The sequence below is a fragment of the Micromonospora sp. WMMC264 genome (assembly GCF_027497275.1).
Lineage (GTDB): Bacteria > Actinomycetota > Actinomycetes > Mycobacteriales > Micromonosporaceae > Micromonospora > Micromonospora chalcea.
The window spans coordinates 4,441,504-4,556,846 of sequence record NZ_CP114907.1 but is presented as its reverse complement, the minus strand read 5'-3'; the positions used below and the strand labels follow the sequence as shown (position 1 = coordinate 4,556,846).

Below are 115,343 nucleotides of genomic sequence, written 5' to 3'. Positions count from 1 at the left end.
TGGCGGCAACCGCCCGGGCCGGTCGCCGGTGACGGTGCGCAACCGCGGGGCGCTGGCGGCGATGGCCGCCGGCGCCGCCGCGCTCACCCTGGCGGGCGTGGTGGCGTGCGGATCCGAGCCCGCCGAGGACGTCGGCGGCGACGAGGTGACGGACCTGGCCAGTGCCACTCCCACGCCGGCCCCGGCGGCGACCGGCGGCGGTTCGGTTCCGGTGAACCCGGGCACGCTGCCCGCCGGCAGTGAGATCGTGCCGCCGGTGAAGCTCAGCATCCCGCCGATCCGGGTCACCGCCACCGTCAATCCGGTGGGCGTCAACGAGCGCACCGACGAGTTCGAGGTCCCGCCCAGCGTGGACCAGGTCGGCTGGTACCGCTACGGCCCGGGCCTGGAGGCCGACGCCGGCTCGGTGGTGATCGCCGGGCACGTGGACAGCGCCGAGCAGGGCAAGGGCGCGTTCTTCCGGCTGCGCGAGCTGGGCCAGGGCGACAAGCTCACCGCCACCGGCGCGGACGGACGCGAGCGCTCCTACCGGGTGGTGGCCCGGGAGGAGTACCGGAAGTCGAAGATCCCGCTCGAGCGGTACTTCGCGCGCGACGGCAAGCCCCGGCTCACGCTGATCACCTGCGGCGGGCCGTTCGACGCCAAGACCCGCAGCTACCGGGACAACATCGTGGTCACGGCGGTTCCCGCGTGATCGCGGCCGTTCGGTCGTGAGCGGGCCGGACCGCCCCGGGTGGGACGGGGCGGTCCGGCCCCCGGCCGCGGGTTCGCAGGCCGTTAGGCTGAACGGTGATGGCATACCTTGATCATGCGGCGACGACCCCGATGCTGGACGAGGCACTCGAGGCGTACGTCGCGACCGCCCGCGAGGTGGGGAACGCGTCGTCGCTGCACGCGGCGGGCCGCCGTGCCCGGCGGCGGGTGGAGGAGTCCCGCGAGCGGGTGGCCGCCGCGCTCGGCGCCCGGCCCTCCGAGGTGATCTTCACCGGTGGCGGGACGGAGAGCGACAACCTCGCCGTGAAGGGCGTGTTCTGGGCCCGTCGCGCGGCCCGGGCCGACCGGGTCCGGGTGGTCTCCAGCTCGATCGAGCACCACGCCGTACTGGACGCGGTGGACTGGCTGGTCGAGCACGAGGGTGCCCAGGCCGGTCTCCTTCCGGTCGACGCGGTCGGCCGGCTCGACCCGGAGCGGTTGCGCGCCGAGCTGGCCGAGCACGGCGAGCGCGTCGCGGTGGTCACCGCCATGTGGGCCAACAACGAGGTGGGCACCGTCCAGCCGGTCGCCGAGCTGGCCGCTGTCGCCGCCGAGCACGGCGTGCCGTTCCACACCGACGCCATCCAGGCGGTCGGGCAGGTGCCTGTCGACTTCGCCGCCAGCGGCGTGTCCGCGCTCACCGTGACCGGGCACAAGCTCGGCGGGCCGACCGGCGTGGGCGCGCTGCTGCTGGCCCGCGACGTGGCCGCCACCCCGCTGCTGCACGGCGGCGGCCAGGAGCGCGACGTCCGCTCCGGCACGCTGGACACCGCCGGCATCGTCGCGTTCGCGGTCGCCGTCGAGGCCGCGGTGAAGGGCCAGCAGGAGTACGCGGCCCGCGTCGCCGCGCTCCGCGACGAACTGGTCCAGCGGGTCCGGCAGGCGGTCCCCGAGGTGATCTTCAACGGGGACCCGGCCGACCGGCTCCCCGGCAACGCGCACTTCTCCTTCCCCGGCTGCGAGGGGGACGCGCTGCTGCTGCTCCTGGACGCCCAGGGCATCGCCTGCTCCACCGGGTCGGCCTGCTCGGCCGGGGTGGCCCAGCCCTCGCACGTGCTGCTGGCCATGGGCGCGGACGACGACCGGGCCCGGTCCTCGCTGCGCTTCACGCTCGGGCACACCAGCACCGGCGCGGACGTGGACGCGCTGATCGCCGCGCTGCCCGCCGCTGTGGAGCGGGCCCGCCGCGCGGCCGCCCTCCGTACGCCCCGCTGACCCGGATACGCTCGGTGAGGACGAGGGGAGTGGGCCGGTGAGGGTTCTGGCGGCGATGTCGGGCGGGGTGGACTCCGCCGTCGCGGCGGCGCGGGCGGTGGAGGCCGGGCACGACGTGACGGGCGTGCACCTGGCACTGGCCCGCAACCCGCAGACCTACCGCACCGGGGCCCGGGGCTGCTGCACGCTGGAGGACTCCCGGGACGCCCGGCGCGCCGCCGACGTGCTCGGCATCCCGTTCTACGTGTGGGACATGGCCGACCGGTTCCACGACGACGTGGTGGACGACTTCGTGGCCGAGTACGCCGCCGGGCGTACCCCGAATCCCTGCCTGCGCTGCAACGAGAAGATCAAGTTCGCGGCGGTGCTGGACCGGGCCGTGGCCCTGGGCTTCGACGCCGTGGTGACCGGCCACCACGCCCGGCTCGGCGCGGACGGCCTGCTGCGGCGCAGCGTCGACGCGGCCAAGGACCAGTCGTACGTGCTGGCGGTGCTGACCCGCGCGCAGCTCGACCGGTCGATCTTCCCGCTCGGCGACTCGACCAAGGCCGAGGTGCGCGCGGAGGCCGCCCGGCGCGGTCTCGCGGTGGCCGACAAGCCGGACTCGCACGACATCTGCTTCATCGCCGACGGCGACACCCGCGGCTTCCTCGCCGAGCGGCTCGGCGAGGCGCCCGGCCAGGTGGTGGACGCGCTCACCGGCGCGGTGGTGGGCAGCCACAGCGGCGCCTACCAGTACACCGTCGGGCAGCGGCGCGGCCTGCACCTCGACCGCCCGGCGCCGGACGGCCGGCCCCGCTACGTGCTGTCCATCACCCCGACCACGAACACGGTGACGGTCGGCCCGGCCGAGGCGCTGGAGGTCTCCGACGTACGCGCGACCCGCCCGGTGTGGACCGGCGGGCCGCGCCCGGACGGGCCGGTCGAGTGCGAGGTGCAGCTGCGGGCGCACGGCGACGTGGTGCCGGCCGCCGTCGAGGTGGACGCCGACGGCCTGCGCGCGTCGTTGCGCCGCCCGGTCCGGGGTGTCGCCGCCGGCCAGGCGATCGTGGCCTACCGGCCGGACCCGGCCGGCGACGTGGTCCTCGGCTCCGCCACCATCACCGCCGCCTGACCTCGCATCGGCAGCGGATAGGCTGCGGCCGTGACTGAGCAGGCATGGCCCTGGCCCACCGGAGCGGCGACCGGCATCGGGTCGCTGCCCGGCACCGACATCGCCGAGGCGCAGCGGATCGTGCTCGGCGAACTGCCCGCCCTGCCGCACCTGCCCGAGCTGCCCGCCCGGGGACCGGGTGCGGACCTCGTCGGCCGCACCGCCGGCCTGCTCGTCGAACTGCCCGTCGAGCTGTACGCGGCCCGCTGGCGGATCGCCCCGCGCCCCGGCCGTGACCTGCGCCGCGCCCGCGACCTGATGGAACGCGACCTGGACCAGCTCGCCGAGCAGGCCGAGGAGTACGCCGGCCCGGTAAAGGTCCAGGCGGCCGGCCCGTTCACCCTGGCCGCCGCGCTGGAGCTGCCGATCGGCGGCCGGATGCTGCGCGACCCGGGCGCGGTACGCGACCTCGCCGGCTCGCTCGGCGAAGGGTTGCGCGGGCACGTCGAGGCGGTCGCCCGGCGGCTGCCCCGCGCCTCGGTGCTGCTCCAGCTCGACGAGCCGTCCCTGCCGACCGTGCTGGCCGGGCGGGTGCCCACGGAGAGCGGCTTCGGCACCCACCGTCCGGTGGAGACCGAGGTGGCGCGGGGACTGCTGCGCGACGTGATCGACGCGGCGGGCGTACCGGCTCTGGTGCACTGCTGCGCGCCGGACGTACCGCTGGAGCTGATCCGCTCGGCCGGTGCGGTGGGCGTCGCGCTCGACCTGTCGCTGGTCACCGACCTCGACCCGCTCGGCGAGGCGATCGACGCCGGGCTCGGGCTGCTGGCCGGCGCCGCGCCGACGCTGCCGCCGCCGTCCGGCCGGGCGCCGACGTCGGCCCAGGTCGCCGACCGGGTGCGGCGGGTCTGGGACCAGCTCGGCTTCCCCCGCCGCCGGCTGGCCGAGCAGGTGGTGGTCACCCCCGCGTGCGGCCTGGCCGGCGCCACCCCGGCGTACGCCCGCGCGGTGCTCACCGCCTGCCGCGACGCGGGCCGGCGGCTGGCCGAGGACTGACGTTTTTCCGTCGTACCCGCCGGGCACGATGACCGGCATGATTGGACGACTGCGTTCCACAGTGATCGACTGCCCCGATCCGCGCGCGCTCGCCGCCTTCTACTCCGAGCTGCTCGGCCTGCCCGTGGTGGAGGAGAACTCCGACGGCGACGAGTGGGTGGTGCTCGGCGGGCCACCCGGGCACCAGCCGCGGGTGGCCTTCCAGCGGGCGCCGGGCCTGCGCACCCCCGACTGGCCCGACCCGGCCCGGCCGCAGCAGTTCCACCTCGACGTGAGCGTCGACGACATCGAGGCGGCCGAGGAGGCGGCGCTGGCGCTGGGCGCACGGCGGCTACCCGGCGAGGGGGAGGGCTTCCGGGTCTACGCCGACCCGGTCGGCCACCCGTTCTGCCTCTGCTGGGACTGATCTTCCCGGGCTTGCGCGGCGGAGGCATGATCGCCACCGTGACCGCCTCCACCGCCACCGGCCGCGTCGCCGGCTCGCTGTTCGGCCTGGCCTACGGCGACGCCCTGGGCAAGCCGACCGAGTTCCTCACCGTCACCGAGATCGTCCGGCGCTACGGCCCGGGCGGTCCGCGCGAGCTGACCGGCGACCCGGCCCTGGTCACCGACGACACGCAGATGGCGCTCGCAGTGGCGTGGGCGCTGCACGAGGCGCCCGCGTACACGGCCGAGGCGGTGGAGCCGCTGCTGCGGCAGCGCTTCGTCGACTGGTCGGTCAGCCCGGAGAACAACCGCGCGCCCGGCATGACCTGCCTGCGGGCCTGCGCCGAGCTGGCCCGGGGCGCCCGCTGGCAGGAGGCCACAGTCGCCGGCTCGAAGGGCTGCGGCGCGAACATGCGCGTCACCCCGGTCGGGCTGCTCGACGTCGACCTCGACACCATGGCCGGGCTGGCCCAGCTCCAGGCCGGGCTCACTCACGGCCACCCGACCGGGCTGGCGGCGAGCGAGCTGACCGCGTACGCGGTCCGGCTGCTGCGCGACGGCGCGGCGCTGCCCGAGCTGCCCGGCCTGCTCACCGAGCGGGCGCGGGAGCAGCGCACCGTCTACCGGGAGGACTGGCTGGGCGACCTGTGGCAGCGGCCGGGCGAGAGCGACGCGGCCGGGTTCGTCGCCCGCGGCTGGGACGACTGCCTGCGGGTGCTCGACCGGCTGGAGGCGGCACTCGCCCGTCCCGACGACGGCGGCGACCCGTGCCGGTTCACCGGCGAGGGTTGGATCGCCGAGGAGGCGCTCGCCACCGCGCTGCTCTGCGCGTTGCGTCACGCGGACGACCCGGTCGGCGCGCTGGCCCGGGGCGCCACCACGGCCGGTGACTCGGACTCCATCGCCGCGCTGGCCGGCGCGTTCGCCGGTGCCGCGTACGGCATGGCCGCCTGGCCGGCCGGGTGGGCCGACCGGATCGAGTACGCCGGTCAGCTCGCCGCGCTCGCCGACGCGCTCGACGCAGGGGCGTCGCAGCGCTGAGGTCCGGAGGCCGCCGGCGTCAGCCGGTGAGGTGGTTCAGGCGGCGCACGCCCCGCCACAGGTCCGGGTCGCACGTGCCGGCCCGGTCGGCGAACGCGGTGAGCGGCACCGGGATGGGCTCGCTGATGTCCAGGTAGCTGTCGTGGTCGGCGTCCGGGTCCCAGCTCCGGGTCGGGATCGGCAGGTGGTCGTCCCGGTCCGACTTGTCCTGACTGGTGATCTTCAGGACCTCGGCGTCCCCGCCGTCGACCCGCAGCACCAGGCAGGGCCGCACCTTGGAGCCGGTCCCGTCGGCGTAGGGCACGTCCGCCCACCAGATCTCCCCGGGCCGGGGCTCGTCCCGCTTCGTCCGCCCGGCGCCGCGCGGCCGTGGCGGCGCCCCGCCCCGGTCACCCCGTGCGCCGGCGCCGGTCCGGCCACCGCGCCCGGAGCCCGGCCGTCGCCCGTCGGCCCGGCCGCGCGCCCCGGCGGAACGGTCGGCCGACCGGCGGCGCCACTCGTTCCAGAGCCAGCCGGCCGCGACGCAGGCCACGATCACCAGCGCCCAGAGAACCCCGTCGCGCATCAGTACCCGCCTTCCGACCGTTCCCGCACAGCGCCGCCGAGGCGATGGTCGCACGCCCGGGGCCGGACCGCGCGGGGGCGTGACGCGCGCCGGTTCGCCCTGCTCGTGCGGGTGGCCGGACTGTTGTCACAGCCGACCGCTACGGTTCTCGGGTAGCGCGAGCACGGGAGGCGACAGCGGTGTCCGAAGGCGGCGGCGTGTCCGAAGAAGCGGTTCCCACTGCGGCCGACGCGGCCCAGGAGGCGGCGGCGGGGGCCGAGCCGACCCCGGCGGCCCGGGAGCGGCACGCCACGCTCAGTCAGGAGCTGACCGAACACCAGTACCGCTACTACGTGCTGGACGCGCCGACGATCACCGACGCGGAGTTCGACGCGCAGCTGCGGGAGCTGGAGGCGCTGGAGGCGGAATACCCGGCGCTGCGCACCCCCGACTCGCCCACCCAGCGCGTCGGCGGCACCTTCTCCACCGACTTCACGCCGGTCGCCCACGCCGAGCGGATGCTCTCGCTCGACAACGCCTTCGCCGACGAGGAGCTGGCCGCCTGGGCCGAGCGGGTCGAGCGCGACGCCGGCGGCCCGGTGCCCTACCTGTGCGAGCTGAAGGTCGACGGGCTGGCCATCAACCTGACCTACTCCAAGGGCCGGCTGGTGCGCGCCGCCACCCGGGGCGACGGCCGCACCGGCGAGGACGTCACCGCGAACGTGCGCAGCATCAAGGGCGTGCCGGCCCGGCTGACCCCGGCCGACGACTTCCCCGACGTGCCGGATCTGATCGAGGTGCGCGGCGAGATCTACTTCCCGGTGGCCGCGTTCGCCGACCTCAACGCGAGCCTGGTCGAGCAGGGCAAGGCGCCGTTCGCCAACCCGCGCAACGCCGCCGCCGGCAGCCTGCGCCAGAAGGACCCGCGGGTCACCGCCTCCCGCCCGCTGCGCCTGGTGGTGCACGGCATCGGCGCCCGCACCGGCTTCCGGCCGGCGGCGCAGTCCGAGTCGTACGCCGCGCTCAAGGCGTGGGGGCTGCCCACCAGCGACCGCTGGCGGGTGGTGGACGACCTCGCCGGCGTCGCTGACTACATCGCCTACTACGGCAAGCACCGGCACGACGTCGAGCACGAGATCGACGGCGTGGTGGTCAAGGTCGATCCGGTCTCCATCCAGGGCCGCCTCGGCTCGACCAGCCGGGCCCCCCGCTGGGCGATCGCCTTCAAATACCCGCCGGAGGAGGTGAACACGAAGCTGCTCGACATCGACGTCAACGTCGGGCGCACCGGCCGGGTCACCCCGTTCGCCGTCCTGGAACCGGTCCGGGTCGCCGGCTCCACGGTCGCGCTGGCCACGCTGCACAACGCCCGCGAGGTCGAGCGCAAGGGCGTGCTCATCGGCGACACGGTGGTGCTGCGCAAGGCCGGCGACGTGATCCCCGAGGTGCTCGGCCCGGTGGTCGAGCTGCGCCCGGCCGACGCCCGTCCGTTCGTCATGCCGACCACCTGCCCGGCCTGCGGCACGCCGCTCGCGCCGGCCAAGGAGAGCGACGTCGACATCCGCTGCCCCAACGGGCGCGCCTGCCCCGGTCAGATCCGCGAACGGGTGTTCTACCTGGCCAGCCGGAAGGTGCTCGACATCGAGGTGCTCGGCGAGAAGGGCGCGGCGGCGCTGCTGGACGCGCAGATCATCACCAACGAGGGCGACCTGTTCCAGCTCGACGCCGAGCAGTTGAGCCGGTCACCGTTCTTCGTCAACAAGGACGGCAGCCTGGGCAGCAACGCGGTCAAGCTGCTCGACAACCTGGCCGAGGCCAAGGAACGCGACCTGTGGCGCGTGCTGGTGGCACTGTCCATCAGGCACGTCGGCCCGACCGCCGCCCAGGCGCTCGCCCGGCACTTCCGGTCGGTCGACGCCATCGAGGCCGCCGGCGAGGAGGAGCTGTCCTCGGTGGACGGCGTCGGCCCGACCATCGCCGCGAGCGTCAAGGAGTGGTTCGCCGTCGACTGGCACCGCGACATCGTGCGCAAGTGGGCCGAGGCGGGCGTACGGATGGCCGAGGAGGCCGCCGACGAGGGGCCACGACCGCTCGACGGCGTCACCGTCGTGGTCACCGGCACCCTCAGCGGGTTCAGCCGTGACCAGGCCGCCGAGGCGATCCAGGTCAGGGGCGGCAAGGTGACCGGCTCGGTCTCCAAGAAGACGGGGTTCGTGGTGGTCGGCGACAACCCGGGTTCCAAGGCCGACAAGGCGGCCACCCTGAAACTGCCGATCCTCGACGAGGACGGCTTCCGGGTGCTGCTGGACTCCGGCCCGGACGCGGCCCGCGAGGTGGCCCGGGTGGAGGACTGACGGGCTGGTCACGGCGATCGTCCGCGGATACCAAGTTAATTACGACTCCGACCGATTCGTGACTGTCGTGTCGGGGAAACCGCCTCGGAGGGCGTTTCATTGGCGTACGGCGCGTGACGGCGCGCCACGACGTTGCCCCCGGGAGGTGCGATGGAGACCGGCGACCCGCGTAACTCCGTCCCGCCCGGGCGGAGCGGGCCGTTCTTCGGCTTCGTCGGCGCGGTCGGCGTGGTGGCCGTACTTGTCTCGGCCGGGCCACTGATCGCGCTCGCCGACCGGTTGACCGAGCTGCCGGCCGCGTTCTGGACCATGGCGGCGCTCGCCGTCGCCTGCGACGCCCGCCCGTTCGTGCCGCCGGGGCGGCGGCAGACCTCGGCCGTGTTCCCGTCGACCTGCTTCACCTTCGCCATCCTGCTCGGCTGGGGCTTCGGCCCGGCTGTCGCCGTGCAGGCAGTGGCCGTCGCGGTGAGCGGCTGGCGGCTCGGGTACGCGCCCTGGCGTACCGGCTTCAACGCCGCGCAGTACGCGTGCGCGCTCGCCGCCGCGTACGCGGTCACCCGGCTCGGTCCGGGCGAGCTGTTCGGCGACGGCCGGCTGCACTGGACCGACGTGGCGGCGGTGGGCGGCGCGACGCTCGCCTGGTTCGTGGTCAACTACGGGCTGGTCAGCTCGGCCGTGCGGCTGCGGTTCGGCGACCGGTGGTGGCCCAGCGTGCGCAGCGGGCTGGCGTACGAGCTGCTGTCCACCGGTTCGCTGCTGCTGCTCGCGCCGGTGCTGGTGGCCGCCGCCCGGGCCAGCGCGGCGCTGATCCCGCTGGTGCTGGTGCCGCTGTTCGCCGTCTACCGGATGGCCCGGCTGTCCGAGGAACGGGAACAGCTCGCCGACGTGGACCCGCTCACCGGGCTGCCCAACCGCAAGGCGCTGCTCACCGAGGTGGCCGAGCAGGTGCACCTGCACGGCGAGCGGGCCGCCCGGGGCGCGCCGGACGCGCACCTGGCGCTGCTGCTGCTCGACCTCGACCGGTTCAAGCACGTCAACGACGCGCTCGGGCACGCGGTGGGGGACCGTCTGCTGGTCGAGGTGAGCGCCCGGCTGATGGGCGTGGTCGGCGCCGGTGACATGGTGGCGCGACTGGGCGGTGACGAGTTCGCCATAGTCGTACCCCGGCTCACCGACATCGACCAGGCCCGCGAGCGGGCCGACCGGGTGGTCGCCGCGCTCGCCGAGCCGGTGCCGCTGGACGGGTTGCCGCTGGACGTGGGCGGTTCGATCGGCATCGCGCTCTACCCGGACCACGGCGAGGACTTCGCCACGCTGATGCGCCACGCCGACGTGGCCATGTACGACGCGAAGCATCGCAACGACACGGTGGCGGTGTACGCGCCGGAGTCCGACCACAACTCGGCCGAGCGGCTGAGCCTCCTGGCCGACCTGCGCCGGGTGCTGGAGTCGGGCCCGTCCGCGCAGGGCGGGGAGACGGTGGGCGTACGCGGGGGTGACGGCGCGGCACTGACGCCGGCGCTGTCGGCGCCGCGACCGGCCCGGGCCGAGCGGCCGTCGCGCAACCAGCGCCCGGCGCGCGACGACGGCCGGGGCGGCGGACGCTCCGGCGACGGGCCGAACCGGTGGCTGCGGCGTCGCCGGGACCGCGCCGCGGAGCGGCACGACGACGACCTGATCGAGCGGATCCTCACCGGCGCCGACCCGATCCGCAGCCGGGCCGCGCGCGCCGGAGCGGTGGTGGCGACGCCAGTGGTCGGTGGCGGGGACGCCGACGCGGCGGAGACCGGCACCGGGCGCGACACGGAGGCCGCGCACGAGACCGACACCGGGCACGACGCGCAGGCCGCGGTGAGCACCGGCGCGCCCGGCGTCATCGGGCCGACCGCCGACGGGAGCGCCGAGCCGGAGGACCAGTCCGGGCACCCGGGCGAGATCACCATGTACTACCAGCCGCAGATCGCGATCGCGACCGGCGAGGTGGTGGGCGTCGAGGCGCTGCTGCGGTGGCGGCACCCGCGCCGCGGCATGGTCGACCCGGGCGAGCTGATCCAGGTCGCCGAGCAGAGCGCGGTGATGCGGCTGCTCACCCGCCGCGTGGTGGACGACGTGGTGGAGCAGCTGGCCAAGTGGTCGGCGGCCGGGCTCACGCTGCGGGCCGCGCTCAACGTCAGCGTCCGTGACCTGCACACCGGCGAGATCGCCGACCAGATCGCCGACCGGCTGGCCCGGTACGGGGTGCCGCCGCAGCGGCTCCAGGTGGAGATCACCGAGGGCGCGCTGATGGCCGACCCCCGGCGGGTGCTCGCCAGCATCACCCAGTTGCACCGCATCGGCGTCGGCATCGCGCTGGACGACTTCGGCACCGGCTACTCGTCGCTGCAACACCTGCGCCGGCTGCCGCTGTCCGAGGTGAAGGTGGACCGCTCGTTCGTCCTCGGGATGGCCGACGACCCGGACGACGCGGCGATCGTCCGCTCGATGATCGAGCTGGCCGGCGCGCTCGGGCTGCGGGTGGTGGCCGAGGGCGTGGAGGACGAGCGCACCTGGCGGCTGCTGCACGCCGCCGGATGCGACGTGGCGCAGGGCTGGTTCCACGCCCGGCCGATGCCGGCCGAGGACCTGGTGGCCTGGTTGTCGCGCTACCGTCCGGTGCGCCCGGTGGAGGCCGGGAGCCGCAGCGGGGCGGCGCCGGAGGGGGAGGCGAAGGCGTCGTCGTGACGGCGGGACAATAGACTCGCTCCGGTCACCGCGCGTCATCCCGTACGCGCGGCCGGCCCACCGCAGACGTCTCAGGACAGCCACGAAGGGGGCACCCGATGGCCGCCATCTCCCGCGAGGAGGTCGCGCACCTCGCGCGACTGTCGCGGCTCGCCGTCACGGAGGAGGAGTTGGACACCTTCGCCGGCCAGCTGGATGTGATCCTCCAGTCGGTCGCGCAGGTCGGCGAGGTCGCCGCGGCGGACATCCCGCCGACGTCCCACTCGGTGCCGCTGACGAACGTGCTCCGCGAGGACGTCGTACGGCCGGGCCTGACCCCGCAGGAGGCGCTGTCGGGCGCACCCGACGCCGAGGAGCAGCGGTTCCGCGTCCCGCGGATCCTGGACGAGGATGTGGCCTCATGAGCGAGCGCAGCGAGCGAATCATCGGGCCCAGCATGGCTGTCGCTCATGACGGCACGGAGCGAAGCGGAGTGCCGGCATGAGCGACTTGACCAAGCTGAGCGCTGTTGAGATCGCCGGGCTGGTGGCGAGCGGCGAGACCTCCGCCGTCGAGGTCACCCAGGCCCACCTGGACCGCATCGGCGCCGTCGACGACCGGGTGCACGCGTTCCTGCACGTCGACACCAAGGGGGCGCTGGCCGCCGCGCGTGCCGTGGACGAGCGCCGCGCCGCCGGTGACGAACTCGGCCCGCTCGCCGGTGTGCCGGTCGCGGTGAAGGACGTGCTCACCACCAAGGGCGTACCGACCACCGTCGGGTCGAAGATCCTGGAGGGCTGGCGCCCGCCGTACGACTCGACCATCGTCGAGCGGCTGCGCGCCGCCGGCACGGTGATGCTCGGCAAGACGAACATGGACGAGTTCGCCATGGGCTCCTCCACCGAATACTCGGCGTACGGGCCGACCCGTAACCCGTGGGACACCGACCGGATCCCGGGCGGCTCCGGCGGTGGCAGCGCGGCGGCGCTGGCCGCGTACGAGGCGCCGCTGTCGATCGGCTCGGACACCGGCGGCTCGATCCGCCAGCCCGGCGCGGTCACCGGCACCGTCGGCGCGAAGCCCACCTACGGTGGCACCTCCCGCTACGGCCTGGTGGCGTTCTCCTCGTCGCTGGACACGCCCGGCCCGTGCGCGCGTACCGTGCTCGACGCCGCGTTGCTGCACGAGGTGATCGGCGGTCACGACCCGCGCGACTCCACGTCGATCCCGGCCCCGGTGCCGGACGTGGTGGCCGCCGCGCGCCTCGGAGCCACCGGCGACCTGACCGGCGTGAAGCTCGGCATGGTCACCGAGTTCATCGGCGAGGGCGCGGAGCCGGGCGTGATGGCCGCGTTCCGCGACGCGGCCGAGGCGCTGGCGAAGCTGGGCGCGGAGATCGTCGAGGTCTCCTGCCCGCACTTCAAGTACGCGCTGCCGGCCTACTACCTGATCGCGCCGAGCGAGTGCTCCTCCAATCTGGCCCGGTTCGACGGCGTCCGGTTCGGTCTGCGGGTCGGCGACGACGGCAACCGGTCGCTGGAGGAGGTCATGTCGCTGACCCGTGAGGCCGGCTTCGGCCCCGAGGTCAAGCGCCGCATCATGATCGGCACGTATGCGCTCTCCTCGGGCTACTACGACGCCTACTACGGCCAGGCGCAGAAGGTCCGCACGCTGATCACGCGGGACTTCACCAGCGCGTTCGAGCAGGTCGACGCGCTGATCTCGCCGACCACGCCGTTCGTGGCGTTCCCGCTGGGGTCGCGTACCGCCGACCCGTACCAGATGTACCTGGCGGACCTGTTCACCATCCCGACGAACCTGTACGGCGGCCCGGCCATCTCGGTGCCGTGCGGCCTGTCCGACGGGCTCCCGGTGGGCTTCCAGATCATGGCGCCGACCATGGCGGACGACCGGATGTACCGGATCGCCGCCGCGCTGGAGAGCGCCGTCGGCACGCTCACCCCGCCGACGATCTGAACCGGACGGTACGGAGGCGGCCCGCCCGCCTCCGTACCGACACGGTGATCACCGATCAGGGGATTGCCGGGGGTCACTGGCACTGGTCGAATAAACTGCGAGTCTGCTGGATCGACTGGACTGTGGCCCGCTGGCGGACGCGAGCGGTTCCGACCGAGAGCTGGATGTGCGATGGGGACACTTCGCCCGGTCATGGCCCTGACGATGGTCGTCGCGTTGCTGCTGGGCGCCGGGCAGCCGGCCGCCGCGCAACCGGCCACCGTCGCCACCGAGGCCGTCACCATCACCTCGGGCAAACCCCGGTCGGTCATGGTCATCGGGCAGGTCTACGCGATCCACACCGTCGAGGCGACCGGTGGCACCGCGCCGTACCGGCTGTCGGTGACCTCGGGCAGTCTGCCGCCGGGAATGCTCGTGGTGGGTACGTCGCTGGGTGGTGCGCCGACGACGCCCGGCACGTACACGTTCACGCTGCGGATGACCGACCAGAACGACCTCTTCGACGAGCAGACGGCGACGATCGAGGTGCGCGAACCCAAGGTCGTCATCACGTCGGGCAAGCCCCGGTCGCCCATGTACCTGGGCCGGGTGTACGCGATCCACACGGTCGAGGCGACCGGTGGCACCGGGCCGTACCGGTTGTCGGTGGTCTCGGGCAGTCTGCCGCCGGGGATGCTCGTGGTGGGTACGTCGCTCGGTGGCGCGCCGACCACCGCCGGGACGTACACGTTCACGCTTCGGATGACCGACAAGAACGACCGCTTCGACGAGCAGGACGCCACCATCGTGGTCGCCGAGGCGGCGACCGCGTTCACCTCCGGCGATCCGCCCGCCGCCACGGTCGGCAAGCGCTACTCCTTCCGGTTCACCGCCGCCGGTGACTCGGACATCATGTTCTCCCTGGCGGCCGGGGCCCTGCCGGACGGCCTCACCCTCGACGGGGAGGGCAAGCTCAGCGGCACCCCGGGCAGCGCCGGCACGTTCGCCTTCACCGTCGCGGCGAAGGGGTACAGCACCAGCGCCACGAAGCAGGTGTCGCTGACCGTCGCCGCCCGCAACCCGGGCACCCCGACGGCGTCCCCGACCGGCTCGACGCCCGACCCGGCCGACCCGACTGTTACGCCGTCCCCCGACGACCCGGCCGCCACACCCTCGGAGAGCAGCAGCTCGGCGCCGCTGCCGACGGCTTCGCCGTCGAAGGTGAGCGGCGCTTGGCTGCCGATCACCGGGCCGGGTTCGCCGCTCGTGCTGCTGCTGTTGAGCATCGTGGCCTTCTCCATCGGCGGCATCCTGCTCGTGCTGGCGTACAACCGTCGCCGCACCTTCACCACACCCGAGTGACGCCGGGCCCCGCGCGGTGATCTCGAAGCCCGGCAGCGGGGTGGCCGGGCCAGCCGATTAGGCTGGAACGGTTCTGTCCGGATCGCGCCTGGAGCTCAGATGACGACGACACTGCCCGCGTACGACGAGGTCGTCGCGCGCTTCGAACCGGTGATCGGCCTGGAGACCCACGTCGAGCTGGGCACGAACACCAAGATGTGGTGCGGCTGCCCGACCGACTTCGGCGGCGAGCCGAACACCCGGGTCTGCCCGGTCTGCCTCGGCCTGCCCGGCTCGCTGCCGGTGGCGAACAAGGCCGCCATCGAGGCGACCATCCGGATCGGGCTGGCGCTCAACTGCTCGATCGCCGAATGGTGCCGGTTCGCCCGGAAGAACTACTTCTACCCGGACATGCCGAAGAACTTCCAGATCAGCCAGTACGACGAGCCGCTGTGCTTCGACGGCTACCTGGACGTCGAGGTCAACGGCGAGCTGGTACGCATCGGCATCGAGCGGGTGCACCTGGAGGAGGACACCGGCAAGACGCTGCACGTCGGCGGCGCCACCGGTCGCATCCACGGCGCCACCGAGTCGCTCGTCGACTACAACCGGGCCGGCATCCCCCTGGTCGAGATCGTCACCAAGCCCATCCCCGGCACCGGCGCGCTCGCGCCCGAGGTCGCCCGCGCGTACGTCGCCGAGCTGCGCGACGTGATCCGCTCCCTCGGCGTCTCCGACGTGCGGATGGAGGAGGGCTCGCTGCGCTGCGACGTCAACACGTCGCTGAACCGGCCGGGCGAGGAGTGGGGCACCCGCACCGAGACCAAGAACGTCAACTCGCTGCGCTCGGTCGAGCGGGCGGTGCGCTCGGAGATGCTGCGCCAGGCGTCCGTGCTGGAGGCCGGTGGCCGGATCACCCAGGAGACCCGGCACTTCCACGAGGACACCGGCGACACCACGTCGGGCCGGTCCAAGGAGACCGCCACCGACTACCGGTACTTCCCGGAGCCGGACCTCGTGCCGCTCGCCCCGGACACCGCGTGGGTGGCCGAGCTGAAGGCCGCCCTGCCGGAGCTGCCGCGGCTGCGCCGCAAGCGGATCCAGCAGGAGTGGGGCCTGTCCGACCTCGACATGCAGTCGGTGGTCAACGCCGGCGCGGTCGAGCTGATCGAGGCGACAGTGGCCGCCGGCACGACCCCCGCGGCGGCCCGGAAGTGGTGGCTGGGTGAGCTGTCCCGCCGCGCCAACGAGACCGGCGTGGAGCTGGCCGACGTGGGCGCCACCCCGGCCCAGGTCGCCGAGCTGCAGGGCCTCGTCGACGCGGGCAAGCTCAACGACAAGCTGGCCCGTACCGTGCTGGAGGGCGTGGTGGCCGGCGAGGGCTCGCCGACCGAGATCATGACCAACCGCAACCTGGAGGTCGTCTCGGACACCGGCGCGCTCACCGCCGCCGTGGACGAGGCGATCGCCGCCAACCCGGACGTGGCCGACAAGATCCGCAGCGGCAAGGTCGCGGCGGCCGGCGCGCTGGTCGGCGCGGTCATGAAGACCACCCGCGGCCAGGCGGACGCGAAGACGGTCCGCGAGCTGATCCTGGCGCGCCTCGGCGCCTGACGTGTTGTAAGGAAGGGCCCCTTCTTAACGCCTGGTGCATGGGAAGGGGCCCTTCCTAACGCCTCACCCCCACTCAGTGGGCGTCAACGGCGACGCCCGGATGGAGTCACCGTGAACCAGCACGACCTCGACGTCCTCGACGAGATCCAGCGCCGGGTGCTCTGGCTCGCCACCCGCATCGTCGACGCGGCCAACCACGACCGCGACACCGGCGACGGGGTGAAGGTCGGCGGCCACCAGGCGTCGAGCGCCTCCCTGGTGACAGCGATGACCGCGCTCTGGTTCCAGCACCTCGACGCCGAGGACCGGGTCGCGGTGAAGCCGCACGCCTCGCCGGTGTTCCACGCCATCCAGTACCTGCTCGGCAACCTCGACAAGTCGTACTTGCCGAAGCTGCGGGCGCGCGGCGGCCTCCAGTCGTACCCGTCGCGGACCAAGGACCCGGACGAGGTGGACTTCTCCACCGGCTCGGTCGGCCTGGGCGCCGCCGCGCCGCTGTTCGCCGCCGTGACCCGCCGCTACGTCGACGCGCACTTCGGCGCGCGCCCGCACTCCCGGTTCGTCGCCATCATCGGCGACGCCGAGCTGGACGAGGGCAACATCTGGGAGGCGGTCGCCGACCCGGCCACCACCGGCCTGGGCAACGTGATGTGGCTCGTCGACTTCAACCGGCAGTCGCTGGACCGGGTCGTCCCCGGCATCCGGATCAACCAGTGGCGCGGCCAGTTCGAGGCGGCCGGCTGGCACGTCGTGGAGGTCAAGTACGGCCGCAAGCTCGCCGAGGCGTACGCCCGGCCGGGTGGCGCGGCGCTGCGCGACTGGATCGACCGGATGCCCAACGAGCAGTACCAGTCGCTGTTCGGGCTGGCCGGCCCGGCGCTGCGCAAGCAGTTCCTGGACGGCGCGCCGGCCGAGGTGGCCGCGTTCGTGGCCGACATCGGCGACGACGAGCTGGGCCCGCTCGTCACCGACCTGGGCGGCCACGACGCGCAGGCGATGCTCGACGCGTACGCCCAGTGCGACGCGGTGACCGACCGGCCCAGCGTCGTGTTCGCGTACACGGTCAAGGGCTGGGGTCTGCCGATCGCCGGCAACCCGCGCAACCACTCGGCGCTGCTCACCACCGAGCAGGTCGACGCGCTGCGCGCCGCGCAGGGCCTGACCCCGGAGACCGAGTGGGACCGCCTCGACCCGGCGTCCCCGGCCGGCATCCGGGCCGGCGAGCGCCGGGAGGCGCTGTCCCGCCCGCCGCGCGAGCGGGCGCTGGGCGTCACCGTTCCGGAAACCACGCGGGTACGCGCGAACAAGCCGGTCTCCACCCAGGAGGTCTTCGGCCGGGTGCTGGTCGACCTGGCCCGCGATCCGCAGGTGGCGCCCTACCTGGTGACCACCGCGCCGGACGTGGCCACCTCGACCAACCTGGCCGGGTTCATCAACAAGACGGGCGTGTTCGCGCCGACCGAGCAGCGTTCCTGGACCGAGGACCGGATGCTGCGCTGGACGGAGAGCCCCGCCGGGCAGCACATCGAGCTGGGCATCTCGGAGATGAACCTGTTCCTGCTGCTGGGCCAGCTCGGCCTGTCGTGGGACCTGTCCGGCCAGCCGCTGCTGCCGGTGGGCACCGTCTACGACCCGTTCGTGCTGCGCGGTCTCGACGCGTTCCTCTACGGGACGTACTCCGGTTCCCGGTTCGTGGTGGCCGGCACCCCGTCCGGCATCACGCTGGCCCCCGAGGGCGGCGCGCACCAGTCCACCATCACCGCCTCGGTCGGCCTGGAGCTGCCCGGCGTGACGTTCCTGGAGCCCGCGTACGCCGGCAGCCTCGACTGGCTGCTCTGCGACGCGCTCGGGCAGATCGCCGGTGGCGCCGCGCCCGCCGCCACTGCCGCGCCGGCCGAGGACGGGGCGTACTACTTCCGGCTCAGCACCCGGCCGATCGACCAGGCCCCGTTCGAGGCGGCCCGGACCCGGCTCGGGGACGCGGTGCTGCGGCGGCAGGTGGTGGCCGGCGCGTACCGGCTCGTCGACGCGCACCAGGCGTACCCCGATCTGGCTGACGCCCCGGTCGTGCAGCTCGCGGCCTCCGGCGCGGTGCTGCCGGAGGTGCTCGCCGCCGCCGCGGAGCTGGCGGAGGAGGGCGTGGCCGCGCACGTCGTGGACGTGACCAGCCTGGACCGCCTCTACCGGGCGTGGCAGCGGACGCTGCGCCAGGGCGTGCGGACCGCGACGGTGCCGAGCGTGCCGGGCGCGCTGCGGTCGGCGTTCGCCGACCGGGTGCCGGTGGTCACCGTGCACGACGCGGCCTCGCACGCGATGGCCTGGCTCGGCTCGGCGGTCGGCGCCCCGGCGGTGCCGCTCGGCGTGGACGAGTTCGGCCAGTCCGGCAACGTCCGGGAGCTGTACGAGTTGCACGACCTACTGCCGGGCAGCATCGTCAACGCCGCGCTGGCCGCGATCGCGCTGCGCTGACCGCGCCGGCTGGTCCGGCTCGACCCGGCGGCGCGGCAGGCCGTGGTGGTCACGGAACGTGACAGATTGGCCCGATTGCTGAGAGTGACCGTCTCCGGCGACCCGGGCGATCGCCTCTCGCCGCCTTTGCTCTGCAGCCACACCCGCAGCATCGCCCTGAGCTGGGGTGCGGCGAAGAGTGCCCGCGGCGCGCGGCCGTCCGTGCGGTCACTCCCGGTGCCTGCCGCGCCGATGGCTGCAGAGCAAGGCGGCGGCAGGACATGCCAGTGCCGGACGGGTCGGTGACACGCGGTGACCGGGCGTCCGCGCGGCAGGCGGCCGGAGAACGCCCGGACGGTCAGCGGGTGGGGGTGGCGGTGGGGCTCAGGGTGGTCGTACCCGGCGACGGCGACTCGGAGGGCCCCCGGGTCGGGGTCGGGGTGACCGGCACCTGGTCGCCCTTGGCCGGGTCGCGGATGACGTGCCGCTCCAGGTTGACCTGCGACTGCCCGGTCCCGCCCACGGTGATCTCGTCGTAGGCCTGGAGCAGCTTCTGCTGGTCGAAGTAGAGCACCGTCATGGTCAGCGGCGTCGGCTTCTCGCCCTCCAGGCCGCGCAGCCCGGCCCCGCCGGTCGAGCCCTCCACCATCAGCGTGGTCGGCTGCTTGCCGGGCACCTCCGGCAGCTTCGACACCTGCCGGGCGTGGGTGTGCCCGGAGAGCACCAGCGGGCAGGTGCCGGAGAGCGGGCCGGCCGAGGCGGGATCGTGCACGAGCGCGATGTCGACCTTGCGCGGCGACTTCTCGACCGTCGCGGCGAGCTGTTCGCCGGCGCCGATCACCTGGTCGGCGACGGCGGCGGTGAGGCCGCTGCCGGCCGGTGAGGTCTCCTTGTCCGGAGTGAAGCGGGGGTCGCCGATGCCGGCGATGGTCAGCCCGCCCACCGTCGTGATCGAGTTGTTCAGCACAATCGCGTTCGGCTGCTGGGCCACCGCGGCGGCGGTGCGCGGCGAGTCGTGGTTGCCGCGGATGAACACGTACGGCTTCTTGAGCAGGCCGATCGAGCCGACGAAGGACGCCTCCGGCTCGCTGCCCCAGTCGGTCATGTCGCCGGTGTCGATGACCACGTCGATGCCGAACTGCTCGACCACGGTACGGATCAACTGCCAGCCGGTCGGGTTGAGGTGCATGTCCGACACGTGCAGCACCCGGGTGGTGCCCGGCGACGGCTGCACCACCGGCAGCGCGGAGACCGTGGTGTACAGCTTGCTGACGTTGCCGACCAGCCGCTGCAACTGCTCGGCGTACTTGGTGTAGTCGTTGGCGATGCGCCGCGCGTCACCGACGATCGCGGGCGCGTTCACCAGCAGGCCCTCGTACCGTGGCTCCTCGATCGCCTGCGGACGCAGCGTCGTCGCGGCCACTCCGAGGCTGCCGGCGGTGATGACGAGCGCCAGGCCGCCGGCCCAGGCGGTACGGCGCACGTCGCGGAACACCAGCGCGGCCAGGATCAGCGTGGCCAGCACCGCCGAGGCGAGCGTACGCAGCCCGAGCCGCATCACGCCGTCGCGGACGTCCTGCACGGCCGACTGGCTGGCCCGGCTGATGCTGGCCGGGTCGTCGATCAGCGCCTCGGTGCGCCCCTGGTCGAGCGCGCCCACCTCGACGGTCAGGTACGCCGGCCCGTCGTGGCTGTCCAGCAGCAACGCGCCCAGCGGCGGGATGTCGACGGTGGTGCCGCCGCTCAGTGACGGGCTGAGCTTCAGCTCGGCCCGGAACGGGCCGATGTCGGTGCCGACGTGGCCGCCCGCGTACGTGCCGACCACGATGCCGCCGAGCGTGACCGCGAACAGGGCCAGCACGACACCCAGCCGGCGCAGCCGGTGACCCGGCCGCCACGCCGTCCAGCGGCGGGCAGGCCCGCGCCCGGGCGACGTCTCGTCCCCCGCGCGGTGCTCTTCGTTGTCGTGGCCGTCCATGCTGAGATCCTGACCTGCCCCTTGAGCGATCTTGACAAACCTGCCGACCCGGATCAGCTCCGGCCGGCGCCCCCGTCGGCGAAGACCAGCCGCAGGAGGCGGTCGTCCTCGGCGGCGGGCCGGCCCCGCCCGTCCCGGTTCGAGGTGCTCACCCAGAGCGAGCCGTCCGGGGCCACCGCCGCCGCCCGGAGCCGGCCGTACTTGTCGTTGAGCAGGTCGCGCGGCTGACCGAGGACGGTCCCGTTGCCAGCCAGCTCCACCAGCCACAGCCGTTGCCCGCGCAGGCAGGCGGCGACCAGCAGCCGATCCACGGCGGCCAGGCCGGAGCAGGAGGCGTCACCGGTGGGCCACTGCGTGATCGGGTTGACGTAGCGCCTGTCGTCGCTGCGCCCCTCCACCCGGGGCCACCCGTAGTTGCCGCCCTTGTTAATCGGGTTGATCTCGTCCCAGGTGTTCTGCCCGAACTCCACCGCGTACATCTTCTTGTCCGGCGTCCAGGCGAAGCCCTGCACGTTGCGGTGCCCGGTCGACCAGACCGGCGACCCGGCGGTCGGGTTGCCCGGCGCCGGCTTGCCGTCCGGGGTGATCCGCAGGATCTTGCCGCCGAGGCTCTTCGCGTCCTGGGCGTTCTCGGTGCGCCCGGCGTCGCCGGTGCTGGCGTAGAGGAGACCGTCCGGGCCGAAGCCCAGCCCGCCGCCGTTGTGCGTGCCGGCCTTCGGGATGCCGGTCAGGATCGGCGTCGGCGCCTGCCCGAGCCGCATCTTGGCGATCCGGTTGTCGTTCTCGGCGGTGTAGTAGACGAAGATCGTCCGGTCCCGCTCGTACGCCGGCGAGACCGCGATGCCGAGCAGACCGCCCTCGCCGCCGGCGGCCACGTCCGGCACGGTCTGCACCGGCCGCACGGCCAGCCCGTCCGGGCCGGACTCGGGGCCGACCTGAAGGATCCGCCCCTTGTCCCGCTCGGTCACCAGCGCCGCGCCGTCGGGCAGGAACGCGATGCCCCACGGCACCTCCAGGCCCTTGGCCAGCACGGTGGCGACCACCTGCTGGCCGGCCCCACCCGGGCTGGCGGTGCTGGACGGGCTCGGCAGGTTGGGCGGCGCGCCGGCCGGGTCCGGCTCGGGCTCGCCGAGGGCGCAACCGGCGCTGCCCAGCAGCAGCGCCGCGCAGGACACCGCCAGCGCCGTGCGGAGCCGGCGGGCACGGGGGTACGGAAGACGCGCTCTCACCCGGCCCAGCCTAGCCGGGCGAAGCGCCGAACCGGGCCGCTCAGCTCAGCCGGCACGCAGGGCGAGCAGGGCCACGTCGTCCTCACGGCGGTGGGCGGCGGCGAGCAGCCGGTCGCAGAGCAGGTCCAGCGGTACGCCCGGCCCGTCGGCGCGGAGATGGGCGAGCAGGTCGGCCTGTCCCTCGTCGATCGACCGGTCCCGGCGCTCGATCAGCCCGTCGGTGTGCAACAGCAGCGTGTCGCCGGGGGCGAGGACCAGTGTCCGGCCGGTACGCCGGGGCGCCCGGGCCAGGCCGAGCAGCGGCCCGCGTCCCTCGGCGACCGAGACCGTGCCGTCCGCCCGGACCAGCACCGGTGGGGGATGCCCGGCGTTGCACCAGGAGACCCGCAGCCCGTCCCCGTCCGGGCGGATCCGGGCCAGCACCGCGGTGGCGACGGTGGGCACCCGCAGCCCGCCCATCGCCCGGTCGAGCTGGGCCACCAGCAACTCCACCGGGTCGTCGCGCCCGTACGCGTTGCCGCGCACCAGGTTGCGCAACTGGCCCATGGTGGCCGCCGCCTCGATGTCGTGACCGGCGACATCACCGATCGCGGCCACCAGCTCGCCGTCGGGCTGGACGAACGCGTCGTACCAGTCACCGCCCACCTCGACCCGGTCCGCGACCGGCAGGTAGCGGGCGGCCAGCTCGATCCCCGGCACCGTCGGCAGGGTGGGCAGCATGCTGTGCTGGAGCACCTCGGCGACGTGGCGCTGCTCACCGTAGAGGCGGCTGTTGCCGACCGCCTGTCCGGCGCGTACTCCGATGTCCTGCGCGGTGCGCAGGTCGCTGTCGTCGAAACCGCGCCGCCCCTGGCGGTTGACGAGGGTGACCGCCCCGATCACCCGGTCCCCGGCGGCGGTGATCGGCACGGTCAGGTGGGAGCCGATGCCGAGCCGGTCGGCGAGCGGCACCAGCTCCGGGCGCGTGGTGCCGCGCGCCACGTCGTCCAGTCCGGCCACGGCCCGCACCGCCGGCCGCCCGGTACGCAGCACCGAACGGATCTGCGACTCCGCGCTGAGGCCGGTCGTCAGCAACTCGGCGAAGCGGGCCAGGTCGGCCTCGCGTTCGGCCTCCCGGTGTACGCCGGTGACGGTGCGCGGGCGGCCCGCCGGGTCGACGAGCGTGATCAGGCACCAGTCGGCGAGCAGCGGCACCATCGCGTGCCCGAGCCGGTCGACGGCAGTGGCCACGTCGAGCGTGCCGCCGAGCATCTCGCTCATCCCGGCCAGCATGGCGAGCCGGTCGTGCGCCTCCTCGGCGCGGCGGCGGGCCTGCTCGGCGCCGCGGACCGCGATGCGCAGCCGCAGCTCCGAGGAGCACGCGGCGGCCAGGTCGGCGAGCGTACGCAACTGCTCGGGGGTCCAGGCCCGGGGCTTGCTGTCGATCGCGCAGAGCGAGCCGAGCACCCGCCCGTCCAGGTCGGTGAGCGGCATTCCGGCGTACGCCACCACGCCCAGGTCCTCGATGGCCAGGTTGAGGCGTACCCGGGGGTAGAGGCGGGCGTCGGGCAGCACCAGCGGCATCTCGATGTCGACGACGTGCTGGCAGAACGAGTGGCTCAGCGGTGTCTGCCGGCGCGCGGCCCAGGGCTCCGGCAGCCCGGTCGCGCCGGGAAAGAACTGCCGGTCGGCGTCGACCAGGGAGACCAGCGCGACCGGCACGTCGAGCAGGTCGCCGACCAGGCGGGCGAACCTGTCGAACGCCTCGTCGGGTACGGCGTCGAGCCGCGTCTCGTCGAGCGCACGCAACCGGTCGGGATCGGTGAGCGCGGCAATCGGCACGGCCACCCGGCCCCGGCCGCCCTCGCTCATCGCCACCGCCCTCAGCAAGCGGAACACCCGACCGGCATCCCGTCCTCGGTTATACCCCGCTGCACTGTCAATCGACCCCGGGCGGGGCGTTCGTCACGGCCCACGCCATGCCGGCCCGGGGCTGCCGATATGGTCGGCGGTCGTGAAGGCATGGATCCCGCACCCCGAAGGCCTCCGGCTGCTCGGCGAGCTGCCGCCCGGCGTCACCGTGGAGCTGCTGGAGGACCCGGAACGGCCCCCGTCGTCCCCGGCCGGGGTGCGGTTCTGGGTGCCGCCGTTCCTGTCCGGCCCGGACGCCGGCGCGTTCCTGACCCGCCTGCCGGACGTCGAGGTGGTGCAGCTGCTCTCCGCCGGCGCGGACGCCTGGGTGGGGCGGGTACCGGACGGTGTGACGCTCTGCGACGCCCGGGGCGTGCACGACTCGCCCACCGCCGAGTGGGTGGTGGCCGCGATCCTCGCCTCGCTGCGCGGGTTCGCGCCGCTGGCCCGGGCGCAGGCGCGGCGCGAGTGGGCGTACGACGAGGTGGCGCCGACCGACGAACTGGCCGGTAAGCGCGTGCTGATCGTGGGCGCCGGCTCGATCGGCACGGCGGTGCGCGACCGGCTCGCCCCGTTCGAGGTGAGCTTCACGCTGGTGGCCCGTACGCCGCGCCCGGACCAGGGTGTGCACGGGGTGGACGAGCTGCCCGCCCTGCTGCCGGAGGCGGACGTGGTGGTGCTGCTGGTGCCGCTGACCGACCGGACCCGGGGGCTTGTCGACGAGAAGTTCCTGGCCGCGATGCCGGACGGCGCGTTGCTGGTGAACGCCGCACGGGGGCCGGTGGTCAGCACCCCGGCGCTGCTCGCCGAGCTGGCCTCGGGGCGCCTGCGGGCGGCGGTGGACGTCACCGACCCGGAGCCGCTGCCCGCCGACCATCCCCTGTGGGAGCTGCCGAACCTGCTGCTCACCCCGCACATCGGCGGCTCGGTACGCGGTCTGCTGCCCCGGGCGTACCGCCTGGTGGCCGAGCAGCTGCGCCGGCACGTGGCCGGGGAGGAGCTGACGAACCGGGTGGTCGACGGCTACTGATCGTTCGCCTCACCGGGCAGCTCCTGCCCGGTGACGGCGATCAGGTGGGGCAGCTCGGTGGCGCGTACCGCCGGCAGCATCACCACCTCGCCGTCGTCGAGCCGGGCGAGCGCGCGGCCCCGGGCGTCGCCGGCCAGTTCGGTGACGCGCGTCCACGGCACCCGGCGTTGCCCGGCGATCGCCCGCAGCCGCAGTTCCGAGGCGTCGGCGTCGGTGCCGGCGCGCCACGCCCAGACCGCGACGGTGAGCGGGACGAGCAGCACCCAGAGCAGCCACCAGCGGGCGGAGGCCAGCGGCAGCGCGCCGATGGTGGCGACGATCGCGGCGACCAGGATGGCCTGGTTGTGTCGGAAACGGACGGTATCGGCACGGCTCACCCTCCGATGATCCCACCCGGCCGACTCCCGCCACCCCGCGCCCCGGCAGCCCCGCCAACCCCGGAGATCTTGGTACGTCTCCGCCCTCCCGAGGGCGACTGCGTACCAAGATCTGGCGCGGGCGGGTCGTGCGATGGAGATCTTGGAAGGAAATGGTCCTCATGGTGGCCCTTTGCTTCCGAGATCTCGTCGGGAGGCGGGGGTGTGACGGATGTCACTGGTGGGATGACGTCACCGGGCGCTTCCGGGATCGTTTCTAGGCGTGGCCGCAGCGGTCCCCGCCGATGCGTCCCGCCCGCCCCGACCCCGCACGTCGTAACCGCGAACCGCAACCGCACCGCCCCCGTGCCCCCTCACGAAGGCGACCGCCGTGCCCGTCCCTCCTCCCGCCGGTCCCCGTCGGCGGCCACCCCTGCCCGATGTCGCCGTGTCGCTCACCGGCGCGGTCTTTCTCCTGGCGGGCGTCGCCGGGCTCCTACCCGGTCCGGCCGCGACCGCGCTCGCCGTCGCCGGTGGATCCGCGCTCGCCTGTGTCCGGCTCGCCTGGCTGGCCGGCGGAGCGCTGCCCGCTCCGAGCGACCTCGCCCCGAACGCGCCGCCGACCGTCGACGCCCGAACCGCCGAATCACCAGCCCGGAGCGCCGAAACCGGCCCACCCGAGCGCCGGGACGCACTCGCGCCGGGCGTGACGACCGGGCGGCAGGCGCGCCGGGTCGCGTTGTCCCGCCGGGTCGCCGCGATCCTCGACGCCGCCGTCCTGGTCGCCGGGCTCTCCGTGGCGGTGCTGCCGCTGAGTGATCCCGCGTACCGGCTGCCGATCGCGCTGACCGGGCTGTGCCTCACCGCGCCGCTGTACGTGACGGCGCTGCTGCGCCTGCCCGGCCGGTCCCGGCTGTCCGGGCCCGAGCTGGTACGCCGTACCGTCGACGTGCTCGCGCTCGGCGTCAGCCTGGTCTTCGCCGGCTGGATGCTGCTGCCGGGCGGTCCGGTCCCGGCCGCCGCCGGGATCGCCGCGTCGGGCGGCGCGGTGGTGCTGGCCGTGCTCGTGGTGGCGGCCCTCGCCGAACGTCACCGCCGGCCGGGCGCCGCACGCTGTCACGCCGGGGCCGCGCTGACGCTCGGCGGGCTGACGCTGCTTGTGGTGCTGCTGGCGTACGGCGCGCCGGACCGGGCGCTGCCGGTCGTCGCGGCGCCGCTGCTGGCGGGGGCGCTGCTGACCGTCGCGGGCCTCCGGCGTGCCTGGGCCGGGGAGCGGCCGGATCGGGACGTGGCGCCGGCCGCCTGGCCCCGCCTCACCGCGCCGGCCGGGATCGCCGCGCTGGCCGCCGGTGTCCATCTGTGCGTGGTGGGGGAGTTCAGTACCGGCGCGATGGCTCTGGGCCTGACGGTCGTTCCGCCGATCATGGTGGGTGAGCTGCTCGCCGCCGCGGACCAGCGTCGCCGCGTGCAACGACTGGCGGCCCGGGAGGCGTGGCTGCGGCGCCGGCTCGGGCCTGATGCCCGGGCCGTCGAGCCCGCGCCGCTGACGCGCGCGGATCTGGTCCGGGCGTTGGCGCAGCGCAGCGGTGGCGCCCTGCTCGTGGTCGACCTGCACGGCGAGGGCGCGGCCGTGCCGGAGGGGCCGGTGCTCACCGAGGTCGCGCGCCGGCTCCGAGCCGGCGTCGAGGCGCACGACCTGGTCGCCCGGCTGGGCGACACCGAGTACGCGGTCCTCACCGATGTCGGGCCGGTGCTGGCGTACGCGCTCGGCACCCGGCTGCTGGCGGCGCTGACCGAGCCGTACCCGCGGCCGGGCGGGGTGGCCCGGGTGCGGGTGAGCGTCGGGCTGGCCGAGACCGGAGGCGGCGAGCCGGAGGACGTGCTGCGTCAGGCCGACCTGGCCCGCCGCCGGGCGGTGCAGCTCGGCCGGGACCGGGTCGAGTGGTACGACGCCTACCTGGAGGAGCAACTGGTCCGGCGCCTGGATCTGGAACGGGAGCTGCCCGGCGCGGTGGCGCGCGGTGAGCTGGACCTGGTCTACCAGCCGGTGGTGGCGCTCGCGGAGCGGACACCGGTCGGCACCGAGGCGTTGCTGCGCTGGCGCAGTCCCACGCTGGGCACCGTGCTGCCGGCGGAGTTGCTGCCGGTGGCGGCCGACCTCGATCTGGTCGGCGAGATCGGGCGGTGGGTGGTGGACCGGGCCTGCCGCCAACTCGCCGCGTGGTCGGGGAGCGGCCGGGAGCTGTGGATGGCTGTCAACGTGACGCCGCGTGAGCTGGCCGCGCCGGACTTCGTGGCGCGTACGGCGACCGCGCTGGCCGCGTACGACGTGTCGCCGGAGCGGCTGGTGGTGGAGGTGGCCGAGCCGGGGGTGGGCGCCGAGTTGTCCACTGTGGTGGCCCGGCTCGCCGGTCTCCGCTCGATCGGCGTGCGGACCGCGCTCGACGACTTCCGCGCCGAGCACGCCTCGCTCGCCCAGCTCCGCCGCCTGCCGATCGACCTGCTCAAGGTGGGTCCGCATCTGGTCCGGCCGGGTGGGGACGGGCAGCGTCCGCTCATCGACGTGGTGGCGAACCTGGCCGACCGGCTCGGGGTCGAGTTGGTGGTCGAGGAACTGGAGTCGGAGGGCCAGGTGGCGGGCGCGCGCCGGGCCGGCTGCCGGTACGGGCAGGGCTTCGCGCTGGCCCGCCCGGCGACCGCCGAGCGGGTCGAGGCGTGGTTCGAGGAGTTCCCGTCCGCCGCCCGCTGAGCTGAACCGGTTCAGCGGTCCGTCGTACGAGGTGGGGCCGTGCTGCCGCGCGGCGTGAGGTGCGCGGTCTCGTCCTGGACCACGGCGGCCGGCTCACCCGCGATCACGGCGAGGAGCTGCCGGGCGGCGTGCGCGCCGTACGCCGGGATGTCCCGGCCCAGCGCGGTCAGCGGCGGGTGCACCAGCCGGCAGAGCGGCGAGTCGTCCCAGGCCACGATGGACAGGTCGCCGGGGACGGTGAGGCCCATCTCCTGGGCCACCGAGAGCCCGGCGATCGCCATCACGTCGTTGTCGTAGATCACCGCGGTGGGGCGGGCGGCGGAGCTGAGCAGCCGGCGGGTCGCCCGCGCGCCCTCCTCGCCGGTGTAGTCGGACCAGACCGTCTGCGCCTCCTCCAGCCCGAGCCGCCGGCACACGCCGGTGAACGCCTCGGTGCGGATCTCGGTGTGCAGCAGCGAGGGCAGCCCGCCGACCCGGGCGATGCGCCGGTGGCCGAGCGCGACCAGGTACTCCACCGTCTCGACCAGCGCCGCCGCGTCGTCGGCCCAGACGCTCGCGAGGCCGCCGGTGTGGCCGGGGCCGCCGATCACCACCGCCGGCAGTTGCAGCTCCTCCAGCGCCGGCACCCGCCGGTCGTCGGTGCGCAGGTCGCAGACGAGCACGCCGTCGACCCGGCGCTCGGCCCACCACCGCCGGTAGACCGCGATCTCGGCGTCCTGGTCGCTGACCACCTGGAGTGTGAGCGCGTACGAGCGGGCCGACAGCTCGGCCTCGACGCCGCTGATCAGCTCCATGAAGAACGGCTCGATGCCGAGTATCCGGGCGGGGCGGCACAGCGCCAGCCCGACCGCCTTGGCGGTCGCCCCGGACAACGCGCGGGCGGCGCTGCTGGGCCGGAACCCGATCTCGGCGGCGATCGCGAGGATGCGCTGGCGGGTCGCCTCGGAGACGCCGGGCTGGCCGTTGAGCGCGTACGACACCGCGCCCTTGGAGACCCCGGCGCGCCGGGCGACGTCGGCGATGGTCGGCCGCTTCACCGGAGCGTTCCTCCACTGTGTCCGGCCCTCGCGGGCGCTTCCGGTCGCCGGATCACCGGCGTCTGGTGACGCTACTGCACGCGGTGCCGGGTCCGGGTGCCGCGGGCGGCATCGGTGGACCGCATCCGGCGGCAGTCGCTTGTGCGGTTCAGCCTAGAGCGCGGACCCGACGAGACCGCCCGCAGCGTGGTCGTAAGCGGCGGCGAGGTTACCGGATCGGCACATCGGTAACCGGCCGTTGACAGTCGTGAATGGGAACCGTACGGTGGCGTCACTTATCCGGTTCAGTCAACGTCTCTCGATATTCGGGAGCGTTCCCATTTCAGCGCGGAGGATGAGATGAGACGGTCCTGGACGCACCTGGCGCGGGTGACCGCCGTCGGTGCCGTCAGCCTGGTCATGATCGCCGCCTGCAGCGGCCGGAGCACCACCGGCGGCTCGGACCCGGCCGGTGGTCAGGTCACGCTGAAAATCAACTTCTGGGGCGACTTCGGGCTCCAGGATCTCAAGGCCAGGTACGAGGCCGAACACCCGAACGTCAAGATCCAGCTCAACTCGGGCGAGTACAACGCCCAGCACGAGGACCTGCAGAAGAAGCTCGTCGCGGGCAACGGCGCGCCGGACATCGCGGCGATCGACGAGGGCTTCATGGTCCAGTTCCGAAGCCAGTCCGACAAGTTCGTCAACCTGCTCGACAAGGGCGCCGGCTCGTACGAGAGCAAGTACCTGCCCTGGAAGTGGAAGCAGTCGCTGTCGGCGGACGGCAAGACGCAGATCGGCCTCGGCACCGACGTCGGCGGCCTGGCCATGTGCTACCGCACCGACCTGTTCAAGGCCGCCGGCCTGCCCACCGAACGCGACCAGGTGTCAGCGCTCTGGCCCACCTGGGACAGGTTCATCGAGGTCGGCCAGCAGTACACCACCACGACGAAGAAGAAGTTCATCGACGCCGGCACCAACCTGTTCAACCCGATCCTCGGTCAGCAGCCGGTCGGGTTCTACGACGAGCAGGACCAGCTCCGGATGGAGCAGGGCCCGAAGGTCGCGTTCGACTACACGGTCAAGGCCGTCGGTGCCGGGCTCTCGGCGAACCTGGTCAGCTTCCAGGCCGACTGGGACAAGGGCTTCACCAGCGGCGCGTTCGCGGTGCTCGCCTGCCCGGCCTGGATGCTCGGCCACATCAAGGACACCGCGCCCGGCACCGAGGGCAAGTGGGACATCGCCGCGGTACCGGGTGGCGGCGGCAACTGGGGCGGATCGTTCCTGACGTTGCCCAAGCAGGGCAAGAACGTCGACGAGGCGTACAAGCTGCTGACCTGGCTGGTCGCGCCGGAACAGCAGATCGAGATCTTCAAGAAGGTCGGCAACCTGCCGTCGCAGCCGGCGCTCTACACCGACCCGGCCATCGCCGACTTCAAGAACCCGTTCTTCAACGACGCCCCGGTCGGCCAGATCTTCCCGAAGATGGCGCAGGGCCTCACCCCGCAGTACCTGGGCCGCAAGAACGGCCCGACCCGGGTGGCGGTGGAGAACGTGATCCGGCGGGTGGAGAACAAGTCGCTCAAGTCCGACGCAGCCTGGAACGAGGCGGTCAAGGAGGCCGAGAAGGCCGCGAAGTCCTGACGTGTCAGCGGTGACGGGGCGGCCCGGCCCGCCCCGTCACCGTCCGATCTCCCGGCCCTGGAGTGAACAGATGTCCAGCACCCGTGCCGCACCGCCCCGCCGCCCACCCGCGCCGCAGGGCGGCAGTGCCGGCGACCGGCGGATGACCTGGCGCGACCGGCTGTACCGCTTCGACATGCGCTACATGCCGTACCTGATGATCGCGCCGTTCTTCCTGCTCTTCCTCGTGTTCGGGCTGTTCCCGCTGCTGTTCAACGCGGTCGTGTCGCTGCGCAACTACCGCCTGGACGACCCGACGCTGTCGTACTGGGCGGGCCTGGAGAACTTCAGCCGCCTGGCCGCCGACGAGGACTTCTGGAACGCCCTTTACAACACGTTCGGCATCTTCCTGCTCTCCACAGTGCCGCAACTGCTGCTCGCGCTGCTCGTCGCGTCGCTGCTCAACCGGAAGCTGCGGGCGCAGACCTGGTGGCGGGTGGGTGTCCTGCTGCCGTACGTGACACCGATCGTGGCCTCGACGATGGTGTTCAGCGTCTTCTTCTCCCGCGACTTCGGCATGGCCAACTGGGTGCTCGGCCTGCTCGGCATCGGCGGCGCGGACGACCCGATCGACTGGCGGGCCGGCAAGCTCCAGGCCTGGATCGCCATCGCCACCATGGTCAACTGGAAGTGGATCGGCTACAACGCGCTGCTCTACCTGGCCGCCATGCAGTCCATCCCGCGCGACGTCTACGAGGCCGCCGCCATCGACGGCGCCGGGCAGTGGAAGCAGCTCTGGCGGATAACCGTGCCGATGATCCAACCGGTGGTCCTGTTCACAGTCATCCTCTCCACCATCGGCGGGTTGCAGTTGTTCACCGAGCCGATGCTGTTCGACCCGAACGCGCAGGCCGCGACCGGCGGGCCGGACGGTGAATGGCAGACCATCGCCCAGCTCATCTACAAGGTCGGCTGGAAGGACCTCAACCTCGGCTACGCCGCCGCCATGTCCTGGGCGTTGTTCCTGATCATCCTGATCGTGGCCGGCCTCAACTACCTGCTGACCAACCGACTCTCCGGAGGCCGCCGGTGACGACCCGACGTGTGGTGGCCCGGGCCCCGCAGGACACCCCGGCCGGGCTCTGGACCTACCTGCTGCTCGCGGTCAGCATGCTGTTCGCCGCGTTCCCGCTCTACTGGATGTTCGTCATCGCCACCAGTGACGACGAGGCGCTGGCGAAGCTGCCGCCCGCGGTGGTCCCCGGCGACCGGTTCCTGACGAACGTCGAGGAGGTCTTCTCCCTCCAGGACGTCTACTTCGCCGCGTCGCTGATCAACAGCGTCATCGTCTCGGTGGTGGTGACCGCCTCGGTGCTGTTCTTCTGCTCGCTGGCCGGCTTCGCGTTCGCCAAGCTGCGCTTCCGGGGCAGCCGCGCGCTGATGCTGTTCGTGGTGCTCACGCTCACCGTGCCCAACCAGCTCGGCATCGTGGCGCTCTACATCGTGATGGGCAGGCTCGGCTGGAACGGCACGCTGCTCGCGGTCATCGCGCCCGGCCTGGTCACCGCGTTCGGCGTGTTCTACATGCGGCAGTTCATCCTGAACACCGTCCCGGACGAGCTGATCGAGTCGGCCCGGGTCGACGGCGCCACGACCATGCGGGTGTACGCGACGATCGTGCTCCCCGCGATCCGCCCGGCGCTGGCGGTGCTCGGCCTGCTCACGTTCGTCGCCACCTGGAACGACTTCCAGTGGCCGCTCATCACGCTCAGCGGCACCGACTACCCGACGTCGATGGTGGCGGTCTCCGACCTCGCAAGCGGCAACTACGTGATCTACCGGCGGGTGCTCGCTGGCGCGTTCATCGCCACCGTGCCTCTGCTGGTCATGCTGTTCATCGGTGGACGTCAGATCGTCCGCGGAATCATGGAAGGCGCGGTGAAGTCGTGAGCCGTCGAACGCTGCTGCACGAGGGATGGACGCTGCGGGCCGAGCCCGGTCCGGCGGTGCCGCCGGAGATCGCCGGGACGGCGGTGCCGGCGACAGTGCCCGGATGCGTGCACACCGACCTGCTCGCGGCCGGCCTCATCCCCGACCCGTACCTGGACGACAACGAGAACCGCCTCACCTGGATCGGGCGCACCGACTGGGTCTACGAGACGACGTTCGGATGGCAGCCCGGCGACGAAGAGCGGGTCGACCTGGTCTGCGCCGGCCTGGACACGGTCGCCACCGTCACGCTCAACGGCGTCGAGGTCGGCCGCACCGAGAACCAGCACCGCTCGTACCGCTTCGACGTCCGCGCGCTGCTGCGCCCGCACGGCAACACCCTGGCCGTACGCTTCGACTCCCCGTACCGGTATGCCGAGGCGCACCGGGACCGGCTCGGTGACCGGCCGAACGCGTACCCGGAGCCGTTCCACTTCATCCGTAAGACCGCCTGCAACTTCGGCTGGGACTGGGGACCGACGCTCGTCACCGCCGGCATCTGGCGCGACATCGGCCTGCACGCCTGGTCCACCGCCCGGCTCGCGTCGGTGCGGCCGATCGTCACCGTGGTCGACGGCGTCGGCCGGGTCGAGCTGCACGCCGAGGTCGAGCGGACCGGCGACGAGCCGCTGACCGTCCGCGCCACCGTCGCCGGGGTCACCGCCGAGGTCCCCGTACCGGCGGGGGAGCCGACCGCCGTCGTGACGTTCGCCGTCGCGGACCCCGCGCTGTGGTGGCCGATCGGGTACGGCGACCAGCCCCGCTACGACCTCGACGCCACCCTGCACGCCGCCGACGGCCGGGAGCTGGACGCCGCGTCCCGCCGGATCGGGTTCCGCTCGGTACGCCTGGACACCACGCCCGACGCGCACGGCACCCCGTTCGCGCTGCACGTCAACGACGTGCCGGTGTTCGTCAGGGGCGTCAACTGGATCCCCGACGACGCGTTCCCGAACCGGGTCACCCGGGAGCGCCTCGCGCAGCGGTTCGGCCAGGCGGCCGGCGCGCACGTCAACCTGCTGCGCGTCTGGGGCGGCGGCCGGTACGAGTCGGACGACTTCTACGACCTGGCCGACGAGATGGGATTGCTGGTGCAGCAGGACTTCCTGTTCGCCTGCGCCGCGTATCCGGAGGAGGAACCGTTCCGCACCGAGGTCGAGGCGGAGGCGCGCGAGCAGGTCACCCGCCTCGCCGGGCACCCGTCGCTGGTGCTCTGGACCGGCAACAACGAGAACATCTGGGGCTGGCACGACTGGGACTGGCAGGAACCCCTGGCCGGGCGCACCTGGGGGCGCGGCTACTACCTGGAGCTGCTCCCCGCCGTCGTCGGGGAGCTGGACCCGACCGTCCCGTACTGGCCGGGCAGTCCCTGGTCCGGCAGCGAGGAACTTCACCCCAACAACCCGGCGCACGGCACCACGCACATCTGGGACGTGTGGAACACCGACGACTACACGCGCTACCGGGACTACGTGCCGCGCTTCGTGGCCGAGTTCGGCTACCAGGCGCCGCCCGCGTACGCGACGCTGCGCCGGGCCCTCTCCGACGACCCGCTCGCGCACGACTCGCCGGGCATGACGCACCACCAGAAGGCAACCGACGGGGACGGCAAGCTGCGGCGCGGGCTCGACGCCCACCTGCCGCCGCCCGCCGACTTCGACGACTGGCACTACCTCACCCAGCTCAACCAGGCCCGCGCCATCCAGCTCGGCGTGGAGCACTTCCGCTCGCACCGGCCGGTCTGCGCCGGCACCGTCGTGTGGCAGCTCAACGACTGCTGGCCGGTCACGTCGTGGTCGGCGATCGACGGCGACGGGCGCCGCAAACCCCTGTGGTACGCGCTGCGCCGCGCCTACGCCGACCGGCTGCTCACGGTGCAGCCGCGCGACGGCCGGCCGGCGCTGGTGGCGGTGAACGAGACCGCCCAGGCGTGGCGCGGGCCGGCCACCGTCACCCGGCTGACAGTCACCGGGGAGCCGAGGGCGAAGACCTCGGTCGACCTCGACGTCCCGGCGTACTCCTCGGTCGTGGTGGAACTGCCGGCGGAGCTGGCGCGGCCGGACGACGGCCGCGCGGAACTGCTCGTCGCGGACGCCGGGGACGCCGCGGAGCGCGCGCTGTGGTTCTTCGCCGAGGACCGCGACGTGCGGTGGCCGGCGGCGGAGTGGGACGCGGCGGTCGAGCCGGTGGACGGCGGCCGGCGGGTCCGGGTGACCGCGCGGACGGTGCTGCGCGACCTGACGCTGTTCCCGGACCGGCTGGACCCGTCCGCCCAGGTCGACGCGGCCCTGGTGACGCTGCTGCCGGGGGAGAGCGTCGTCTTCACGGTGAGCACCACGTGCCCGCTGGATGCCGAGGCGCTCACCTCCCGGCCGGTGCTGCGCTGCGTCAACGACCTGGCCTGAGCGGGACGCCCTTCATCTCCGTCGATGTGAAGATTTATGCAAGTGCTAAAGTCTTCAGAGTCGTCGTCGGAGGGGTGTGTCGTGTCGGTGCCGCTGTACCAGGCCAAGGCGGAGCTGTTCCGCACCCTCGGGCACCCCGTGCGCATCCGGGTGCTCGAACTGCTCCAGGACGGGCCGAAACCGGTCCGCGACCTGCTCGCCGCCATCGACGTGGAGGCGTCCAACCTCTCCCAGCAGCTCGCCGTGCTGCGCCGCGCCGGCATGGTCACCTCGTACCGGGACGGCCCCCTCGTCATGTACGCGCTCAGCACCCCCGACGTGGCGGACCTGCTCGCCGCCGGGCGGCGCATCCTCGGCGCGGTCCTCACCGACCGGGACGCCCTGCTGGACGAGCTGCGGGCCTCGGGGACGGACCGGTGAGCGCGGCGACTGCCCTTCGCGCCGGTGACGTCGTACGGCAGACGGGCCGGCTGTTCCGCGGGCTGCTGCCCGGCCGGGCCGACTGGGCGGCAGCGCGCCGCTCGCCCCGGCGCGACCTGCTCGCCGGGCTCACCGTCGCCGTGGTGGCGCTGCCCCTGGCGCTCGCCTTCGGCGTCACCTCCGGCCTCGGCGCGCAGGCCGGCCTCGTCACCGCCGTCGTCGCCGGGGCGGTCGCGGCGGTCTTCGGCGGCTCCAACCTCCAGGTCTCCGGCCCCACCGGAGCGATGACTGTCGTGCTGGTGCCGGTGGTACAGCAGTTCGGCGCCGGTGGCGTGCTGATGGTCGGCGCGCTGGCCGGGCTGATCCTGATCGCGCTCGCCCTGGCCCGCCTCGGCCGGTACGTCCGCTACCTGCCGTCCCCGGTGATCGAGGGGTTCACCGCCGGCATCGCCGTGGTCATCGCGCTGCAACAGGTGCCGGCCGCGCTCGGCGTCACCGGCGCGCACGGCGAAAAGGTGTGGGCGGTGGCCGCCGACGCGGTCGCCCGGTTCGCCGCGCATCCCCGGCCCGCCGCGATCGCTGTCGCGCTCGGCGTGGCGGCGCTGATGCTGCTCGGCGGCCGGTGGCGGCCCGCCGTGCCGTTCTCCCTGGTCGGGGTGGCCGCCGCGACGCTCCTCGCCGAGCTGGCCCCGATCGACCTGGCCCGGATCGGCGAGCTGCCGCAGGGGCTGCCCGCGCCGTCGCTGGACTTCGTCGACCTCGGCGCGCTGGGCGTACTGCTGCCCAGCGCCCTCGCCGTGGCCGCGCTCGCCGCGCTGGAGAGCCTGCTCTCCGCCACCGTGGCCGACGGCATGACAGTCGGCGAGCGGCACGACCCGGACCGCGAACTGTTCGGCCAGGGCCTGGCCAACCTCGCCTCCCCGGTCTTCGGCGGCATCCCGGCGACCGCCGCCATCGCCCGTACCGCGGTGAACGTCCGCGCCGGGGCGTCCTCGAAGCTCGCCGCGCTCACCCACGCGGTGGCCCTCGCCGCGATCGTGCTCGCCGCCGCCCCGCTCGTCGGGCGCATCCCGCTGGCCGCCCTGGCCGGGGTGCTGCTCGCCACCACGGTACGGATGGTGGAGGCGGCCTCCCTGCTGGCGCTGATGCGGGCCACCCGCGCCGACGCGGTGGTGCTGGTGCTGACGTTCGCCGTCACCGTCATCTGGGACCTGGTGACAGCTGTGGTCGTCGGGCTCGCTGTCGCGGTCGTGCTGGCGCTGCGCGCGGTGGCCCGCAGCGCCAAGCTGGAACAGGTGCCGCTGGACACCGGCGAGCACAGCGCCGAGGAGCACGCGCTGCTCGCCGAGCACATCGTCGCGTACCGGCTGGACGGGCCGCTCTTCTTCGCCGCCGCGCACACGTTCCTGCTGGAGTTGGCCGAGGTGGCCGACGTGCGGGTGGTGATCCTGCGGATGTCCCGCGTCTCCACCATCGACGCCACCGGCGCGCAGGTGCTCGGCGACGCCATCGCCCGGCTGCGCGCCCGGGGCATCACGGTGCTGCTCTCCGGCATCACCCCGGGCCACGACCAGGTGCTCAGCACGCTCGGCGTCGCCGAGGAGCTGCGCCGCGAGGGCCTGGTGTTCGCGGACACCCCGGCCGCCATCCGGTACGCCCGGGGTGTCGCCCTGGCCGCGAGCCCCGCCTAGGCCGCGGTCGCCCTGGCATCCGTCTCCGCGCGCTTTCGCACGCCGAAGACGATCAGGTAGCCGAGGATCCACACCTCGCCCACCGTGGCGGGCACCACCAGCAGATCGCCGACGATGCCGGCGCCGGGGGTGAGGTACGCGACGAACGTCATGAGCACGTAGCCGACGCCACCGGCGACGAGGAGCCGGCCCAGCGGCCGGGGCAGCCAGCCCGACCGGAGCACGCACCAGCCCATCGGCACCAGCCAGAGCCCGAAGAAGAGGCCGCCCACCTCCCACAGGTTCCCGCTGACCAGGTAGAGCAGCTGGACCGTGTCGGCGTCGCCCGGCCCGCCGGTCGCCACCCCCAGGGCCGCCGCGAGCACTGCGGCGCTGCCCAGGATCGCGACCGCGTTGACGAGCCCGAAGGCGGCGATGCTGCCCGAGGCGGTGCTGTCGACAGTCCGGAACAGGCGGTGGAACCAGACGGCGGTGAGCGCCTGGGTGAGGACGACGAGCAGTTCGAGGACGATGCCGACGCGGGCCAGCGACTCGTGGGCCACCAGGTTGGCGAACGTCGCGCCCGCGTCGTCCGGGTTAAAGATCATCGGCCGGACGGTGAGGAACCCCAGCGCGCCGGTGACGGCGAGCCCGAGGTAGAACAGCCCGGTCACCCGGGCGGTACGGATCAGCTGGTGCATGGCGGCTCCTTCGGGGGTGAACGACGCGGTGGCGGGGCTTGCCTTACGCCGTAAGGCCAACCATACGTTGTAAGGTCAAGGGGAGATGGGGAGCCGGATGGGAGCGCGGAAACCTCGGGAGCCGCTGAGCCGCGAGCGGGCCCTGGCCAGCGCGATCGCCCTCGTCGACGCCGAAGGGATGGAGGCGCTCACGATGCGCCGGCTCGCCGCCGAACTCGGCGTCGAGGCCATGTCGCTCTACCACCACCTACCCGGCAAGGCCGGACTGCTCGACGGCCTCGTGGACGCGGTCGCCACGGAGATCACCTCGGCCGCCGAGCGTGCCGAAGCGGACGCGCCCGGCGGCGACTGGCGTACCCGGCTACGGCTGCGCTTCCTCGCCGCGCGCGCGGTCATGCTGCGGCACCCGTGGGCCCCCGCGCTGCTCAGCTCGCGCCCGACAGTCCCCGCCGGGGTGTACGCCTACTACGACGGCATCCTCGCCACGCTCGTCGACGGCGGCTTCTCGTACCGGATCGCCCACCGGGCGCTGCACGCGTTCGGCAGCATGGCGCTCGGCTTCGCCCAGGAGGTGTTCCGCCCGGACGCGGGCGGGGCGGCCGACGCCGCAGCCGCGGAAGCGGAGATGGTGGCGCTGGCCGAACGGCTGCCGCACCTGGCCGCGATGGTGGCCGCCGAGACGCACGACGCGGCCGATCCGACGCTGGGGTGGTGCGACTCCCAGACCGAGTTCGAGTTCACCCTCGACCTGCTCTTCGACGGCCTCGAACGACACCTGCCGCGCGCCTGACCCCGTCGGCCCTCGGGCGGGTTCGGACAGCGTCGGACGGGTACCAGCACGGCATGACTGATCCGGTTGAGCTGTCCGAACTGCACGCCGGAGGCGCCGATCCCGACGACGTCATCCCGGACGAGCCGCACGCGGACCTGGACGGCACCGACGAGAACTCACCGGCGGAGTTCGGCCTGCCGGTAGATGGCGCCGCCCCGGCCGAGGAGGACCCGCCCCGCGCTTGACCTGCCGTTGCGCAGCGCGCCCTCGCGGTGAGTGGAACGCGATGGGTGTCAAACGGGGCCGGAGACACCCATGGCGTTCCACCCAACGGCTCTGTGGGCGAGCACTAGTTGGCAGGGCGGCGAGGCCGGCAGCAACTCCCCGCGCTCGGTGCCGGTGAGCACCGCGTACGCGGGCTCGTCGCGGCGGCCGGTGTCCGCCTCGATCGCCGCGCGCTCCAATCGTCTGGCCGCGCGGATCGCCTCGACGCGGAATTCACCTCAGCGTCCTGCCCGCTTCCACGCCCGATAGAACTCTCTGTACAGGAATCGCTGTACCGGGGTGCCGGTCGCAGAGACCTGCTTGCCGATCACCCGGGCACCGATCCACATTCCCGAAACCTTCGGGATTCCCGGCACCGACTCAGCCACGGACGCCACGCCATTCACGAGTTCCTGCTCTACCGTCGACAAGGCGATCTTGCGTAGCCCGAGGCGTTCGAGTAGTTGCTTCTTTGCTTCGTCGATGTCCCGCGCAAGGCGTAGGTAGTCCTCGTCGGTGACGCACCTGGCGACAGCTGCCCGTAGGTCCGCTGCCTTTTTTCGATACTCACCGATGCGGTTGACGACCAGGTCGACCCACGCGTTGTCTCCCATTTTGCCGGTTTCCGAAGCCTGCCAGAGTCGACCGCCGAGTAGTGGTAGTTCCAACTCAAGCAACCGCACCTGATGGGTGTCGCTCTCACTTACGGCAGTGGCGAGGGATTGGTGGATACCGCGAATAGCCTTGATGACGTCGAGTACGACTCCTTCGGCCGCGCCCTCGCGGGACAGGTCGAAGGTAAGGAGGAAGTCTCTTCGAATGGGGTGTGCTTGGTATGAAAGCCCCGCGGCGTCCGCTCTCGACCGGTACTTGAGCCCTCGTGCAAGGGTGGCTGCGACGTAGACCTCCTCACCCGGCGGAGCCATCGACCGCAGTGGACCCCGCAGGACGATTGAGGCTGCTCTCGCCCACTCACCGAACGGGTCATCCTCAACGCCGTCCGATGTCGCGATCCGATCCGCGTGATGGCCGGCCACCCGGACATGGGCGGCCTGGAACGTGGACCAGCCGTGGATGCGCTTCGAGAGCGAGTTGCGAGGCCCCGGCATGGCGTCGTCGCAGACGAGCGCCTGCTCGATGAACTGCCCGAGCGCCTGGCTCCCCTGCCAGCTCTGCAGATCCTGAAGAGCAGACTCCTCAGCAGTCCGAGCGGTTCGGCTCTCATCGGCATCCAGTTGTAGCGGATGGAGTAGCTCTGCCTCCGCCAACGCCCGTAGCAGGAAGGGTTTTGTGCCGAAATCCGCAGCAGTGGGTCGAGCGAGCACTGGGTGGGCAACCCATACCCGGTCCATGAAAATCAAGGACTGGATCAGTTCGACGAAGGCTTGGCGCGCGAACGGATCACCGGGTTGCACGCGGCGGTTCTGGGCGGCGATGAAGTCATCGGCACCGATGATCGACGTTACGTCTACGAGGACTTCGGTGTTTCGGTGCGGGAGTCCCGCGCCAACTCCACGAACCACTTGACTGCCTCCGGACGACCCATCACGGTGCTGGCGAAAGCCGGTTCTGGCTGAGCGAGCGTATCGATAGACACTGGTAAGCGCTTGTTTCCCTCACCGTCTGTGCACATTAGACCGACGATCTCACCCAGGCACAACCCCGCCAAGCCATCCCAGACCTTCTGTTGCTTGCGATGGAAGAGGTCGAAACGTGGGGCCCCGTCTACATGATCTGTGAGATCCAGCGCTGTGCGGAGCATGTCGAGCGTCTGTGACGTGGTGCGGGTCTTCAGCCGGTAGCCAGCCTTCACCATGGCCGACTCGTAGGGCGGTGCCTCGGACCCCGAACTGCGTGTCAGAGATGCGACAAGTGCGGGCTCGGAATGGTTGTTAAGCACCGCGGGCCGACCGTTGACGAGGATCGTGCTGTCGGCTCGGGATGCTTGCACGACGACCGGCGTGCGGCCGGTACCGAGTTCGGGAGCGACGATGAGCGCGGCGACTGGCGTCCGCTGTTCTAACAGGCATACAACGGAGCAGAACTCGGCGCTCCTCGGATGGACGAACTCAGCCGTACCATCGATCGGATCGATGATCCAGATCCGCGCAGGCTCCTCATCGATGCCGGGCCGCCAACTACCGCTACCCGACTCCTCCGCTAGGACACGGGCAGCAGGATCCAAGGCGCGGATCTTGGCCATGATCAGCTGTTCAACCGCGAGGTCAGCTTCGGTGAGCAAAGTCTGGTCGGCCTTCTCCCGTACATCGAGTTCCGCGATCCGGGACCGATTGGCAGCAAGGATGTCCAGAAGCTCCGTCGTCAACTCGGACCACAGTTGCTCAAGATTCATCGACTCTCCTACACGTTCGTGTGGGACCAGCCTGCCAATGGAGGCCCATCCTTTCACCACTATCCCTGTCTGCGGAAAGGAGCGACCGGCTCGCCGCGCTTCCTCGCGGCTCCCCTTCGTGCGAATCGGCCAGCAACTGGTTCAGCAGGGTCCCGATGCAGCCGCTGCCGATACCGGTTTACGCCTCGCCATTGGTCGGGGATCCTTCGCTGGAGCGGGCCCGGCACACCGCCGCGAACCACCCGGGCGCTGACCCTGACCCTGCGTCGGCACGCCCGTTGGTCGCACCCGCCCACCGTTGCCGAGTACGCCACAGGGCTTCTAGTTGGGGAGGGCGGCGAGGCCGGCCAGCAAGTCCCATCGCTCGGCCTCGGTGAGCACCACGTACGCCCGCTCGTCGCGGCGGTCGGTGTCCGCCTCGATCGCTGCGCGTTCCGGGCCGTCCGGCAGCGTACGGATCTCGTCGGCGGTCAGCCCGGCGGCCCGCCACGCGGCCCGGTGCGCGTCCGCACGGTGGTGCCGCAGCGAGCCCAGCCGGGTCACGAGCAGCAGCGCCGGGGAGGCGCCCGCCGGCTCGTACGGCGGGGACATCGCCCGGAACACCGGCCCGCCGGTGGCCTGCGCGTGCGCCAGCACCCGGCCGACCAAGTCGGCGAGCCGGGGCACGACGCCCAGGCCGGGCAGCACCCCGGGCAGCATGGCCCACAGTTCCTCGGCGGCCTCGCCGGTGGCCCGCTGGGCGAACAGCGTCAGTTCCCGGCCCAGGTCGGTGAGGTGCCACGCGCCCTCGTCGTCCCGGACGACGACGCCCTGCGCCAGTTCCTCGTCCATGCTGCCGGACGTGTAGATCAGGCCGTCGGCCAGCGCCTCGGCGGGCATCGGCCGGGCCAGCACACCGGAGAAGAAGCTGTTCTCCGCACCGAGTGTGCAGCCCCGCTCGGCGTAGAACGCCTCCATCCGGGCGCGAGCTGCCCAGCGGGCGCCAACGTAGACCCGGTCGATCGCCGGCCGGACCAGTCTCGAGTAACTCACCGTCGTCTCCACGCCGCCAGACCCTAGCGACCAGAAGGCGTGTCATGTGGCCGAGTGGATGCGGCACCTTGATGAATGGGTGGCCTCTGTCCAAAGGAGGCCGCTAGAGTGGCGGGCGGTTCAGCGGATCGACGGGCTTCCCCCGGGACATGCCCCCACCGCACGAGATCTTCGTGCCTGGGGGCCACTCAATTGCTCGCCTTTCAGACCAGCGCCACGCAGATCCTGGACCTGGCGAGGGAGGCGCAGCTCGCCGAGCAGCTGAGGGCTCATCTCGCTCGGGCTGGCTTCCGGATTTCAGACAGTGAGCAATCGTCCTGGCAGCAGAGTCTTCCAGCATTGGCAGTGGAGCTCGTCGGCGCTGGTCTTGGGGCACTCGACCTGCTCGTGGAGTGCCAATTGCCACGTAGCAGCAAGCGTATCGACGTCATCCTCGCTGGCATGGAGCCACTCACCCGACGCCCGGCATACCTCGTCGTGGAGCTCAAGCAGTGGAGCGCTGCGACCACCTACGACGAAGTTGAGAAATTGGTGCAGGTGCCGGGCATGGCCGAGCCCCAGGTCCATCCTGCGGTACAGGTTGAGAACTACTGCTCATACCTGACCGACTTCCTGCCTATGTTCGCCGAGTCGCCCGACCGGGTGCACGGCCTGGCGTACCTGCACAACGCGGAGCAGCGGCACATTCCGGCACTGATCAAAGAGGATGATGAAGACCGAAATGACCGGCGAATGGTGTTCACCAGCGACCGTACCGAGGAGATGCGCCGCTATCTGAGCGGACGGTTCGCTCCCTGGCGGGACGAGGCGGCCGCACGAGCGTTGCTGACGGCCACAGTGCAGCCCAGTCGACGACTCCTCACCTTCAGTGCGGAGGACCTGGACAGCCGACGGCATCTTGTCCTGCTCGATGAACAGCGCGCGGCCTATGAACTGGCTATGCGCGGCATGCGTTGGGCGGACCAGGGCCGGCGGAAGCGAGTGGTGCTGGTCGCGGGCGGGCCCGGCAGCGGTAAGAGCGCCATCGCCTTGACGCTACTCACCGACCTGGCACGGGAAGGTCGATCGGTTGCCCACGCGACCGGGTCCAAGGCGTTCCGGGAGAGTCTGCGGCGGTACGCCAGGAGCCAGCCGCGCAGCCCCGACCAGCGCACCGCAGCGCTGTTCCACTACTTCATGGACTTCATGGATGAGCCGGCCGACAGCCTGGACGTGTTGATCTGCGACGAGGCGCATCGGATCCGCGCCCAGTCCTCTCGTGGCAGCCGCCGAGGACGAAAGCCGCAGGTCCGGGAACTCATCGAAGTGGCAAAGGTGCCCGTCTTCCTGCTCGACGACGATCAGGTGGTGCGGCCAAACGAGGTGGGCAGCGTTGCGATGATTCGTGACGCGGCGGAGCGGCTGGACCTTGAGGTCGACTTCGTTCATCTCGGGGCCCAGTTTCGGTGTGGTGGCAGCCCACGTTACGAACGATGGGTGCGGCACCTGCTGGGCCTTGCCGAAGGTCGTCCGTACCGTTGGAGCGGGGACGACTCCTTCCGGCTTGCCCTTGCCGCCTCACCGAGTCAAATGGAGATGTTGCTACGCCGTACCCACAACCGGAAGGCGTCGGCGCGCATCTCGGCCGGTTTCTGCTGGCCGTGGACCGAAGAGCCGCGGGGTCGGGACCTCGTCCAGGATATTCGCATCGGAGCCTGGTCGAAGCCGTGGAACGCGGCCGGCAAGCATCCGCCCCGGGGCATTCCGTCGAGTTCCTTCTGGGCCATCGACCGGGCCGGCTTCGAACAGGTGGGATGCATCTACACAGCACAAGGTTTTGAGTACGACTGGTCGGGTGTCATTCTCGGCCCGGATCTGGTGTTCCGGAACGGCAGGCTGATCAGTCAACCGTCGGAGTCACATGACAGCGCCATCTTCGACCGGCGGCGGCGAGTCGCGGCAAGGGATGCCGATCGGCTCATCCGTAACACATACAAGGTCCTGCTCACACGCGGGATGCGGGGGACGCTGATCTACTCGGTAGACCCGGAGACTCAGCGATTCCTGGCCTCACTGGTGCCTGCCGCGCAGGTGCCGCGAGCGCTCGTGGCCGAAGGGGTACAGCGGATCGGAGCGCCCGCCGACGAGACTTCCTCCGTACCGGATCGGTCGTCCGGGCAGAACCTGAGCGCCCCGAGTACGGGCACCAGTGGGTCTCACGGCGCGGGATGAGAAAAAGTGTCGGATATTCGACTTTGTCGCTGTTCGACGGCCGGTACCGTGCACCGGATCCAACACAGTTGAATACGTGGGGAGTGGCCGTCATGACTGCGCAGATTCGCTTGGTGCGTCATGCGTGAGGACTCGCCGCGCTGGCAACAGATCAATCCCACTGCCTACCTGCATGAACAGGACGGCCTTCGGGATTTGGCTTCGTATCTGCCGGACGCCGAGCCGTATCACGTCTGGGCCAACGTCGAGTTCGTCGGCACCGATGGCTCCATCAACGAGATCGACGCCCTGGTGCTCACCCGCAGTGGCCTCTACGTGCTCGAACTCAAGCACTGGCAGGGCCGGATCTCGGGCGATGGCCAGCGGTGGCGGCATGGCCGATCCCACGTGGACAGTCCACTGATCTTGACCAACCGCAAAGCCAAGCGGCTGCGCAGCGTCATCGGCCAGTACGCCCCGCCCGGCGCCCGGATCCCCTTCGTGAACGCGGCAGTCTTCCTGCACGCCCGCAACATGCGCTGCGAGCTGGACGACATCGGGCGTCAACACGTCTACGGGCTGGACGACAACAACAGCCAACTGCCCAGCCTCAAGCAGATGCTGCTGGCGCCGCCGGCGGATTCTCGCCATCTCGTCGACGCGGTACGTGCCCGGCAGATCGTCGAGCTGGTACGCGGCGCCAAGATCCGGCCGTCGGTGGCCGAGCGGCGGGTCAACCAGCTCATGCTGCACCAGCGGCCCTTCGCCGAGGGCATCGGCTGGCAGGACTTCCTCGCCGACCACACCGTGGACACCTCGCTGCTACGGCGGGTGCGGTTCTACCTGACCAGCCGCGCGGCGGAGGAGGACGTGCCCGCCATCCGGCGGGCCGCCGAACGCGAGTTCCGCCTATTACAGGGCATCCACCATCCGGGCATCGCCCGCGCGCTGGACCTGGTCGACCACCCCTGGGGGCCGGCGGTGGTTTTCGACCACCGGCCCGAGTGGCAGCGACTCGACCAGTGGCTGGCCGAGCGGGACGGCCGGCTCCAACTGGCCCAGCGACTGCAACTGGTGCAGGATCTCGCCGAGATTGTGGGGCACGCCCACTCGCGTCGGCTGTCACACCGTTCGCTGAATCCCCGCGCGGTCTACGTGTGTGACCCGGACAGCGCCCGTCCCACCTTGGTGGTCACCGACTGGCAGACCGGTGGGCGGCTGCCCGGCACTCGGATGACTTCCCTCGGCTCGCCCACGGACCCGGCCTCGCTGGAGCTCTTCTTCGACGACTCGGTCCGGCGCTACCAGGCACCTGAGGCAGCAACCCTGGACGACCTGCCAGGCCATCAGCTCGACATGTTCTCGCTCGGGGCGCTGGCGTACCGGATCTTCACGGGCGTGGAGCCGGCGGCGTCGGCGGAGGAACTTGTCGCGGCGGTGGCCGGCGGTGGACTGCGGCTGGACGCGGTCGCCGACGGCATGCCCAAGGCGCTTGTCGAAATCGTCTACGACGCCACCCAAGGCGACCCGGGGTCGCGGATGCGGCGGGTCACTGACTTTCTCGCCGGCCTGGAACTGGTCTGGGAGGAACTGACCGCGCCCGAGCCGGAGCCGGTGGTGGATCCGTTGCGCGCCCACCGCGGTGACGTACTCGACGGCGGGCTGACGGTGCTCGGTCGGCTGGGCAGCGGCTCCACGGCGGTCGCCCTGCTGGTGACCGAGGACGCCGGGTCGGACCGGCGGCCGGTGGTGCTGAAGGTCGCCCGGGACGAGCAGTACGCGGAGCGCTTCGCGGCCGAGGCCCGCGCCGTGGACAAGCTGCGGGACTCGCGAGTTGCCGCGCTGGTGCGTGGCCCGGTCAAGGTCGGCGGCCGGACCGCGCTGCTGCTGGAGAACGCCGGTGAACGCACGCTGGCCGAGGACCTGCGCGGCGGTCGACTGGCGCTGGACCTGCTGGAGCGGTACGGCCGGGACCTGCTGGAGATCGTCGCCTTCCTGGACGGGCAGGGCGTGTGGCACCGGGACATCAAACCGGCGAACCTGGCATCCCGCCCCCGTCCAAAGGACAAGCAACCGCACCTGTGCATCTTCGACTTCTCGCTGGCTGCGGTCCCGGCCGACCAGCTCACCGCCGGCACCACCGCCTACCTCGACCCGTTCCTCGGCCCGCCGCGCCGGCTGCGTTACGACGCCGCCGCCGAGCGGTTCGCCGTCGCCGTGACGCTCTACGAGATGGCCACCGGGACGCTGCCCCGCTGGGGCAACGGCGCGAACCCGGCCGCGATCAGCGACGAGGTGACCCTCGATCCGGCGGCGTTCGACCCCTCGGTCGCGGACCGTCTGGTCGCCTACTTCGCCAAGGCACTGGCCCGGGACACGGCGGATCGATTCGACACCCTCGACGAAATGACCGACGCGTGGCGGGCGGTGTTCCGGGAGATCCCCGAACCGACGCCGCCCACCGACGACACCGGTGGGCCGGCGCCACTGAGCCGGGACTCGTCGCTGGAAGCGGCCGAGTTGACCGCCCGCGCCCGGTCGGCCCTGGAACGCCTCGGCATCGGTACCGTCGGGGAACTGCTGGACGCCGAGCCGTCCGCGCTGACCCGCGCCCGGGGCGTGCCGGACGCCACCCGCAAGGAGATCCTGGCCCGCAGCCGGGAACTGCGCGACCTGCTCGCCACCGACGCGCCGCCGTCTCCCGCCAGCCCGGACGCGCAGCACGTCGAGGCGCTCTGTGCCACGTTGCTCCCGCCCGAGACCGGTCGGACCTCGTGGCACCGCACGGCCGTGCAGGTGCTCCTCGGGCAGGCCGCCGACGAGAAGGGTCACTACCTGCGCTGGCCGTCCCAGGCGGACGTGGCGCGGGTCGTCGGCAAGCAACAGCCGCAGATCTCCATCCTGCTGCGGCGGGTCCTCACCCGCGACTGGCAGCCCAACCCGGCCCTCGGCCTGATCGGCGACGAGATCGTGGCGTTGCTGGACGCGCGGGGTGGGGTGGCCTCCAGCGAGGAGATCGCCGAGGCGTTGAACGTCACCCGCGGCTCCTACACGGCCGAGCCGAAGCGCACCGCGCAGGCCATCGGCCTGGTGCGCGCCGCGGTGGAGACCGAGCTGGCCCGGGGCGGCGACGCGCGGCTGGCGATGCAGCGACTGCGCGGCGGCGACACCGTCCTGATCGGCCGGGAGCCGGACGACCCCGGCACCGAGCGCACGGCCGACGACCTGCTCGGATACGTGACCCGTCTGGGCCGCCGGGCGGCGGCCCTGGCCGGCGCGGACCCGTTGCCCAGCCGCAGCCGTGCGGTGGAGGAGCTGCGTGCGCTGGAGACGCCGCCGGCCGGGATGCAGCCGCTGAACGAGGCCCGGCTGCTCCAGCTCGCCGCCGCCGGTAGCGGCGGCGAGGCCGCCGTCAACGCGCAGGGCCAGCTCTACCCGGCGGAACGGATGACCGCCGAGCGTGCGCTCCGTCTGGCCGCCGGCGCGCTCGTGGGTCAGAAGCTCGACCCCGAGACGGTACGCGCCAGAGTGCGCGCCCGGTTCCCCCGCGCCCAGGAACTACCGGCACGGCCGAAGCTGGACGAACTTCTGCGGGAGATCCCGCTGTTCTGGGACGCGAGTACCGGCCGTTACGTCCCGCCGGACCGCACCTCGTCGCTGACCGGCACCCGCTCGGTCAGTACAGTTGGGCCGATCCTGACGCCGGGCGCCGCCGCCCGGGCCCGGCGGCGGCTCGCCGAGGTGATCGACCGGCGCGGCTTCCTGGTGGTGCTGACGTCGATCCGACGACCGGGCCGCGCCCGCCAGGCCCTGCTGGACCGCTACGACCTCACCGAGGTCGACGTGACCGCGGTCATGTTGGAGCGGCTCCGTGCGCTCGGCTTTCCCTGGGAGACGATCGTCGCCGCCGATACCGGCTCGCCGACGGACGCTGACTTTCGCTCCCTTGTGGAGCTCTTCCAGCACGAGGTGATGCCGGCGGTCCAGACCGCGCTAGCCGAGACCGAGCGGCCAGTGCTGATCACGGAGGCCGCGCCGCTAGCCCGCTACCAGCAGTTGCAGCTGGTCCAGGAACTGGCCGACCCGACCCGTCCCCGTCCGGCCGCCCGGTTACTGCTGGTGCCGGTGCGCCGCACCGAGCCGGTGCTGCTCGACGGGCAACAACTACCCCTCACCTCGCCATCCAGCCAGTCGCTGTGGTTGCCGGACGAGTGGGACACCCCCATTTTGGAGAGGACCGCCCCCCGATGATTCCGCTGAAGGCGTTGCAAACCCAGGTCACCGCCCTCACCGACGACCTGCGTGGGCGGGTCACCGCGGACTCCGAACTGGAGTCGTCGCTGCGCAAGGAACACGCCCAGGCGACCGAGGCCCGGCGTACGGCGGGGACGTTCGAGACCTGGCTGGAAGACGTCCTAGACCAGGCGGCGGTGGCCTGGGTGCTCGGTTGCGTGTTCGTCCGCTTCTGCGAGGACAACGAACTGGTCGAGCCGCTCTGGATCGGCGGCCCGGAGCCGGTTGCGCCGGCCGGCCGGGCCATGCAGCACCGCCAGCAGCACCTGATCGACAACCCCCGGCACAACGACCGGCACTGGCTGCGCGAGGCGTTCACCTACCTGCGCGGGCTGCGCGCCACCGGCAAGATCTTCGACGAGCACAACCCGGTGTGGCGGTTCGACATCTCCGGCGCGGCGGCGGAGAAGCTGTCAGAGTTCTTCCGGCGCGGGCCGGGTCTGGTATCGCTACGCGTCGACGACCTGAACACCCGCTTCCTCGGCGACCTCTACCAGGACCTGTCGACGCACGCGAAGAAGACGTACGCGCTGTTGCAGACCCCGGAGTTCGTCGAGGAGTTCATCCTCGACCGCACGTTCGAGCCGGCGGTGCGCGAATTTGGCCTACCGGAGACGTCGGTCATCGATCCGACCTGCGGCTCGGGGCACTTCCTGCTGGGTGCGTTCGGTCGGCTGGTGCGCAAATGGCGGGAGCGCGAGCCCGCCACCGATATCCGAGTGCTGGTGGAGCGGGCGCTCGGCCAGGTCACCGGGGTGGACATCAACCCGTTCGCGGTGGCGATCGCCCGGTTCCGGCTGCTGATCGCCGCGATGAAGGAGTGCGACCTGCGGTCGCTGGAGCGCACGCCGTCCTGGCCGGTCCGGGTGGCGACGGGCGACTCCCTGTTGCAGTGGGGACGCAAGTCGCGGCACCAGGGCGACCTGATCGCGATGTTGGAGGGGCAGAACGCCTTCGCGTACGCCACTGAGGACGCCGACGTGCTCGCCGACTACCTGCGCGAGGGGCAGTACACCGTGGTGGTCGGCAACCCGCCGTACATCACTGTCGCTGATGCTGCTCGAAATCGCTTATACAGGAAGATCTACGAAACCTGCTCGGGAAAGTACGCCTTGACAGTCCCGTTCGCTGAACGCTTCTTTCAGTTAGCGAAGCGTGGGGATGAAGTTGGAATGAATGCGGGACATGTAGGTCAGATTACCGGCAATGGGTTTATGAAGAGAGAGTTCGGCAGGAATCTCATCACGCAGTTCTTCAGTGAAATGGTGGATCTGGCTGAAGTAATTGATACGTCGGGTGCCTACATTCCGGGGCATGGAACGCCAACCGTGATCGTGGTAGGGCTTAATCGACTAGCAAGTAGGCGCTATAGTGGGCGGATTCGGGCTGTATTGGGGATCCGTGGGGAGCCTTCTGTGCCAAATCCACCTAGCTCTGGCCGGGTTTGGAAGGCGATTGCCGGACAGATCGACAACCCAGGCTCAGAATCTGCTTGGGTTACTGTTCTAGACCTTGACCGCCAAAGATTGGCTACTCATCCGTGGAGCCTCTCTGGTGGTCAATCACCGGCCCTGATGGCGCATATTGACAAAGTGAGGACGGCCCCGCTGTCCGACGTAATCGCTTCTGCTGGTATCACCAGCTTTACTCTCGGCGACGATCTCTATATCCAGCCAGCCGGGACCTTCGCTCGTGGGGCTGTGCCTAGCGAATATACGCGACCCATGGTTGTCGGCGAGGATATTCGAGACTGGGGCCTTCAAGCGTCTGAGTTTGCGGCATTCCCCTATGACGAGGACCTCCGCCCTGTTGATCCTAGTGGCGGACTGCTCAGGTTCCTGTGGCCAGGAAAAGCGCACCTATCTAATAGTAGAATGTTTGGTAATAAATCCAAAGTCGAGGCAGGGCTTCGGTGGACTGAGTATGGTCGCCTGACCGTGGCTAAACTCAAGGTCCCGCACTCTATAGCGCTCGCGTTCGTGTCGACCCATAACCAATTTGTGCTAGACCGGGGCGGCAAAGTGTTCAAACAGACGGCACCGGTGCTCAAGCTGCCGCAGGGGGCAACGGAGGACGAGCACCTTCGCCTGCTCGGGTTGTTGAACAGCTCCACCGCCTGCTTTTGGCTTAAGCAGGTCAGCCATAACAAGGGCAGCACAGTCGATCAGCGTGGTGCTAGGCAGACGACTATCGCCTGGGAGAACTTCTATGAGTTCACCGGGACGAAGCTTCAGGAGTTTCCGCTGCCGGCGGCGTACCCGTTGGAGCGGGCGCGACTGCTCGACTCGCTTGCGCAGCGGCTTGCCGGCCTGACCCCGGCGGCGGTCGCGGGGTCCGGGGTGCCGACCCGGGAGCGGTTGGCGGCGGCGCAGGCCGACTACGACGACACCCGGGCGCGCATGATCGCGTTGCAGGAGGAGTTGGACTGGGAGGTCTACCGGCTCTATGGGCTGCGTGACGACGACCTGACCTGCGCCGAGCCGCCGCGACTTAAGCTGGGGGAGCGGGCGTTCGAAATCGTGCTGGCTCGAAAGGGGGCCGAGCCCGAGTGGTTCGCGCGGCACGGGTCGACGCCGATCACTGAGCTGCCGGCGCACTGGCCGGACGACTACCGGGCGCTGGTCCAGCGGCGGATCGAGGCGATCGAGTCCGACCGGAACATCGCGTTGATCGAGCGGCCGGAGTGCAAGCGGCGGTGGGCCACCGAAGGCTGGGACGCCATGCAGGCCAAGGCGCTGCGTGACTGGCTGCTCGACCGGTTGGAGGCACCCGAGCTGTGGGGCGACCGGCCGATACCGCAGTCGGTGGCGCAGCTCGCGGACGGGGTACGCCACGACGACGACTTCCGCGCGGTGCTGGAGTTGTGGACCGGCCGCGACGACTACGACCTGACGAAGACGCTGGCGAAGCTGGTCGCCGACGAGCACGTCCCCTTCCTGCCCGCCTACCGCTACAAGCCGTCCGGCTTGCGCAAGCGCGCGCAGTGGGAGCGGACGTGGGCGCAGCAGCGGCTGGAGGACGCGGGCGAGGACGTGGACATCAAGGTGCCGCCGAAGTACACGTCGGCGGACTTCGCCAAGACGTCCTACTGGCGGGCGCGCGGCAAGCTCGACGTGCCGAAGGAGCGCTTCATCTCGTACCCGAAGGCGGGTCGCGACGGTGACGGTACGGAACTGCTCGGCTGGGCGGGGTGGGACCACCTCGCCCAGGCCCAGGCGCTGGCGACCGTCTACCTGGATCGCAACCTGCAGGCTGCATGGCCGGCGGAACGCCTGCTGCCGTTGCTGGCGGGCATCGCGGAGCTGGAGCCGTGGCTGCACCAGTGGCACACAGAGGAGCGGCCCGACTTCCCCGGCATCCCGGCCCAGTTCTTCACCGACCTCATCGACACCGAACTGTCCCAGCTCGGCGCTGACCGGCCAGCTCTCCTGACGTTGCGAGGGCTTGGTGGCCATGCCGGCAATCGCGGCGAGTAGCAGGAGCGGGAACATGAGCAACCAGGCAAGTCTGGGCGGTTTGTACGACGGCTTCGAGGGCTACCGCAATGTGGAGCGAGCGGATCTCGATCAGGTGCTCCGAACAGGCATCGTCGCGCGCAGCGGCAAGGCGGATGGCTTTGTCGTGCCGCGCTCGATCGTCGACAACCCGGGCGATGGAGAGTAGCCGTGCGGGACCGTGAACGACGTGATGCCGGATACCGACCGCAACTGGTGTTGCAACTGCGGGGCGGCGCAAGGGTGCGCGGCCCGGAGCACTACCAACACTCCATCATTCGAGGCGTACGGCTCGCCGAGATTGCGGCGGAACTGGGGCCCGAACTGCCGGCACTGCAGCGGCTCTATCCGGACGGCGTCGCTCGCCTATGGGGGTCGACGCCGACCCAGCAGGTCAACAACCCCAAGGCGCGTGCGCTCCGTGAGCGCAATGCCGGCGACCACGTGCTGTTCTACGCCGACAAGGTCTTCTACGCCCGCGCCCGCATCCTGCACCTCTTTCGAAGTCAGGCCGTCGCGAAGCGGGTGTGGCAGACCGACGACGAGGGCCAGACCTGGGAACACATCATGGCGCTGGGGGCGATCGAACAGCTCGCTCATGCCTTGCCGGCCGAGCCCGTACTGCGTCAACTCGGACTCCCTTTTCCGCTGCGGAGTCTCACGCTTGTCGACGCTGACGGATACGACTCGATCCTGTCCTTCCTCCCGAATGTGCCCGGCATCGGCTCGTCGCACGGTCGGACCGCGCGAAAGCGGATGGGCCGTAAGCAGTTCTTCCGTGTGCTGCGGCAGGTGCTCGACGAGAGCAGCGACGGCTCGGCGCCTGGCATACCGCTGGCGATGCTGTGGGCGATCGGGCGGACGGCTGCCGCTGCGGAGCCGAGCAGCCACGCGGACACCCTCACGTCCCTGGAAGCGTTCCTCGCACGTCACGGCGGCGCGGACAAGCAATCGCTGCTGCCCTTGATCGACAGCGGGCTGTGGGAACACAAGCAGGCACAGGAATGGGAGATCGACCGCTCCGGCTTCCACGGTGGTCGGGCATCGAGCGCTCCGGACGCCGCCACATCTGACTTGTCGGCAGACGTCGCCGGGCTGCTGGCCGACGTCGACATGCGGGGGCGCGCCGTGGCGATGCTGTCCCGGACGCTGACCTCCAACGTCGACCGCGCCGCGGTGCTGGCTCAGGTAGGGCTCGCGGGCTACGACTCCGCAGCCGGCACGCTCGAACCGAACCTCTTCGCGCCCACCGGCTCGGGTAATCCGGCGGAGAGACAGCTCGTCACGATCGACCGCATCGTCCGCAGCAGCCGGCATGCGAAAGCCGTGAAGCAGCTCCATGGCCATCGGTGCCAGATTTGCGGAGTCCGGCTGGAGACCCGGGACGGCTACTACAGCGAGGCGGCGCACATCCGTGGGTTGGGCAAGCCGCACGACGGTACGGACGACCTGAGCAACCTGCTCTGCCTCTGCCCCAACCACCACACCCAGTTCGACTTCTTTGCCCTCTACATTGATGAGAAGTTCACGGTGCGACGGACGAGTGACGACTCGCGGATCAGTGAGCTACGTCGGCACCCGCAGCATCACATAGACCAAGCTCATCTCCGGCATCATCGCCGATTCTGTGGCCTCCCAAAGTGACGTCCCAGGCGCAGGCGACTGTCCGGAATCCGACTTACTTTCATCTACTGATGGTCCGGTACGACGCATGCTGATCTGCGGTTCCTCCCACGATCGGTGGAGGGCGGGTTCGACGGATCACGACGAATTCCCCCATCCAGCATGGACAGCGTCCAATCGGGGCGCTGCCAAGCAATCAGGTCGATGGGTAGCGTGTCGGGCACCGTGGGGAGGCTTGGAGGAGCACCTGTGACGCTGCTGCGCGACCTGATCGACATTCCGACGTCCGTCGGCGAAGGCGACTTCGTGGTGAAGGCGGCTGAGGGCGCCGACCTTCACCGGTACGTCGTCACCGACCAGCTTCGCGACAACTTCGCTACCGCGTTGCAGCGGATCGGCCACGCGGTCACGACCGGTCGCTCCCAGGCCATGTTCCTGCACGGCTCGTTCGGTTCCGGCAAGTCGCACTTCATGGCCGTGCTGCGGGAGATCCTGGCGCACAACCCCGACGCCCGGAAGATCAAAGGGCTGGAGGGTCCGGTGGTCGCGGCCGATTCCTGGCTCCCCGGCCGGAAGTTCCTCACGCTGACGCTGCACATGCTCGACGCGCGCTCGGTCGAGCAGGCGATTCTCGAGGGCTACCTACGCCAGATCACCGCCGCGCACCCGGACGCACCGGTACCTGCCGTACACCGGTCGGATGCGTTGTTGGACAACGCAGCGGGCCTGCGGCGGACGCTGGGCGACGACAAGTTCTTCGCCGCGCTGCGCGGTGGCGCCGCCGTGCCGGGCGCGGGCGGTCTCGGCCTGGCCGCGATGCGGGCTCAGGCCGAGGGCTGGACCCCGCAGCGGTACGCGGAGGCAGCCGCTCAGCCACCCGGCACGAAGGACCGCGACGCGCTCGTGAGTGCGCTCACCCAGACGTTCTTCAGCGGAGCGGTGCACAGCGCCGAATATCTCGACCTGGACAGCGGCCTCGCGGTCATCACCCGGCATGCCAAGTCCCTCGGGTACGACGGGATCGTCCTCTTCCTCGACGAGTTGATCCTCTGGCTGTCCGGCCGCATCGCCGACTACACGTTCGTCAACACCGAGGGAGCCAAGCTCAACAAGCTGGTCGAGTCCGCAGACGCGGCCCGGCCGCTGCCGCTGATCTCCTTCGTTGCCCGGCAGCGCAACCTGGAGGAGTTCCTCGGCCCGCAGGTCGGCGGCACCGAGCGGGAAGCACTGGCACACGTGATGCGCAGCGTCCAGGGCCGGCTCGGGGAGATCGTCCTCGCCGACACGAACCTGCCGGAGATCACCGAGAAGCGCCTGCTGCACCCCAACGACGAGGCGGCGCGGGCGGTCATCGACAATGCGTTCGCCGCCGTCCGGCACAACCGCGAGGTGTGGGACATCCTGCTGCTCGGCGCACAGTACGGCGACGCCGGCATCGGGTCCGACGCCACCGCCTTCCGCCAGCTCTACCCGTTCTCGCCGGCTCTGGTCGCCACCCTGGTCGCGCTGTCGCAGGCGTTGCAGCGTGAGCGCACCGCGCTGAAGGTGATGACCGAGCTGCTGGTCGAGCGGCGGGACACGCTGAAGGTCAACGACCTGATCGGGGTCGCCGCGCTTTTCGACCCGCTGGTGCTGCACGGCGAACTGCCCGATCGGCCGAAGCTACGTCAGCAGTTCGACGCCGCCCGCAACCTCTATCTGCGTAAGCTGCGGCCGCTACTGCTCACCCTCAACGGCATCGACGAAGAACGGGCAGCGACACACACCCAGTTCCAGCTCGACGACAAGCTGGTCAAGACCGTCCTGCTCGGCGCGTTGGTGCCCGAGGTGCCGGCGCTGCACAACCTGACCGCGGCCAAGCTGCACGCGCTCAACTTCGGATCAATCGCCTCGCCGATCCCCGGTTACGAGAACACCATGGTGCTCACCCGGCTGCGAAAGATCTCGCAGGACGCCGGCGAGCTGCACCTCACCGACGACCACGACCCGGTCGTGTCGCTCAAGCTGCACACCGTCGACTTCGACAAGCTGCTGGACCTGGTGCCGCACAACGAGACCTCGGCGGGCGTACGGCAGCAGTTGCTCCGCGAGCTGATCAGTGCGGAGATGGGCCTGACCGGCACCGAGGGGAGCCACGGCGAGTTGCAGCACCCCCGCGAGTGGCGGGGGCGGCGGCACGTCGTACAGGTCAAGTTCGGCAACGTCCGCGACCCGCTCACCATGCCGGTCGCCGCCCTGATCGCTCCTGGCGAGTCCTGGCGGATCGTCATCGACTATCCGTTCGATCCGCAGGACTTTCCCCGGAACGCGGACCGAGCTCGGATCGACGAGCTGCCCCGGGGTTCCAACACCGTGTTCTGGCTGCCGCTGTACCTGACCGACGACATGATGAGCCGGGTCGCCCAGCTCGCGAAAATCAACTACCTGCTCGGCGTGGGCGGCGCGGGGGAGCGGCTCAACACACTTGCCGCCGACTGGCCCCAGGCCGACCGGCAGCAGGGCCGGGTCTACCTGCTGCAGCGCCAGACCCAGCTCCGCGACGGCCTGATCACCGCGCTCAAGCAGGCGTACGGGGCCGCGAGTCCGCAACCCTCCGACGTGCACCCGGACAGCGTCGGCGTGCTGCACACCCTGGCCGATGGGCTGCGCATCGGCGACCCGAGAGGCGGCACGCTCGCCGACGCGTTCCGCAACCTCACCGGCGAGCTGCTGGACTGGTCGTACCCGGGCAGCCCGGCGCTGCCCGTCGACGAGAAGCCTTTGGCTCGTGCCGACCTGGCGAAGGTGTTCGAGTACGCCAAGAGGGCGGCGGCGGACCCCACCCACGGCGTCTCCATCGACTCCCCGGCCGACCAGAAGACGCTGCGCCGAATCTGCAACCCGCTGCAGCTCGGTGAGGTGGTCGACCACCGTTACGTTCTCGACATCAGCACCTGCTTCTGGAGCCGGCACCTGCTGCAGGAGGCGGCCCGGCAGGACTACCGGGACCGCTGGCCGGTACACGCGCTGCGCAAGCTGCTCGACCTGCCCAAGGCCCGCGGCTTCGATCGCGAGCTGCAGAATCTGATCATTGCGGTCTTCGCGTTCGAGCAGCAGCTCAGCTGGTACGACACCGGGGGCAAGATCAGCGTAGCGGCGGTCAACGGCGTGGAGGACCGTTTCGAGCTGCGCCACCCGCCGATGCCGGACGACGAGACCTGGAAGGCGGCGGTGAGTTTCGGCCAGCCCTTCTTCGGCGAGGTGCTGCCTCGGTTTCGCAACCCTGCCAACCTCGGCACTCTGGCCGGCACCATGCGTCAGGTCGCCACCCGGTATGCACGGCCCGCCGGTCAGCTCGTGGAGAAGCTGGAGTCGAACGCGACGCGTCTCGGACTCGACCCGCTCGCCGAGTGCGGTCGCCTGGCCACCGCACGGCGGGTCGCGCAGCTACTCACCGAGGTCGCCCAGGAACCCGACGACGTGGTGCTCGTCGCCGTGGTTGCCGAGGGCGAGCGGCGCCTCGGCGGTGTGGACGGCCACGCCGCGAGCCAGGTGTTCAAGCGGGCGCAGGAACTCACCGACGCGCTGACCGACGCGCAGTGGTCGGTGATCGACGCGATCAGCCGGCTGTCAGCGGCGCAGGACGACCCGCGCGCCCGAAGCATCATGGACCAGTTGCACGCCGCGGGGCGTGACGAGCAGCACGGTACGGATCTGGCCGAGGCGGTGCGACGAGCTGTCGAAGCGTCGGTCGAGATGCTCGCGGCACAGCGACCGGTGACCCCGCCGCCCCCGCCCCCTCCGGGGAAGGGCGTCGCACGAGGGAACCATGACCCGGTCGTCGATTCAGGGCCGGACGTCGTCCAGCCGTTGATCCCCCGACAGCGAGGGAACGGCAGCAACACGCCCGTCGAGCCGACACCGGCGGTCCCCGGGGAGACGACAGTCCACGACCTGGATGCGCTGGAGGAAGTTGTCCTTGGGATTCGAGCGGTGGTTTCCGCCGGACGTCCGGTTTCGATCGTCTGGCGGGTCGTCCTTCCGGAGCAGCAGGTATGAGCGTGCCAAGGGCCGCCGTCCGTCCGGCTGCGGTGCGGCGAAAGGTGGAGGCGTGGCTCGCCGAGCGGGACGACGCCGACGCCATCGTGCTGCTGGCCCGGCCGTACTGGACCGATGAGCCCGTGCTGACCGTGGGTGGCAGAACCGTGCGGGTGGTGCCCTGCCCGACGCCTCTGGCGGCGCGTGCTGCCCTGGCGGACCGGTCGGCGCAGGAGAAGCTCGTCCTGCTCACCGACCTCACCGACAGCGAGCTGGGTGACGGGCTGCTGGCGCACGTCAGCCTTCAGACCGGACGCAGCGTGGATCCCTGGGACCTGGTCAGCCAGGCGTTCGGTGGCCAGGTGCGACCGGACTCGACGCTGGTGCGCATCGGTCGCTGGGTTGCCGACGCGCTCACCGAACTGGCGCCGGCCGAGGGCTGGCCGCCGCCGACGGGAACCATCCTGACCCGCGACCACGCGTTGAGGCACCTCGCCGGGACGGTACTCGGACTCGAACCCGACGGGCTGGACGCCGCGGGACTGCTGCACTGGAGCACCGACGCTGCGGCGCAGATGCGCCTCAGCGAACTGCCGGCCGAATGGATCGACGGGCTCGGCACGTTCATGGTCGACGTTGCCGGTCCGGTCGCCGTACCGGTGCTGGCGGCCGTGCGCGCCGGGCAAGGGGTCGATGCCATCCCGCTGGGCCTGCTGACCGGCGTGCTCTGGCCGCGTGACTCCGCGCAGGCGTCGGATGTCGAACTCGCGGTGGCCCGGACCCGGCTGGAGCCGCGTTTCGCCGGTACCCGGCTCACCGAAACGCAGGCATGGGCGTTCACCGATGCCGCCGAGGCGTGGATCTACCGGGCTCTCGACGACGAGGCGGTCCGGCACGACGCGCACCGGCTGCTGCGCCGGGCCGAGGAGGTCGCCGGGGAGATCGGAGTGGCCGGCCGGCTCGCCGCTTCCGCCCTGTTGCCGGCCGGCTTCACCCAGCGGATGCGCGCCTTCGGCGCCGCGGTACGGCTGGCACTGCCGGTTGCCGGAGGTGCCGCGCCCGCCGCTGACCTGATCGAACGGGCGCAGGATCGGCTGGCCGAGGTGGAAGCCCACCGGTCGGCGGACCGGGCACGGGTGGAGACCGCCCGGATGGCGGTTCGGCTCCTGCGCTGGTTGGCCACACCCGATCAGGCGTCGCCCGCCACCATGCTCGACGCCGTGCACCGGCAGATCCGCGAGGACGGCTGGGTCGACCGGGCACGGCTTGACGTGTTCGACGGTGACGTGGATCAGCAGGTTGCCGAGGCGTACCGGATCCTGCACCAGGCAGTACACGCCCGCAGGTCCCGTCACGACCGTGAGTTTGCCGAGCTGTTGCAGGACACCACCGGCGCGGAGCGTGACCCCGGTGCCCTGTTGCGCGTGGAGGACCTGCTGGACCGAGTGGTCCAGCCGATCCTGGACCACGGCCGGCGCGTTCTGCTGCTGCTTCTCGATGGTATGGGAGCGGCGGCGGGTATCGAGATCGCCGAGTCACTGGGGCGTAGCGGCGCCTGGACCGAACTCACCCCGCACGGCGGGCAGCGCACCGGCGTCCTCGCCGCGCTGCCGACGGTCACCGCCGTCAACCGGTGCAGCCTGTTCAGCGGCATGATCAGGGTCGGTGACCGCAACGACGAGGTGAAGGGCTTCGCGGCCCGGTTCCCGGACGGGGTGCTGCTGCACAAGGCCGATTTGCGTACGTCGGCCGGTGTCGCCGTCGACCGTGAGGTCGCCGCGGCGATCGAAAATCCGGCGGTGCCACTGGTCGCCGCCGTCATCAACACCATCGACGATGCGCTCGACCGCAGCGACCCGGGTACCGTCGAGTGGAGCGCTGACACGGTCAGAGGACTGCGTGACCTGATTGCTGTCGCCCAGGACCGGGTAGTGGTGCTGGTTTCCGACCACGGGCACGTCGTCGACCGCGGCTCCGAGGCCCTGCTGTGCCGGGCGGAGAGCAGTGAGAACCGATGGCGTCCCGCCACTGGTGAGCCGGCCGACGGTGAGCTGCGCTTCCGCGGCAGCCGGGTGGCGCTCGGTGGGGGCGACCTGATTCTGCCCTGGAGGGAGGAACTGCGGTACGGCCCCCGCAAGGCCGGCTACCACGGGGGCGCGAGCCCGGCCGAGGCGGTCATCCCACTGCTGCTCTTCGCCTCCGGTGACGATGAGGCCGTCCCCGGATGGTCGGGAGCGCCGGTCGCCAGCCCGGACTGGTGGCGGGAACCGGTTCGGCAGACCGCACCCGAGGAGCAGCCCGCACTGCCCGTCCCTCGCACGGCGGCGGCCCGTCCGACCCGCCGTCCCCGTGCGGCGGTTCAGGACGAGAGCCTGTTCGATGTGCCGCCCCAGGCGCCGGTGGCGGCGGTCCTGCCCCCGCCCGCCGGTCCGCCGGCCCCGATCGACCCATCGTCCGCGCTCGTCGAGGCGCTGCTCGCCAGCCCGGTCTACGCCGACCGGCGGGGAAGTCGGGCACCCGTCCCCGACGAGCGGGTGGCTGCGATGGTCACCGCGCTGCTCGCCGGCAACGGCCGAGCGACGCTGGAGACGCTTGCCACCCGGGCGGAGGTGCCGGTGCACCGCATCTCCGCCACCTTCACCGCGCTCCGGCGGCTGTTGCAGGTCGAGGGCTATCCGGTGCTCAGCCTTGACCCGGACGGACGGACCGCGAAACTGGATATCCCCCTGATGATCGAGCAGTTTGTGCTGGGGCCCTCATGACGGTCGAGGTCAGCGCCCGCCGCCGACGGGACATCATCGACGCGCTGCGCCGGGGCGTAGTGCCGGCCAATGGCCTGGACGCGCTCGCGGTCGGTCTGGACCGGTTCACGGCAGCCCTCGACGAGGACCTGGACCGGGTGGCCGGTGCGGGCAGCGTGTTCAAGGCGGTCCGCGGTGAGTACGGGGCCGGGAAGACCTTCTTCACCCGGTGGCTCGGCGAACGGGCGAAACGGCGCGGCTTCGCGGTGGCCGAAGTGCAGATCTCCGAACTCGAGACGCCGCTGCACCGGATGGAGACGGTCTACCGGCGACTCGTCGAGCAGTTGTCCACCGAACAGTTCACACCGAGCGCGCTGCGGCCCGTACTCGACAACTGGATCTTCGCCTTGGAGGAAGATGTCTTGGCGGCCGGCACGGCTACCGAGGCGGACGCCGAAGCGCTCGACCGCGCGGTAGGTGCGCTGCTCGAAAGCCGCTTGGCGGACATCTCGCGGAGCACCCCCGCGTTCGCGGCGGCACTGCGCGGCTACCGCACCGCGCTCGCGGACGGCGACGATGTCACTGCGGGTGGTCTCGCCGCCTGGTTGGGCGGCCAGCCGCACGTCGCTGCGGCCACCCGGCGAGTCGCTGGGGTGAAGGGCGATCTTGACCACTTCGGTGCGCTCAACTTCCTACGTGGCCTGCTGGCCGTGCTGCGCGACAGCGGCCACCCTGGTCTGCTTCTGGTACTCGATGAGGTCGAGACGCTGCAGCGGGTTCGCGCGGATGCACGGGACAAGGCACTCAACGCCTTGCGGCAACTCGTCGACGACATCTACGCTGGCCGATTCCCCGGGCTCTTCCTGATGATCACTGGCACACCGGCGTTTTTTGACGGCCCGCAGGGCGTCCAGCGGCTCGCCCCGCTTGCTCAACGACTCGCCACCGACTTCGGCCCGGAACACCGTTGGGACAATCCCCGCGCCACGCAGCTCCGGCTCCCCGGCTTCACCGAGGACTCCCTGGTTCACCTCGGCGTGCGAGTGCGGGACATCTACGGTGGTGATCGGGTTTCCGCGCGCGTCGACGATGATTACCTCGGCGAACTTGCCCGCGCGGTAGCCGGACGGCTGGGTGGCCAGGTCGGGGTGGCACCCCGGGTCTATCTCAAGAAGCTCGTCGCGGACGTCTTCGACCGCGTCGACCAGTTCCCCGACTGGGACCCGCGCCAGCACTACGGACTGACCCTGCGGCCCGATGAGTTGACCGACGTCGAGCGGAACGTGGTCGCGGCCGACGACGTCGAGCTGTCGATGTGAGCGAGGGCGTCCCGCTGGACCCGGTGCTGTTGCATCACGTGGTCAACAGCCTCGGCTGGCCGGACCTACGTCCGCTGCAGCGTGCCGCCCTCGCGCCGGTGGCGCGCGGCGACGACGCGCTGCTGCTCGCCGCGACGGCCGGAGGCAAGACCGAAGCTGCGATCTTCCCGCTGCTCACCCGCATGGCGGGCGAGCGTTGGAGCGGCACCTCGCTGCTCTACCTGTGCCCACTGAAAGCGCTGCTCAACAACCTGCATCCGCGACTGGAACGGTACGCCGGTTGGCTGGGGCGCACCGTTGCACTCTGGCACGGTGATGTGAGCGCGACGGCTCGTCGCCGAGCATTGTGGCAACACCCTGACATTCTGCTGACCACACCCGAATCGATCGAGTCCATGCTGGTCAGCGCTAACGTGGACCACAGGCTCTTCCTGGCCGGGGTGCGTGCGGTGGTGGTGGACGAGGTGCATGCCTTCGCCGGCGACGACCGTGGCTGGCACCTGCTGGCACTGCTCGAAAGACTGGTGCGGGTGACCGGCCGGCCTCTGCAGCGGGTCGGACTCTCCGCCACCGTGGGCAACCCGGAACAGCTTCTCACCTGGCTGCAGGGGCCGGGAGCGGGCAGCCGTCCGGGCACCGTCGTCGCCCCCGGCCAGGTCACCGACGTTCGTCCCGTTGGTGGGCCTCCACCAGGTGAGGTCGAACTCGACTACGTGGGATCGCTGGCCAACGCGGCCGTTGTCATCGCCGCCCTGCACCGGGGGGAGAAGCGGCTGGTCTTCTGCGAGTCCCGGCAGACGGTCGAGGAACTGGCACAGCTGCTCCGCGAGCGCGGCGTCACCACCTTCCTGTCCCACGCCTCGCTCTCACTCGACGAGCGACGCCGGGCAGAGCACGCATTCGCCGAGGCCCGGGATTGTGTCATCGTGTCCACCAGCACGCTGGAACTCGGTATCGACGTGGGTGACCTGGATCGGGTGATCCAGATCGACTCTCCGACGACCGTCGCGTCATTCCTGCAGCGGCTCGGTCGCAGTGGGCGCAGACCGGGCAGTTCGCGCAACTGCCTCTTCCTCTGCCGCAGCGCGATGGAGCTGACCAGGGCCGCCGCTCTGCTGTCGCTGTGGGGCGAAGGCTGGGTGGAGCCCGTCCTCCCCCCGCCTGAACCTCGCCATATCGTCGCCCAGCAGATGCTCGCGCTCTGTCTGCAGGAAGGCCGCGTCGGAGACCGGCTCTGGGCGCAGGCGTGGAACGGCTTGCCCCCGTTCGACCGGAGCGCCGAGCCGGTCATGCGCCATCTGACGGACCAGGGCTACCTCGACAGCGACGGCGGGCTGCTGTTCATCGGCCTGCAGGCAGAACAGCGGTTCGGCCGGCGGCACTTCATGGAGCTGACCGCTGTATTCACCGGTCCGCCGGAGTTCACCGTCCTGCACGGGCGGCAGGAGCTGGGGCGAATCGACCCGAGCCTGCTCACCGAGGAGGTGCGGGGAGACCGCCGACTGCTGCTGGGCGGCCGGAGCTGGCGGGTCAACTACGTCGACTGGCGACGGCGGCGCTGCTTCGTGGAACCCGCGGACGGCGGCGGCCGGGCCCGGTGGACGTCGCAGGGTTGGCTCGGGTCGAGCTTTCCGGTGACTCAAGCCATGCGGCAGGTACTGCTCGGGAAGGACCCGCCGGTGCGATTGACCACGCGGGCCTCGAACCGGCTCGCGGCGATCCGTGAGGAGCGTTCGTCCCAAGTACACCCAGGCGGCACCTGTGTGGTGCGTTCTCGCGGAGATCTGCACTGGTGGACCTGGGCGGGTCTACGGGGCAACGCTACGCTGGCCGCCACGCTCAGTGAGGTGGTCGACCCCTCGCAGCGTTTCGACGACTGTGCCATCCGCCTCCGCCGGGATGTGACAAGGGCCCAGTGGCGAGCCCTGGTGACGGACGCCGGTCAGCGGTTGTGTCTTCCCGACATCGACAGGCGGGCTGTCGCCGGCCTCAAATTCGGCGCAGCCCTACCCGAGCGGCTCGCCGTCGCGACCTTGGCGGCACGCCTCGCCGACCTGGATGCGGCGGCAGCCGTACTGGCCGAACCGGTTCGCTTCACGGACGTCGGGTGTTAATAAGGGCCCCCTCCTCTACCGGAGGCGTTAAGAAGGGGCCCTTCCTTACATCACTCCGGGACGCGGCGGTAGGCGCCGTCGCTGGCCGAGGTCGCCATCGAGGCGTACGCGCGCAGCGCCGCCGACACCGGACGCTGCCGGTCGACCGGGGTGTACGGGCGGTCCCGCTTCTCCTCGGCCACCCGGCGCGCCTCCAGCTCGTCGGCGGGCACGTTCAGCTCGATCGACCGGCCCGGGATGTCGATGACGATCTCGTCGCCGTCGCGGACCAGCGCGATCAGCCCACCGGAGGCGGCCTCCGGGGAGACGTGCCCGATGGACAGGCCGGAGGTGCCGCCGGAGAACCGGCCGTCGGTGAGCAGCGCGCAGGAGCGGCCCAGCCCCCGGCCCTTGAGGAACGAGGTCGGGTAGAGCATCTCCTGCATGCCGGGGCCGCCCTTCGGGCCCTCGTACCGGATCACCACGACGTCTCCGGCGACGATCTCCTTGGCGAGGATCGCGGTCACCGCGTCGTCCTGCGACTCGTAGACCTTGGCCGGGCCGCGGAACGTCAGGCACTCCTCGGGCACGCCGGCGGTCTTCACCACGCAGCCGGCCGGCGCGAGGTTGCCGTGCAGGATGGCCAGGCCGCCGTCCGCGCTGTAGGCGTGCTCCCGGTCCCGGATGCAGCCGCCGGCCGCGTCGGTGTCCAGCGACGACCAGCGGTTGGTGGTGGAGAACGGCTCGGTGGTGCGCACGCCGCCCGGGGCGGCGTGGAACAGCTCGATCGCCTCTCGCGTGGCCGAGCCGCCGCGCACGTCCCAGTCGGCCAGCCACTTGTCGAGGCCGGGGGAGTGCACCGCGCGCACGTCTCGGTGCAGCAGCCCGGCGCGGTCCAGCTCACCGAGGATGGCCGGGATGCCGCCGGCCCGGTGCACGTCCTCCATGTGGTAGTTCGGCGAGTTCGGGGCGACCTTGGCCAGGCACGGCACCCGGCGGGAGATCGCGTCGATGTCGGCGACGCCGAAGTCCAGCTCGGCCTCGCGGGCGGCGGCGAGCAGGTGCAGCACCGTGTTCGTGGAGCCGCCCATGGCCACGTCGAGGGCGATCGCGTTCTCGAACGCCTCCCGGCCGGCGATCGAGCGCGGCAGCACCGAGGCGTCGTCGTTCTCGTACCACTGCTTGGCGATCTCCACGATCGTGCGCCCGGCCTCGACGAACAGCGACCGGCGTGCGGCGTGGGTGGCGAGCGTCGAGCCGTTGCCTGGTAGCGCGAGGCCGATCGCCTCGGTGAGGCAGTTCATCGAGTTGGCGGTGAACATGCCGGAGCAGGACCCGCAGGTCGGGCAGGCGGAGCGCTCGATCTCGCCGAGCTGGTCGTCGGTGACCGCCTCGTTCGAGGAGGCGATCATGGCGTCGATCAGGTCGATCTTGGAGTGCACGACTCCCTCGATCGCCACCGTCTTGCCGGCCTCCATCGGGCCGCCGGAGACGAAGACGGTGGGGATGTTGAGCCGCAGCGCGGCGAGCAGCATGCCCGGGGTGATCTTGTCGCAGTTGGAGATGCAGACCAGGGCGTCCGCGCAGTGCGCGTTGACCATGTACTCGACCGCGTCGGCGATCAGCTCCCGGCTGGGCAGGGAGTAGAGCATGCCGCCGTGGCCCATGGCGATGCCGTCGTCCACGGCGATGGTGTTGAACTCCCGCCCCACGCCGCCGGCCTCGGCCACCGCGTCGGCGACCAGGCCGCCGAGGTCCTTGAGGTGGACGTGACCGGGTACGAACTGGGTGAAACTGTTGGCGATGGCGACGATCGGCTTGCCGAAGTCGTCGTCGGTCATCCCGGTGGCCCGCCACAGGGCCCGGGCGCCGGCCATCGTCCGACCGTGGGTGGAGGTCCTCGACCGCAGCTCAGGCATGACAACCAGTCTGACACCATCCCGGCGGCGCGCCCCCGCCGCGCACCCTGTGTCCCAACAGTTGCACACCCGGTGCCCCACGGGGGGCGCTCATCCGGCACAGTTGACGCGTGCAGTCGTCCCCGGGGATGGTCACCGTCGCGGCGCTGAGCGGGATCGCCGCGGCCGCCGCCACGGTGCTGCTCGCCGCGTCCGCGCGGCGTCGCACCGGCCCTCGGCGGCAGGCCCACCTGCTGCTGGCCGTCGCCGCCGGGGCGGCCCTGCTCAGCCTGCTGGTCGGTCTCGGCGGTCTGCTCGCGGCCGGGGACCACTGGGCGCACCGGCAGGGCCAGCGGACCGGCTGGGCGGCAGTGGTCGCGGTGGGCACCACGCTCGCCGGGCTCGGCCTCGGCGCCGCCGTGCTCCGGCTGCCCGGCGCCGCCGCGACCCGCGCCGCCACCGCCCGGCTGCTGCTGGACGGCCTGATCATGGGCAGCGCGCTCTGGTTCGTCGGCTGGGTGGCGTTCAGCGAGCCGACCCGGCTGCTCGGTGACGCCACCCCGGTCGCCTGCCTGCCGATCGTGCTGGCCTCGATCATCGCGGCGCTGACCACCGGGCTGACCGTGATCCTGGTGCTGCGGGTCGCGCCGCCACGCGGGTGGCTGACCCTGCTCGGCGTCGGCGCGATAGCGGTGACCGCGGGCGGGCTGGGCGTCTCGGCCGGGCTCTGCCAGGCCGGTCCCGGCCTGGCGCTGACCGGCGCCACGCTGACCGCCGCCGGCCTGCTCGCCACCGCCGTGGCCGGACGCCGGGCCGACCTGACGCAGCTCGACGTCGATCTCATCCGCCGCGACGGCGAGTACGCCTTCGTGCCGATGTTCGCCATCGCCGCCTCCGCGATGTACCACCTGGTTCAGGGTGGCGGGTTCGACGGGTACGCCATCGTGGCCGGCACGGTCGAGGGCTTCGCCCTGGTCACCCGGCAGTACCTGGCGCTCAACGACGTACGCGGCTACGCGGGCCGGCTGGCCGAGCGGGAGGCGCACTTCCGTGAGCTGGCGCACACCGACCCGCTCACCGGGCTGGCGAACCGGCGCGGGCTGCTGCGGGCCCTGCACCGCTGCGCCGAGTCGGGCGTGCCCTGCGTCCTGCTCGGGCTCGACCTGGACGGGTTCAAGAACGTCAACGACATGCGGGGCCACGACGTCGGCGACGCGGTGCTGATCGAGGTGGGGCGGCGGCTGCGGGGCAACCTGCGGCCGGGTGACCTGGCGGCCCGGCTCGGCGGCGACGAGTTCGCGGTGCTGATGCACGGGTCGGCCGATCCCGGCCCGGTGGCCGACCGGCTGCTCGGGGTGCTCGGCCGCCCGTACGAGCAGGGGGACGGTCCGGTCTTCCTGTCGGTGAGCATCGGCGTGGCGGCCGGGCACGGCGACGCGGACGTGGAGCTGCTGCTGCGCAACGCCGACCTGGCGCTGCGCTACGCCAAGCAGCGGGGCAAGAACCGGATCGAGCGCTACGACGCCACGTACGACCAGTTGCTGAGCCGGCGTACCCGGCTGGAGCACGAGCTGCGCGGCGCGATCGAGCGCGACGAGCTGCGGCTGGTCTTCCAGCCGGTGGCCTCGCTGCCGTCGGTGCGTCCGGTCGGCGCCGAGGCGCTGCTGCGCTGGCGGCACCCGGAGCTGGGCAACGTCCGGCCGGACGAGTTCATCCCGCTCGCCGAGGAGTGCGGGATGATCGCCAAGCTCGGCGCGTGGGTGTTGCACCAGGCCTGCTACCAGCTCTCCCGCTGGCTCGCCGACGGGCACGACGTGTGGGTGTCGGTGAACGTCTCACCGCGCGAGCTGCACGCGCCGGAGTACGTGGTCCAGGTCGCCGAGGCGCTGCGCGCGCACCACGTGCCGCCGCAGCGGCTGGTGCTGGAGGTGACCGAGCACGCGGTCGCCACCGACCTGGACGAGCTGATCCGGCGGCTCACCGCGCTGCGGCTGACCGGCGTCCGGATCGCGCTGGACGACTTCGGCGCCGGCTACTCGTCGCTCGGCCAGCTCCGGCGGCTGCCGATCGACATCCTCAAGATCGACCACAGTCTGGTCGCCGAGCACGAGCCGGTCCGGCCGGTCGGGCGGGACGGTCCGGCCTTCGCGCCGATGGTCGACATCGTCATGCGCCTGGGGCATCAGCTCGGCCTGGAGGTGATCGCCGAGGGCGTGACCAATCCGACCGAGCTGGCCGCGGTGGTGGCCGCCGGCTGCCGGTTCGGTCAGGGGGCGCTGTTCGGCTGGGGCGTGCCGGCCGAGCACCTGGAGGCGATGCTGGAGGCGGCGACCGCGCCCGGGAACCGGCACACCGCGATGCCGCAGACGCCACCCGCGCCGCCGGCGCACAGCCCGTCGCCGTTGCTGCCCCGGTTGCGCAACAACCCGCCCGCCACGGTGCCCGCGCAGCGTCCTCCGATGGAGGGATCTTCGCAGGTGGCACCGGGGGTGGAGGGCATGCCGGGTACCGAAACGCCCACGTCCGTGAACCAAAATGTGGGATCAGTTGACTCATCGCGTGAGATGCGTCAGGCTTAGCCGCATGTCGTCGAACCGGTCGCCGCGAGTACTTACCTGAGCGCACTCTCCCACCGAGAGTGCGCTGGCCCCGTGCATCCTGCACGTGGGCTTTTTTGTTGCCGTCGGACCCATCGCGGGACCTCCGCGTCCCATCCTGAGAAGCGCGTCACCCACTCACTTCCGAAGGCTTGAACCGCCATGACGAGACCCACGCCCGAGACCCTCGCCCACACCGCCCGTCGTGCCCGTTCCGGCACCGGCGCGGCCGGTGACTCCGACTCCGCCGCCCGCCCCGGCCGTGCCGCCCCGGCGGCCGCCACCACCGAGACGCCCGTACGGGAGCCCGCCACCGCGCAGGTCTCGGGCGCCGGTTCGCTCGTGCGGTCGCTGGAGGCGCTCGGCGTCGACGTGGTCTTCGGCATTCCGGGCGGTGCGATCCTGCCCGCGTACGACCCGCTCTACGACTCCACGGTCCGCCACATCCTGGTCCGGCACGAGCAGGGCGCCGGGCACGCGGCCACCGGTTACGCGCAGGCCACCGGCCGGGTGGGCGTCTGCATCGCCACCTCCGGCCCGGGCGCGACGAACCTGGTGACGCCGATCGCCGACGCCTACATGGACTCGGTGCCGATGGTGGCGATCACCGGCCAGGTGGCCCGGCCGTCGATCGGCACGGACGCCTTCCAGGAGGCGGACATCCAGGGCATCACGCTGCCGATCACCAAGCACAACTTCCTGGTGCAGACGGCCGACGAGATCCCGCGGGTGCTGGCCGAGGCGTTCCACCTGGCCGCGACCGGCCGGCCCGGCCCGGTGCTCGTCGACATCCCGAAGGACGTGCTCCAGGCGCCGGCGACCTTCTCCTGGCCGCCCACGCTCGACCTGCCCGGCTACCGGCCCACGCTGCACCCGCACGGCAAGCAGATCCGCGAGGCGGCCCGGCTGATGACCTCGGCCCGCCGTCCGGTGCTCTACGTCGGCGGCGGCGTGCTCAAGGCCGGCGCCACCGAGGGGCTGCGCAAGCTGGCCGAGCAGACCGGCATCCCGGTGGTCACCACGCTGATGGCGCTCGGCGCGTTCCCCGACTCGCACCGCCAGCACCTGGGCATGCCGGGCATGCACGGCACCGTGGCCGCGGTCTACGGCCTGCAGAAGGCCGACCTGATCGTGGCGCTGGGCGCCCGCTTCGACGACCGGGTGACCGGCAAGCTCGACTCGTTCGCGCCGGACGCGACTGTGGTCCACGCCGACATCGACCCGGCCGAGATCGGCAAGAACCGGCACGCCGACGTCCCGATCGTGGGCGACGCGCGGCACGTCATCGACGAGCTGATCGCGGCGGTCACCGCCGAGCAGGCCGCGCACCCGTCGGTCGACCTGACCGACTGGTGGGCGCAGCTCGACGACCTGCGCGAGCGGTACCCGCTCGGTTTCGAGGAGCCGGCCGACGGCACGCTCTCCCCGCAGTACGTGATCAAGCGGCTGGGCGAGATCGCCGGCCCGGACGCGATCTACGTGGCGGGCGTCGGCCAGCACCAGATGTGGGCCAGCCAGTTCATCTCGTACGAGAAGCCGCACACCTGGCTCAACTCCGGTGGCCTGGGCACCATGGGCTACGCCGTCCCGGCCGCGATGGGGGCCAAGGTCGGCAAGCCGGACACCACCGTGTGGGCGGTCGACGGCGACGGCTGCTTCCAGATGACCAACCAGGAGCTGGCCACCTGCGCGCTGGAGGGCATCCCGGTCAAGGTCGCCGTGATCAACAACGGCAACCTGGGCATGGTGCGGCAGTGGCAGACCCTGTTCTACGGGGAGCGCTACTCCAACACCGAGCTGGGCACGCACAAGCACCGCATCCCGGACTTCGTCAAGCTCGCCGAGGCGCTCGGCTGCGTCGGGCTGCGCTGCGAGAACGCCGCCGACGTGGACAAGACCATCGAGGCGGCCATGGCGATCAACGACGCGCCGGTGGTCATCGACTTCGTGGTCGGCAAGGACGCGATGGTCTGGCCGATGGTCGCCGCCGGCACCAGCAACGACGAGATCATGTTCGCGCGGGGCGTGCGCCCTGCTTTCGACGAGGACGAACTCTAAATGACGATGCACACGCTGTCCGTGCTGGTGGAGAACAAGCCGGGCGTCCTGGCCCGGGTCTCCGGGCTGTTCTCCCGGCGCGGGTTCAACATCGACAGCCTCGCCGTCGGCGAGACCGAGAACCCGGACGTCTCCCGCATCACCATCGTGGTCAACGCCGAGTCCTCGCCGCTGGAGCAGGTGACCAAGCAGCTCAACAAGCTGGTCAACGTACTCAAGATCGTGGAGCTGGACCCGCAGGTGTCGGTGGCGCGGGAGTTGCTGCTGGTCAAGGTCCGCGCGGACCGCACGGCCCGCGCCCAGGTGCTGGAGACGGTCGGCCTGTTCCGTGCCCGGGTGGTCGACGTCGCGCCGGACACGCTGACGATCGAGGCCACCGGCACGCCGGACAAGCTCGACGCGCTGCTGCGTGACCTGGAGCCGTTCGGCATCAAGGAGATGGTCCAGTCCGGCACGGTGGCCATCGGGCGGGGTTCCCGGGCCATCACCGCCGGCCCGGCCCTGCGCGCCGCCTGATCCGTACCCACAAGTTTTTTCGACGGGCCGACGGGCTCCGCCGTACGAAAGGGAAGTCAATGAGCGTTGAGGTGTTCTACGACGACGACGCCGACCTGGGCCTGATCCAGGGCCGCAAGGTCGCCGTGATCGGGTACGGCAGCCAGGGCCACGCGCACGCGCTGTCGCTGCGCGACTCGGGCGTCGACGTGGTGATCGGCCTGCCCGCCGGGTCGAAGAGCCGGCCGAAGGCCGAGGAGCAGGGCCTGCGGGTGCTCACGCCCGCCGAGGCGGCCGCCGAGGCCGACGTGATCATGATCCTGGCGCCGGACACGGCCCAGCGGCACATCTACGCCGAGGCCATCGCGCCGAACCTGACCGCGGGCAAGGCGCTGTTCTTCGGGCACGGCTTCAACATCCGGTACGGCCTGATCAAGCCCCCGGCCGACGTGGACGTGGCGATGGTCGCCCCGAAGGGCCCCGGTCACCTGGTCCGCCGCCAGTACGTCGACGGCAAGGGCGTGCCCTGCCTGGTCGCCGTCGAGCAGGACGCCAGCGGCAACGCGTTCGGCCTGGCTCTGGCGTACGCCAAGGCGATCGGCGGCACCCGCGCCGGCGCGATCCGGACCACGTTCACCGAGGAGACCGAGACCGACCTGTTCGGCGAGCAGGCGGTGCTCTGCGGCGGCGCGGCGGCGCTGGTGCAGACCGGTTTCGAGGTGCTCACCGAGGCCGGCTACGCGCCCGAGGTGGCCTACTTCGAGTGCCTGCACGAGCTGAAGCTGATCGTCGACCTGATGTACGAGGGCGGCATCGCCCGGATGCGCTACAGCATCTCCGACACCGCCGAGTACGGCGACCTGTCCCGTGGCCCGCGCGTGATCGACTCGCGGGTCAAGGAGGAGATGCGCAAGATCCTCGGCGAGATCCAGTCCGGCGAGTTCGCCCGCGAGTGGGTGGCCGAGGACGAGGCCGGCCGGCCGAACTTCGCCAAGTGGCAGGCCGAGGGCGCGGCGCACCCGATCGAGGAGACCGGGCAGAAGCTGCGCGGCATGATGAGCTGGGTCGACCGGCCGATCACCGAGACCGCCTGAACCCTCCCCACGTGCGGCCCGTGGCCCGACGCTCTCCCCGGCGTCCGGCCGCGGGCCGCCGTGCGTTCACGTGTTGAGACACGGTGAGTAGCGCCTCGTCCCGTACCGCACCCGTTAACGGGGGATGACGGGCGTGCGACGGGCCTTTGTGAGGGCCCTCACCCCGCACTCCGGGACACGCCGGGCGGGCAGCCACCTACCATCCTTGGTGTGGTGCCCCGGCGCACCCGACGGCCATGGCACGGATCGGCGTAGGGCGCAGCGCGGCGCCCCGGCGTCCCAGGCCGCACCATTACCGAGCGTCTACGAGGACCGATGAATCCTGTCGTACTGATCGCCGAAGAACTCGCCCCCGCCGCCATCGAGGTGCTCGCCCACGACTTCGACGTGCGGCACGTGGACGGCACCGATCGCCCGGCCCTGCTCTCCGCCCTCTCCGAGGCCGACGCGGTGATCGTACGCAGCGCCACCCAGATCGACGCCGAGGCGATCGCGGCCGCGCCGCGGCTCAAGGTGGTCGCCCGGGCCGGCGTCGGTCTGGACAACGTCGAGGTGCCCGCCGCCACCGCCCGGGGCGTCATGGTGGTGAACGCGCCCACCTCGAACATCGTCTCCGCCGCCGAGCAGGCCGTCGCGCTGCTGCTCGCGGTGGCCCGCAACACCGCCAGCGCCAGCGCCGCGCTCAAGGCCGGCGAGTGGAAGCGGTCCAAGTACACCGGCGTGGAGATCCAGGGCAAGACCGTGGGCGTGGTCGGCCTCGGCCGCATCGGCGTGCTGTTCGCACAGCGCATCGCCGCGTTCGGCACCCGGCTGATCGCGTACGACCCGTACATCCAGCCGGCCCGCGCCGCGCAGCTCGGTGTCCGCCTGGTCGGGCTGGAGGAGCTGCTGCGGGAGAGCGACTTCATCTCGATCCACCTGCCGAAGACGCCGGAGACGGTGGGCCTGATCGGCGAGAAGGAGCTGGCGATCGTCAAGCCGGGCGTCCGGATCGTCAACGCGGCCCGGGGCGGGCTGGTCGACGAGCAGGCGCTCGCCGACGCGATCGCGGAGGGCCGGGTCGCCGGCGCCGGCGTCGACGTGTACGCCAAGGAGCCCTGCACCTCCTCGCCGCTGTTCGCCTTCGACAACGTGGTGGCCACCCCGCACCTGGGCGCCTCCACGAACGAGGCGCAGGACAAGGCCGGTCTGGCCGTGGCCAAGAGCGTCAAGCTGGCGCTCCAGGGCGAGTTCGTGCCGGACGCGGTGAACGTGCAGGCCGGCGGCGTGGTCGCCGAGGACGTACGCCCGCTGCTGCCGCTGGCCGAGCGGCTGGGCCGGGCGTTCACCGCCCTGGCCGGCGGGGTGGCCGCCAGCGTCACCGTCGAGGTGCGCGGTGAGATCGCCGCCCACGACGTGTCGGTGCTCAAGCTGGCCGCGACCAAGGGCCTGTTCAGCTCCGTGGTGGAGGAGCAGGTCACCTACGTCAACGCGCCGCACCTGGCGGCCGAGCGGGGTGTCGAGGTCACGCTGGCCACGCCGGGCGAGACGGTCGACCACCCGAACCTGGTGACCGTGCGCGGCGCGCTGCCGGACGGCCGTACCGTCCGGGTGTCCGGCACCGTGGTGCACACCGGCGCCCGGGACGTGTTCAAGCTGACCGAGGTGGACGGCTTCGACGTCGAGATCGGCGCGGAGGGCATCCTGGTCTTCCTGCGCTACGCCGACCGGCCCGGCGTGGTCGGCACCGTCGGCACGCTGCTCGGCGAGGCCGGCGTCAACATCGCCGCCATGCAGGTGGCCCGCCGTGAGGCCGGTGGCGAGACGCTGATGACGCTCACCGTCGACCAGGCGCTCGGCGCCGACCTGCTCACCTCCGCCGCCGACTCGATCGGCGCGGTGGCGGCCAGCGCGGCCGACCTGCGCGACGTGTAGTCCGGACAGGACACATCGGGGCCCGGCCGGATGCGGCCGGGCCCTTCGTCGTTCCGGCCGGTCAGGAACGCACGCGGGCCGGTGGCGGGTAGACCGAGCCGTCCTGCGCGTCGAAGAGCATCAGGTCGTGTTCGCCGGCCAGCCGTTCGATGTCCAGCAGGACCTGGTCCGGGCAGGTCGGGTTCAGGTTCATCTCGATGTGGTCGGCGGCCGTGTGCAGCGGCGCCTCCCAGGGCGTACCCGGCCGGGTCGGACCGTCGGGGTAGCTCGCCGTGATCGCCCGGTAGAAGGCGACCAGCCTCGGGTCGGGTTGCTGCTTGCCGTGCCAGCCCTCGCGGCACTGCTGCACCGCCGCCCGCACCTGCTCCGGTGTCGCCCCGTTCGGCAGGGCCCACACGCTCAGATCGAAACTCACGGCGGACAGCGTGCCATCCCGGGCCCGGCCCGTCACCTCTGCCCCACCGTGCGTTCACCGGCTGATTGCCGACACCGATTCCCCGGCGTCCGCTGTGGAGACTCTTGCGTCGAGTTGCGTCGATTCGCTAGCGTACCGTTGCGGTTTCCGGCTGAGTCGATTCCCCGGCCCGTCTTCGGGTGGCGCGGTCGGGCGTCCGCCCCGTCGGCCCGCACCCCTCGATTGCGCGAGCCACGCGCACTCGTCGCTGACCGGCCCCCACGGTCGTTGCCGAGACCGCGGGGGCCGATCGCGGCTCAGCGCCGGTGCTGCGCGAACAGCGGGCGGTAGTCCGAGTCCTGGCGGAACCAGGCCAGTCCGGCCGGTCCGGCGGCGTACAGGGCGGTGGCGTAGGCGTCGGCGACGGCGAGGTCCGGGCCGATCACGGTGGCGGCCGCCAGGCGGTCGGTCGGCTCGCCGGTGTGCGGGTCGATCACGTGCCCCCGCCGCCCGGTGACACCGGAGGTGCCCACCGCGCCGGTCGTCATCTCCAGCACGAGCGGCGTGCGCCGGGTGTCGGTGGGGTGGTGCACGGCCACGCGCCACGGCCCGCCGTGCGCCGCGCGCCCGCGTACCGTCAGGTCGGCGCCGCTGAGCACGGCGTAGTCGTGGATGCCGGCGGCGCGCAACCGCGCCGCGGCCCGCTCCACGGCCCAGCCGCCGAGCAGGCCGCCCGGGTCGAAGCCGCCGGGCACCGCCCAGGCGTCGAACCAGCCGTCGGTCGCCGCCCGCATCGACGCGCAGAGGTCGATCAGGTCGGCCAGCGGGGGGTACGAGTCGGGGCTGATCTCGTCGCGGCGCAGCCGGGAGACGAGGCTGTCCGGCCGGTTCGGTCCGTAGGTGAGGTCGATGGCGCGCAGTTCGGCGACGGCGTCCCGCAGCGCCTCGCCCACCACCCGGTGGCCCAGCCACTCGGGCGCGTTGAGCAGCAGTGTGTAGTCGGCGGTCGAGGTGGCCACCGTGTGCCGGACGGTGATCCGGCCGGACGCGCCGGCGCCGGGCCGCTCGACGCGGTGGCTGCTGGCGCCCAGGTGCAGGTCCGGACGGACCGGGCGGAACTCGGACTGGTCGACCCAGCGGGTACGTGGTTGCTCGTCCGCCCAGTGGGTCCGCCGGTGCTCGATCCGCATGACACCTGCCCCTCGGTGGTCGCCGCCGTGTCGCGGCGGTGGCCGGTTCCGGGCCTGCGTCGACCCGATGAAACCCGACCTTAAGCAGTGGAGATGACCGCGCCATGGGTGTCAGCTGGGAGGATCCTGTGACTCGCGTTCCCGAATGGTGGAAGATTCGTACCGGGGGACGGGACACCGACGTACCGTTGCCGGGAACGTCGAGACGAGGAGCATCAGGTGGCACGCATCGCGGTGGTGGCCGGCGACGGCATCGGACCCGAGGTGGTCGCGCAGGCCCGCAAGGTCCTCGACGCGGTGCTGCCCGGCATCGAGGCCACCGAGTACGACCTGGGCGCGGCGCGCTGGCACCGCACCGGCGAGGCGCTGCCCGACTCCGTCCTCGACGAGCTGGCCGGTCACGACGCGATCCTGCTCGGCGCGGTCGGCGACCCGACCGTGCCGCCGGGCGTGCTGGAGCGCGGCCTGCTGCTCAAGCTCCGGTTCGCCTTCGACCAGTACGTCAACCTGCGCCCGTCCCGGCTCTGGCCCGGCGTCGGCGGCCCGCTCGCCGCGGTCAAGCCCGGCGAGGTCGACCTCGTGGTGGTCCGCGAGGGCACCGAGGGGCTGTACGCGGGCGCCGGAGGCGCGCTGCACCGGGACACCCCGGCCGAGGTGGCCACCGAGGAGAGCCTGAACACCCGGCACGGCGTCGAGCGGGTCATCCGCGACGCCTTCGCCCGCGCCCGCCGTCGCGAACGGCGCAAGGTCACGCTCGTGCACAAGACCAACGTGCTCACCCACGCCGGTTCGCTCTGGTCGCGCGCCTTCGCCGCGGTGGCCGCCGAGCACCCCGACGTCACCACCGAGTACCAGCACATCGACGCCGCCGCGATGTTCCTGGTGACCAACCCGTCCCGGTACGACGTGGTGGTCACCGACAACCTCTTCGGCGACATCCTCACCGACATCGCCGCCGCGGTGACCGGTGGCATCGGGCTGGCGGCCAGCGGCTGCATCAACCCGGAGGGGCGCTACCCGTCGATGTTCGAGCCGGTGCACGGCTCCGCGCCGGACATCGCCGGCAAGGGCGTCGCCGACCCGGTCGCCGCCGTGCTCTCCGCCGCGCTGCTGCTGGACCAGCTCGGCCACGCCGACGCCGCCGCCCGGGTCACCGCCGCGGTCGGCGCCGAGCTGGCCGCGCGTACGCCCGGCGCGCCCCTGCGCACCGAGGAGGTCGGCGACCGGCTCGCCGGGTACGCCGTATCCTGACCGGGCCGATCCTCACCTGGCGGCCCGGTAACGGGCCGCCAGACCCGTCTCCGGGCCCGATTCGGCGGTCCGGTGCGGCGCAGCCGTCCGAGGGGCGGACCTATCCGCTGAACGACCGTTCGGGGTAAGTTTCTGGCACCAGTGACGTCGGCGTGCGATCCCGCATGCCGTGAACCCGCAGGGAGGTCAGCGCGATGAGCGGTGGTGACAAGCTCGATTTCGAGATCCGTCCGAATCCCGCGCCGGTATCCGCCGCCGACCGGGCCGCCCTGCTGGCGAACCCCGGTTTCGGCCGGGTCTTCACCGACCACATGGTCACCATCCGCTACGCCGAGGGCAAGGGCTGGTACGACGCCCGCCTGGAGGCGCGCGCGCCGATCCCGATGGACCCGGCCGCGGCGGTGCTGCACTACGCGCAGGAGATCTTCGAAGGGCTGAAGGCGTACCGCACCGGCGACGCGGTGACGATGTTCCGCCCGGAGGCCAACGCGGCCCGGTTCAGCGCGTCCGCCCGCCGGCTCGCCATGCCGGAGCTGCCGGAGGCGACGTTCGTGGAGTCGCTGCGCCGCCTGGTCGAGATCGACCAGGCGTGGATCCCGGAGCACGAGGACGCCAGCCTCTACCTGCGTCCGTTCATGTTCGCCAGCGAGGTCTTCCTCGGCGTGCGCCCGGCCAACGAATACCTGTACTGCGTCATCGCCTCGCCGGCCGGGGCGTACTTCTCCGGCGGGGTGAAGCCGGTGACGGTCTGGGTCTCGCCGGACTACACCCGGGCCGCGCCCGGCGGCACCGGCGCGGCGAAGTGCGGCGGCAACTACGCCGCGTCGCTCGCGGCGCAGGCCGAGGCGATCGAGGCGGGCTGCGACCAGGTGGTCTTCCTGGACGCGGTCGAGCGGCGCTACGTGGACGAGCTGGGCGGCATGAACGTCTTCTTCGTCTACGACGACGGCAGCATCGTCACCCCGCCGCTGGGCGGCACGATCCTGCCCGGCATCACCCGCGACGCGATCCTCACCCTGGCCGCCGAGGCCGGGCACGAGGTGCGGGAGGCGCCGGTCAGCTTCGCCGACTGGCAGGCGGACGCGGCGAGCGGGCGGCTGCGCGAGGTGTTCGCCTGCGGCACGGCCGCTGTCGTCACCCCGATCGGCGGCGTGCGCTTCCCGGAGGGCGAGTTCCTCATCGGCGGCGGCGAGCCCGGCCAGGTCACCATGGCCCTGCGCCAGAAGCTGGTGGACATCCAGCGCGGTCGCGCCGAGGACCCGCACGGCTGGGTCACCCGGGTCATCTGACCGCCCGACCGCGCGGTGAGCAGCGAGTCCGCTCCCTGCTCACCGCGCGGCGTCAGCCCAGCAGGTGGGTGCGCAGCGACTCCAGTTGCGTCTCGGTGACGCCCGCGTGGGTCAGGTAACCCTCGACCGAGCCGTGGCCGGCGCGCAGCTCGGCCAGGAACAGCTCCATCGTCTCGGCCGGTGACTCCAGGAACGGCGGCGGCGGTTCCTCCGCGTCCGGCAGCGTGGCGCGGACCCACTCGGTGAAACGCTGCGACGCCGCGGTGCTGAGCGCGTAGTCGGCGACCACGTCCTCGTCGGGCACCCCGAGCACGGAGAGCGTGAGCGCGCAGACGATGCCGGTGCGGTCCTTCCCGGCGACGCAGTGCACCACCACCGGCGCGTTGGCGCTGTCCGCGATCAGCCCGACCGCCTCGGCGAGCCCGGCGGTCCCGGTACGCGCCAGGTCGGCGTACCGGTCGGCCAGGTAGCGGGCCAGGCTGACGCCGGAGGCGTCGAACCGGTTCGCGCCCCAGTCGGCGTGCTCGGGGTGGATGTGCCGGTAGGCGAGCCCGTCGTAGGCGGGCACCCGCCCGTCGCGTTCCACCTCGGTGGGGCGGCGCAGGTCGATCACGGTACGGATGCCGAGCGCGGTGAACGCCGCCCGGTCGGTCTCGTCGATGCGGTGCAGCGAGTCGGAACGGTAGAGCCGGCCGCGGCGCACGGTGCGCCCGTCCTGAGCGGCGTATCCGCCGACGTCGTCGGCGTATCCGCCGACGTCGCGGAAGTTGAACAGGGTGGGGAAGGGGCTCTGCGGGGCGTCCACATCCGACACGGTACGGCCGGCGGGGCGTTCCCACGTCCCCGCCGGCCGTCGCCGCGGTGTCAGATGCGCGGCGGCACGTCCGGCGGCAGCGCCGAGTGGCTCTCGCCGTAGTAGCCGCCGAGCCGGTCCCGGTAGCCCGGGTCGGCGTGGCTGGACTCGTCGTACTCCGGGGCGGCCTTGATCTGGTCCTTCTCCCGGTCGACGTGCACGGTGCGGGCGTCGTGGTCGACGTGGTTCACGGTCCCGGCCGGGAGCATCACCTTCTTGCCGAAGATCCACGGCCCGGTGTCCACGACCAGGTAGCTGTCGTCCACCTCGTGGCTCGCCCGGTCGATCTTGCCGATGGCGCCGTCGGTGGCCTCGACCTTGTAGCCGGTCAGGTCGGCGCTCGCCACGCCCGCCTCGTCGCGGTAGCGCCACGGGTCGAAGGCACCCGCCGGAGCGCCCCCGGCGACGGTGCCCCGGCCGTCGTCGAGGATCGGCTCGGTGCCGCCGTGCGTGGCGCGCGGGTCCAGTCCGTCCATGTGCCGCCTCCCGTCCCCAGGGCCGCGGCCGTCGCGGCGCCGTCATCAGTCGGGAGGGTTACCCACCCTGTCCGGGCACCAACCCGCCGGCGGCCGGCCCGCCGACGCCGAAGGGCCGGCGCCACGGTGGTGACGCCGGCCCCTCGGGAGGTCGGCCCGCGCGGCGCCGGTCGGGCGCGTCCGGGCCGGTGGATCAGGCCAGCGCGGCCTCCGCGTCCAGGGTCACCGCGGCGGCGTGTACGACGGCGGCGATCCGCAGCCCCTCGTGCACCTGCTCCCGGCTGAACCCGGCGGCGCGCAGCGTCTTCTCGTGCGACTCCAGGCAGACGCCGCAGCCGGTGATCGCCGAGACGGCGAGGCACCACAGCTCGAAGTCGGTCTTCTCCACGCCGGGGCGGGCGATGATCTGCATCCGCAGCCGGGCCGGCAGCGACGCGTACTGCTCGTCGCCGATCAGGTGCTTGGCCCGGTAGTAGACGTTGTTCATCGCCATGACCGCCGCCGCGCCCTTGGCCGCCGCGACCGCCTCGGGCGTGAGGTGACCGGCCGCCTCGGCGGCGATCTCCCGCAGCACCACCGGGTTGCGGGCCGCCACCGCGCAGGCCAGGGCGGTGCCCCACGCCTGCTCCGGCTTCAGCGTCGAGGTGGTGATGGTGGAGCCGAGGTTGAGCCGGATGTCCTTGGCGTACTCGGGCAGGCCCGCCTTGATCGCGTCCAGGCCCATGGTCAGGCTCCGGCGCCGGCGAGGAGCGCGTTGGCGTCGAGCGTCGCGCCGCCCTTGTTCCAGTTGCACGGGCACAGCTCGTCGGTCTGGAGCGCGTCGAGCACCCGCAGCACCTCGGAGACGTTACGGCCGACCGAACCGGCGGTCACCATGACGAACTGGATCTCGTTGTTCGGGTCCACGATGAAGGTGGCCCGCTGCGCGACACCGTCGGCGCCGAGCACGCCGCAGGCGGAGGTCAGCTCACGCTTGATGTCGCTGAGCATCGGGAAGGGCAGCTCGCGCAGGTCCGGGTGGTCCTTGCGCCAGGCGTAGTGGACGAACTCGTTGTCGACGGAGACGCCGAGCACCTGGGCGTCGCGGTCGGCGAACTCGCCGTTGAGACGGCCGAACTCGGCGATCTCGGTGGGGCAGACGAAGGTGAAGTCCTTCGGCCAGAAGAACACGACGCGCCACTGGCCCTCGTGGGACTTGTGGTTGATCGTCTCGAACGCCTTGTCGGCGTCGAGCGACACGCAGGCGGTGAGTTCGTACTCGGGGAAGTGGTCACCGACAGTGAGCACGGGTCCTCCTTGAGCGTGACCCGGCAGCACCGCCGGGCCAGTAACTGGATCTGTTCAAGATTCTTCCGCAGCCCTGTTTGCGCTCGTGGCGGGCGGTGGCCGGGTGTGAAGGCGGTCACCAGCCCCGCGATCGTCCCGGAATATGGGTTTCGCCTCCCAAAAGCGGGGGCGGGGTGGCAGAGTACTGGTCGTGACCAGCTTCGTCCTGATCATTAGCAGCTAGCGCGCCGGCCTTCCCTCGCCGAGCGCGCAGACCTCCCGCATCCGCGGGGGGTCTTTTTGTTTGCGCCCCAGGACGGACACGAGAAGAGGACTCCGATGACCTTCCAGGTGTACGACACGACGCTGCGCGACGGCGCCCAGCGCGAAGGACTCACGTACTCGGTGGTCGACAAGCTGGCGGTGGCCCGCCTGCTCGACGACCTCGGGGTCGGCTTCATCGAGGGGGGCTGGCCGGGCGCGGTGCCCAAGGACACCGAGTTCTTCCGCCGGGCGCGCACCGAGCTGGAACTTCGGCACGCGATCCTGGTCGCCTTCGGCGCCACCCGCAAGGCCGGCCTCGCGGTCGAGGACGACCCGCAGGTGCGCGGGCTGCTCGACGCGCAGACCCCGGCCGTCGCCCTGGTCGCCAAGGCGGACCTGCGGCACGTGGAACGCGCGCTGCGCACCACCGCCGAGGAGAACCTCGCCATGATCCGCGACACCGTGTCGTACCTGGTGGCGCAGGGTCGGCGGGTCTTCGTCGACGGAGAGCACTGCTACGACGGGTTCCGCTTCGACCCGGGCTACACCACCGCTGTGGCGGAGACCGCGCTGGCCGCCGGCGCCGAGCGCTTCGTCCTCTGCGACACCAACGGCGGCATGCTGCCCTCCCAGGTCACCGCCGTGATCGAAGGGCTGGTGGCGCGCACCGGGATCGCGCCGGAACGGCTCGGCATGCACGCGCAGAACGACACCGCCTGCGCGGTCGCCAACACCATCGCCGCCGTCGAGGCCGGCGTCCGCCACGTGCAGGGCACCGCCAACGGGTACGGCGAGCGCCCCGGCAACGCCGACATCTTCGCGATCGTCGCCAATCTTCAGCTCAAGCTGGGCATGCCCGTCCTACCGGAGGGCTGCCTGGAACAGATGGTGCGGGTCTCGCACGCCATCGCCGAGATCGCCAACATCGCCCCCGACACCCACCAGGCCTACGTCGGGGCCGCCGCCTTCGCTCACAAGGCGGGGCTGCACGCGAGCGCGATCAAGGTCGACCCGTTGCTCTACAACCACGTGGAACCCACCGTGGTGGGCAACGACATGCGGATCCTGGTGACCGAGATGGCCGGCCGGGCCAGCATCGAGCTCAAGAGCCGTGAGCTCGGTCTGGACCTGGCCGGCCATCCGGACACCCTGTCCAAGGTCACCGGGCGGGTCAAGGAGCTGGAGGCCGACGGCTGGTCGTTCGAGGCCGCCGACGCCTCGTTCGAACTGCTGGTCCGCTCGGAACTGCCGGGCGCGGCGCCGGTCCGGCCGTTCACGCTGGAGTCGTACCGGGTGCTGGTCGAGCACCGCGAGGACGGCGCGGTGGTCTCCGAGGCCACGGTGAAGATCCGGGTACGCGGCGAGCGGGTGATCGCCACCGCCGAGGGCAACGGCCCGGTCAACGCGCTGGACGAGGCGTTGCGGGTGGCGCTGTCCCGGCACTACCCGGAGCTGCGCGAGTTCCAGCTGGCCGACTACAAGGTCCGCATCCTGGAGGGCAGCCACGGCACTGGCGCGGTGACGCGCGTACTCGTGGAGACCGCCGGGGTGGGCCGCGACTGGACCACCGTGGGCGTGCACCCGAACGTGGTCGAGGCCAGCTGGCACGCGCTCGTCGACGCGCTCACCTACGGCCTGGACCGGACCCGCGTGACGGGCGGGACCGCGGCCTGACTCACCCGGCCGGCAGGCGCAGCTCGGCCAGCAACGCGCGGTGGTCGCTGCCCGGCACCGGGAAGGTGCCGGCGGCGCGCACCGCGATGCGCCGGTCCACCAGGACGTGGTCGATGGTGACCGGCGGGATCGGGTCGCCGTCGTACGGGCCCCAGGTGCCGCCGAACCCGGCACCGGCCGCGTCCGCCGCGTCGGTGTAACCGGTGGCGATCAGCTCCCGCAGCGCCGCGTGGTCGAGCGTCGCGTTGAAGTCCCCGGCCAGCACGCTCAGCCCGCCGTCCGGGGTGGCCGGCGGCTGGGCGCGCTGGTCGGTCCACCAGTCCGGCACCACGTCCACCGCGTACGGCGCGGCCGGGTGCGCCGACTCCACCCGTAACGGCGGCGCGCCCGGCACCGTCACCGTCGCGTACGCCTGGGTGAAGAAGAACCCCTGGTTGCGGCGGTGCCCGGTGTCGCGCAGCGGGTGGCGGGCGTACACGCCGGAGCCGGTGGAGCCGACCTCGGGGCTCAGCGACCGGTAGGGCAGCAGCGTGGCCAGGCCGAGCCGGTCCAGCTCGGCCGCGAGCGCCGGGGTGAGCTCCTGCACCGTGAGCACGTCCACCCGCCGGACCCGGGCCAGGTCGACAAGTCCCGCCGGGTCGGCCGAGCCGAGGCGCAGGTTGGCGGTGAGCAGCCGCAGCGTCGGCCCGTGGGCCGGGGGACGGGCGTCGGGAACCGCCCGGGGCGCCACCACGCCGATCAACGACAGCGCGGCGAGGGCCGCGACCACCGCCGGGGCCCGGCGCCGCAGGGCGAGCGCCGACACCGCCACGACCGGGGCCAGCGCGGCGACGTACGGCGTGAAGGCGATCGCCAGCACCAGCGGACCGCGTTCCAGCCCGGCCAGGCGTACCAGCGCCCAGGCGGCGACCGGCGCCGCTGCCAGCCAGCACGCGGCGGTGGCCCAGCGGCCGCCCCGGGTGCCGCCCCGGGACAGGTCCGGCGCTGTGATCATGGCCGTCAGGCTACCCGGGTCCGCGCTGCCGCGATGCCCGGCGAAACAATTTCGTGAATGCTCGACCGCAATTTCTGAGCACTTTTTCGATCGGTCGGACACGCAATATGAGCTATTGACCGCCCGCGTTTTCCGGTGCTACGTTCCCCCTGGTTGAGACGTCGCGACTCTCTGTAGTAAGGCCAGCTCACGAGCGGTGCGCTCCCCGGGCGGATTCCCGATGATCCGCAATTTGACGCGCGCAGTCGCCGTATCACCACGGTTTAACCAAGGGAGAAATCATGGCCACATTCTTCAAGCGAAAGGCGACGGTGGTGGCGCTTGCCGCGCTGTCCCTCACCCTGGCCGGTGGAGGGATCGCCGCGGCCGCCCAGGCGGAGGCGCGACCCCAGCCCGGCGCCCGGCACAGCACCGCACAGCCGCCGGTGACCGCCGCCGAGCGGCAGGCCGCCCGCGCCGCCATGCGGGCCACGCTGGCCCCGCCGGCCCCCGGTCAGGTCGCCTGGGCGGTCGTGTCGGCGAACGGGACGCTGCTGCAGCACTCCGGCAACGTGGTGTCCTCGCTCCGGTTCGTACCCGGCCCGGGCGTGTCCGCCGGGCAGTACCAGGTGCTGTTCGACTACGACGTGAGTCAGAAGTCGTACCACGTCTCGATCGGCACGAACGACTCGGCGAACGTGCCGCCGGGCGGCGAGATCTCGGCCGCGCCGCGCACGCTGACCCCCAACGCGGTCTTCGTGCAGACCCGCAACTCCACCGGCGGCTTCGCCGACCGGCCGTTCCACATCCTGGTCGCCAACTGACCCGTCCGGCCGCGCACCGGCCTCCGCTGCGGCGGGGGCCGGTGTCGTGTTCCGTCCCGGTCCCGCCCGGACCGATGGGGTTCGCGCCGTTGCCGCCCGATCGGGGAGATGCTGCCCGTCCGGTTCGGCCACTGCCGGTCCGGGTCCGATAATCCGACGTTTGTCGCCGGTCCGGCCCGGGAAGCAAGCACCGTGACGGACATCTCGGACACCCTGGCCAGCGTGCCCAGCCCGGTCGATGCCGACGCGAGCGGCGTCGAGCTGGAACAGACCCTCGCCGAGGTCAAACGCGTGATCGTCGGGCAGGATCGGCTCGTCGAACGCCTGCTCACCGCCCTCATCGCCGACGGTCACTGCCTGCTGGAGGGCGTACCGGGGGTGGCCAAGACGCTCGCGGCGCAGACCCTCGCCACAGTGGTCGGCGGCACCTTCTCCCGGATCCAGTTCACGCCCGACCTGGTGCCCTCCGACATCGTCGGCACCCGCATCTACCGCGCCTCGACCGAGCAGTTCGACGTGGAGCTGGGACCGATCATGGCGAACCTCGTGCTCGCCGACGAGATCAACCGGGCCCCGGCCAAGGTGCAGTCGGCCCTGCTGGAGGCGATGGCCGAGCGGCAGGTCTCGATCGGCGGGCGGAGCTGGCCGGTGCCGGAGCCGTTCCTGGTCCTGGCCACCCAGAACCCGATCGAGTCCGAGGGCGTCTACCAGCTCCCCGAGGCGCAACGCGACCGCTTCCTCATGAAGGTCGTGGTCGACTACCCGAGCGACGCCGACGAGCTGGCCATCCTCTACCGGATGAGCACCGAGCGCCCCACCGCGAGCACCGTGCTCGACCCGATCCGGCTGCGGGAACTCCAGCGCCGCGCCACCGACGTCTTCGTCCACCACGCGCTCGCCGAGTACGTGGTCCGCCTCATCCTCGCCACCCGCGACCCGCAACGCTTCGGCCTGCCCGACATCGCGCCGCTGCTGGCGTACGGGGCCAGCCCCCGGGCCACGCTCGGCCTGGTGGCCGCCGCCCGCGCGCAGGCACTCATCCACGGCCGCGACTACGTCCTCCCCGAGGACATCCGGGACCTGGCGGTGGACGTGCTGGCGCACCGGCTCGTGCTCACCTTCGACGCGGTCGCCGACGGGATCTCCGGCGAGGACGTGGTGCGCCGGGTGATCGAGGCGGTGCCACCACCCCGGCTGGTGAACGGGCCCACCGAGGCGGCGCCGGACCTGGCGGCGGCATGACCGGCGCGGCCGAGCCCGGGCTGACCGACCTCGCGCCCGACCAGCGGCTGCGCCGGCTGGAGCTGACGGTGACCCGGCGGCTCGACGGCCTGCTGCACGGCCGGTACCGGGGCCTGCTGCCCGGGCCGGGCAGCGAGGCCGCCGGCAGCCGGGAGTACCGCCCCGGCGAGGACGAGGTACGCCGGATGGACTGGGCGGTCACCGCCCGGACCACGGTGCCGCACGTCCGCCAGGTCGACGCGGACCGGGAACTGACCACCTGGCTGCTCGTCGACGCCAGCCCCAGCATGGAGTACGGCACCTCCACGCTGGACAAACGGGAGCTGGCGGTGGCCGCTGTCGCAGCGATCGGCTTCCTCACCGCCGGAGTCGGCAACCGGCTCGGCGCGCAGGTGCTCACGCCCGACGGGCTGCGCCGATTCCCGGCCCGCAGCGGGCGTACCCATCTGCTCGGGCTGCTCCGCGCGCTGCTCGGCGCTCCGCGTACCGACGACCGGCGGGACCCGGACGGCGCGGGCGCGGCCGGCGCACGCCCGCCCGCCGCGGGGCCGGGCCTGGCCGACGGCCTGGACGGCCTGCAGCGTGTCGCCACCCGGCGCGGGCTCGTGGTGATCGTCTCCGACTTCCTCGACGAACTGCCCGACGACCCGGACGCCGCGCCCCCGCCGTGGGCCGCGGCGCTGCGCCGCCTCGCGGTCCGTCATCAGGTGCTCGCGGTCGAGGTGACCGACCCGCGCGAGCTGGAACTGCCCGACGTCGGGCTGATCACGCTCGTCGACCCGGAGAGCGGCCGGCACCGCGAGGTGTGGACCGGCGACCCGGACCTGCGCGAGCGGTACGCGCGCGCCGCCGCCGAGCAGCGCGAGCAGGTACGCCACACGCTGCGCCGGGCCGGCGCCACCCACATGGCGCTGCGCACCGACCGGGACTGGTGCGCGGACGTGGTGCGGCATGTGCACGAGCAGCGCCGGCTGGCCACCGTGCCGGCCGCCGCCCGGGGAGGTGTCGCATGACCTGGCAGTCACCAGCCCGCCTCTGGCTGCTGCTCGCCGTCCTCGCGCTGGTCGCCGGCTACCTGGTGCTGCAACGGCGGCAGAGCCGGTACGCGGTGCGCTTCACCAACCTGCGCCTGCTGGACCGGGTCGCCCCGCGCCGCCCGGCCTGGCGCCGGCACGTGCCGGCGGGCCTGTTCCTGGCCATGCTGGCGCTGCTCGTGGTCGGGTTCGCCCGCCCCGAGGCGGAGGTGCGGGTCCCCCGGGAACGGGCCACCGTGATGGTGGCTGTCGACGTCTCCACCTCGATGCTCGCCGGTGACGTGGACCCGGACCGGTTGACAGCAGCCAAGGAGGCGGGCCGGCGGTTCGTCGACGGGCTGCCGGACGAGTTCAACGTCGGCCTCGTCGCGTTCGCCGGCAGCGCCGCGGTGCTGGTGCCGCCGAGCACCGACCGGGAGGCGCTGCACGACGGCATCGGGCGGCTGGCCGAGGGCATCACCGGCGTGCAGGGCACCGCGATCGGCGAGGCGATCAGCACCTCGCTGGGCGCGGTCAAGAGCCTTGACGCGACTGCCGCGAAGGACCCGCCGCCGGCCCGGATCATCATCCTCTCCGACGGCGCGAACACCTCCGGGATGGACCCGATCGAGGCGGCCGACCAGGCCGTCGCCGCCAAGGTCCCGGTGCACACGATCTCCTTCGGCACGCCCGGGGGATCGGTCGACCGGGGCGGCCGGGCGATCCAGGTGCCGGTGGACGGGCAGACGCTGCGGGCGGTCGCCGAGCAGACCGGTGGCGGATTCCACGAGGCGTCCACCACCGCCGAGCTGAAGGACGTCTACGAGGACATCGGCACGTCCGTCGGCTACCGCACCGAACGGCAGGACATCTCGGCCCGCTTCATCGGCCTCGGCCTGGTCCTGGCGATGGGCGCCGCCGCCGGCTCGCTGCGGTGGTTCTCCCGGCTGCCCTGACCCGCACACCACTACCGCACGACATGTGAGGAGCCAGGCATGGCAGTGCAGACCGGACTCGGCGAGCCACGCGGACCGTGGTTCGTCTCGCCGGAGCTGGACCCGGACGGGCGCGGCCACCGGGACGTACCCGGGGGCGGGCCGGAGGCCGGACGGCGCAGCCTGCGGCACCGGCTGCTGAGCGTGGCGGCGGTGGTGGCGCTCTCCACCGTCTCCGGCGCGGTGGCCGGCACCTGGGCGGCCGACCAGGGCTCGCCGGGACCGAGCGCGGCATCCGCCGCGCCGGTGCCCGCGGAACTGGTCACCGCCGCCGGCAAGACGGTGCCCGGCGTGGTCTCGGTGATGGTCGGGGGCAGATCCGGCGCGTCCGCGTCCGGCTCCGGATTCGCCATCGACAACGAGCAGCACATCGTCACAAACGACCACATCCTGGCCCGCGGCGGCTCGGGCGCGGTGACTGTGGAGACCTCGGACGGGCGTCGCTTCCCGGCCGAGGTGGTGGGCCGGGAACCCGCCAGCGACCTGGCCGTGCTCAAGGTGCCCGCGTCCGCCGGGCTACCGCCGCTGCCGCTGGCCAAGGCGAACTCGACCCGGGTGGGGGAGCCGGTGCTCGCGGTCGGGTCGCCGCTCGGGCTCGCCGGGACCGTCACCGCCGGTATCGTCAGCGCGCTCAACCGGCAGGTGCGGATCGGCAACGGCCGGCACACGGCGGTGCAGACCGACGCCTCCATCAACCCGGGCAACTCGGGCGGGCCGCTGGTGAACGCGCGCGGTGAGGTGGTCGGCGTGAACACCGCCATCGCCACCATCGACGGCAACGGGTCGATCGGCATCGGCTTCGCCATCCCGATCGACCAGGTCCAGCAGACCGCCGACACCATCATCGGCCGGGGCGGCTGAGTCACCGGGCGCGGTCTCCCGCGCGGGTTGCCTCGGCGCTTCGCGCGGCGCTGACCTGCACAAGCACTGCAAGATCGGTGCGAACTGTCGGATATCCGGCGTGGGATCATTGGGGCATAGAAATATTACGCTGAGTATGGATACTGGCGGAGGTGGAGCAAGCTGTCATTGCGGCCCTCCTCGTGATGGGCCTGATCATCGGCGCCGGTGTCGGCGCGTCCTACGCGCGTGCGAAACGCGGCTGGACGGACTACCAGACGATCCGGACCAGCGTGCCGGGCGCCCGCCGCAACGCCTGGCTCGCGATTCGCGGCGTGGTCGTCAAGCTCGCGGTGATCGCCCTGCTGCTGGTCGGCGCGGCCGCGTACGCGGCCTCCGGCGGCGGCGAGGAACGGGCCGGTCCCACCCCGAGCGCCACCCCCACCCCGAGTCACCGCGCCGGGCGCTAGCCTCGGGGAGTGGACGACGGACTGCGGGTGACCGACCGGCTCGTGGTGCCCGCAGTCGAGCTGCGGGAACGGTTCTCCCGGTCGTCCGGGCCCGGCGGCCAGGGGGTGAACACCACCGACTCGCGGGTGGAACTGAGCTTCGACCTGGGCCGCTCGCCGAGCGTGCCGGAGACGCTGCGGGAACGGGCGCTGACCCGGCTCGCCGGACGCCTGGTCGACGGCGTGCTGACCGTGACCGCCAGTGAGCACCGCGCGCAACTGGCCAACCGGGAAGCGGCCCGGGAACGGATGGCCGCGCTGCTGCGCGAGGCCGTCGCCCCGCCGCCGAAGGCGCGCCGCCCGACCCGCCCCTCCCGTGGCGCCAAGGAGCGCCGGCTGGCCGAGAAGAAGCGCCAGTCCCAGCGCAAACGCGACCGCCGGGTGGACGGCGACTGACCGAAAAACGGTTGAACCGCCCGGCGCGCCGATCGGAGAATTCCGCCCCGTGATCGACTTCTCCGTCAAGCCCACGCTCACCGGCGAGCGTGTGGCGCTGCGCCCGTTCCACGACGACGACCTGCCGGCGCTCGCGGAGATCCTGGCCGACCCGGAGGTGGTCCGGCTGACCGGCAGCCCGGCCGGCGAGACGTTCGAACCGGCCCGGTTGCGCGCCTGGTACGGCACCCGCAACAGCCAGGACGACCGGCTCGACCTCGCGGTGGTGGACCGGGCCGGCGGCGCCTGCGTCGGCGAGGTGGTCCTCAACGAGTGGGACCGGGCCAACGCGAGCTGCAACTTCCGCACGCTGATCGGCCCCGGCGGCCGCGACCGCGGCCTCGGCACCGAGGCGGTGCGGCTGATCGTCGGGTACGGCTTCGAGCAGCTCGGCCTGCACCGCATCGGCCTGGAGGTGTTCGCGTTCAACCCGCGTGCCCGGCGCGCCTACGAGAAGGTGGGCTTCGTCGCCGAGGGAACGCTGCGGCAGGTGCTGCGCGACGGCGACGGCTGGGTGGACGCCACTGTCATGTCGATCCTCGCTCCGGAGTGGAACCGGCACCGGGGGTACCCGGAGGGTTGAGCCGGAGGCGTCGAAGCGCTTCAATGCGTACGGGAGCTTTGCGGGCCGTCACCGACCACCACGTCACAGTGACAGGAGTCCCTTCCGCATGTCCCGAAACCCCGTACGCGCCGCGCTGACCGTGCTCGCCGCGCTGCTACCGGTCCTCGCTCTCGGCCTCGCCCTCACCGCCACCACACCCCCGGCCGCCGCGGCGGCCACGCCGGTCCGCGTCATGCCACTGGGCGACTCCATCACCGGGTCGCCCGGCTGCTGGCGCGCCCTGCTCTGGAACCGCCTCCAGTCCACCGGCCACACCGACGTCGACTTCGTCGGCACGCTCGGGCCGCAGGGATGCGGCGTGCCGTACGACGGCGACAACGAGGGCCACGGCGGCTACCTCGCGACGAACGTGGCCAACCAGAACCTGCTGCCCGGCTGGCTCGCCGCCACCCGCCCGGACGTCGTGCTCATGCACTTCGGCACCAACGACGTGTGGAGCAACATCGCGCCCGCCACGATCCTCGCCGCGTACTCGAAGCTGGTGGACCAGATGCGGGCCGCCAACCCGGCCACGACCGTGCTGGTCGCGAAGATCATCCCGATGAACCCGGCGAGCTGCCCGGAGTGCGGCCAGCGGACCGTGGCGCTCAACTCGCTCATCGACGGCTGGGCGGCCGGGAAGACCACGGCCGCCTCCCCGATCGTGGTGGTCGACCAGTGGACCGGGTTCAGCACCGCCACCGACACCTACGACGGGGTGCACCCGAACGCGGCCGGGGACCAGAAGATGTCCGACAGGTGGTACCCGGCGCTGGTCGCCGCGCTCGGCCGCGCCACGCCCGGCCCGACCACGTCCCCGACCGTCAGCCCCACGCCGTCGCCCACGCTCAGCCCGTCACCGACGACCAGCCCGTCGCCCACCGCGAGCCCGACGTCGGCGCCCGGCGGCTGCACCGCCACCTGGCGCCTCGCCGGTCAGTGGCCGGGCGGCTTCCAGGGGGAGGTGACAGTGCGCAACGACGGCGCCGCGCCGATCGCCGGCTGGACCGTGCGCTTCCCGCTCGCCGGCGGACAACGGATCAGCCAGGCGTGGAGCGCCGACGTGACGCAGAGCGGAACCACTGTGACCGCCCGGAACGCGAGCTGGAACGGCGCGCTGGCCCCGGCCGCCCAGACCACGTTCGGGTTCCTGGCCGAGGGAACCGCGCCGAGCCCGGCGCTGACCTGCGCGCCGAGCTGACCGTCGCGTGCCGGCCGGCCCCGCTCAGCGGTGGTCGGCCGGCACCGCCCGGTCCAGCGCGGCCAGCAGCCGGGCGCGCAACCCGGCGGCACGCTCGGCGAACCCGCGCTGCGCGGTGGCGTACTCGGCCCGGCCCTCCGGCGTCTCCACCGGCACCGGCGGGTAGCCCAGGGCGGCCAGGTCGTACGGGCTGGCACGCATGTCCAGCGTCCGGATCTCCCGGGCCAGCTCGAAGCAGTCCGCCACGAGTTCCGAGCAGACCAGCGGCGACAGCTTGTACGCCCACTTGTAGAGATCCATGTTGGCGTGCAGGCAACCCGGCTGCTCCAGCGCGTGCTGGCTGTCCCGGGTCGGCTGGAGCACGTTCAGCGGGCGGGCCGGCGCGGTGAAGAACCGGAACGCGTCGAAGTGGCTGCACCGCACGCCGCGCTCCTCGACCACCGCCGCCGTCGCCGCCGGGCTCAGCCGCAGCGGCCAGGAGTTGTGCCGTACCTGCTCCTGCGTCTGCCGGTAGACCATCGCCCACTCGTGCATGCCGAAGCAGCCGAACTGCGCCGGGCGTCCGGCGGTCGCCGCCAGCAGCGTACGGATCCAGGCGATCGACTCGGCGCGCCGCGCGCGTACCCGATCGGTGTCGAGGGTGAGCCCGGCGGCGCAGGCGGTGTAGTCCGGGCCGAAACCGGCCGGGTCGGCGTCGCGCAGCGTCACGCCCGCGCCCGGGTGCCAGCGGCGCAGCTGGGCCGGCCGGTGCGAGTAGTAGGTGAAGAGGAAGTCCTCCACCGGATGCTTCACGCCCGCCCGGCGGCGGCCGAGATGCGGCGTCAGCCAGGCGTCCACCCGCTGCTCGTGGGCGGCCCGGCGCGCCTGCCAGTCGGCGACGTCGAGCGCGGGGGCGAGGGCGGCGGTCACGCACCCCAGGGTACGACCGCCGCCCGTCGCCGGGTCACGGCACGTCCACCCGCACGCCCGCGGAGAAGACGCCGCTGCGCAGCTCCAGCCGCTTCGGCGGCTCGTCGCCGCGCATGGTGAACACCAGCGGCAGCAGCACCCGCCGCCCGGCGGCCACCGGCTGGGAGAACACGTCCCGGCCCAGGTTCGCCACCCGGGTCGCGTCCTCGTCGGCGGCCACCCAGTTCCCGCTCGGCAGGTACGCGCGCTGCAACTGCCCGTGCCAGGTCTGGTCCTCGTTCGTGACGTTGCGCACCCCGACCGTGGCCAGACAGGGGCGTCCGCCGCCGGGCGCCGCCGGCAGGACGTCCGCGCCGCAGCTCACCCGGTAGACGGTGAACTCGAACGCGGTCTCCCGCAGCGGCTGGCCCAACGCGCCGGTGACGCTGCTGCCCACCCACGCGCCGCTCGTCGGCTGCTTGGTGGTGTCCATCGCCGCCACCCGCTGCGTGGCCGACCAGGCCGCCGCGCCGACCACCCCGGCCAGCACCGCCGCCGCCACGCCCACCACCAGCCAGACCGGCGGCCGGCGACGGCGGCTCGCGGGCGCCGGCACCGCCGTACGCGGATAGACCGTGCCCCGTTCGGCCGGGCTGCCCTGCCCCGGGACGCCGCTTCCCGGCGCGCCGGGACCGGTGGACATCGCCCCGCCTCCGGACAGGCCGGTGCCCGCCGTCGCGGCCGTGCGCCGGCGGCGGCGCCACAGGGCCCACCACAGCACGCCCGCGGTCACCACCAGCAACGCGGTGAACGCGGCAAGCAGCACCGGTGGCCGCCGCCAGGCCGGGGCGGCCGTCACCTGCGCCGCCGGGGCCGTCGCGGCGCCCACCCAGGTCGCCGTGGCGCAGTCGTACGGGCGCGTGCCGTCGGTGCCGTAGACGCAGGTGGGCGCGGTCACCGACCGGCCCGGGCCGGGAACCGACAGCGCGGTGTGCAACGTGGTGGTGCTCTTCGCCGGCAGGCGCAGCCGCCACGTCACCTCCCCGGCGCTGGACCCGGCGGGCCGGGTGGTCCGCCCGCCGCCGGTCACCGTGGTGGCCCGCGACCCGCTCGGCAGCTCCTGCCGCACCATCGTGTCGACCGGCGCCGTGCCGGCGTTGCGGACCTCGATCCGGTAACCCGGCGCCGGAGTGCCCGCCGCGCCGACCGCCACGCTCACCGGCGGCATCGACGGGCGGACCGGCGCCGGGCCGGTGGTCGGCACCGCCGGCGGGACCGCCGGCACGCCGGTCGGGATCGGGGTCGCCCCCGCGCCGGGCAGGGCGACCGGGACGGCGGCCGGCGGTGGAGCCGGTCGGGCGGGGGTTTCGGCCGCGCGGGGCGTCGCCGGGGACAGCGCCGGTACGGCGGCGATGACGCCGAGGCAGTTCACGAACACTGCCAGGGCCTTGTGGTGTCGTCTCGATGCAGGCATACCAACGAACCTCCGGAACCGAAGCTATGGGCCGGGCCCCGCCGGGCGGGTACGAAGCCGCCATTCCCGCCCCGTCCGGCGCGATCCGGCGTACCCTGCCGCTCTCTCGCCGGTCCCGGCGCCGGCGGGCGGCGAGGGGTGCGGCGCGGGCCGCCCGGGCGCGCTGCCTGCCGGTGTCCGACGGGCGACGCGCGGGCGGGGATAGATTGGCCGGGTGCGTATCGCTCGTTTCGCTCATGCCAAGGGAATGTCGTTCGGGGTCGTCGAGGGCGAGCCGGAGGCCGGGCCGCAGGGCCTGACCATCGCCGAGATCGAGGGCCACCCGTTCGGGCAGATCCAGTTCTCCGGCGCCCGCTGGGCGCTCTCCGACGTCCGGCTGCTGTCGCCGATCCTGCCCAGCAAGGTGGTCTGCGTCGGCCGCAACTACGCCGAGCACGCCGCCGAACACGGCAGCGAGGTGCCGAAGGAGCCGCTGCTCTTCCTCAAGCCGTCCACGTCGGTCATCGGTCCGCGCGACGCGATCCGGCTGCCGATCTTCTCCAAGCAGGTCGAGCACGAGGCGGAACTCGCCGTGGTGATCGGCGCTCCGGGCGCCCGCCGGGCCGACCGGGCCGCCGCCGAGCGGGCCATCTTCGGCTACACCTGCGCCAACGACGTCACCGCGCGGGACCTCCAGCGCTCCGACGGCCAGTGGACCCGCGCCAAGGGCTTCGACTCGTTCTGCCCGATCGGGCCGTGGATCACCACCGGGCTCGACGTGAGCGACCTGGAGATCCGGTGTGAGGTGGGCCGCAACCCGGAGGAAATGGAGGTACGCCAGCTCGGCCGGACCAAGGACATGGTGTTCGACGTACCGGGCCTGGTGTCGTACATCTCGCACGTGATGACGCTGCTGCCCGGCGACGTGGTCCTGACCGGCACGCCGGCGGGGGTTAGTCCGCTCACCGAGGGGGATACGGTCACCGTGCGGATCCAGGGGATCGGGGAGCTCAGCAACCCGGTGGTCCCTGTCGCCTGATTCGCTCCGATGCCTCGTTTCCGCTGGTCAGGTGGGTTTCGAGGGGTTGGATTTGGCCTGTCGGCACCGGGAGGGTAAAGTTCATTCCCGGCGCCGCAAGGGGCCAATGGGGTATGGGGTAATTGGCAGCCCGACTGATTCTGGTTCAGTTAGTCTAGGTTCGAGTCCTGGTACCCCAGCGCAGCCGCGGGTTCGCAAGAGCTCGCGGACGCTGGATTCCGGCAGCTCACGCTGGCGGAGTGCAATGAAGGTTCTGGCCCCGTCGTCTAGCGGCCCAGGACGCCGCCCTCTCAAGGCGGTAGCGCCGGTTCGAATCCGGTCGGGGCTACAGCACCGACAGCCCGTCCCGTTTCCCCGGGGCGGGCTTTCTGCTGTCCGGGCAACGTTTTCCGCGTGCGGTGGGGGTGACCCCCGCGGCGCGGTGCCGGACGCGATGCCGCTAGACTACTGCCACGCCACCCGGCAGGGCGGCGAAGCAGGAAAAGTGCCTGGCCCCGTCGTCTAGCGGCCCAGGACGCCGCCCTCTCAAGGCGGTAGCGCCGGTTCGAATCCGGTCGGGGCTACGTCACCGAACGGCCCGTCTCGCTACGCGAGGCGGGCCGTTCGCATTCCCCGCCCCACCCCGTTGATCATGAAGTTAGCGGCAGTCTGGGAGATCAAAAATGCCGCCAACTTCATGATCAACGCGAGAGGGGGGTGGGGGTGGGTGGGTCAGAGGCCGGAGAGGCGCTGGCCGGCTCGGACGACGGCCATGGCGTGGCGTTCTCCGGGGCGGCGGCCGAGGCGCTCGATCGGGCCGGAGATGCTGATCGCGGCGATCACCCGGCCGGTGCGGTCCCGGATCGGCGCCGAGACGCTCGCCACACCCGCCTCCCGCTCCGCGACGCTCTGGGCCCAGCCGCGCCGCCGTACCTCGGCCAGCGTGCGGCCGGTGAACTTGGAGCGGGGGAGCAGCGGCATGACCGCCTCCGGCGGCTCCCAGGCGAGCAGGATCTGCGCCGCCGACCCGGCGGTCATCGGCAGCACCGAGCCGACCGGGACGGTGTCCCGCAGGCCGCTGGCACGCTCGGCGGCGGCCACGCAGATCCGCTCGTCGGCGCGCCGCAGGTAGAGCTGGGCGCTTTCGCCGGTGGCGTCCCGTAGCGCGGCGAGCAGCGGCTCGGCGGCGGTCAGGAGCACGTCCGGGGCCGCGTTCGCCAGCTCGCCCAGGCGTGGACCCGGGCGCCAGCGCCCCTGGGTGTCCCGGACGAGCATCCGGTGGATCTCCAGCGCCTGTGCCAGCCGGTGCGCGGTGGCCCGGGGCAGCTTGGTGCGTTCAACGAGTTCGGCCAGGCTGGCGCCGTCGACACAGGCGGCCAGGATGACCACCGCCTTGTCGAGAACGCCGACACCGCTCATACTGTGTCCCACAAGCCGAAATTTACCTCCCAGAATTTAGGATGTCCAGATGGTGGGAGTCACTCAACCGAGGACCCTGGCCGAGAAGGTCTGGGACGCACACGTGGTCCGCTCCGCCGACGGCGAGCCGGACCTGCTCTTCATCGACCTGCACCTGCTGCACGAGGTGACCAGCCCGCAGGCGTTCGACGGGCTGCGTCTGGCCGGGCGCGGGGTCCGCCGTACCGACCTGACGATCGCGACGGAGGACCACAACACCCCGACCGGGTACGACGACCCGGCGTTCCGCCTCCGGCGCGGCGACCTGCTCACGATCGCGGACCCCACCTCCCGCACCCAGATCGAGACGCTGCGTCGCAACTGTGCCGAGTTCGGCGTCCGCCTGCACGCGCTGGGCGACGAGAACCAGGGCATCGTGCATGTCATCGGCCCGCAGCTCGGCCTCACCCAGCCCGGCATGACGATCGTGTGCGGCGACTCGCACACCGCCACCCACGGCGCGTTCGGCGCGCTCGCGTTCGGCATCGGCACCAGTGAGGTCGAACACGTGCTGGCCACGCAGACGCTGCCGCAGGCCCGGCCGAAGACCATGGCCGTGAACGTGGTCGGCGAGCTGGCGCCCGGCGTCACCGCCAAGGACCTGGTGCTCGCGCTGATCGCGCAGGTCGGCACCGGCGGCGGTCGCGGTCACATCGTCGAGTACCGGGGCGAGGCGATCCGCGACCTCTCCATGGAGGGGCGGATGACCATCGCCAACATGTCCATCGAGTGGGGCGCCAAGGCCGGCATGATCGCGCCGGACGAGACCACGTTCGCGTACCTGAAGGGGCGGCCCAACGCGCCCCAGGGCGACGCCTGGGACGCGGCGCTGGAGTACTGGCGGACGCTGCCCACCGACGACGGCGCGACGTTCGACACCGAGGTCACGCTCGACGCGAGCCGGATCACGCCGTTCGTCACCTGGGGCACCAACCCCGGGCAGGGTGTGCCGCTGGGCGCGACGGTGCCGTCCCCGGAGGACTTCGTCACCGAGCCGGAGCGGGTCGCCGCCCGGCGCGCGCTGGAGTACATGGACCTCACCCCGGGCACGCCGATGCGTGACCTGGCCGTGGACGTGGTCTTCGTCGGCTCCTGCACCAACGGCCGCCTGGAGGACCTGCGTGCCGCCGCCGACGTGCTGCGCGGGCACCGCGTCGCCGACGGCGTACGCATGCTCGTGGTCCCCGGCTCGGCCGCGGTCCGCGAGGCGGCCGAGATCGAAGGGCTGGACAAGGTCTTCACCGAGGCCGGCGCCGAGTGGCGTTTCGCCGGCTGCTCCATGTGCCTGGGCATGAACCCGGACACGCTGAAGCCGGGTGAGCGTTCCGCCTCGACCTCCAACCGCAACTTCGAGGGCCGCCAGGGCCGGGGCGGGCGTACCCACCTGGTGTCCCCGCCGGTCGCCGCCGCCACCGCCGTGGTCGGCCGGCTGGCCGCCCCCGCCGACCTGTAGAAGGGCAGCCGAGAGATGGACAAGTTCACCACCCACACCGGCACCGCCGTGCCGCTGCGCCGATCCAACGTGGACACCGACCAGATCATCCCCGCCGTGTACCTCAAGCGGGTGACCCGGACCGGATTCGCCGATGGTCTGTTCAACGCGTGGCGGGAGGACCCGTCATTCGTCCTCAACGATCCCGTCCATTCGGGTGCGTCGATTCTGATCGCCGGCCCCGAGTTCGGCACCGGATCATCCCGGGAGCACGCCGTCTGGGCGCTGCGGGACTGGGGCTTCCGGGCCGTCATCTCGCCCCGCTTCGGTGACATCTTCCGCGGCAACGCGCTCAAGGAAGGCCTCCTTCCGGTCGAGCTGGAATTGAAAGCCGTGGAAGAACTGTGGGATCTCGTGGAATCCGAGCCGACCACGCCGATCACTGTCGACCTCGCCGCCCGCCAGGTCCACGCCGGTGACGCCACCTGGGCGTTCCCGCTGGACGACCACAGCCGCTGGCGGCTGATGGAGGGCTTGGACGACATTGGACTCACCCTCCGGCACGAGGCGGAGATCGCCTCGTACGAGGCGTCCCGGCCGTCGTTCCTGCCCTCGGTAGCCTGACTCCGGCCCGAATTCGCCCCCACCGGTGCGCCCGGTGGGGGCGAATCCGTTACGACACAAGGGCTTTTTTCCACCGAATGTTTGTGTCCAGGCAGCACAGGGCATAACGTGCGCGCAGAATGGCTCGCGTCGAGTCAGTTGCACAATCGGGAGGAAGTCGTGAACAAGGCCGAGCTCATCGAGGCGCTCGCCGTTCGCCTGGGGGACCGGAAGACGGCGACGGCCGCGCTCGACGCGGTTCTCGCTGAGGTCCAGGCGGCGGTCACCAAGGGCGAGAAGGTGGCGATCACCGGTTTCGGAGCGTTCGAGAAGCGCGTCCGGGGAGCCCGAACAGCGCGCAATCCGCGTACCGGCGAGGCGGTGAAGGTCAAGAAGACCTCCGTCCCGACGTTCCGGGCGGGCGCGGGCTTCAAGGAGATGGTGGCCAGCGGCAAGGTGCCGAAGGACACCGCCGCCGCGAAGAAGACCACCGGCGCCGCGAAGAAGACCACAGCGGCGAAGACCACCGCCGCCGCGAAGAAGACCACGGCGGCGAAGGCCACCAAGACCACCGCTACCAAGAAGGCCGCGCCGGCGAAGAAGGCCGCCGCGACCAAGACCACGGCGGCGAAGAAGACGACCGCGGCGAAGTCCACCGCGGCGAAGAAGACCACCACCGCCAAGAAGACGACCGCGGCGAAGTCCGCCACGGCCAAGAAGACCACGGCGGCCAAGAAGGCGCCCGCGAAGAAGGCACCGGCCAAGAAGGCCGCCACCCGGCGCTGACCGGACGGCCCACGAAAGGGCGCCCACCGTTGCCGGTGGGCGCCCTTTCGCATGGGTACGCCGTTGACCGTCCGCCGTCGCGCCCCGCAGAATCGCCGTGCCGAAAACCCCCGTCGGTCACGAGAAGAGGCGCCCGTGCGGCACCGTCACCTCTCCACCCTCACGCTCGCGCTCGGTATCGCGGTCCTGCTGGACGTGCTGCGGGTCTGGCTCCCGTCGGTCATCACCCTCTTCGGGCGGGCCGCCGAGACACCGGCCGAGCTGCTCGGCGCGTTCGCGCTCGGCTGGTTCCTGCTCGCGCTCGCCGCGCCTGCGCTCGTACGCCGCACCGGCGCCGCCCCGGTCGGACTCGTCGCCGCCGTTGTGCTGGCGGCGGCGCGGCTGGCGCTCACCGCGCAACCCGGTGGTCCGGCCCAGCTCTGGCTGGCCTGCGCCGGGCTGCTCGCCGGCCTGGTCTGGCTCGCCGCCACCGCCGCGTCCGTGCCCCGGCCGGTGGCCGGGCTGGCGCTGGGCATGGCCGGGAACGCGGTCGGGCACGCCCTGCTCGGCACCGAGGACCTGGTGTGGCGCGGCGGTGTGCTCGCCTGGAGCCTGAGCGCCCTGCTGGTGCCGGCGTTCCTGGCCGCGTCGGTGGCGGTACGGCGGGAGCGGGCGGACACGTCGGCGGCGGGGCCGTCCCCGACGGGCGCGGGCCACGGCACAACCGGGCGGCGTATCCGCGTTCCGGGACGCCGGGCCTGGCTGCTGTGCGGGCCGGCGCTGCTGCTGGCCGGTCAGGTGGCGCTCGCCCCGGCGCTCTGGAGCGCCGCCGCCGGCACCGGATCGCCTGCTTTCCCCGGGCTCGCCCGCCCCGGCAGCGGTGCCCTGCCGGGCGCGCTCGCGGTGCTGCTGTTCCTCGCGGCGGCGTTGTTCCGGGCACCGGCGCGCGTGGCGCGGGTGCTGTGGCCACTGGCGTTGCTCGCCGGGTCGGTGCTGTTCGTGACCGGGCATCTCGTTCCGGCGTACCTGCTCACCGCCGCCGGTCTCGGCGGCTGCCTGGCCCTCACCGACACGACCGGCGACGGGCCCGCAGCCGCCGACGACGCGGCCGGGCCGGGCGACGACGGACGGGCGGGGGCGCGACGCGGGCGGGCGGCGGCGCTCGGGATGCTGGTGTTCGCGGTGGCCACGGTGGCCTACTACGCCGCCTACGACCTGGGGTACCCCAACGGCTGGGCGCCGGTCGCCACGGCCGTCCTGGTGGCTCTGGTGGCGGCTACCGCGCCTCTCCGGGCCACCCCGGCATCGTCCGGCGCGGCCTCACCCGGCCCGGTGCTGCCCACCACGGTCCGGGTCACGGTCCTGGCCGGCCTGACCGCACTGGCCGCGCTGGGCGCCGCGCTGCACGTACCGCCCGCACAGGCCCGGGCCACGGCCGCGCCGGCGGCGGTACGGGTGGCCGCGTACAACATCCGGATGGGGTTCGGCCTGGACGGCCGGCTGGACCTCGACGCGCTGGCCCGGGAGCTGCGCGGCGCGGACATCGTGCTGCTCAGCGAGGTGGACCGGGGCTGGTGGCTCAACGGCGGCCACGACACGCTGGCGTTGCTGGCCCGGCGGCTGGAGATGCCGTACGTCTTCGCGCCCGCCGCCGACCCGGTCTGGGGCGACGCGGTGCTCAGCCGGTTCCCGGCGCGTTCCGGGCAGACGCGGCGGCTGACCGCGCACGGCGCGCCGACCGGTGCGCAGGCCCTCGGCGTCACGCTCGACCTCGGTGGTCGCGAGCTGGCAGTGGTGGCCACGCACCTGCAACCGCCGCCCGGCCGGGATCCGGTGGAGCAGGCCCGCGAGGTGGCCGCGTTCGCCGGCCGGTACGCCGCCGGCCGTCCGCTGGTGCTCGGTGGTGACCTGAACACCGAGCCGGCCGACCCGGCGTTCGCCGAGTTCACCGGCGCCGGGCTGGTGGACGCGCTGGCCCCGGCCCGGCCGTTGCGGACCAGCCCGGCCGACGACCCGCGCACCCAGATCGACCACGTCTTCGTCTCCCCGGGCCTGACCGCCGGTGAGGTACGCGCGCCGCGTACCGAGGCCAGCGACCACCTCCCGGTGACGCTCACCGTCACGCTGCCCTGAGCCGCCTCACAGCCGGTCCGGGAGGACCAGCCGGTCACCGGTGAACGGCAGCAGCCAGCCACCGCCCTTGGCGGTGGTGAAGTCCTCGTCCACGCGGCCGGTGAGCCGTTCCAGCGCGCCCGGGATCACCTTGCCCTGGCTGCACACCGCCACCGTCCCGGCGGCCTGCGCCAGCGCGACCAGGCGGGCCGCGGCGGCGAGCGCGCACTCCTCGGCCTGCTGGCCCGGCTCCGGCTCGTCGAAGTCGCCGCACACCTCGATCGGCAGGTCCAGCCGGGCCGCGGCCGGGCTCAACGTCTGCACGCAGCGGCGCGCCGAGGCGGAGCACAGGCGGGCCGGGCGGACCAGGGCCACGAGCGGCACCAGCGCCAGCGCCTGGGCCTGCCCGTCGTCGTCCAGCGGGCGCCCGTGGTCCGGGCCGGTCCAGGTGCCGCGCTTGCCGGCGCTGGCGTGCCGCACCAGCAGCACGGTCGCGGTGACCGGCGGCAGCGCCGCGAACGCGGCGATCACCTCGGCGTCGTGCGGGTAGCTGACCCGGCGTACCGCGTCGTCGACCGGGAACCAGGCCACGTCGTCGACCTCGGTGCCGGGCTGGAAGCCGCCGGCGCCGGCCGCCCGCATGGACCAGTAGTCGACCGCCTTGGCGTGACCCTCGCTGCGGTAGCGGACGGTGGGCAGGCGCACCTGCGGCACCGCGCGTACGTCAGTCTCCTCGGCGACCTCACGGACGGCGGCGACCAGCGGATGCTCGCCGCGGTCCAGCTTGCCCTTCGGCAACGACCAGTCGCCGTACCGGGGGCGGTGCACGAGGCAGACCTCGACGCCGGCCGGGCCCGGGCGCCACACCACGCCGCCCGCGGCCCGGATCCGTACCGGCTCGTCGTCGCTCACCCGCTCACCGTATGCCCGCCCGGCACGCGCCACGGCCCGCTCAGTCCGCCCGGCCGCCGACCCGGCGCAGCAACAGGTCCTGCAGGTGGGTCAGCGGCGTGTCGCCGTCGCCGGTACGCCGGTGCCAGGTGCCGTCGGCGGCCAGCTCGAACGCGTCCACGTCGGGGTCGAACGCGGCGGTGAGGACGTGGTCCAGCTCGGCGCGGGCCACCGGATCGCTCACCTGCACCAGCGCCTCGACCCGGCGGTCCAGGTTGCGGTGCATCAGGTCGGCGGAGCCCATCCAGAACTCGGCGTCGCCGTTGTTGCCGAACCGGAAGATCCGGGAGTGCTCCAGGAACCGGCCGAGAATCGAGCGGACCCGGATGTTCTCCGACAGCCCCGGCACGCCCGGCCGCAGCGTGCACATGCCCCGGATCAGCAGGTCCACGTGCACGCCGGCCCGCGACGCCCGGTAGAGCGCGTCGGTGATCTCCTCGTCCACCAGGGAGTTCACCTTGAACTGCACCAGCCCCGGCATGCCCAGCCGGACGTGCTCGATCTCCCTGTCGATGCGCTCGATCAGGCCGCTGCGGATGCCCTGCGGCGCCACCAGCAGCCGCCGGTACGCGGTCTGCCGGCTGTAGCCGGTGAGCACGTTGAACAGGTCGGTCAGGTCGGCGCCGATCTCCGGGTCGGCGGTGAGCATGCCGAAGTCCTCGTAGAGCCGTGCCGTCTTCGGGTGGTAGTTGCCGGTGCCGATGTGGCAGTACCGGCGGATCTGGTTGCCCTCCTGGCGTACGACGAGCGCGGTCTTGCAGTGCGTCTTGAGGCCCACCAGGCCGTACACCACGTGGCAGCCGGCCCGTTCCAGCGTGCGCGCCCAGCCGATGTTCGCCACCTCGTCGAAGCGCGCCTTCAGCTCCACCAGCACCACCACCTGCTTGCCGGCGGCGGCCGCGTCGACCAGCGCGTCCACGATCGGGGAGTCGCCGCTGGTGCGGTAGAGCGTCTGCTTGATGGCGAGCACGTTCGGGTCGGCCGCGGCCTGCTCGACGAAGCGCTGCACGCTGGTGGCGAACGAGTGGTACGGGTGGTGCACCAGCACGTCGCCGTCGCGCAGCGTGGCGAAGACGCTGCGCGGCACCTCGCCCTCGGCCAGGCGCGGATGGGTGGCCGGCACGAACGACGGGTCCTTCAGGTCGGGCCGGTCCGCCTCGCCGTAGACCTGCCACAGCGCGGACAGGTCGAGCAGCCCGCGTACCCGCAGCACGTCGTGGTCGTCCATGTCCAGCTCGCGGACGAGCAGCTCCAGCATGTGGTCGGAGATGGACGCGGCCACCTCCAGGCGTACCGGCGGACCGAACCGGCGCCGGGCCAGTTCCCGTTCCAGCGCCTGGAGCAGGTCCTCGTCGCGGTCCTCGTCCACCTCGACCTCGGCGTTGCGGGTCACCCGGAACAGGTGGCACTCGACCACCTGCATGCCGGAGAAGAGCTGGCCGAGGTGCACCGAGATGAGGTCCTCCACCGGCAGGAACCGCACGCCCGGCTGCTCCCGGTGGACCCGGACGAACCGGGGCACGTTGTTCGGCACCTTGACCCGGGCGAACAGCTCCGAGCCGCCGTCCGGGTCGCGTACCGAGACGGCCAGGTTCAGCGACCGGCCGGAGATGTACGGGAACGGGTGCGCCGGGTCGACCGCCAGCGGGGTGAGCACCGGGAAGATGTGCTCCCGGAACCAGGTGCGCAGCCGCTCCCGCTCGGCGTCGTCCAGGTCGCTCCAGCGCAGGATGCGGATGTCCTCGGCGGCGAGCTTCGGCAGCACGTCGTCGACCAGGCAGGCGGCGTGCCGGGCGACCAGGCCGGCGGCCTTCTCGGTGACGAGTTCGAGCTGGGTGCGCAGCGGCAGCCGGTCGCCACCGCGCACCGGCAGGCCCGCGGAGAGGCGGCGCTTCAACCCGGCCACCCGGACCATGTAGAACTCGTCCAGGTTGCTGGCGAAGATGGCCAGGAACTTCGCCCGTTCCAGCAGCGGGGTGCGCGGGTCCTCGGCGAGCGCCAGCACCCGGGCGTTGAAGTCGAGCCAGGACAGCTCCCGGTTGAGGAAGCGGTCCTCCGGCAGCGGCTGCGCCGGTGGCGACCCGGCGTCCGGGCCGGTCTCGTCCGGGCCGGTCTCGTCCGGGCCCTCGACCGGGTCGAGCGGCTCGTCCAGCCCGGTGGCGCCGGCCGCGTCCGGGTCGGCGCCGAGGCGCTCCTCCGGGGGCCGGGGCTGGCGGAACCGCCCGTCCGGGCCGCGGCTGGGGCGGCCGTTGCGGGGCGGGCCGGGGTCGAGGATCGGCGGCGGGCCGTCGGGGTGCTCGCGAGGGGTGCTCACCACCTCATGATTCCCCGATAAGGGTGAACGGAAAATGAACTCCGGCCAGGTTGTTCACGCCATGGTCGGCAAGGTCACCCGGACGACCTCGCCGTCGGCGTTTCGCTCGATCCGGACACGCTGCCCCAATCGGAGCAGCCGCAGCCCGGAGGCGTCGAACGCGCGGGCCGGGAACGCCAGCTCGGTGCCGTCGTCGAGCAGCAGCACGCCGCTGCGGGTCGACGCGTCGTAGGTGGCCACCGTGCCCTGCATGCCAGCACCGTACCGGACTTCGGCCCCGGCCAGCAGCGCCGCCGTGCGTGGCCCCAGACCCAGCCCGGCGGCGGCGGCCAGGTCCGCCGGGGTGTCCACGTCCCGGCGCAGGCTGGGCCAGTCACCGGCCAGCGGCAGCGCCCCGCTCGCCGCGTGGGCGGCGGCCGAGCCGGGCCCGAACCGCGGCGCCAGCGGCACCCCGGCCGGCGCGGCCAGCAGCACGGTGCCACCGCCGGGTGCGTCCGCGACGTACCCGCGTACCCCCTGGGTGGCACGCAGCGCGGCGGCCAGCTCGGCCGGTCGCAGCGCGGGCAGGTCGGCGGTCAGGCCGGCCACGGCGGCGCGCGGCCCGGCGACGGCCGCGCCGTGCCGGAACGCCGCGTTCAGCCCGGCGCCCGGATCGGCGGCGACCCGGGCGCCCGCCGCGTCCGCCGCCGCGCGCACCCGCGCGTCGTCGGTCACCACGAGCACCCCGGCGACCGCCGGGCACGCCCGCGCCGCGCGCAGCGTGTCGGCCGCCAGGGCCAGCGCCAGCTCCTCATGGGGTACGCCGGGCAGCGCGCCCCGCAGCCGGCTCTTCGCCGCTCCCAGGCGCTTCACCGGCATCACCACGGTCCAGCGGGCCTCAGACACGCCGACCATCCTGCCAGCGGGAGCGCCGGTACCCGCACTGGCCGCAGCGGGGGCGAACAGGCATGATTCTGTGCCGGGGCGCGTGGGCGGATCGAGGAGGCACTGTGGCACGGCGGAGGCTGGGGTTCTGGCGACGGCTCGCCGTGGTGCTGGTGAAGCCGCTGATGACGGTCTGGACCCGGCGCACCTGGCGGGGCATGGAGCACCTGCGCGGCGACGGCGGCGTGATCCTCGTGCCGAACCACATCTCGCACGCCGACCCGCTCGTGGTCGCCCACTACATCTACGACGCCGGGCGCTGGCCGCGTTTCCTCGGCAAGGCCAGCGTGTTCCGGGTGCCGGTGGTCGGCGCGATCCTGCACCGCTGCCAGCAGATCCCTGTCGAACGGGGCACCGTCGAGGCGGTCAAGTCGCTGGACAAGCTGGTCGCCGCGCTGGCCGAGGGGGGCGCCGTGGTGATCTACCCGGAGGGCACCACCACCCGGGAGCCGGACCTGTGGCCGATGAAGGGCAAGACCGGCGCGGCCCGGCTGGCGCTCGCGACCGGCGCCCCGGTGGTCCCGATCGCCATGGTCGGCCCGGAGCGGATGTTCGACCCGCGTACGGCGCGGTTCGGGCTGCGCCCGCGTACCCCGGTGACGGTGGTCGCCGGCCCGCCGGTGGACCTGAGCCCCTGGGCCGGCGCCACGCCGACCCGGCCGATCCTGGAGGAGATGACGGACACCATCATGCTGCGCATCCGGGATCTGGTCGCGGAGATCCGTGGCGGCACACCACCGCCGCTCTGGCAGCGGCCCGCCCGCACCGGCATCCGGGAGGCCGGCGAATGAGCGGGCACGTGGCGGTGCTGGGCGCCGGGTCCTGGGGGACCGCGTTCGCCAAGATCCTCGCCGACGCCGGGCGGGACGTCACGGTCCTGGCCCGCCGGGCCGCGGTGGCCGAGGCGATCCGGACCGGGCGGCACAACCCGGAGTACCTGCCGGGGATTCGCCTGCCCGAGCGGGTGACCGCCACCGGCGACGCCGCCGAGGCGATCGAGGGCGCCGAGGTGGTGGTGCTCTCGGTGCCGTCGCAGACGCTGCGCGGCAACCTCGCCGACTGGACGCCGTACGTGGCGCCGGACGCCACGCTCGTGTCGCTGATGAAGGGCATCGAGCTGGGCACCACCAAGCGGATGAGCCAGGTGATCATGGAGACCGCCGGGGTGCCCGCCGACCGGGTGGTGGTCGTCTCCGGGCCCAACCTGGCCCCGGAGATCGCCGCCGAGCAGCCGGCCGCGACGGTGGTCGCCGGCACCGACAGCCGGCGTACCGCGCTGGTGCAGGCGTCCATCCGGACCCCGTACTTCCGCCCGTACACGAACGACGACGTGATCGGCTGCGAGCTGGGCGGCGCGGTGAAGAACGTGATCGCGCTGGCGTACGGCATCGCCACCGCGATGGGCTTCGGCGACAACACCCGGGCCATGCTGATGACCCGGGGGCTGGCCGAGACCGCCCGGCTGGGCGTGGCGCTCGGCGCCGACCCGATCACGTTCGCCGGGCTGGCCGGCATGGGCGACCTGGTCGCCTCCTGCTCGTCCCCGATGGCCCGTAACCGCACCTTCGGCGAGCACCTCGGCCGGGGGGAGTCGCTGGAGCAGGCCCAGGCGGCCACCCGGCAGACCGCCGAGGGCGTCAAGAGCTGCCTGGCCATCCGCGACCTGGCCCGCGCGCACGGGGTCGAGATGCCGATCACCGAGCAGATCGAGCGGATCTGCCACGAGGGGATGGACCCGCGCCTCGCGGTGGACGCGCTGATGAGCCGTACCGCCAAGCCGGAGTCGTACGAGTGAGCGGAGCCGGGATGAGTGGCGAGAACTGGGGCGACGGCACGCGCAGCGTCCACGCCGGACTGCCGGAGGCGGTACCCGGGCAGCCGTTCCTGCCCGGCCCGGTCTTCGCCGCGCCGTACCACCTCGACCCGGAGCGCGGCCCGTCGGCGGCGGCGGACGGGTACGGGCGGCCGGACAACCCGACCCGGCGACTGCTGGAGACGGCGATCGGCGAGCTGGAGGGCGCCGACTGCCGCGTCTTCGCCAGCGGCCAGGCCGCCATCACCGGGCTGCTGCTGACGGTGCTGCGACCCGGCGACACCGTGCTGCTGCCCGCCGACGGCTACTACTCGGTGCGCTCGTTCGCCTCGGGCACGCTGGAGCAGCTCGGCGTACGGGTGACGCTGGTGCCGACCGCCGGGCCGTACCCGTCGTTCGACGGCGTGCGGCTGGTGCTGCTGGAGACCCCGGCGAACCCCGGCCTGGACGTCGTCGACGTGCGGGCGGTGGCCGCCGCCGCGCACGCCGCCGGGGCGCTGGTGGCGGTGGACAACACCACCGCGACGCCGCTCGGGCAGCGCCCGCTGGACCTCGGCGCGGACGTGGTGGTCGCCTCCGGCACCAAGGCGCTGACCGGCCACTCGGATCTGCTGCTGGGCTATCTGGCCACCCGCGACGCCGGGCTGCGGGACGCGGCGACCACCTGGCGCAACGCCACCGGTGGGGTGCCCGGCGCGTTCGACTGCTGGCTGGCCCACCGGTCGCTGGCCACGCTCGACCTGCGGCTGGCCCGGCAGACCGCCAACGCGCGGGCGCTGGCCGACCTGCTCGCGGCCCGGCCGGACGTGACCGGGGTGCGCTGGCCCGGACGGCCGGACGACCCGGCGTACCCGGTCGCGTCGGCACAGATGCGGCGCGTGCCGGGCGTGGTCTCGTTCGACCTGGGCGACGAGGGCCGGGTGGCCCGGTTCCTCGGCGCCTCCCGGCTGGTGGCCGCCGCCACCTCGTTCGGCGGGCTGCACAGCACCGCCGACCGGCGCGCCCAGTGGGGCGACGCCACGCCGCCCGGCTTCGTGCGGTTCTCCTGCGGCATCGAGGACACGGCCGATCTGCTCGCCGACGTGGCGGCCGCGCTGGACGCGGCGGGCTGACGGCGCGACGCCCGCTGGGCTATCGTGACGGGCAGCCACGGCCCGTGCGGCCCCGACCCGAGGAGGTGAGTCCGATCCCCCAGCAGAGGACCGGCGTTCCCTCCGAGTCCGCGTCGCCCAGGAGCTGAGGCGACGCCGGGAGCGCCGACGAGCGCTTCCCGAAAGGCCTGCCATGGCATCCACCGTGTTCACTCCCGATCGTCCGGCCCTCGTCCGCCGGCTGCGCGCCGCCGGTTGCGTCTTCGCCGAGGACGAGGCGGACCTGCTGATCGCCGCCGCCGACTCGGCGCAGACGTTGACCCGGCTGGTCGACCGTCGCGTCGCCGGCCTGCCGCTGGAACATCTGCTCGGCTGGGCCGAGTTCTGCGGTCGGCGGATCGCCGTCCACCCGGGTGTGTTCGTGCCGCGCGGCCGGACCGCCCTGCTCGTCGACGCCGCGACGGCGCTGGCCGGGCCGGCCCCCGCGGTGCTCGACCTGTGCTGCGGCTCCGGCGCCGCCGCCGTGGTGCTGCACGAGCGGCTGACGCCGCGCTGGCTGGCCGCCGCCGACATCGACCCGGTGGCGGTGGCCTGCGCCCGGCGCAACCTCGAACCGCTGGGCGTCCCGGTCTACGAGGGCGACCTGTTCGACGCGCTGCCGGCCGGCCGGCGCGGGACGCTGGACCTGGTGGTGGCGAACGCGCCGTACGTGCCGACCGCCGCGGTGACCTCGCTGCCGGCCGAGGCGCGCCTGTACGAGGCGCCGGTGGCGCTGGACGGCGGCACGGACGGCCTGGCCGTGCTGCGCCGGGTCGCCTCCGGCGCGGCCGAGTGGCTCGCCCCGGGCGGGCATGTGGTGGTCGAGGTGAGCGTCGCGCAGGCCCCGGAGTTGTGCGCCGTGTTCACCGCCGCCGGGCTGGAGCCGGCTGTGGTCCGCGACGAGGAACGCGAGGCGACAGCGGTGACCGCCCGCCGTCCCGGCTGACCGCGGCGGGGGAGTCCCGGCTGATCGCGGTGGGGGAGTCCCGCCGGGGGCGTGGCGGGTGGGCCGGACGGGAACTAGCCTCGGGTCAGGCGCGGCGGGAGGCGGTGGCGGTGGGCAGCGCAGGTGTGCCGGTGGTGGTGGGGTTGGACAACGGGGGCACGAGCGACAACGCCACTGTGCTGACCGTCGACGGCCGGTTCCTGGTGGACGGGCTGCTGGAGATCCCGAGTGACGTGGGCGCCGGGCCGGAGGCGGCGGTGGAGGCGCTGGCGCGGGCGTTCGACGGCGTGCTCGCCCACACCGGCGTGCCCCGCGACCTGGTATGCGCGGTCGGGCTGGACACGCCCGGCCCGGCCAGCGCCACCGGGGTCATCTCCTCGCGGGGCTCCACCAACTTCTCCCAGCCGGCCTGGCGCGGCTTCGACGTGCGTACCGCGCTGGAGCGGCGGCTCGGCCTGCCGGTGGTGTACGCCAACGACGGCAACGCCGCCGCGCTCTACGCCCACCACGTGCACTTCGGCGCGGACGCGATGGCCCGGTCCTCGGTGGCCGCGATCGTCGGCACCGGGCTCGGCGGGGGTGTGGTGGAGTCCGGGCGGGTGGTCGGCGGCGCGGCCGGCATGGCCGGCGAGTTCGGGCACGTGCACATCCCGCTGGACGGCCTGGTCGAGCCGGACCAGGCGGCGCCGGTCTGCGCGTGCGGCTTCACCGGTGACGCGGAGAGCGTCGCCTCGCTGACCGCGATCCGGCGCAACCTGCTGCCGTACTGGCTGGCCCGGCATCCGGAGCATCCGCTGGCCGCGGAGGAGCCGGACCGGGCCGCGAAGCTGCTGCGCGGCTACGGCGAGCGGGGCGACCCGCTGGCCCGCCAGGTGTTCGGCCAGCAGGCGCGGGCGCTGGGGCGGCTGTTCACCATCGCGGCCAACTTCACCGACCCGCACGCGTACTTCGTCGGCGGGGGCGTGGTGGAGGCGGCGCCGGAGTTCCGGGACTGGTTCCTCGCCGCTGTCGCCGAGCACACGGTGCTCCGTGCGGAGCAGCGGGCGGTGGCCACCTTCGCCCTGGTGCCGGACCGGGACATGGCCGGGGCGCGTGGGGTGGCCATCGCCGCGCTGGAGGCGGTGCGCGCCGCCGCCGTGGCCGCGCCGTTGCGGCCGGGCGGCGCGTCCACCTGAGGAGCCGCGGTCAGGGGCGCGGCGGCGCCGCGGTGAACGCGGCCCAGGCGTGCGGCCGGAACACCAGCACCGGGCCGGCCGGGTCCTTGGAGTCGCGGACCGCCACCGAGCCGGGCAGCGGCGCCATCTCCACGCATGCGCCCTCGTCGCCGCTGTGACTGCTCTTGCGCCAGCCGGCCGGTGTCGGGTGCGGACGGTTCGTGCCGTTCATCTGGGTCACCTCTCGTTCAGCAGGCGGAGCAACTGGTCCCGACTGGCCGCCGGGCTCAGCGCCACGGTCCGCAGGTGCTCCATGATCTTGGTGCAGGTACGCAGGTCGCCCGGCCGGTCGAGGATCATCTGCCCGGCGACGGTCTCCACCGAGGCGATGATCGGGTCCTCCGGGTCGGCGAACTCCAGCATGTGCAGCGAGCCCCGGGTACCGCGGTGGTAACCGGCGGCCAGGGGGATCACCTGCACCGTGATGTTCGGCAGCTCGGCCATCTTCACCAGGTGCTGGAGCTGGGCGGACATGACCGAGGGCCCACCGACCGGGCGCAGCAGCGCGCCCTCGTCGATGATGGCGTCGAGGATCGGCGGCTCGTCCCCGGAGAGCCGCTGCTGGCGGTCCAGCCGTAGCTGCACCCGCTGCTCCACCTGCTCGTCGCTGAGGGTGTGCGGGCCGCCGCGCATCACGCCGCGGATGTAGTCGGCGGTCTGCAGCAGACCGGGCACCACCGACGGCTCGAAGTTCGCGATGCCGGTGGCCTCGGCCTCCAGCGCGATGAAGTCGATGGTGCGGCGGTCCAGCAGGTACGAGTAGGACACCCACCAGCCGGGCTTGCGGGCGTCCTTCGCGAGCTCCACGGCCGCGGCGATCTCGTCCGGGCCCACGCCGTAGCTGGTCAGCAACGCGCGCACGGTGGCGGGACTGATCAGCGTCTGCGCGTTCTCGTAGCGGGACAGCGTGCTCCGGGTGCTGTTGATCTCGTCGGCCGCGGACTCCAGGGTGAGGCCGGCGGCCTCCCGGTGGGTCCGCAGTGCGATGCCGAGCCGTCGGGCCCGGGCGGTCTTCGGCGCCATGCATCGATGGTCGCACATCTGGTGGGAAAATGTGCGTGAGAGAAAGTCGATGAGAGTTGCATTCACGCCCGTGAACCTGTCAATCTGTGACGGCGTCCTCACCGCCGGTTGTCGTGGCGACGGTGGCGGTGAGCGACCGGAGGGGATGGGGCGCGCGGTGGTCGGATTTCTACTCCCCCACGATCCGGCCGCCGCGTGCCCCTGCCGGTCCACGAGATGGGGAGGGGTTCCGCGATGACGGTGACGGCCTGCCGCCTGCGGAGCGGAGGTGGCCGGGAATGACCCGGTTCCTCGTGGTCCTCACCGACGTGCGACCCCCGGACGGCGCCGGGCGCGACGAGCGGACCAGCCCCGAACGCCGACGGCAGGTCGTCGGCGCGAACAGCCGGGAGGCGGCCGACCGGATCGCCGGCGCGTTCATGGCGCTGGGCATGGTGCGGGCCGGCCGGCAGCGCGTCAAGGTGATCGCGGTCGGTCGCCGGCCCCGGCACCCGGCCTTCTGAGCCGCAGCCACCCTCGTATGGTTACTCCCTGTATATGTCACCTTGACCGTTTGCCACGTGGCTCCGCGTCTCCCCGGGTATCGACCACCCCCGCCGACAACGCACAGTAAGGTCAATCGGGTGAGCGCCACCGGCGAGCACGGCCAGCCGCAGTCGCGACGATGAGGTGACCATGACCACCCCAGGCAAGACCCGTGTGGCGATCGTCTTCGGTGGCCGCAGCCCCGAGCACGGCATCTCCTGCGTCAGCGCCGGCAGCGTGCTGGCCGCGCTCGACCCGGACGAGTTCGAGGTGGTGCCGGTCGGCATCACCCGGCAGGGCCAGTGGGTGCTCGCCGACGGCGAACCGAGCCGGCTCGCCATCACCGACCGGAAACTCCCGGAGATCACCGCCGGGTCCGGCGCCGAGCTGGTGCTGCGCGCCGACCCGGCCGCGGGCGGCCTGATGGTGCTCGACCCGGCCCAGGGGCCGGTCGCGCTCGCCGACGTGGACGTGGTCTTCCCGGTGCTCCACGGCGCGTACGGCGAGGACGGCACGATCCAGGGAATGCTGGAGATGGCCGACATCCCCTACGTCGGCGCGAACGTGTTCGCCTCCGCCGCGGCCATGGACAAGGAGTTCACCAAGAAGCTCTGCGCCGCCGAGGGCATCCCGGTCGGCCCGTACGCGGTGCTGCGCGCCGGGATGTCGCTGAGCGAGGAGGACAAGGAGCGCCTCGGGCTGCCCGTCTTCGTCAAGCCGTCCCGGGCCGGCTCCTCGTTCGGCATCACCAAGGTCGACGACTGGGCGGACCTGGACGCCGCGCTCGTCACCGCCCGGGAGATCGACAGCAAGGTGCTCGTCGAGGGCGCCGTGGTCGGCCGCGAGATCGAGTGCGGTGTGCTGGAGGGCGAGGCCGGCGGCGCGCCGGAGGCCTCGGTGCTCGCCGAGGTGCGGATGATCGGCGACCGCGACTGGTACGACTTCGAGGCCAAGTACATCTTCGCCGACGAGGTCTGCGAGTACGACGTACCGGCCGACCTGCCCGAGCCGGTCGCGCGGCAGGTGCGCGACTACGCCACCCGGGCCTTCACCGCGCTCGACTGCTCCGGCCTGGCCCGGGTCGACTTCTTCGTGACCCCGCAGATGGACGTCTACCTCAACGAGATCAACACGATGCCGGGCTTCACCCCGACGTCGATGTTCCCGCGGATGTGGTCGGCCAGCGGGCTGGAGTACCCGAAGCTGGTCAACCGGCTGATCCGTACCGCCCTGCACCGCCGCGCCGGCCGCTGAACCGGCCGGCCGGGCGTCAGGCGGAGCAGCCCGAGGGGGCCTGCTTCGCCGAGGGCACGGAGCTGACGATGGTGTCGGAGATCGTCGTCACCCACTGCAGCGGCGGCTCGTACGACTTCGGCACCCGCACCCGGATCGGGGTCTCCCGGTCGACGGTGGTCAGCACCGTGGCGTCGGCCTCCTCGGCCGCGTGCCAGCAGACCTTGTTCACCGTCCACACCTCGTCGGTGGGCGGGAACTGCGCCGGGCTGCCGCCGCAGGCCACCGTCAGCGCCGGGTCGCCGTACGCGGCGTTCTGCTCCGGGCCCGCGGTGACCGGACGCTGCGGCAGGTCACGCACGCTGTCCGGAAGCTGCGACATCAGGGCACGGCAGAGTACGGTCGGCCGCTCGGCCAGCGCCGGGGCGGCCATCTCGACCGGCGCGCTCGACTGTGCCCGGGGGCTCGCCGACGCGCTCGGCCCGGCGTCCGGCGACTCCGGGGCCAGCTTGGCGAACGTGAACCCGGCCACCGCCACCGTCACCGGCACGGCGACCAGAGTCGCCCAGAGCGCGGCGCGGCGGGTGGAGCGGTCCGGGCGCGGGGAAGTCTTCTCGTCCACTTACAGCCGCACCACCGAACACGTGAGGGTGCGGGTGATGCCGGGCACCATCTGCACCTTGCTGACAATGAGTTTGCCGAGCTCGTCGACGGTGTTCGCCTCGGTGAGCACCACCACGTCGTACGGCCCGGTGACGGCGTCGACCCGTACCACGCCGGCCAGGTCCGCGATCAGACCGGCCACGTCACGCGCCCGGCCGACCTCGGTCTGGATGAGGATGTACGCCTGTACCACGACTCGACCTCCGTCCGTCGCCTCCGGGCGACCCGAAGGGTGAAACTACCGTACTGAGCGGCAGTGATCCCTATCGGTTGCCGGTCGTACGCGGTGAGCGAGCACACGCCGGCGCGGACAGGGGTGGAACGTGCGCAACGACGCAGCGGATCGAGGGGACGGCATGACGGTCACGGATGTCGGCGAGTTCGGGCTGATCGACCGGGTGACCGCCCGGCTGGCACAGGGACAGAGCTGCCTGCTCGGCCCGGGCGACGACGGCGCGGTGGTGGCGGCGCCGGATCGGCGGGTGGTCGCATCGACCGACGTGCTGGTGGAGGGACGGCACTTCCGGCGCGACTGGTCGGCGGCGCGGGACGTGGGACACCGCGCGGCGGCGGCCAACCTCGCCGACATCGCCGCCATGGGCGCCACCCCGACCGCGCTGCTCGTCGCGCTCTGCATGCCGGCCGAGCTGGACCCGGCCTGGGCCGAGGAGCTGGCCGACGGGCTGGGCGCGGAGGCGGCGCTCGTCGGCGCGAGCGTGGTCGGCGGGGACATGTCGGCCAGCCCGACGCTCACCATCGCGGTGACCGCGCTCGGCGACCTGGCCGGGCGGCCACCGGTGGTCCGCTCCGGCGCCCGGCCCGGCGACGTGGTGGCGCTGGCCGGGCGCACCGGCTGGGCGGCGGCGGGCTACACGGTGCTGTCCCGGGGCTTCCGCACGCCCCGGCTGCTGGTCGAGGCGTTCCGCCGCCCGGAGGTGCCGTACGCGGCCGGACCGGCCGCCGCCGCGGCGGGCGCCACCGCCATGATCGACGTGTCGGACGGGCTGCTGGCCGACCTCGGGCACGTGGCCGCCGCCAGCGGCGTGGCCGTCGACCTGCGCCGGGAGGCGTTCGAGGTGCCCCGGCAGATGCGCGACGCGGCGGCGGCGCTCGGCGTCGACCCGTACACCTGGATCCTGGCCGGCGGCGACGACCATGCCCTGGCGGCGACGTTCCCGCCCGACGCCGCGCTGCCCGACGGCTGGCGGCCGGTCGGGCGGGTGGCGGCCGGCGCCGGGGTCACCGTCGACGGCGCCGGGTACGACGGCCCGCGCGGCTGGGACCACTTCCGCCGAACGGCGGAGTGATCTGCGTCCGACCCCCGGCCGCCGGGCCGGGCGGGGGCCGGAGGCGGTCGTAACCTGGCACGGTGAGCGAGATCGAGATCCGGGAGCGGCGCTTCGACGCGCCTGAGTCGCAGGTGCTGATCCGGGCGGCGCTGGCCGATCTCGGCGCCCGTTACGGCGGCAGCGGCGACGACACCCCTGTCGACGCGGCCGAGTTCACCCCGCCGGACGGCGCGTTCCTCGTCGCCTACCTCGACGGGCGTCCGGTGGGCTGCGGCGGCTGGCGCAGCCACGGCGCGGACGGCGACACGGCCGAGTTGAAGCGGATGTACACCGACCCGGCGGCCCGGGGCCGGGGCGTGGCCCGTGCGGTGCTCGGCGCGGTCGAGCGCTCCGCCCGTGACCACGGCCGCAAACGGATCGTGCTGGAGTGCGGCGACAAGCAGCCCGAGGCG

General features: G+C 72.5%; 92 protein-coding genes, 3 tRNA genes and 1 pseudogene (2 of these 96 only partly in view). 67 read left to right on the top strand and 29 right to left on the bottom strand.

Going from position 1 to position 115,343, the window contains the following annotated elements; translation table 11 throughout:
* The 7 genes from O7542_RS19695 to O7542_RS19665 all read left to right on the top strand — a co-directional run.
* Positions 1–32, top strand: the end of a protein-coding gene (locus O7542_RS19695; protein ID WP_069087611.1) for a DUF4397 domain-containing protein. It extends 802 nt beyond the left edge of the window; only the last 32 of its 834 coding nucleotides appear in the window; the start codon falls outside the window, past its left edge; it ends in the stop codon at positions 30–32.
* Entirely contained in the window at positions 29–694 is a 666-nt protein-coding gene (locus O7542_RS19690) for a class F sortase (protein WP_140946259.1), read from the top strand. Before O7542_RS19695 ends, O7542_RS19690 begins: the two co-directional genes overlap by 4 nt.
* 98 nt (positions 695–792) lie before the next feature.
* The gene (locus O7542_RS19685) at positions 793–1,968 is read left to right on the top strand and encodes a cysteine desulfurase family protein (RefSeq protein ID WP_281605013.1); all 1,176 of its coding nucleotides are present in this window, start codon (positions 793–795) and stop codon (positions 1,966–1,968) included.
* 37 nt (positions 1,969–2,005) lie between these two features.
* Positions 2,006–3,082 carry a tRNA 2-thiouridine(34) synthase MnmA gene (mnmA, locus tag O7542_RS19680; RefSeq protein WP_013284461.1) on the top strand — a complete coding sequence of 359 codons (1,077 nt, stop codon included), beginning with the start codon at positions 2,006–2,008 and terminating at the stop codon, positions 3,080–3,082.
* A gap of 30 nt (positions 3,083–3,112) precedes the next feature.
* Positions 3,113–4,117: a methionine synthase gene (locus tag O7542_RS19675; protein ID WP_281605012.1), complete on the top strand. Its 1,005-nt coding sequence runs from the start codon at positions 3,113–3,115 to the stop codon at positions 4,115–4,117.
* Positions 4,118–4,154: 37 nt separating this feature from the next.
* Positions 4,155–4,523, top strand: coding sequence for a VOC family protein (locus O7542_RS19670; protein WP_281605011.1), 369 nt, complete (start codon positions 4,155–4,157; stop codon positions 4,521–4,523).
* 26 nt (positions 4,524–4,549) lie between these two features.
* Complete coding sequence (locus O7542_RS19665) at positions 4,550–5,584, top strand: ADP-ribosylglycohydrolase family protein (protein ID WP_043326052.1); 1,035 nt, start codon at positions 4,550–4,552, stop codon at positions 5,582–5,584.
* A gap of 19 nt (positions 5,585–5,603) precedes the next feature.
* Here the strand turns inward: O7542_RS19665 and O7542_RS19660 are convergent, their stop codons facing one another.
* Positions 5,604–6,149, bottom strand: coding sequence for a type II toxin-antitoxin system PemK/MazF family toxin (locus O7542_RS19660; protein WP_043326050.1), 546 nt, complete (start codon positions 6,147–6,149; stop codon positions 5,604–5,606).
* A gap of 197 nt (positions 6,150–6,346) precedes the next feature.
* Between O7542_RS19660 and ligA the strand changes: the two genes are divergently transcribed.
* The 7 genes from ligA (at position 6,347) to O7542_RS19625 (ending at position 18,562) form a co-directional block, all read left to right on the top strand.
* Positions 6,347–8,482 carry an NAD-dependent DNA ligase LigA gene (gene ligA, locus O7542_RS19655; RefSeq protein ID WP_043330574.1) on the top strand — a complete coding sequence of 712 codons (2,136 nt, stop codon included), beginning with the start codon at positions 6,347–6,349 and terminating at the stop codon, positions 8,480–8,482.
* 150 nt (positions 8,483–8,632) lie between these two features.
* Entirely contained in the window at positions 8,633–11,203 is a 2,571-nt protein-coding gene (locus tag O7542_RS19650) for a GGDEF domain-containing phosphodiesterase (RefSeq protein WP_281605010.1), read from the top strand.
* 98 nt (positions 11,204–11,301) lie between these two features.
* Complete coding sequence (gene gatC / locus O7542_RS19645) at positions 11,302–11,607, top strand: Asp-tRNA(Asn)/Glu-tRNA(Gln) amidotransferase subunit GatC (RefSeq protein ID WP_013284468.1); 306 nt, start codon at positions 11,302–11,304, stop codon at positions 11,605–11,607.
* Positions 11,608–11,683: 76 nt separating this feature from the next.
* On the top strand, positions 11,684–13,159 hold the full coding sequence (gatA, locus tag O7542_RS19640) for an Asp-tRNA(Asn)/Glu-tRNA(Gln) amidotransferase subunit GatA (RefSeq protein WP_281605009.1): 1,476 nt from the start codon (positions 11,684–11,686) through the stop codon (positions 13,157–13,159).
* A 192-nt stretch (positions 13,160–13,351) separates the two neighbouring features.
* Entirely contained in the window at positions 13,352–14,500 is a 1,149-nt protein-coding gene (locus tag O7542_RS19635; protein ID WP_281605008.1) for a putative Ig domain-containing protein, read from the top strand.
* Between the two features lie 99 nt (positions 14,501–14,599).
* The gene (gene gatB / locus O7542_RS19630; protein WP_043326041.1) at positions 14,600–16,093 is read left to right on the top strand and encodes an Asp-tRNA(Asn)/Glu-tRNA(Gln) amidotransferase subunit GatB; all 1,494 of its coding nucleotides are present in this window, start codon (positions 14,600–14,602) and stop codon (positions 16,091–16,093) included.
* A gap of 111 nt (positions 16,094–16,204) precedes the next feature.
* Positions 16,205–18,562, top strand: a complete 2,358-nt coding sequence (locus O7542_RS19625; protein WP_069087618.1) for a pyruvate dehydrogenase — start codon at positions 16,205–16,207, stop codon at positions 18,560–18,562.
* Positions 18,563–18,899: 337 nt separating this feature from the next.
* Here the strand turns inward: O7542_RS19625 and O7542_RS19620 are convergent, their stop codons facing one another.
* Genes O7542_RS19620 through O7542_RS19610 form a run of 3 tightly spaced genes read right to left on the bottom strand, consistent with a single transcriptional unit; the run spans position 18,900 to position 23,599 of the window.
* Positions 18,900–20,519: a metallophosphoesterase gene (locus tag O7542_RS19620; protein WP_104113640.1), complete on the bottom strand. Its 1,620-nt coding sequence runs from the start codon at positions 20,517–20,519 to the stop codon at positions 18,900–18,902.
* A 53-nt stretch (positions 20,520–20,572) separates the two neighbouring features.
* Positions 20,573–21,748: a PQQ-dependent sugar dehydrogenase gene (locus tag O7542_RS19615; protein WP_043326037.1), complete on the bottom strand. Its 1,176-nt coding sequence runs from the start codon at positions 21,746–21,748 to the stop codon at positions 20,573–20,575.
* A gap of 45 nt (positions 21,749–21,793) precedes the next feature.
* Positions 21,794–23,599, bottom strand: a complete 1,806-nt coding sequence (locus O7542_RS19610) for a SpoIIE family protein phosphatase (protein WP_281605007.1) — start codon at positions 23,597–23,599, stop codon at positions 21,794–21,796.
* Positions 23,600–23,741: 142 nt separating this feature from the next.
* Here O7542_RS19610 and O7542_RS19605 point away from each other — a divergent pair, with 142 nt between their 5' ends.
* A complete protein-coding gene (locus tag O7542_RS19605; protein WP_281605006.1) occupies positions 23,742–24,668 on the top strand; it encodes a 2-hydroxyacid dehydrogenase in 927 nt (308 codons plus the stop codon).
* Here the strand turns inward: O7542_RS19605 and O7542_RS19600 are convergent.
* Positions 24,662–25,045: a PH domain-containing protein gene (locus O7542_RS19600; RefSeq protein ID WP_064446987.1), complete on the bottom strand. Its 384-nt coding sequence runs from the start codon at positions 25,043–25,045 to the stop codon at positions 24,662–24,664. The two genes, O7542_RS19605 and O7542_RS19600, sit on opposite strands and share 7 nt — an antisense overlap.
* A 370-nt stretch (positions 25,046–25,415) precedes the next feature.
* Here O7542_RS19600 and O7542_RS19595 point away from each other — a divergent pair, with 370 nt between their 5' ends.
* Positions 25,416–27,773, top strand: coding sequence for a GGDEF domain-containing protein (locus O7542_RS19595; RefSeq protein WP_281605005.1), 2,358 nt, complete (start codon positions 25,416–25,418; stop codon positions 27,771–27,773).
* 11 nt (positions 27,774–27,784) lie between these two features.
* Here O7542_RS19595 and O7542_RS19590 read toward each other — a convergent pair whose 3' ends face one another.
* Entirely contained in the window at positions 27,785–28,810 is a 1,026-nt protein-coding gene (locus O7542_RS19590) for a LacI family DNA-binding transcriptional regulator (RefSeq protein WP_064446989.1), read from the bottom strand.
* Positions 28,811–29,149: 339 nt separating this feature from the next.
* On the opposite strand from O7542_RS19590, the gene O7542_RS19585 reads away from it, so the two are divergent.
* The 6 genes from O7542_RS19585 (at position 29,150) to O7542_RS19560 (ending at position 36,917) form a co-directional block, all read left to right on the top strand.
* Positions 29,150–30,433: an extracellular solute-binding protein gene (locus O7542_RS19585; protein ID WP_069087623.1), complete on the top strand. Its 1,284-nt coding sequence runs from the start codon at positions 29,150–29,152 to the stop codon at positions 30,431–30,433.
* 70 nt (positions 30,434–30,503) lie between these two features.
* The gene (locus O7542_RS19580) at positions 30,504–31,505 is read left to right on the top strand and encodes a sugar ABC transporter permease (RefSeq protein ID WP_281605004.1); all 1,002 of its coding nucleotides are present in this window, start codon (positions 30,504–30,506) and stop codon (positions 31,503–31,505) included.
* Positions 31,502–32,362, top strand: a complete 861-nt coding sequence (locus O7542_RS19575) for a carbohydrate ABC transporter permease (RefSeq protein WP_187692901.1) — start codon at positions 31,502–31,504, stop codon at positions 32,360–32,362. The genes O7542_RS19580 and O7542_RS19575 overlap by 4 nt, the downstream gene beginning before the upstream one ends.
* Positions 32,359–34,806: a glycoside hydrolase family 2 protein gene (locus tag O7542_RS19570; protein WP_281605003.1), complete on the top strand. Its 2,448-nt coding sequence runs from the start codon at positions 32,359–32,361 to the stop codon at positions 34,804–34,806. Before O7542_RS19575 ends, O7542_RS19570 begins: the two co-directional genes overlap by 4 nt.
* A gap of 81 nt (positions 34,807–34,887) precedes the next feature.
* The gene (locus tag O7542_RS19565) at positions 34,888–35,226 is read left to right on the top strand and encodes a metalloregulator ArsR/SmtB family transcription factor (protein ID WP_013284484.1); all 339 of its coding nucleotides are present in this window, start codon (positions 34,888–34,890) and stop codon (positions 35,224–35,226) included.
* Positions 35,223–36,917 (top strand): SulP family inorganic anion transporter, encoded by a 1,695-nt coding sequence (locus tag O7542_RS19560; RefSeq protein ID WP_043326022.1) that lies wholly within the window; start codon positions 35,223–35,225, stop codon positions 36,915–36,917. Before O7542_RS19565 ends, O7542_RS19560 begins: the two co-directional genes overlap by 4 nt.
* Here O7542_RS19560 and O7542_RS19555 read toward each other — a convergent pair.
* Positions 36,914–37,597, bottom strand: coding sequence for a DUF4386 domain-containing protein (locus O7542_RS19555; RefSeq protein WP_281605002.1), 684 nt, complete (start codon positions 37,595–37,597; stop codon positions 36,914–36,916). The two genes, O7542_RS19560 and O7542_RS19555, sit on opposite strands and share 4 nt — an antisense overlap.
* An 85-nt stretch (positions 37,598–37,682) precedes the next feature.
* On the opposite strand from O7542_RS19555, the gene O7542_RS19550 reads away from it, so the two are divergent.
* Both O7542_RS19550 and O7542_RS19545 read left to right on the top strand, forming a co-directional pair.
* Positions 37,683–38,387 (top strand): TetR/AcrR family transcriptional regulator C-terminal domain-containing protein, encoded by a 705-nt coding sequence (locus O7542_RS19550; RefSeq protein WP_281605001.1) that lies wholly within the window; start codon positions 37,683–37,685, stop codon positions 38,385–38,387.
* A gap of 53 nt (positions 38,388–38,440) precedes the next feature.
* Positions 38,441–38,614, top strand: coding sequence for a hypothetical protein (locus O7542_RS19545; RefSeq protein WP_281605000.1), 174 nt, complete (start codon positions 38,441–38,443; stop codon positions 38,612–38,614).
* A 258-nt stretch (positions 38,615–38,872) separates the two neighbouring features.
* Here the strand turns inward: O7542_RS19545 and O7542_RS19540 are convergent, their stop codons facing one another.
* The 3 genes from O7542_RS19540 to O7542_RS19530 form a co-directional block, all read right to left on the bottom strand.
* A complete protein-coding gene (locus O7542_RS19540) occupies positions 38,873–40,156 on the bottom strand; it encodes a hypothetical protein (protein ID WP_281604999.1) in 1,284 nt (427 codons plus the stop codon).
* The gene (locus tag O7542_RS19535) at positions 40,102–40,986 is read right to left on the bottom strand and encodes an inositol monophosphatase family protein (protein WP_281604998.1); all 885 of its coding nucleotides are present in this window, start codon (positions 40,984–40,986) and stop codon (positions 40,102–40,104) included. Before O7542_RS19535 ends, O7542_RS19540 begins: the two co-directional genes overlap by 55 nt.
* A gap of 321 nt (positions 40,987–41,307) precedes the next feature.
* On the bottom strand, positions 41,308–42,018 hold the full coding sequence (locus O7542_RS19530) for a hypothetical protein (RefSeq protein ID WP_281604997.1): 711 nt from the start codon (positions 42,016–42,018) through the stop codon (positions 41,308–41,310).
* Positions 42,019–42,210: 192 nt separating this feature from the next.
* Between O7542_RS19530 and O7542_RS19525 the strand changes: the two genes are divergently transcribed.
* The 9 genes from O7542_RS19525 (at position 42,211) to O7542_RS19485 (ending at position 63,809) form a co-directional block, all read left to right on the top strand.
* Entirely contained in the window at positions 42,211–44,229 is a 2,019-nt protein-coding gene (locus tag O7542_RS19525; protein ID WP_281604996.1) for a DUF2075 domain-containing protein, read from the top strand.
* A gap of 120 nt (positions 44,230–44,349) precedes the next feature.
* Positions 44,350–48,459, top strand: coding sequence for a BREX system serine/threonine kinase PglW (pglW, locus tag O7542_RS19520; RefSeq protein WP_281604995.1), 4,110 nt, complete (start codon positions 44,350–44,352; stop codon positions 48,457–48,459).
* A complete protein-coding gene (gene pglX / locus O7542_RS19515) occupies positions 48,456–51,977 on the top strand; it encodes a BREX-2 system adenine-specific DNA-methyltransferase PglX (RefSeq protein ID WP_281604994.1) in 3,522 nt (1,173 codons plus the stop codon). Before pglW ends, pglX begins: the two co-directional genes overlap by 4 nt.
* Before the next feature lie 13 nt (positions 51,978–51,990).
* Positions 51,991–52,164, top strand: a complete 174-nt coding sequence (locus O7542_RS19510; protein ID WP_157560782.1) for a hypothetical protein — start codon at positions 51,991–51,993, stop codon at positions 52,162–52,164.
* A gap of 2 nt (positions 52,165–52,166) precedes the next feature.
* Positions 52,167–53,639, top strand: coding sequence for an HNH endonuclease (locus O7542_RS19505; protein ID WP_281604993.1), 1,473 nt, complete (start codon positions 52,167–52,169; stop codon positions 53,637–53,639).
* Positions 53,640–53,867: 228 nt separating this feature from the next.
* Positions 53,868–57,656, top strand: a complete 3,789-nt coding sequence (locus O7542_RS19500) for a phage resistance protein (protein WP_043326008.1) — start codon at positions 53,868–53,870, stop codon at positions 57,654–57,656.
* A complete protein-coding gene (pglZ, locus tag O7542_RS19495) occupies positions 57,653–60,397 on the top strand; it encodes a BREX-2 system phosphatase PglZ (protein ID WP_281604992.1) in 2,745 nt (914 codons plus the stop codon). The genes O7542_RS19500 and pglZ overlap by 4 nt, the downstream gene beginning before the upstream one ends.
* Positions 60,394–61,695: a BREX system ATP-binding protein BrxD gene (gene brxD, locus O7542_RS19490; protein WP_043326004.1), complete on the top strand. Its 1,302-nt coding sequence runs from the start codon at positions 60,394–60,396 to the stop codon at positions 61,693–61,695. The genes pglZ and brxD overlap by 4 nt, the downstream gene beginning before the upstream one ends.
* Positions 61,692–63,809, top strand: a complete 2,118-nt coding sequence (locus tag O7542_RS19485) for a DEAD/DEAH box helicase (RefSeq protein ID WP_281604991.1) — start codon at positions 61,692–61,694, stop codon at positions 63,807–63,809. The genes brxD and O7542_RS19485 overlap by 4 nt, the downstream gene beginning before the upstream one ends.
* Positions 63,810–63,859: 50 nt before the next feature.
* On the opposite strand, the gene ilvD is transcribed toward O7542_RS19485, so the two are convergent.
* A complete protein-coding gene (gene ilvD / locus O7542_RS19480; protein WP_082931014.1) occupies positions 63,860–65,707 on the bottom strand; it encodes a dihydroxy-acid dehydratase in 1,848 nt (615 codons plus the stop codon).
* A gap of 110 nt (positions 65,708–65,817) precedes the next feature.
* Here ilvD and O7542_RS19475 point away from each other — a divergent pair, with 110 nt between their 5' ends.
* The 5 genes from O7542_RS19475 (at position 65,818) to serA (ending at position 73,844) form a co-directional block, all read left to right on the top strand.
* On the top strand, positions 65,818–68,265 hold the full coding sequence (locus tag O7542_RS19475) for a bifunctional diguanylate cyclase/phosphodiesterase (protein WP_043325999.1): 2,448 nt from the start codon (positions 65,818–65,820) through the stop codon (positions 68,263–68,265).
* A gap of 180 nt (positions 68,266–68,445) precedes the next feature.
* Entirely contained in the window at positions 68,446–70,341 is a 1,896-nt protein-coding gene (locus tag O7542_RS19470; protein WP_113971839.1) for an acetolactate synthase large subunit, read from the top strand.
* A complete protein-coding gene (gene ilvN / locus O7542_RS19465; RefSeq protein WP_018786257.1) occupies positions 70,342–70,857 on the top strand; it encodes an acetolactate synthase small subunit in 516 nt (171 codons plus the stop codon). It abuts the gene before it with no gap.
* Positions 70,858–70,916: 59 nt separating this feature from the next.
* Positions 70,917–71,930 carry a ketol-acid reductoisomerase gene (gene ilvC / locus O7542_RS19460; protein ID WP_043325996.1) on the top strand — a complete coding sequence of 338 codons (1,014 nt, stop codon included), beginning with the start codon at positions 70,917–70,919 and terminating at the stop codon, positions 71,928–71,930.
* Positions 71,931–72,245: 315 nt separating this feature from the next.
* Entirely contained in the window at positions 72,246–73,844 is a 1,599-nt protein-coding gene (serA, locus tag O7542_RS19455) for a phosphoglycerate dehydrogenase (protein ID WP_043325995.1), read from the top strand.
* A 61-nt stretch (positions 73,845–73,905) separates the two neighbouring features.
* Here the strand turns inward: serA and O7542_RS19450 are convergent, their stop codons facing one another.
* The gene (locus tag O7542_RS19450) at positions 73,906–74,259 is read right to left on the bottom strand and encodes a hypothetical protein (protein WP_030500876.1); all 354 of its coding nucleotides are present in this window, start codon (positions 74,257–74,259) and stop codon (positions 73,906–73,908) included.
* Positions 74,260–74,555: 296 nt separating this feature from the next.
* Entirely contained in the window at positions 74,556–75,428 is an 873-nt protein-coding gene (locus tag O7542_RS19445) for an FAD:protein FMN transferase (protein WP_281604990.1), read from the bottom strand.
* A gap of 219 nt (positions 75,429–75,647) precedes the next feature.
* Between O7542_RS19445 and O7542_RS19440 the strand changes: the two genes are divergently transcribed.
* Both O7542_RS19440 and O7542_RS19435 read left to right on the top strand, forming a co-directional pair.
* Entirely contained in the window at positions 75,648–76,679 is a 1,032-nt protein-coding gene (locus tag O7542_RS19440) for a 3-isopropylmalate dehydrogenase (protein WP_030500874.1), read from the top strand.
* Positions 76,680–76,873: 194 nt separating this feature from the next.
* Positions 76,874–77,968 carry a branched-chain amino acid aminotransferase gene (locus O7542_RS19435; protein ID WP_043325988.1) on the top strand — a complete coding sequence of 365 codons (1,095 nt, stop codon included), beginning with the start codon at positions 76,874–76,876 and terminating at the stop codon, positions 77,966–77,968.
* 52 nt (positions 77,969–78,020) lie between these two features.
* Here O7542_RS19435 and O7542_RS19430 read toward each other — a convergent pair whose 3' ends face one another.
* From O7542_RS19430 to O7542_RS19415, 4 genes are all read right to left on the bottom strand, one after another.
* Complete coding sequence (locus O7542_RS19430; RefSeq protein ID WP_281604989.1) at positions 78,021–78,782, bottom strand: tyrosine-protein phosphatase; 762 nt, start codon at positions 78,780–78,782, stop codon at positions 78,021–78,023.
* 50 nt (positions 78,783–78,832) lie between these two features.
* Positions 78,833–79,297 carry a hypothetical protein gene (locus tag O7542_RS19425; protein ID WP_030500871.1) on the bottom strand — a complete coding sequence of 155 codons (465 nt, stop codon included), beginning with the start codon at positions 79,295–79,297 and terminating at the stop codon, positions 78,833–78,835.
* Positions 79,298–79,490: 193 nt separating this feature from the next.
* Entirely contained in the window at positions 79,491–80,021 is a 531-nt protein-coding gene (locus O7542_RS19420) for a carboxymuconolactone decarboxylase family protein (protein ID WP_104113885.1), read from the bottom strand.
* A 2-nt stretch (positions 80,022–80,023) separates the two neighbouring features.
* Positions 80,024–80,584, bottom strand: a complete 561-nt coding sequence (locus O7542_RS19415) for a peroxiredoxin (protein ID WP_030500869.1) — start codon at positions 80,582–80,584, stop codon at positions 80,024–80,026.
* 318 nt (positions 80,585–80,902) lie between these two features.
* Here O7542_RS19415 and cimA point away from each other — a divergent pair, with 318 nt between their 5' ends.
* Positions 80,903–82,501, top strand: coding sequence for a citramalate synthase (gene cimA / locus O7542_RS19410; protein WP_064447002.1), 1,599 nt, complete (start codon positions 80,903–80,905; stop codon positions 82,499–82,501).
* A gap of 1 nt (position 82,502) precedes the next feature.
* Here the strand turns inward: cimA and O7542_RS19405 are convergent, their stop codons facing one another.
* Entirely contained in the window at positions 82,503–83,495 is a 993-nt protein-coding gene (locus O7542_RS19405; protein ID WP_166455558.1) for an endonuclease/exonuclease/phosphatase family protein, read from the bottom strand.
* A gap of 281 nt (positions 83,496–83,776) precedes the next feature.
* On the opposite strand from O7542_RS19405, the gene O7542_RS19400 reads away from it, so the two are divergent.
* The 9 genes from O7542_RS19400 (at position 83,777) to O7542_RS19360 (ending at position 91,137) form a co-directional block, all read left to right on the top strand.
* Entirely contained in the window at positions 83,777–84,298 is a 522-nt protein-coding gene (locus O7542_RS19400; RefSeq protein ID WP_166455557.1) for a hypothetical protein, read from the top strand.
* 192 nt (positions 84,299–84,490) lie between these two features.
* Positions 84,491–85,540: a MoxR family ATPase gene (locus O7542_RS19395; RefSeq protein ID WP_043325980.1), complete on the top strand. Its 1,050-nt coding sequence runs from the start codon at positions 84,491–84,493 to the stop codon at positions 85,538–85,540.
* Entirely contained in the window at positions 85,537–86,553 is a 1,017-nt protein-coding gene (locus tag O7542_RS19390; protein ID WP_064447005.1) for a DUF58 domain-containing protein, read from the top strand. The genes O7542_RS19395 and O7542_RS19390 overlap by 4 nt, the downstream gene beginning before the upstream one ends.
* The gene (locus tag O7542_RS19385) at positions 86,550–87,509 is read left to right on the top strand and encodes a VWA domain-containing protein (protein ID WP_104113889.1); all 960 of its coding nucleotides are present in this window, start codon (positions 86,550–86,552) and stop codon (positions 87,507–87,509) included. Before O7542_RS19390 ends, O7542_RS19385 begins: the two co-directional genes overlap by 4 nt.
* Before the next feature lie 39 nt (positions 87,510–87,548).
* Positions 87,549–88,409, top strand: coding sequence for a trypsin-like peptidase domain-containing protein (locus O7542_RS19380; protein ID WP_064447007.1), 861 nt, complete (start codon positions 87,549–87,551; stop codon positions 88,407–88,409).
* A 152-nt stretch (positions 88,410–88,561) separates the two neighbouring features.
* The gene (locus O7542_RS19375; protein WP_043325976.1) at positions 88,562–88,858 is read left to right on the top strand and encodes a hypothetical protein; all 297 of its coding nucleotides are present in this window, start codon (positions 88,562–88,564) and stop codon (positions 88,856–88,858) included.
* A gap of 9 nt (positions 88,859–88,867) precedes the next feature.
* Positions 88,868–89,293: an alternative ribosome rescue aminoacyl-tRNA hydrolase ArfB gene (gene arfB / locus O7542_RS19370; RefSeq protein ID WP_043325975.1), complete on the top strand. Its 426-nt coding sequence runs from the start codon at positions 88,868–88,870 to the stop codon at positions 89,291–89,293.
* 49 nt (positions 89,294–89,342) lie between these two features.
* Complete coding sequence (locus O7542_RS19365; protein ID WP_281604988.1) at positions 89,343–89,915, top strand: GNAT family protein; 573 nt, start codon at positions 89,343–89,345, stop codon at positions 89,913–89,915.
* A gap of 88 nt (positions 89,916–90,003) precedes the next feature.
* Positions 90,004–91,137: a cellulose binding domain-containing protein gene (locus O7542_RS19360; protein ID WP_281604987.1), complete on the top strand. Its 1,134-nt coding sequence runs from the start codon at positions 90,004–90,006 to the stop codon at positions 91,135–91,137.
* A gap of 24 nt (positions 91,138–91,161) precedes the next feature.
* Here O7542_RS19360 and O7542_RS19355 read toward each other — a convergent pair whose 3' ends face one another.
* Together O7542_RS19355 and O7542_RS19350 are read right to left on the bottom strand one after the other, a co-directional pair.
* Positions 91,162–92,046, bottom strand: coding sequence for a 3-methyladenine DNA glycosylase (locus O7542_RS19355; RefSeq protein ID WP_209960332.1), 885 nt, complete (start codon positions 92,044–92,046; stop codon positions 91,162–91,164).
* Positions 92,047–92,080: 34 nt separating this feature from the next.
* Positions 92,081–93,499 (bottom strand): hypothetical protein, encoded by a 1,419-nt coding sequence (locus O7542_RS19350; protein WP_281604986.1) that lies wholly within the window; start codon positions 93,497–93,499, stop codon positions 92,081–92,083.
* 214 nt (positions 93,500–93,713) lie between these two features.
* Between O7542_RS19350 and O7542_RS19345 the strand changes: the two genes are divergently transcribed.
* From O7542_RS19345 to O7542_RS19330, 4 genes are all read left to right on the top strand, one after another.
* Positions 93,714–94,517 (top strand): fumarylacetoacetate hydrolase family protein, encoded by an 804-nt coding sequence (locus O7542_RS19345; RefSeq protein ID WP_013284528.1) that lies wholly within the window; start codon positions 93,714–93,716, stop codon positions 94,515–94,517.
* A gap of 107 nt (positions 94,518–94,624) precedes the next feature.
* Positions 94,625–94,696 (top strand) — tRNA-Gln (locus O7542_RS19340).
* Positions 94,697–94,772: 76 nt separating this feature from the next.
* A tRNA-Glu gene (locus O7542_RS19335) sits at positions 94,773–94,845 on the top strand.
* A gap of 162 nt (positions 94,846–95,007) precedes the next feature.
* Positions 95,008–95,080 (top strand) — tRNA-Glu (locus O7542_RS19330).
* 148 nt (positions 95,081–95,228) lie between these two features.
* Here the strand turns inward: O7542_RS19330 and O7542_RS19325 are convergent.
* Positions 95,229–95,915 carry an IclR family transcriptional regulator gene (locus O7542_RS19325; RefSeq protein WP_013284529.1) on the bottom strand — a complete coding sequence of 229 codons (687 nt, stop codon included), beginning with the start codon at positions 95,913–95,915 and terminating at the stop codon, positions 95,229–95,231.
* Positions 95,916–95,964: 49 nt separating this feature from the next.
* Here O7542_RS19325 and leuC point away from each other — a divergent pair, with 49 nt between their 5' ends.
* From leuC to O7542_RS19305, 4 genes are all read left to right on the top strand, one after another.
* Complete coding sequence (leuC, locus tag O7542_RS19320; RefSeq protein WP_281604985.1) at positions 95,965–97,407, top strand: 3-isopropylmalate dehydratase large subunit; 1,443 nt, start codon at positions 95,965–95,967, stop codon at positions 97,405–97,407.
* A 15-nt stretch (positions 97,408–97,422) separates the two neighbouring features.
* Complete coding sequence (gene leuD, locus O7542_RS19315) at positions 97,423–98,010, top strand: 3-isopropylmalate dehydratase small subunit (protein ID WP_043325965.1); 588 nt, start codon at positions 97,423–97,425, stop codon at positions 98,008–98,010.
* Between the two features lie 159 nt (positions 98,011–98,169).
* Complete coding sequence (locus O7542_RS19310; protein ID WP_030270029.1) at positions 98,170–98,775, top strand: HU family DNA-binding protein; 606 nt, start codon at positions 98,170–98,172, stop codon at positions 98,773–98,775.
* Positions 98,776–98,910: 135 nt separating this feature from the next.
* Positions 98,911–100,887 carry an endonuclease/exonuclease/phosphatase family protein gene (locus tag O7542_RS19305; protein ID WP_281604984.1) on the top strand — a complete coding sequence of 659 codons (1,977 nt, stop codon included), beginning with the start codon at positions 98,911–98,913 and terminating at the stop codon, positions 100,885–100,887.
* Positions 100,888–100,893: 6 nt separating this feature from the next.
* Here the strand turns inward: O7542_RS19305 and O7542_RS19300 are convergent, their stop codons facing one another.
* From O7542_RS19300 to cofC, 4 genes and pseudogenes are all read right to left on the bottom strand, one after another.
* Positions 100,894–101,811: an NUDIX hydrolase gene (locus O7542_RS19300; RefSeq protein ID WP_281604983.1), complete on the bottom strand. Its 918-nt coding sequence runs from the start codon at positions 101,809–101,811 to the stop codon at positions 100,894–100,896.
* A 7-nt stretch (positions 101,812–101,818) separates the two neighbouring features.
* The gene (locus O7542_RS19295) at positions 101,819–104,134 is read right to left on the bottom strand and encodes an RNA degradosome polyphosphate kinase (protein ID WP_281604982.1); all 2,316 of its coding nucleotides are present in this window, start codon (positions 104,132–104,134) and stop codon (positions 101,819–101,821) included.
* Between the two features lie 51 nt (positions 104,135–104,185).
* Positions 104,186–104,383, bottom strand: a complete 198-nt coding sequence (locus O7542_RS19290) for a cold-shock protein (RefSeq protein ID WP_281606486.1) — start codon at positions 104,381–104,383, stop codon at positions 104,186–104,188.
* 33 nt (positions 104,384–104,416) lie between these two features.
* Positions 104,417–105,025 (bottom strand): annotated as a pseudogene (gene cofC, locus O7542_RS19285) (2-phospho-L-lactate guanylyltransferase); the annotation flags it as partial.
* Between the two features lie 95 nt (positions 105,026–105,120).
* Here cofC and O7542_RS19280 point away from each other — a divergent pair.
* The 5 genes from O7542_RS19280 to O7542_RS19260 all read left to right on the top strand — a co-directional run bounded on the left by O7542_RS19280 (position 105,121) and on the right by O7542_RS19260 (position 110,119).
* A complete protein-coding gene (locus tag O7542_RS19280; RefSeq protein WP_043325959.1) occupies positions 105,121–105,846 on the top strand; it encodes a lysophospholipid acyltransferase family protein in 726 nt (241 codons plus the stop codon).
* Complete coding sequence (locus O7542_RS19275; protein WP_281604981.1) at positions 105,843–106,850, top strand: NAD(P)H-dependent glycerol-3-phosphate dehydrogenase; 1,008 nt, start codon at positions 105,843–105,845, stop codon at positions 106,848–106,850. Before O7542_RS19280 ends, O7542_RS19275 begins: the two co-directional genes overlap by 4 nt.
* Positions 106,851–106,861: 11 nt before the next feature.
* Positions 106,862–107,980 (top strand): cystathionine gamma-lyase, encoded by a 1,119-nt coding sequence (locus O7542_RS19270; protein ID WP_043325958.1) that lies wholly within the window; start codon positions 106,862–106,864, stop codon positions 107,978–107,980.
* A gap of 172 nt (positions 107,981–108,152) precedes the next feature.
* Positions 108,153–108,944 (top strand): putative protein N(5)-glutamine methyltransferase, encoded by a 792-nt coding sequence (locus O7542_RS19265; RefSeq protein ID WP_281604980.1) that lies wholly within the window; start codon positions 108,153–108,155, stop codon positions 108,942–108,944.
* Positions 108,945–109,054: 110 nt separating this feature from the next.
* Positions 109,055–110,119 carry an ROK family protein gene (locus tag O7542_RS19260; RefSeq protein WP_281604979.1) on the top strand — a complete coding sequence of 355 codons (1,065 nt, stop codon included), beginning with the start codon at positions 109,055–109,057 and terminating at the stop codon, positions 110,117–110,119.
* Between the two features lie 10 nt (positions 110,120–110,129).
* Here O7542_RS19260 and O7542_RS19255 read toward each other — a convergent pair whose 3' ends face one another.
* Both O7542_RS19255 and O7542_RS19250 read right to left on the bottom strand, forming a co-directional pair.
* On the bottom strand, positions 110,130–110,330 hold the full coding sequence (locus tag O7542_RS19255; protein ID WP_064447251.1) for a DUF397 domain-containing protein: 201 nt from the start codon (positions 110,328–110,330) through the stop codon (positions 110,130–110,132).
* Positions 110,331–110,335: 5 nt separating this feature from the next.
* Entirely contained in the window at positions 110,336–111,181 is an 846-nt protein-coding gene (locus O7542_RS19250) for a helix-turn-helix transcriptional regulator (RefSeq protein WP_043325956.1), read from the bottom strand.
* A 278-nt stretch (positions 111,182–111,459) separates the two neighbouring features.
* Between O7542_RS19250 and O7542_RS19245 the strand changes: the two genes are divergently transcribed.
* Both O7542_RS19245 and O7542_RS19240 read left to right on the top strand, forming a co-directional pair.
* The gene (locus O7542_RS19245; protein WP_043325954.1) at positions 111,460–111,684 is read left to right on the top strand and encodes a hypothetical protein; all 225 of its coding nucleotides are present in this window, start codon (positions 111,460–111,462) and stop codon (positions 111,682–111,684) included.
* 172 nt (positions 111,685–111,856) lie between these two features.
* Complete coding sequence (locus O7542_RS19240; protein WP_043325953.1) at positions 111,857–112,960, top strand: D-alanine--D-alanine ligase family protein; 1,104 nt, start codon at positions 111,857–111,859, stop codon at positions 112,958–112,960.
* 16 nt (positions 112,961–112,976) lie between these two features.
* Here O7542_RS19240 and O7542_RS19235 read toward each other — a convergent pair whose 3' ends face one another.
* Both O7542_RS19235 and O7542_RS19230 read right to left on the bottom strand, forming a co-directional pair.
* Entirely contained in the window at positions 112,977–113,561 is a 585-nt protein-coding gene (locus O7542_RS19235; RefSeq protein WP_043325952.1) for a DUF3515 family protein, read from the bottom strand.
* Positions 113,562–113,795, bottom strand: coding sequence for an Lrp/AsnC ligand binding domain-containing protein (locus tag O7542_RS19230; protein ID WP_013284547.1), 234 nt, complete (start codon positions 113,793–113,795; stop codon positions 113,562–113,564).
* A 163-nt stretch (positions 113,796–113,958) separates the two neighbouring features.
* Between O7542_RS19230 and O7542_RS19225 the strand changes: the two genes are divergently transcribed.
* Entirely contained in the window at positions 113,959–114,909 is a 951-nt protein-coding gene (locus O7542_RS19225; RefSeq protein ID WP_187694359.1) for a thiamine-phosphate kinase, read from the top strand.
* Between the two features lie 62 nt (positions 114,910–114,971).
* Positions 114,972–115,343 carry the 5' portion of a GNAT family N-acetyltransferase gene (locus O7542_RS19220; RefSeq protein ID WP_281604978.1) on the top strand. Its footprint extends 96 nt past the window's final position, so 372 of the gene's 468 nt are visible here — the first part of the coding sequence; it begins with the start codon at positions 114,972–114,974; its stop codon lies off the right edge, out of view.

Coding starts and splice junctions, on each gene's coding strand:
- O7542_RS19685 (WP_281605013.1), top strand. CDS start 793: ATGGCATACCTTGATCATGCGGCGACGACCCCGATGCTGGACGAGGCA.
- O7542_RS19670 (WP_281605011.1), top strand. CDS start 4,155: ATGATTGGACGACTGCGTTCCACAGTGATCGACTGCCCCGATCCGCGC.
- O7542_RS19665 (WP_043326052.1), top strand. CDS start 4,550: ATGATCGCCACCGTGACCGCCTCCACCGCCACCGGCCGCGTCGCCGGC.
- O7542_RS19660 (WP_043326050.1), bottom strand. CDS start 6,149: ATGCGCGACGGGGTTCTCTGGGCGCTGGTGATCGTGGCCTGCGTCGCG.
- O7542_RS19650 (WP_281605010.1), top strand. CDS start 8,633: ATGGAGACCGGCGACCCGCGTAACTCCGTCCCGCCCGGGCGGAGCGGG.
- gatC (WP_013284468.1), top strand. CDS start 11,302: ATGGCCGCCATCTCCCGCGAGGAGGTCGCGCACCTCGCGCGACTGTCG.
- gatA (WP_281605009.1), top strand. CDS start 11,684: ATGAGCGACTTGACCAAGCTGAGCGCTGTTGAGATCGCCGGGCTGGTG.
- O7542_RS19635 (WP_281605008.1), top strand. CDS start 13,352: ATGGCCCTGACGATGGTCGTCGCGTTGCTGCTGGGCGCCGGGCAGCCG.
- gatB (WP_043326041.1), top strand. CDS start 14,600: ATGACGACGACACTGCCCGCGTACGACGAGGTCGTCGCGCGCTTCGAA.
- O7542_RS19620 (WP_104113640.1), bottom strand. CDS start 20,519: ATGGACGGCCACGACAACGAAGAGCACCGCGCGGGGGACGAGACGTCG.
- O7542_RS19610 (WP_281605007.1), bottom strand. CDS start 23,599: ATGAGCGAGGGCGGCCGGGGCCGGGTGGCCGTGCCGATTGCCGCGCTC.
- O7542_RS19585 (WP_069087623.1), top strand. CDS start 29,150: ATGAGACGGTCCTGGACGCACCTGGCGCGGGTGACCGCCGTCGGTGCC.
- O7542_RS19580 (WP_281605004.1), top strand. CDS start 30,504: ATGTCCAGCACCCGTGCCGCACCGCCCCGCCGCCCACCCGCGCCGCAG.
- O7542_RS19555 (WP_281605002.1), bottom strand. CDS start 37,597: ATGCACCAGCTGATCCGTACCGCCCGGGTGACCGGGCTGTTCTACCTC.
- O7542_RS19550 (WP_281605001.1), top strand. CDS start 37,683: ATGGGGAGCCGGATGGGAGCGCGGAAACCTCGGGAGCCGCTGAGCCGC.
- O7542_RS19545 (WP_281605000.1), top strand. CDS start 38,441: ATGACTGATCCGGTTGAGCTGTCCGAACTGCACGCCGGAGGCGCCGAT.
- O7542_RS19535 (WP_281604998.1), bottom strand. CDS start 40,986: ATGAATCTTGAGCAACTGTGGTCCGAGTTGACGACGGAGCTTCTGGAC.
- pglW (WP_281604995.1), top strand. CDS start 44,350: ATGCGTGAGGACTCGCCGCGCTGGCAACAGATCAATCCCACTGCCTAC.
- pglX (WP_281604994.1), top strand. CDS start 48,456: ATGATTCCGCTGAAGGCGTTGCAAACCCAGGTCACCGCCCTCACCGAC.
- O7542_RS19510 (WP_157560782.1), top strand. CDS start 51,991: ATGAGCAACCAGGCAAGTCTGGGCGGTTTGTACGACGGCTTCGAGGGC.
- pglZ (WP_281604992.1), top strand. CDS start 57,653: ATGAGCGTGCCAAGGGCCGCCGTCCGTCCGGCTGCGGTGCGGCGAAAG.
- brxD (WP_043326004.1), top strand. CDS start 60,394: ATGACGGTCGAGGTCAGCGCCCGCCGCCGACGGGACATCATCGACGCG.
- ilvD (WP_082931014.1), bottom strand. CDS start 65,707: ATGCCTGAGCTGCGGTCGAGGACCTCCACCCACGGTCGGACGATGGCC.
- O7542_RS19470 (WP_113971839.1), top strand. CDS start 68,446: ATGACGAGACCCACGCCCGAGACCCTCGCCCACACCGCCCGTCGTGCC.
- ilvN (WP_018786257.1), top strand. CDS start 70,342: ATGACGATGCACACGCTGTCCGTGCTGGTGGAGAACAAGCCGGGCGTC.
- ilvC (WP_043325996.1), top strand. CDS start 70,917: ATGAGCGTTGAGGTGTTCTACGACGACGACGCCGACCTGGGCCTGATC.
- serA (WP_043325995.1), top strand. CDS start 72,246: ATGAATCCTGTCGTACTGATCGCCGAAGAACTCGCCCCCGCCGCCATC.
- O7542_RS19445 (WP_281604990.1), bottom strand. CDS start 75,428: ATGCGGATCGAGCACCGGCGGACCCACTGGGCGGACGAGCAACCACGT.
- O7542_RS19435 (WP_043325988.1), top strand. CDS start 76,874: ATGAGCGGTGGTGACAAGCTCGATTTCGAGATCCGTCCGAATCCCGCG.
- O7542_RS19425 (WP_030500871.1), bottom strand. CDS start 79,297: ATGGACGGACTGGACCCGCGCGCCACGCACGGCGGCACCGAGCCGATC.
- O7542_RS19420 (WP_104113885.1), bottom strand. CDS start 80,021: ATGGGCCTGGACGCGATCAAGGCGGGCCTGCCCGAGTACGCCAAGGAC.
- cimA (WP_064447002.1), top strand. CDS start 80,903: ATGACCTTCCAGGTGTACGACACGACGCTGCGCGACGGCGCCCAGCGC.
- O7542_RS19405 (WP_166455558.1), bottom strand. CDS start 83,495: ATGATCACAGCGCCGGACCTGTCCCGGGGCGGCACCCGGGGCGGCCGC.
- O7542_RS19400 (WP_166455557.1), top strand. CDS start 83,777: ATGGCCACATTCTTCAAGCGAAAGGCGACGGTGGTGGCGCTTGCCGCG.
- O7542_RS19390 (WP_064447005.1), top strand. CDS start 85,537: ATGACCGGCGCGGCCGAGCCCGGGCTGACCGACCTCGCGCCCGACCAG.
- O7542_RS19385 (WP_104113889.1), top strand. CDS start 86,550: ATGACCTGGCAGTCACCAGCCCGCCTCTGGCTGCTGCTCGCCGTCCTC.
- O7542_RS19380 (WP_064447007.1), top strand. CDS start 87,549: ATGGCAGTGCAGACCGGACTCGGCGAGCCACGCGGACCGTGGTTCGTC.
- O7542_RS19360 (WP_281604987.1), top strand. CDS start 90,004: ATGTCCCGAAACCCCGTACGCGCCGCGCTGACCGTGCTCGCCGCGCTG.
- O7542_RS19350 (WP_281604986.1), bottom strand. CDS start 93,499: ATGCCTGCATCGAGACGACACCACAAGGCCCTGGCAGTGTTCGTGAAC.
- O7542_RS19325 (WP_013284529.1), bottom strand. CDS start 95,915: ATGAGCGGTGTCGGCGTTCTCGACAAGGCGGTGGTCATCCTGGCCGCC.
- leuC (WP_281604985.1), top strand. CDS start 95,965: ATGGTGGGAGTCACTCAACCGAGGACCCTGGCCGAGAAGGTCTGGGAC.
- leuD (WP_043325965.1), top strand. CDS start 97,423: ATGGACAAGTTCACCACCCACACCGGCACCGCCGTGCCGCTGCGCCGA.
- O7542_RS19290 (WP_281606486.1), bottom strand. CDS start 104,383: ATGCAGGGCACGGTGGCCACCTACGACGCGTCGACCCGCAGCGGCGTG.
- O7542_RS19275 (WP_281604981.1), top strand. CDS start 105,843: ATGAGCGGGCACGTGGCGGTGCTGGGCGCCGGGTCCTGGGGGACCGCG.
- O7542_RS19270 (WP_043325958.1), top strand. CDS start 106,862: ATGAGTGGCGAGAACTGGGGCGACGGCACGCGCAGCGTCCACGCCGGA.
- O7542_RS19265 (WP_281604980.1), top strand. CDS start 108,153: ATGGCATCCACCGTGTTCACTCCCGATCGTCCGGCCCTCGTCCGCCGG.
- O7542_RS19255 (WP_064447251.1), bottom strand. CDS start 110,330: ATGAACGGCACGAACCGTCCGCACCCGACACCGGCCGGCTGGCGCAAG.
- O7542_RS19250 (WP_043325956.1), bottom strand. CDS start 111,181: ATGGCGCCGAAGACCGCCCGGGCCCGACGGCTCGGCATCGCACTGCGG.
- O7542_RS19245 (WP_043325954.1), top strand. CDS start 111,460: ATGACCCGGTTCCTCGTGGTCCTCACCGACGTGCGACCCCCGGACGGC.
- O7542_RS19240 (WP_043325953.1), top strand. CDS start 111,857: ATGACCACCCCAGGCAAGACCCGTGTGGCGATCGTCTTCGGTGGCCGC.
- O7542_RS19225 (WP_187694359.1), top strand. CDS start 113,959: ATGACGGTCACGGATGTCGGCGAGTTCGGGCTGATCGACCGGGTGACC.